Annotated in this window: 81 protein-coding genes (1 of these 81 running past the window's edge); 40 read left to right on the forward strand and 41 right to left on the reverse strand. The window is 71.8% G+C overall.

Translation table 11 applies throughout. From position 1 onward, the window contains the following. Window positions 1-234 carry the beginning of a proteasome subunit beta gene (prcB, locus tag IEZ27_RS29155; protein WP_229824444.1) on the reverse strand. The gene continues 615 nt to the left of window position 1, outside the view, so the window shows 234 of its 849 coding nt (coding positions 1-234); the start codon lies at window positions 232-234; its stop codon lies off the left edge, out of view. 170 nt (window positions 235-404) lie between these two features. Between prcB and IEZ27_RS29160 the strand changes: the two genes are divergently transcribed. The 5 genes from IEZ27_RS29160 to IEZ27_RS29180 are packed head-to-tail and all read left to right on the forward strand — an operon-like array spanning window position 405 to window position 5,605. Continuing rightward, the gene (locus IEZ27_RS29160; RefSeq protein ID WP_221762512.1) at window positions 405-1,769 is read left to right on the forward strand and encodes an extracellular solute-binding protein; all 1,365 of its coding nucleotides are present in this window, start codon (window positions 405-407) and stop codon (window positions 1,767-1,769) included. Beyond that, entirely contained in the window at window positions 1,744-2,688 is a 945-nt protein-coding gene (locus IEZ27_RS29165; RefSeq protein ID WP_189650173.1) for a carbohydrate ABC transporter permease, read from the forward strand. The genes IEZ27_RS29160 and IEZ27_RS29165 overlap by 26 nt, the downstream gene beginning before the upstream one ends. Next, window positions 2,685-3,503 (forward strand): carbohydrate ABC transporter permease, encoded by an 819-nt coding sequence (locus IEZ27_RS29170; protein ID WP_125642634.1) that lies wholly within the window; start codon window positions 2,685-2,687, stop codon window positions 3,501-3,503. The genes IEZ27_RS29165 and IEZ27_RS29170 overlap by 4 nt, the downstream gene beginning before the upstream one ends. Then, window positions 3,500-4,552, forward strand: a complete 1,053-nt coding sequence (locus IEZ27_RS29175) for an ABC transporter ATP-binding protein (RefSeq protein WP_189650174.1) — start codon at window positions 3,500-3,502, stop codon at window positions 4,550-4,552. Before IEZ27_RS29170 ends, IEZ27_RS29175 begins: the two co-directional genes overlap by 4 nt. A gap of 15 nt (window positions 4,553-4,567) precedes the next feature. Next, window positions 4,568-5,605, forward strand: coding sequence for a DNA polymerase IV (locus IEZ27_RS29180; protein ID WP_189650175.1), 1,038 nt, complete (start codon window positions 4,568-4,570; stop codon window positions 5,603-5,605). Window positions 5,606-5,676: 71 nt separating this feature from the next. On the opposite strand, the gene IEZ27_RS29185 is transcribed toward IEZ27_RS29180, so the two are convergent. After that, window positions 5,677-5,886 (reverse strand): ubiquitin-like protein Pup, encoded by a 210-nt coding sequence (locus IEZ27_RS29185; protein WP_020547596.1) that lies wholly within the window; start codon window positions 5,884-5,886, stop codon window positions 5,677-5,679. A 148-nt stretch (window positions 5,887-6,034) separates the two neighbouring features. Here IEZ27_RS29185 and IEZ27_RS29190 point away from each other — a divergent pair, with 148 nt between their 5' ends. Beyond that, window positions 6,035-6,439: a hypothetical protein gene (locus tag IEZ27_RS29190; protein WP_189650176.1), complete on the forward strand. Its 405-nt coding sequence runs from the start codon at window positions 6,035-6,037 to the stop codon at window positions 6,437-6,439. A gap of 19 nt (window positions 6,440-6,458) precedes the next feature. Here IEZ27_RS29190 and dop read toward each other — a convergent pair whose 3' ends face one another. The 6 genes from dop to IEZ27_RS29220 form a co-directional block, all read right to left on the reverse strand. Then, window positions 6,459-7,973, reverse strand: coding sequence for a depupylase/deamidase Dop (gene dop, locus IEZ27_RS29195; protein ID WP_308427312.1), 1,515 nt, complete (start codon window positions 7,971-7,973; stop codon window positions 6,459-6,461). 86 nt (window positions 7,974-8,059) lie between these two features. Next, the gene (locus tag IEZ27_RS29200; protein ID WP_229824445.1) at window positions 8,060-9,139 is read right to left on the reverse strand and encodes an acyltransferase family protein; all 1,080 of its coding nucleotides are present in this window, start codon (window positions 9,137-9,139) and stop codon (window positions 8,060-8,062) included. Window positions 9,140-9,206: 67 nt separating this feature from the next. Further along, a complete protein-coding gene (locus tag IEZ27_RS29205) occupies window positions 9,207-10,226 on the reverse strand; it encodes a pyridoxal-phosphate dependent enzyme (protein WP_189650178.1) in 1,020 nt (339 codons plus the stop codon). Between the two features lie 77 nt (window positions 10,227-10,303). Then, a complete protein-coding gene (gene hypF, locus IEZ27_RS29210) occupies window positions 10,304-12,562 on the reverse strand; it encodes a carbamoyltransferase HypF (protein WP_229824446.1) in 2,259 nt (752 codons plus the stop codon). A 172-nt stretch (window positions 12,563-12,734) separates the two neighbouring features. Next, window positions 12,735-14,507 (reverse strand): proteasome ATPase, encoded by a 1,773-nt coding sequence (arc, locus tag IEZ27_RS29215; protein ID WP_221762511.1) that lies wholly within the window; start codon window positions 14,505-14,507, stop codon window positions 12,735-12,737. Window positions 14,508-14,701: 194 nt separating this feature from the next. Then, window positions 14,702-15,553, reverse strand: a complete 852-nt coding sequence (locus IEZ27_RS29220) for a tRNA (adenine-N1)-methyltransferase (protein ID WP_125642614.1) — start codon at window positions 15,551-15,553, stop codon at window positions 14,702-14,704. Window positions 15,554-15,608: 55 nt separating this feature from the next. On the opposite strand from IEZ27_RS29220, the gene IEZ27_RS29225 reads away from it, so the two are divergent. Further along, on the forward strand, window positions 15,609-16,700 hold the full coding sequence (locus IEZ27_RS29225) for a GNAT family N-acetyltransferase (protein WP_189650180.1): 1,092 nt from the start codon (window positions 15,609-15,611) through the stop codon (window positions 16,698-16,700). A 183-nt stretch (window positions 16,701-16,883) separates the two neighbouring features. Further along, window positions 16,884-17,381, forward strand: a complete 498-nt coding sequence (locus IEZ27_RS29230) for a hypothetical protein (RefSeq protein WP_189650181.1) — start codon at window positions 16,884-16,886, stop codon at window positions 17,379-17,381. 219 nt (window positions 17,382-17,600) lie between these two features. Here the strand turns inward: IEZ27_RS29230 and IEZ27_RS29235 are convergent, their stop codons facing one another. Together IEZ27_RS29235 and IEZ27_RS29240 are read right to left on the reverse strand one after the other, a co-directional pair. Beyond that, window positions 17,601-19,115, reverse strand: a complete 1,515-nt coding sequence (locus IEZ27_RS29235; RefSeq protein WP_189650182.1) for an FHA domain-containing protein — start codon at window positions 19,113-19,115, stop codon at window positions 17,601-17,603. 317 nt (window positions 19,116-19,432) lie between these two features. Then, the gene (locus tag IEZ27_RS29240) at window positions 19,433-20,569 is read right to left on the reverse strand and encodes a site-2 protease family protein (protein ID WP_229824447.1); all 1,137 of its coding nucleotides are present in this window, start codon (window positions 20,567-20,569) and stop codon (window positions 19,433-19,435) included. Window positions 20,570-20,685: 116 nt separating this feature from the next. Here IEZ27_RS29240 and IEZ27_RS29245 point away from each other — a divergent pair, with 116 nt between their 5' ends. The 3 genes from IEZ27_RS29245 to IEZ27_RS29255 all read left to right on the forward strand — a co-directional run bounded on the left by IEZ27_RS29245 (window position 20,686) and on the right by IEZ27_RS29255 (window position 23,475). Then, complete coding sequence (locus IEZ27_RS29245; RefSeq protein ID WP_189650183.1) at window positions 20,686-21,546, forward strand: RecB family exonuclease; 861 nt, start codon at window positions 20,686-20,688, stop codon at window positions 21,544-21,546. 73 nt (window positions 21,547-21,619) lie between these two features. Beyond that, complete coding sequence (locus tag IEZ27_RS29250; protein ID WP_189650184.1) at window positions 21,620-22,795, forward strand: sensor histidine kinase; 1,176 nt, start codon at window positions 21,620-21,622, stop codon at window positions 22,793-22,795. Next, window positions 22,792-23,475 carry a response regulator gene (locus IEZ27_RS29255; RefSeq protein WP_125642594.1) on the forward strand — a complete coding sequence of 228 codons (684 nt, stop codon included), beginning with the start codon at window positions 22,792-22,794 and terminating at the stop codon, window positions 23,473-23,475. The genes IEZ27_RS29250 and IEZ27_RS29255 overlap by 4 nt, the downstream gene beginning before the upstream one ends. 36 nt (window positions 23,476-23,511) lie before the next feature. On the opposite strand, the gene IEZ27_RS29260 is transcribed toward IEZ27_RS29255, so the two are convergent. The 8 genes from IEZ27_RS29260 to metH all read right to left on the reverse strand — a co-directional run bounded on the left by IEZ27_RS29260 (window position 23,512) and on the right by metH (window position 34,500). Then, window positions 23,512-24,543, reverse strand: coding sequence for an ABC transporter ATP-binding protein (locus IEZ27_RS29260; protein WP_185845037.1), 1,032 nt, complete (start codon window positions 24,541-24,543; stop codon window positions 23,512-23,514). After that, window positions 24,540-25,568 (reverse strand): ABC transporter ATP-binding protein, encoded by a 1,029-nt coding sequence (locus IEZ27_RS29265; protein ID WP_125642588.1) that lies wholly within the window; start codon window positions 25,566-25,568, stop codon window positions 24,540-24,542. The genes IEZ27_RS29260 and IEZ27_RS29265 overlap by 4 nt, the downstream gene beginning before the upstream one ends. Further along, window positions 25,565-26,578, reverse strand: a complete 1,014-nt coding sequence (locus tag IEZ27_RS29270) for an ABC transporter permease (RefSeq protein ID WP_189650185.1) — start codon at window positions 26,576-26,578, stop codon at window positions 25,565-25,567. The genes IEZ27_RS29265 and IEZ27_RS29270 overlap by 4 nt, the downstream gene beginning before the upstream one ends. 93 nt (window positions 26,579-26,671) lie before the next feature. Next, the gene (locus IEZ27_RS29275; protein ID WP_189650186.1) at window positions 26,672-28,441 is read right to left on the reverse strand and encodes an ABC transporter substrate-binding protein; all 1,770 of its coding nucleotides are present in this window, start codon (window positions 28,439-28,441) and stop codon (window positions 26,672-26,674) included. A gap of 63 nt (window positions 28,442-28,504) precedes the next feature. Beyond that, a complete protein-coding gene (locus tag IEZ27_RS29280; protein WP_189650187.1) occupies window positions 28,505-29,503 on the reverse strand; it encodes an ABC transporter permease in 999 nt (332 codons plus the stop codon). Window positions 29,504-29,779: 276 nt separating this feature from the next. Next, on the reverse strand, window positions 29,780-30,277 hold the full coding sequence (locus IEZ27_RS29285) for a cellulose synthase (RefSeq protein WP_189650188.1): 498 nt from the start codon (window positions 30,275-30,277) through the stop codon (window positions 29,780-29,782). 93 nt (window positions 30,278-30,370) lie between these two features. Next, entirely contained in the window at window positions 30,371-31,015 is a 645-nt protein-coding gene (locus IEZ27_RS29290) for an HAD family hydrolase (RefSeq protein WP_189650189.1), read from the reverse strand. 20 nt (window positions 31,016-31,035) lie between these two features. Beyond that, entirely contained in the window at window positions 31,036-34,500 is a 3,465-nt protein-coding gene (gene metH / locus IEZ27_RS29295; RefSeq protein WP_189650190.1) for a methionine synthase, read from the reverse strand. Window positions 34,501-34,780: 280 nt separating this feature from the next. Between metH and IEZ27_RS29300 the strand changes: the two genes are divergently transcribed. Continuing rightward, entirely contained in the window at window positions 34,781-35,635 is an 855-nt protein-coding gene (locus IEZ27_RS29300; RefSeq protein ID WP_125642566.1) for a PAC2 family protein, read from the forward strand. A gap of 226 nt (window positions 35,636-35,861) precedes the next feature. Beyond that, the gene (locus tag IEZ27_RS29305) at window positions 35,862-36,353 is read left to right on the forward strand and encodes a hypothetical protein (protein WP_189650191.1); all 492 of its coding nucleotides are present in this window, start codon (window positions 35,862-35,864) and stop codon (window positions 36,351-36,353) included. Here IEZ27_RS29305 and IEZ27_RS29310 read toward each other — a convergent pair. Further along, on the reverse strand, window positions 36,254-37,075 hold the full coding sequence (locus IEZ27_RS29310) for a sirohydrochlorin chelatase (protein ID WP_189650192.1): 822 nt from the start codon (window positions 37,073-37,075) through the stop codon (window positions 36,254-36,256). The genes IEZ27_RS29305 and IEZ27_RS29310 overlap by 100 nt on opposite strands. A 74-nt stretch (window positions 37,076-37,149) precedes the next feature. After that, window positions 37,150-38,382, reverse strand: a complete 1,233-nt coding sequence (locus tag IEZ27_RS29315) for a uroporphyrinogen-III synthase (protein ID WP_229824448.1) — start codon at window positions 38,380-38,382, stop codon at window positions 37,150-37,152. 251 nt (window positions 38,383-38,633) lie between these two features. On the opposite strand from IEZ27_RS29315, the gene IEZ27_RS29320 reads away from it, so the two are divergent. Continuing rightward, a complete protein-coding gene (locus tag IEZ27_RS29320) occupies window positions 38,634-39,098 on the forward strand; it encodes a peptide deformylase (protein WP_229824449.1) in 465 nt (154 codons plus the stop codon). Here IEZ27_RS29320 and IEZ27_RS29325 read toward each other — a convergent pair. The 3 genes from IEZ27_RS29325 to IEZ27_RS29335 are packed head-to-tail and all read right to left on the reverse strand — an operon-like array spanning window position 39,034 to window position 40,457. Beyond that, window positions 39,034-39,318 carry a WhiB family transcriptional regulator gene (locus IEZ27_RS29325; protein ID WP_221762519.1) on the reverse strand — a complete coding sequence of 95 codons (285 nt, stop codon included), beginning with the start codon at window positions 39,316-39,318 and terminating at the stop codon, window positions 39,034-39,036. The genes IEZ27_RS29320 and IEZ27_RS29325 overlap by 65 nt on opposite strands. 33 nt (window positions 39,319-39,351) lie before the next feature. Next, window positions 39,352-39,867: a hypothetical protein gene (locus tag IEZ27_RS29330; protein WP_189650193.1), complete on the reverse strand. Its 516-nt coding sequence runs from the start codon at window positions 39,865-39,867 to the stop codon at window positions 39,352-39,354. Further along, complete coding sequence (locus IEZ27_RS29335; protein WP_189650194.1) at window positions 39,864-40,457, reverse strand: D-glycero-alpha-D-manno-heptose-1,7-bisphosphate 7-phosphatase; 594 nt, start codon at window positions 40,455-40,457, stop codon at window positions 39,864-39,866. The genes IEZ27_RS29330 and IEZ27_RS29335 overlap by 4 nt, the downstream gene beginning before the upstream one ends. Window positions 40,458-40,629: 172 nt before the next feature. Here IEZ27_RS29335 and IEZ27_RS29340 point away from each other — a divergent pair, with 172 nt between their 5' ends. From IEZ27_RS29340 to IEZ27_RS29380, 9 genes are all read left to right on the forward strand, one after another. After that, entirely contained in the window at window positions 40,630-42,261 is a 1,632-nt protein-coding gene (locus tag IEZ27_RS29340; protein WP_189650195.1) for a carbamoyltransferase family protein, read from the forward strand. Further along, a complete protein-coding gene (locus IEZ27_RS29345; protein ID WP_189650196.1) occupies window positions 42,258-43,331 on the forward strand; it encodes a glycosyltransferase family 2 protein in 1,074 nt (357 codons plus the stop codon). Before IEZ27_RS29340 ends, IEZ27_RS29345 begins: the two co-directional genes overlap by 4 nt. Continuing rightward, a complete protein-coding gene (locus IEZ27_RS29350) occupies window positions 43,328-44,476 on the forward strand; it encodes a glycosyltransferase family 9 protein (RefSeq protein ID WP_189650197.1) in 1,149 nt (382 codons plus the stop codon). Before IEZ27_RS29345 ends, IEZ27_RS29350 begins: the two co-directional genes overlap by 4 nt. Continuing rightward, on the forward strand, window positions 44,473-45,660 hold the full coding sequence (locus IEZ27_RS29355) for a glycosyltransferase (RefSeq protein WP_189650198.1): 1,188 nt from the start codon (window positions 44,473-44,475) through the stop codon (window positions 45,658-45,660). The genes IEZ27_RS29350 and IEZ27_RS29355 overlap by 4 nt, the downstream gene beginning before the upstream one ends. A 174-nt stretch (window positions 45,661-45,834) precedes the next feature. Further along, window positions 45,835-46,092, forward strand: coding sequence for a phosphoheptose isomerase family protein (locus tag IEZ27_RS55325; RefSeq protein WP_308427313.1), 258 nt, complete (start codon window positions 45,835-45,837; stop codon window positions 46,090-46,092). Further along, complete coding sequence (locus IEZ27_RS29365) at window positions 46,089-46,640, forward strand: nucleotidyl transferase family protein (RefSeq protein ID WP_189650199.1); 552 nt, start codon at window positions 46,089-46,091, stop codon at window positions 46,638-46,640. The genes IEZ27_RS55325 and IEZ27_RS29365 overlap by 4 nt, the downstream gene beginning before the upstream one ends. Continuing rightward, window positions 46,637-46,867, forward strand: a complete 231-nt coding sequence (locus IEZ27_RS29370; RefSeq protein ID WP_189650200.1) for a hypothetical protein — start codon at window positions 46,637-46,639, stop codon at window positions 46,865-46,867. The genes IEZ27_RS29365 and IEZ27_RS29370 overlap by 4 nt, the downstream gene beginning before the upstream one ends. Beyond that, window positions 46,858-47,730, forward strand: coding sequence for a glycosyltransferase family 9 protein (locus IEZ27_RS29375; RefSeq protein WP_189650201.1), 873 nt, complete (start codon window positions 46,858-46,860; stop codon window positions 47,728-47,730). Before IEZ27_RS29370 ends, IEZ27_RS29375 begins: the two co-directional genes overlap by 10 nt. Beyond that, window positions 47,727-48,689, forward strand: coding sequence for a UDP-glucuronic acid decarboxylase family protein (locus IEZ27_RS29380; protein ID WP_189650202.1), 963 nt, complete (start codon window positions 47,727-47,729; stop codon window positions 48,687-48,689). The genes IEZ27_RS29375 and IEZ27_RS29380 overlap by 4 nt, the downstream gene beginning before the upstream one ends. Window positions 48,690-48,826: 137 nt before the next feature. Here the strand turns inward: IEZ27_RS29380 and mshC are convergent, their stop codons facing one another. The 5 genes from mshC to IEZ27_RS29405 are packed head-to-tail and all read right to left on the reverse strand — an operon-like array spanning window position 48,827 to window position 52,734. Beyond that, window positions 48,827-50,044 carry a cysteine--1-D-myo-inosityl 2-amino-2-deoxy-alpha-D-glucopyranoside ligase gene (gene mshC / locus IEZ27_RS29385; protein WP_189650203.1) on the reverse strand — a complete coding sequence of 406 codons (1,218 nt, stop codon included), beginning with the start codon at window positions 50,042-50,044 and terminating at the stop codon, window positions 48,827-48,829. After that, window positions 50,041-50,697 carry an NRDE family protein gene (locus tag IEZ27_RS29390; RefSeq protein ID WP_125642521.1) on the reverse strand — a complete coding sequence of 219 codons (657 nt, stop codon included), beginning with the start codon at window positions 50,695-50,697 and terminating at the stop codon, window positions 50,041-50,043. The genes mshC and IEZ27_RS29390 overlap by 4 nt, the downstream gene beginning before the upstream one ends. A 31-nt stretch (window positions 50,698-50,728) precedes the next feature. After that, window positions 50,729-51,493, reverse strand: coding sequence for an SCO1664 family protein (locus IEZ27_RS29395; RefSeq protein ID WP_189650204.1), 765 nt, complete (start codon window positions 51,491-51,493; stop codon window positions 50,729-50,731). Continuing rightward, a complete protein-coding gene (locus IEZ27_RS29400; protein ID WP_189650205.1) occupies window positions 51,490-52,038 on the reverse strand; it encodes a DUF3090 domain-containing protein in 549 nt (182 codons plus the stop codon). The genes IEZ27_RS29395 and IEZ27_RS29400 overlap by 4 nt, the downstream gene beginning before the upstream one ends. A 9-nt stretch (window positions 52,039-52,047) precedes the next feature. Next, on the reverse strand, window positions 52,048-52,734 hold the full coding sequence (locus tag IEZ27_RS29405; protein ID WP_189650206.1) for a histidine phosphatase family protein: 687 nt from the start codon (window positions 52,732-52,734) through the stop codon (window positions 52,048-52,050). Window positions 52,735-52,879: 145 nt separating this feature from the next. Here IEZ27_RS29405 and IEZ27_RS29410 point away from each other — a divergent pair, with 145 nt between their 5' ends. Both IEZ27_RS29410 and IEZ27_RS29415 read left to right on the forward strand, forming a co-directional pair. Next, window positions 52,880-53,827, forward strand: a complete 948-nt coding sequence (locus IEZ27_RS29410) for an aldo/keto reductase (protein ID WP_189650207.1) — start codon at window positions 52,880-52,882, stop codon at window positions 53,825-53,827. A 127-nt stretch (window positions 53,828-53,954) separates the two neighbouring features. Then, a complete protein-coding gene (locus IEZ27_RS29415) occupies window positions 53,955-54,800 on the forward strand; it encodes a hypothetical protein (RefSeq protein WP_189650208.1) in 846 nt (281 codons plus the stop codon). A 7-nt stretch (window positions 54,801-54,807) separates the two neighbouring features. Here IEZ27_RS29415 and fabI read toward each other — a convergent pair whose 3' ends face one another. Together fabI and IEZ27_RS29425 are read right to left on the reverse strand one after the other, a co-directional pair. Next, on the reverse strand, window positions 54,808-55,572 hold the full coding sequence (gene fabI / locus IEZ27_RS29420) for an enoyl-ACP reductase FabI (protein WP_125642503.1): 765 nt from the start codon (window positions 55,570-55,572) through the stop codon (window positions 54,808-54,810). 1 nt (window position 55,573) lies between these two features. After that, complete coding sequence (locus IEZ27_RS29425; RefSeq protein WP_125642500.1) at window positions 55,574-56,269, reverse strand: beta-ketoacyl-ACP reductase; 696 nt, start codon at window positions 56,267-56,269, stop codon at window positions 55,574-55,576. A 77-nt stretch (window positions 56,270-56,346) separates the two neighbouring features. On the opposite strand from IEZ27_RS29425, the gene IEZ27_RS29430 reads away from it, so the two are divergent. Both IEZ27_RS29430 and IEZ27_RS29435 read left to right on the forward strand, forming a co-directional pair. Next, a complete protein-coding gene (locus tag IEZ27_RS29430) occupies window positions 56,347-57,840 on the forward strand; it encodes a TldD/PmbA family protein (protein ID WP_125642497.1) in 1,494 nt (497 codons plus the stop codon). Window positions 57,841-57,854: 14 nt separating this feature from the next. Beyond that, window positions 57,855-59,213: a metallopeptidase TldD-related protein gene (locus IEZ27_RS29435; protein ID WP_229824456.1), complete on the forward strand. Its 1,359-nt coding sequence runs from the start codon at window positions 57,855-57,857 to the stop codon at window positions 59,211-59,213. Between the two features lie 155 nt (window positions 59,214-59,368). Here the strand turns inward: IEZ27_RS29435 and IEZ27_RS29440 are convergent, their stop codons facing one another. After that, window positions 59,369-59,581, reverse strand: a complete 213-nt coding sequence (locus tag IEZ27_RS29440; RefSeq protein WP_125642491.1) for a dodecin — start codon at window positions 59,579-59,581, stop codon at window positions 59,369-59,371. 99 nt (window positions 59,582-59,680) lie between these two features. Between IEZ27_RS29440 and IEZ27_RS29445 the strand changes: the two genes are divergently transcribed. Further along, window positions 59,681-59,995: a DUF3099 domain-containing protein gene (locus tag IEZ27_RS29445; RefSeq protein ID WP_189650210.1), complete on the forward strand. Its 315-nt coding sequence runs from the start codon at window positions 59,681-59,683 to the stop codon at window positions 59,993-59,995. A 314-nt stretch (window positions 59,996-60,309) separates the two neighbouring features. Here IEZ27_RS29445 and IEZ27_RS29450 read toward each other — a convergent pair whose 3' ends face one another. The 3 genes from IEZ27_RS29450 to IEZ27_RS29460 all read right to left on the reverse strand — a co-directional run bounded on the left by IEZ27_RS29450 (window position 60,310) and on the right by IEZ27_RS29460 (window position 62,610). Next, window positions 60,310-61,101, reverse strand: coding sequence for an NTP transferase domain-containing protein (locus tag IEZ27_RS29450; RefSeq protein ID WP_189650211.1), 792 nt, complete (start codon window positions 61,099-61,101; stop codon window positions 60,310-60,312). Window position 61,102: 1 nt separating this feature from the next. Continuing rightward, window positions 61,103-62,092 (reverse strand): GTP 3',8-cyclase MoaA, encoded by a 990-nt coding sequence (gene moaA, locus IEZ27_RS29455; RefSeq protein WP_189650212.1) that lies wholly within the window; start codon window positions 62,090-62,092, stop codon window positions 61,103-61,105. Window positions 62,093-62,232: 140 nt separating this feature from the next. After that, window positions 62,233-62,610, reverse strand: a complete 378-nt coding sequence (locus tag IEZ27_RS29460; protein ID WP_189650213.1) for a winged helix-turn-helix transcriptional regulator — start codon at window positions 62,608-62,610, stop codon at window positions 62,233-62,235. 117 nt (window positions 62,611-62,727) lie between these two features. Between IEZ27_RS29460 and IEZ27_RS29465 the strand changes: the two genes are divergently transcribed. After that, window positions 62,728-63,381 carry an NAD(P)-dependent oxidoreductase gene (locus IEZ27_RS29465; RefSeq protein WP_189650214.1) on the forward strand — a complete coding sequence of 218 codons (654 nt, stop codon included), beginning with the start codon at window positions 62,728-62,730 and terminating at the stop codon, window positions 63,379-63,381. A gap of 80 nt (window positions 63,382-63,461) precedes the next feature. On the opposite strand, the gene IEZ27_RS29470 is transcribed toward IEZ27_RS29465, so the two are convergent. The 3 genes from IEZ27_RS29470 to IEZ27_RS29480 all read right to left on the reverse strand — a co-directional run bounded on the left by IEZ27_RS29470 (window position 63,462) and on the right by IEZ27_RS29480 (window position 67,113). Continuing rightward, on the reverse strand, window positions 63,462-63,953 hold the full coding sequence (locus IEZ27_RS29470) for a hypothetical protein (RefSeq protein ID WP_189650215.1): 492 nt from the start codon (window positions 63,951-63,953) through the stop codon (window positions 63,462-63,464). Between the two features lie 150 nt (window positions 63,954-64,103). After that, window positions 64,104-65,180, reverse strand: coding sequence for a hypothetical protein (locus IEZ27_RS29475; RefSeq protein ID WP_189650216.1), 1,077 nt, complete (start codon window positions 65,178-65,180; stop codon window positions 64,104-64,106). A 91-nt stretch (window positions 65,181-65,271) separates the two neighbouring features. Then, window positions 65,272-67,113 carry an AMP-dependent synthetase/ligase gene (locus IEZ27_RS29480; RefSeq protein WP_189650217.1) on the reverse strand — a complete coding sequence of 614 codons (1,842 nt, stop codon included), beginning with the start codon at window positions 67,111-67,113 and terminating at the stop codon, window positions 65,272-65,274. A gap of 147 nt (window positions 67,114-67,260) precedes the next feature. On the opposite strand from IEZ27_RS29480, the gene IEZ27_RS29485 reads away from it, so the two are divergent. Then, window positions 67,261-68,751 carry a peptide MFS transporter gene (locus tag IEZ27_RS29485; RefSeq protein WP_189650218.1) on the forward strand — a complete coding sequence of 497 codons (1,491 nt, stop codon included), beginning with the start codon at window positions 67,261-67,263 and terminating at the stop codon, window positions 68,749-68,751. Window positions 68,752-68,762: 11 nt separating this feature from the next. Continuing rightward, window positions 68,763-69,380 carry a trimeric intracellular cation channel family protein gene (locus IEZ27_RS29490; RefSeq protein ID WP_189650219.1) on the forward strand — a complete coding sequence of 206 codons (618 nt, stop codon included), beginning with the start codon at window positions 68,763-68,765 and terminating at the stop codon, window positions 69,378-69,380. A 4-nt stretch (window positions 69,381-69,384) separates the two neighbouring features. Here the strand turns inward: IEZ27_RS29490 and yczR are convergent, their stop codons facing one another. Beyond that, window positions 69,385-70,815: a MocR-like transcription factor YczR gene (gene yczR / locus IEZ27_RS29495; RefSeq protein WP_189650220.1), complete on the reverse strand. Its 1,431-nt coding sequence runs from the start codon at window positions 70,813-70,815 to the stop codon at window positions 69,385-69,387. Between the two features lie 63 nt (window positions 70,816-70,878). On the opposite strand from yczR, the gene yczE reads away from it, so the two are divergent. From yczE to IEZ27_RS29510, 3 genes are all read left to right on the forward strand, one after another. Beyond that, window positions 70,879-71,481: a membrane protein YczE gene (gene yczE / locus IEZ27_RS29500; RefSeq protein WP_189650221.1), complete on the forward strand. Its 603-nt coding sequence runs from the start codon at window positions 70,879-70,881 to the stop codon at window positions 71,479-71,481. Between the two features lie 77 nt (window positions 71,482-71,558). Continuing rightward, window positions 71,559-73,319: a glycoside hydrolase family 15 protein gene (locus IEZ27_RS29505; RefSeq protein ID WP_189650222.1), complete on the forward strand. Its 1,761-nt coding sequence runs from the start codon at window positions 71,559-71,561 to the stop codon at window positions 73,317-73,319. A 52-nt stretch (window positions 73,320-73,371) separates the two neighbouring features. Then, window positions 73,372-74,523 (forward strand): NAD(P)/FAD-dependent oxidoreductase, encoded by a 1,152-nt coding sequence (locus IEZ27_RS29510; RefSeq protein WP_189650223.1) that lies wholly within the window; start codon window positions 73,372-73,374, stop codon window positions 74,521-74,523. A gap of 66 nt (window positions 74,524-74,589) precedes the next feature. On the opposite strand, the gene IEZ27_RS29515 is transcribed toward IEZ27_RS29510, so the two are convergent. Next, window positions 74,590-75,462, reverse strand: coding sequence for a UbiA family prenyltransferase (locus tag IEZ27_RS29515; RefSeq protein WP_229824450.1), 873 nt, complete (start codon window positions 75,460-75,462; stop codon window positions 74,590-74,592). A gap of 127 nt (window positions 75,463-75,589) precedes the next feature. Between IEZ27_RS29515 and IEZ27_RS29520 the strand changes: the two genes are divergently transcribed. The 4 genes from IEZ27_RS29520 (at window position 75,590) to IEZ27_RS29535 (ending at window position 79,139) form a co-directional block, all read left to right on the forward strand. Then, window positions 75,590-76,642 (forward strand): type III polyketide synthase, encoded by a 1,053-nt coding sequence (locus IEZ27_RS29520; RefSeq protein ID WP_189650225.1) that lies wholly within the window; start codon window positions 75,590-75,592, stop codon window positions 76,640-76,642. A gap of 41 nt (window positions 76,643-76,683) precedes the next feature. After that, window positions 76,684-77,205, forward strand: coding sequence for an isoprenylcysteine carboxyl methyltransferase family protein (locus IEZ27_RS29525; protein WP_189650226.1), 522 nt, complete (start codon window positions 76,684-76,686; stop codon window positions 77,203-77,205). A 4-nt stretch (window positions 77,206-77,209) separates the two neighbouring features. Then, window positions 77,210-78,223: an NAD(P)/FAD-dependent oxidoreductase gene (locus tag IEZ27_RS29530; protein WP_189650227.1), complete on the forward strand. Its 1,014-nt coding sequence runs from the start codon at window positions 77,210-77,212 to the stop codon at window positions 78,221-78,223. 67 nt (window positions 78,224-78,290) lie between these two features. Further along, a complete protein-coding gene (locus tag IEZ27_RS29535; RefSeq protein ID WP_189650228.1) occupies window positions 78,291-79,139 on the forward strand; it encodes a dioxygenase family protein in 849 nt (282 codons plus the stop codon). Between the two features lie 10 nt (window positions 79,140-79,149). On the opposite strand, the gene IEZ27_RS29540 is transcribed toward IEZ27_RS29535, so the two are convergent. Then, complete coding sequence (locus tag IEZ27_RS29540; protein WP_189650229.1) at window positions 79,150-79,728, reverse strand: TetR/AcrR family transcriptional regulator; 579 nt, start codon at window positions 79,726-79,728, stop codon at window positions 79,150-79,152. A gap of 102 nt (window positions 79,729-79,830) precedes the next feature. Here IEZ27_RS29540 and IEZ27_RS29545 point away from each other — a divergent pair, with 102 nt between their 5' ends. Further along, window positions 79,831-80,790: an NADP-dependent oxidoreductase gene (locus IEZ27_RS29545; RefSeq protein WP_189650230.1), complete on the forward strand. Its 960-nt coding sequence runs from the start codon at window positions 79,831-79,833 to the stop codon at window positions 80,788-80,790. A 28-nt stretch (window positions 80,791-80,818) separates the two neighbouring features. Here IEZ27_RS29545 and IEZ27_RS29550 read toward each other — a convergent pair whose 3' ends face one another. Beyond that, entirely contained in the window at window positions 80,819-82,408 is a 1,590-nt protein-coding gene (locus tag IEZ27_RS29550) for a glycoside hydrolase family 27 protein (protein ID WP_189650231.1), read from the reverse strand. A 257-nt stretch (window positions 82,409-82,665) separates the two neighbouring features. Here IEZ27_RS29550 and IEZ27_RS29555 point away from each other — a divergent pair. Further along, a partial coding sequence (locus IEZ27_RS29555; RefSeq protein ID WP_229824451.1) for a hypothetical protein occupies window positions 82,666-83,342 on the forward strand: 677 nt, incomplete at its 3' end.

Consider the following 83,342-nt stretch of genomic DNA (forward strand, 5'->3'; position numbering starts at 1 on the left):
GTTCCCCGAGGTGGCCCGCCGGTCGCCCGCCATCACCACGCCGCCGGCGAAGGTGGCGGCCACGATCGTGGTCGCGTGTGGAACCTGGTCGCCGATCGGAGTGGCCAGCGCCTGGTAACGCTGCGGCAGCAACTCGGGTGCATAAGAGCTGACGAGCTCCGTGAACGAGGAGTTTCCGGAGTTTCGGAAAAGCTGGTCCACCAAGCCGGCGGGCAGATCCCTGTTCGATGCCACGCGACTCCCTCCCAACATCAGTGTCTCTAGGCCGACCCTACTCATGTTGCGTCGCTGTCTGCACTTCCCACGATCAGCTCACGGCGAACCGTTCATCAGATCGTTTCTTTACGCCCGCCACACCCCGTGCGATTGTCGGTATGTCTGCACGTCCTGAACAGGAGGCCGACTTGCGACTCCCCAGCCGGCCCGCGCTCGTCGCGGCCGCCGCCGTCCTGGCGCTCACCTCCTGCGGCTCCGGCACCCAGTCCGGGGGCAGCATCACCCTCACCATCACCGCCAACTCCATCGAGGGCGGCAAGAACTCCGAGTCCGCCGCCTGGATCAAGAAGTGGGTCATCCCCGAGTTCGAGAAGACCCATCAGAACGTCAAGGTGCTCTTCCAGGGCAACGGCGTCGACGACGAACAGTACAAAACCAAGATCGCTCTCGACCTCAAGTCCAAGACCGGGGCCGACGTCATCGACCTGGACGGCATCTGGGTCGGCGAGTTCGCCCAGGCCGGCTACGTCAAGCCGCTCACCGAGGTCGGCGGCGCCGGCGTCGAGCAGTGGGAGGGCTGGTCGCAGATCCCGCAGGCCGTCCAGGGCCTCGGCATCTTCGACGGCAAGAAGTACGGCCTGCCCCAGGGCACCGACGGCCGCGTGCTGTTCTACAACAAGACCCTGTTCAAGAAGGCCGGGCTGCCCGAGACCTGGCAGCCGGAGAGCTGGCAGCAGATCATCGACGCCGGGACCAAGCTCAAGGCGTCCGGCGTGCCCACGCCCATCCAGATCAACGCCGGCACCGCCATGGGCGAGGCCACCACCATGCAGGGCGTGCTCCCCCTGCTGGCCGGCGCCGGGTCGGAGGTCTACAGCGCGGGCAAGTGGGCTGGCGCCTCCCAGGCCGTCAAGGACGTCCTGGCCTTCTACCAGCAGATCTACGGCGGCAGCGGCCTCGGCGACCCCAAGCTCCAGCAGGAGGCCAAGGGCCGCGACAAGTCCTTCGCCCAGTTCGCGGCCGGCAAGATCGCCATCCTGGCCGAGAGCGACTACTTCTGGCGTTCGGTCATCGAGCCCAAGGCCGGGGTCGCCCCCATGCCCGACCGCGACCAGGTCGTCGGCTACGCCAAGATCCCGGCCAGACAGCCCGGGGGCGGCATCCGCGGCCAGAACTTCGTCAGCATGTCCGGCGGCGCCGTACGCGTGCTCAACCCCTTCTCCAAGAACCCCAAGCTGGCCTGGGAGCTGCTGGCCTTCATGCACTCGGCCGCCGCGACCAAGTCGCAGCTGGCGGGGCAGGCCCGGATCAGCTCACGTACCGACGTCAACGAAGAGGTGCTGACCGCCGACCCCATGCTCAAGTACGTGGCCGACGAGGTGCTGCCGATCACCGCCTACCGGCCGGGCCTGGCCGTCTACCCGCAGGTCTCGACCGCGTTGCAGGAGGCGACGGCGGCCGTGGTCAGCGGTAAGAGCGCCGACGAGGCGGCCGCGGCGTACCAGGGCAAGCTGGAGGGACTGGTTGGTGGCGCGGCCAACGTCGGCGGCTGACGCCGCGGGGCTGGGCCGGGGCAGGGCGGTCGCGTTCGTCCTGCCCGCCCTGGTCCTGATCGGCGTCTTCCTGCTCTTCCCGGCTCTGTGGACCATCTACCTCGGCCTGACCGACTACCGGCTCACCGGTCTGGCCGCCGCCGACCCCCAGGTCGTCGGCCTCGGCAACTACACCGCGGCGCTGGCCGACCCGCGTTTCCTGTCCTCGTTGTGGCTCACCCTGCTGTACGTCGGCGGCTCGGCCGTCATCGGGCAGGCGGGGCTGGGGTTCGCGCTGGCCTGGATCCTGCGCACCCGTACCGGGCCGCTGCGCAGGATCGTCGAGGGCGCGGTGCTGCTGTCGTGGATCCTGCCGAGCACCGTGGTCGGCATGTTGTGGTTCGCGCTGCTCGACCGCGACGACGGCACGCTCAACGCGCTGCTGCACACGCCCGGGTTCGCCTGGCTGCTCGACTACCCGCTGCTGTCGATCATCGTGTTCAACGTGTGGCGCGGCACCGCGTTCTCGATGATGCTCTACTCGGCCGCCCTGGAGAACGTGCCGCCCTCCCACCTGGAGACCGCCCGGCTGGCGGGGGCGAGCGTGCCGCAGCAGCTGCGCGACGTCGTCCTGCCGACGATCAGGCGGCACGTCCTGACGAACCTGCTGCTGATCAGCCTGTGGACGTTCAACGACTTCACGCCGTTCGTGCTGACCGGCGGCGGCCCCGAGGGCCGCTCGGAGATCCTGCCCGTGTACGTCTACCGCGTCGCACTCCACGACGGCCAGCTCGGCGTCGGGGCCGCGATCTCCTTCCTCATCCTGCTGATCAACCTCGTCTTCGCCCTGGCCTACCTGCGGCTGCTGCGCGGACGCCGCCGCGCCCGAAAGGTCACCGAGGTCGCCGAGGTCGCCGCCGCCGGAGGACCGCCCGCATGATCCGCCACACGCTCGGGCGGCTGGCCGCCACCGTCTTCGTCGCCGTCGTCCTGGCCTTCTTCGCGCTGCCGATGCTCTGGCTGGCCAGCGCGCCGTTCGACGACACACCGACGATCACCACGTCGATCCCCGAGTTCACGCTGCGCAACTTCGCCGCCATCCTGGACAACCCGTACGCGCTGGGCTCGATCCGCAACTCCCTCATCCAGGGCGGCGGGGCCGCGGTGCTGGTCGTCGTGCTGTCGGCGCTGGCCGCCTACGCCCTGTCGCGCGTCCGGCTGCCCGGCCGGGACGCGCTGCTCTACCTGCTCCTGCTGCTGTCGTCCGTGGTGACCGGCACCGCGGCGATGGTGCCGATCTTCGAGCTGGCCACCCGGCTCGGGCTCATCGACACCCATCTCGGCGTCATCCTCGTGGTCTCGGCCGGCCTGCTGCCCGCCGCGATCTTCATCCTGAAGGACTTCATGGACGAGACACCCACCTCCTACGAGGAGTCGGCCCGGGTCTTCGGCGCCTCGTCGCTGCAGATCCTGCGGCACATCGTGGTCCCGCTCGTACGGCCCGGCCTGGCCACCATCGCCGTATGGGCGCTGGCCAGCGTGTGGGGCGGCTTCCTGTTCCAGTTCATCCTGCTGCGCGATCCCGAGAAGGCGCCCGGCTCGATCATCCTCTACACCCTCTACACCGAGGGCGGCGCGCCCCGGCTCGACCTCATCTCCGCCTTCTCCCTGCTGTACTCCCTGCCGGTGGTCCTCATGTACCTGTTCGTCTCCCAGCGGTACGGCTTCCGCTTCCACGGAGGAATCAAGCGGTGATCTCCCTGCACGGCCTGACCAAGGTGTTCCCTGGGGGCGTACGCGCGCTCGACGACCTCGCGCTCACCGTCGAGGACGGTGAGTTCTTCGCCCTCCTCGGCCCCTCCGGCTGCGGGAAGACCACTCTCCTGCGCACCATCGCGGGCCTGGAGAGCCCCACGTCCGGGACCGTCGCCATCGACGGCAAGGACGTGACCGCGCTGGCGCCGGGCGAGCGCGACGTCGCCATGGTCTTCCAGGACTACGCGATCTTCCCCCACATGGACGTCACCGCCAACATCGCCTACCCGCTGCGCATCAAGAAGGTCCCGCGTGCCCGGCGGGTGGAGAAGGCCGCCGAGGTCGCCGCCCGGCTCAGTCTCACCGAACTGCTGCTGCGGCGTCCCGCCGAGCTGTCCGGCGGTCAGCAGCAGCGGGTCGCGCTGGCCCGGGCCATCGCCTGCCATCCGGCCGCGTTCCTGTTCGACGAGCCGCTGTCCAACCTCGACGCCCGGCTGCGCCTGGAGGCCCGTACCTTCCTCAAGCGGCTGCAGCGCGAACTGGCCGTCACGACCGTGTTCGTCACCCACGACCAGGCCGAGGCGCTCGCGCTCGCCGACCGCATCGCGGTGATGTCCAAGGGCTCCATGATCCAGGTCGGCACCCCCGCCGAGATCTTCCACCGGCCGGCGACCACGTTCGTGGCCTCCTTCATCGGCTCCACCCCGATGAACCTGCTGCCCGCCCAGGCCACCGAGTCCGGGCTCAAGGTGGCCGGCGCCCTGCTCCCGCTGCCCTCCGGCCTGACCCCGGACGACGGGGCCGCCGTCACCTACGGCGTACGCCCCGAGTACATGGACCTGTCCGCCGCCGAGCGCCCGGACGCCTTCCCCGGCGTCGTCTCCGTGCTGGAGAACATGGGCACCCACACCCTCATCACCCTCGAATCCCCCGGCGGGCTCATCCAGGCCGTGGTGCCCGAGGGCGAGGAGCCGCCGCTCGGCGCCTCCCGCTGGGCGGTGCCCCGCCGCGCCCTCGTCTACCGCGACGACCGGCTCCTGTCACCCTGACCGCATACTGGATCCATGGCCAGGTCCTGGATCCTGCACGTCGACCTCGACCAGTTCATCGCCGCCGTCGAACTGCTGCGCCATCCCGAGCTGCGCGGCAGGCCCGTCGTCGTGGGCGGCTCGGGAGACCCGACCGCGCCCCGCACGGTCGCCGCCACCGCCACGTACGAGGCCCGCGAGCACGGCGTCCACTCCGGCATGCCGCTGCGCACCGCGCTGCGGCGCTGCCCCGACGCCGTCTTCCTGCCCAGCGACCCGCCCGCCTACGAGGCCGCCTCCGAGCGTGTCATGGCCGTGCTGCGCGAACTGCCGGTGCTCGTCGAGGTCTGGGGCTGGGACGAGGCCTTCGTCGGCGCGACCGTGGACGACCCCGAGGCGCTGGCCGCCGGCCTGCGGGCGGCCGTGCTGGACCGCACCGCGCTGAGCTGTTCCGTCGGCATCGGCGACAACAAGCACCAGGCCAAGCTGGCCTCGGCGTTCGCCAAACCCGGCGGGATCTTCCGCCTGACCGGCGAGAACTGGGCCGAGGTGATGAACGACCGGCCGACCGACGCGCTGTGGGGCATCGGCGCCCGTACCGCGAAGAAGCTCGCCGGGCTGGGCCTGCGCACGGTCGCCGACCTGGCCGCCGCCGATCCGGCCGAGCTGGCCCGCGCCTTCGGGCCGGTCAACGGGCCCTGGTACCACTATCTGGCGCTCGGCAGGGGCGAGGCCGAGGTGGTCACCACTCCCTGGGTCGCCCGCGGCCACAGCCGCGAGACCACGTTCGCCCGTGATCTCACCGATCGCGACGCCGTCGCCGCCCAGGTGGCCGAGCTCGCCGGGCAGGTCGCCTCCGACGCGGCCGCGGCGGGCCGTCTGTGCGCACGGGTGACGGTCAAGGTGCGCTTCACCCCGTTCCTGACGCGCACCCGGCAGTCCACGCTCCCCGTGGCCACGGCCGACGCGCGGGTGCTGACCGAGGCGGCGCTCGCCGTGCTCGGCCGTTTCGACCTCGATCGTCCGGTCAGGCTGCTCGGGGTGGCGGTCGAATACACCCCACCTGAGGCGTGAGCCCCGGCCTTCCCGGCCGGGGCTCATGCCTTCCCCTTGGTCAGAGCGGCGAGGACAAAGCCTGACTGGCCCTACTCTCCACCCTTTTGCACGTACGAACGCACAAATTCCTCTGCGTTCTCTTCGAGAACTTCGTCGATTTCGTCCAGGATCGCGTCGACATCGTCAGTGAGCTTCTCCTGTCGCTCCTGCACGTCCGGCGCCGCCGAGGCCTCGGTCTCCTCAACTTCGGTCTCACGCCGACCGGTCTGCTTCTGCCCGCCGGTGTCCTTGGTTGCCATGTCCTACCTCCGCTTGGGGGACTGCCTCTAGGCATATCTTCCCCGAACCGGGCGACATTTCGCGTCGAACACCCTGCGATCTTGCCTGCTTGACTGGATAGCTCTCCTATCCAATAATGGATCCACCTACCCACAAGGAGATCCCGACATGTCACCTTCTTCGCTGACCACGGCAGGTGTGCTCCTCATCACAGTCCCGACGATCGCGTTCGGTGGCGTGACCCTGCTGCGTTTCCTCATGCGCAACGAGCCGGGCTATCTGGACAACCCCGTCCGCAGGGGCCTGTGGCGGGCCGGGCACGCGCACGCGGGCGTACTGGTCCTGTTCAGCCTGGTCGCGATGTTGTACGTGGACCAGGCGAGCCTGTCTGAAGGCGTGAGGGCGTTGACGCGGATCCTCATCGTGGCCGCGCCCATCCTGATGCCACTGGGTTTCTTCCTGTCGGTGCTGCGCCCGCGCGACACGAAGCCGAACAGGCTGATCTGGCTCACCGCGGCGGGCGGCGCGTCGCTGGCGGCGGGCACGCTGACGCTGGGGATCGGCCTGCTGTGAGCCCCTCGCGGGGCCCGGTCTACTCCCCGCCGGTCAGCGCGGCGACCAGGTCGGCCGCGGTGTGGCAGCGGTCGAAGAGCTCGCCGACGTGGGCCTTGGTGCCGCGCAGCGGTTCGAGTGTGGGCACACGCTGCAGGGACTCCCGGCCGGGGATGTCGAAGATCACCGAGTCCCAGGAGGCGGCGGCCACCGACTCGCTGTACTGGCTCAGGCAGCGCCCGCGGAAGTAGGCGCGGGTGTCGGTGGGCGGCTGCTCGACCGCGCGCTCGACCTCCTCCTCGCTGATCAGGCGCTGCATGCGCCCGCGCGCCACGAGCCGGTTGTACAGACCGCGGTCGGGGCGGATGTCGGAGTACTGGAGATCGACGAGCTGCAGCCTCGGGTGGGACCAGGGCAGGCTGTCACGGGTGCGGTAGCCCTCCAGGAGCTCCAGCTTGGCGACCCAGTCCAGTTCGCGCGAGAGCTGCATCGGGTCCTCGGCCAGGCGGGTGAGCACGGACTCCCAGCGGTCGAGGACGTCCTTGTTCATCTCGTCCTGGGCGGTGCCGCGCTCCTCGACGTACTTGCGGGCCTGCTCCAGGTACTCCATCTGGAGCTGGACGGCGGTGAGCTTGCGGCCGTCGCGCATCGAGATCTCGTACCGGCAGGTCGGGTCGTGGCTGACCGCCCGCAGCGCCTGGACGGGGTTCTCCACGGCCAGGTCGCGGGTCAGGAAGCCCTCCTCGATCATGGCCAGGACGAGCGCGGTGGAGCCGAGCTTGAGGTAGGTGGAGATCTCCGACATGTTGGCGTCGCCGATGATCACGTGCAGCCGGCGGTACTTCTCCGGGTCGGCGTGCGGCTCGTCGCGGGTGTTGATGATGGGCCGCTTGAGCGTGGTCTCCAGGCCGACCTCGACCTCGAAGAAGTCGGCGCGCTGGCTGATCTGGAAACCCTCGCCGCGGGAGTCCTGGCCGATGCCGACCTTGCCCGCGCCGACGACGACCTGCCGGGAGACGAAGAACGGCGTCAGGTGCCGGACGATGTCGGCGAACGGCGTGGCCCGCCGCATCAGGTAGTTCTCGTGGCAGCCGTAGGAGGCGCCCTTGGCGTCGGTGTTGTTCTTGTAGAGCTGGATGGGCGCGTTGGACGGGATCGCCGAGGCGCGGGTGGCCGCGTCGTACATCACGCGCTCGCCGGCCTTGTCCCAGATGACCGCCGCCCGCGGGTTGGTGCACTCCGGCGAGGAGTACTCGGGGTGGGCGTGGTCGACGTAGAGCCTGGCCCCGTTGGTGAGGATGACGTTGGCCAGCCCGAGGTCCTCGTCGGTGAGCTGACTGGGGTCGGCGACCTCGCGGGCCAGGTCGAAGCCGCGCGCGTCGCGGAGCGGGTTCTCCTCCTCGAAGTCCCAGCGCGCTCGGCGCGCGCGGGCCGCCGAGGCGGCCAGGTAGGCGTTCACGACCTGGGAGGAGGTCACCATCGCGTTGGCGCCTGGCTGACCTGGTACGGAGATGCCGTATTCGGTCTCGATGCCCATCACCCGACGCACCGTCATGCAACACCCTCTGTTCGTCCGGATCTGCCTATCCGCCGTTTATATGCCCGAGCCTATGCCCTTCACAGTGCCCCGAGGCCACAGAGTTATGGCACCGACGCCTTTTCAACCTGTACGGCGGAGCTTGTTGTGGTTTGCGGGGATCTGCGGGGCTTGAGTAGTCGCTGGATCGGCCGTTCGGCAAAGGAGTAGATCAGATACGACAACACGACGGCCGCCACGGTCGTGACCAGGGCCACCGCCCAGGGGGGCAGGTCGCCGGTGAGCAACGGGATGAGCGCCGCCGCGGTGACCCCATGGAAGAGGTAAAGCGGGTAAGTGGTGGCCCCGAGCGCGGTGAGCGTCCTGGACGGTTTGAGCCTGATCAGGCCGAGGGCGACCAGGGCCATGGCGATGAAGATCAGGGTGATGGTGACGACCACGCTGGTGTCGGTGACCGGCATGTTCTTGAACCCGGCGGCGTCGATGCGGCGGTGTACGCGGTCCTGCGCGGCGGGGATGGCCATGGCGTACCCGGCGGCGACGTACAGCCACGGGAGCAGGGCCTTGCGGTTGCGGTGGATGAGATACAGGGCCATGCCGGCGACGAAATAAGGGGCGTAGTCGGGCATGAGGATCTCGTTCAGCAGGTCGTTCTCGATCATCCTGGCGGCCAGCGCGGCGGCCAGCCAGACGCCCGAGAAGACCAGCACCCGCCCGTACGTGACGCCCACGATCACCAGGATCGCGATCAGCAGGTAGAAACGCAGCTCGGCCCACAGCGACCAGTAGACGCCGCTGGCGTCGGCCACCTTGAACAGCCGCTGGAACATGGTGGCGTTCACCAGGTACTGGCCTGGTGAAAGTTTTGGGTCCAGCGCGGTGGCGCCGGTCAATCCGTACAGGGCCGCGACGGCGCCCAGGCTCAGCCAGTACGCCGGGTACAGCCGCACCAGCCGCGACCGGGCGAACGCCCCCAGCCCCCTCCCCCAGACCGTCATGAGGATGACGAACCCGCTGATGACGAAGAACAGTTCGACGCCGAGGATGCCCAGCCCGGCGATGGGGGCGAGCGGGGGGAACAGCGCCGCGGGCCGGGCTCCCCAGACCGAGGCGAAGGCCACCAGGTAGTGGAAGGCGACGACCGCCAGGGCGGCGACGAAACGCAGAAGGTCGAGTTCGGCCAACCGGCCGTCTCCCCGAGCATGCTTTGGCCGGTTAGCTTGGTGCACGCCCTTTTTGACGACCTGCTGATCACTTTGGTTCCACAGGTCCCTCCGTTCCCACGAGCAACACGCGCGCGGCCGGGCCGAGGGCGATCGCCTCGCGGGTGCCCGGGTCGAGGGCGAGCAGCCCCGCGGCCCCCGCCGCGCCGCACTCCGACAGCGCCACGCCCTCCCCCGCGAGCAGGGCCGCGGCCTCGGCGGCCTGCTCGTCGGCGACGGTGACGAACAGGTCGGCCTGGCGGCGCAGCAGGTCGAAGGCGAGCAGGGACGGTTCGAGGCAGTCGAGCCTGCCCAGGCGGGTGGGGGCGCCGGTCGCGTGCACGGGCTCGCCCGCGCGGGCGCTCTCCAGCAGGCAGGGGGCGCCCTCGGGCTCGACCACGACGACCGTCGGCCGCTCGCCCCACCGGTCGCGGGCGTACCCGGCCGCCGCGGCCGCCAGCCCGCCCACCCCGGCCTGGACGAACAGATGGGTGGGCGGGATCTCGATCTCGTCGAACAGGACGGTGTAGCCGCGCATCACGTCCAGGGGGATGTCGGTGTAACCCTCCCAGGAGGTGTCGGCGACCAGGCGCCAAGCGTGCTCCTGCGAGGCGTGCAGCGCGGCGGCGAGGCTGGCGTCGTAGTCGTCGCCCTCGCGGCGCACCTCGGCGTCCAGAGCGCGCAGCCGGTGCGCGAACGGCTCGGGGACGCCGTGGCTGAGGTAGACGACACAGCGCGCGCCGAGCTCCCGGGCCCCGGCCGCGACCGAGATGCCGTGGTTGCCGGCGCTCGCGCACACGTACGTGGTGCCGCCGCCGTCCCGTTCGGACAGCCGGTGCACGGCGTAGGCCCCGCCGAGCGCCTTGAAGCTGCCCAGGCCCATGCGCCCGCTCTCGTCCTTGACGTGCACGATGCCCGCTCCGCCCAGACCGGTCAGGGTGTGCACCGGGGTGGGCCGGTAGGCCGGGTGGCGGGCGAAGTGGGCGCGGGCGCGGCGGGCGTGCTCGGCGCCGATCAGCTCGCGGTCGCGCTGGGTGTAGGGCGTGCGGCCGGGGTTGAAGAAGTGCATGATCGCATGCTAGGCCGGGCCGGCCGCCGTCCCCGGCTGCCGGGGCCGTCGCCGTCGTGCGGTGTTCCCCCCAGCGTTCAGGACGGGCGGTCGCGGGCGGCGGCGACGGCGGCCTGGCCGAGACTGACGCCGCCGTCGCCGGGCGGCACCCGGGTGTGGGTGAGCACCCGGAAACCGGCCGCGCGCAGGCGTTCGACGGTCCGTTCGAGCAGCAGCGCGTTCTGGAAGACACCGCCCGACAGCGCCGTGGTGTTCAGGCCGGTGTCGTCCCTGAGCATGACGCAGCAGCGTACGACGGCGTCGGCCACGCCGTTGTGGAAGCGGCCCGCGATCGTGCCGGTGCCGGTCCCGGCCGCGACGTCGGCGGCGGCGGCCCGTACGAGGTCGGCGGCGTGCACGACGAGCAGGTCGCCCTCGGTGATGGTGGCGGCGTAGGAGCCGGTCTCGTACGGGTCGGCACGTTGTTCGAGCTCGGCGGCCGCCTGCCCCTCGTACGTGATCGTGTCCCGGATGCCGAGCAGCGCCGAGACGGCGTCGAACAGGGGGCCCGCGCTGGAGGTCATGGGGGCGTCGACCCCGGCGCGGGCCAGGGCGAGCGCGTCGGGCCAGTGGGCGGCGTTGCGGCGGACCACGTCCAGGCCGGGGTGCTCGTCGCGCAGGTAGGCGGCGGCCATGCGCCACGGCTGGCGGGTCGCGGCGGCGCCGCCGGGCATGGGCACCAGAGCCAGGTGGCCGAGCCGGTGGCAGGAGGTCAGGTCGGCGCGCAGGAACTCCCCGCCCCACAGCGTGCCGTCGAGGCCGCGGCCGGGCGCGTCGAGGGCCACGCCGATCACCGGGCCCGTCTCGCCGTTGTCGGCCAGGCAGGAGGCGATGTGGGCGTGGTGGTGCTGGACGCCGACGAGTTCGACGCCGGTCAGCTCCAGGGCGTGCCGGGTGGACAGGTAGGCGGGGTCGAGGTCGTGGGCGACGACCTCGGGCCGGATGTCGAACAGGCCGCAGAAGTGGTCGATGCCCTCGACGAAGGAGCGCAGCGTGTCGTGGTCGTCCAGGTCGCCGATGTGCTGGGACAGGAAGGCGCGCCGGCCGCGTACCAGGCAGAAGGTGCCGCTCAGCTCGGCGCCGCAGGCCAGCACCGGGCGGGGCGCTGGCCGGCGCAGCGTGAGCGGCTCGGGCGCGTGGCCGCGCGCCCGGCGCAGCACGGTGTGGCCGCCGGACCACGGGCGCAGCACCGAGTCGTCGGTACGGACGTGGACGGCCCGGTCGTGCACGAGGAAGGCGTCGGCGATGCCGCCGAGCCGGGTGACCGCGTCGGCGTCCTCGTGGGCGATGGGCTCGTCGCCGACGTTGCCGCCGGTCAGCACCATGGGCTCGGCCAGCTCCCCGAGCAGCAGGTGGTGCAGCGGCGTGTACGGCAACATCAGGCCGAGATCGCGGCGGCCGGGCGCGACCGCCGCGGCGACGGGCGCGTCCGGCAGCCGGGGCAGCAGCACGATCGGCCGGGCGCGGCCGGTGAGCAGCGCGGCGGCCTGCTCGTCGACCGCGCACAGCCGGCGGGCCTGGTCGAGGCCCGCGACCATGACGGCGAACGGCTTCTCCGCCCGGTGCTTACGGGCCCGCAGGGCGGCGGCGGCCTCCGCGTGGGCGGCGGCCACGGCCAGGTGGAAGCCGCCCAGGCCCTTGACGGCGACGACGCGGCCGGCCCGCAGCAGGGTGGCGCAGCCGGCGATCGGGTCGCCGCACAGGTCGGCGCCGCGGGCGTCCAGCAGGCGCAGGTCCGGGCCGCAGGCGGGGCAGCAGATGGGCTCGGCGCGGAAACGGCGGTCCGCGGGATCGTGGTACTCGGTCGCGCAGGCGGCGCACATCGCGAACCCGGCCATGGTCGTCAGCAGCCGGTCGTAGGGGACGCCGCGCACGATCGTGAAACGCGGCCCGCAGTTGGCGCAGGCGATGAACGGGTAGCGGTGGCGGCGGCCGGCCGGGTCGGCCAGCTCGCGCAGGCAGTCGTCGCAGGTGGCGGTGTCGGCCGAGACGAGGGTGCGGCGCGGGCCGGCCGGGTCGCCGGCGGTGATGGTGAAGCCGCTGTGACCGGCGGGCTCGCCGCTGACGACGGTGACGCTCTCGATCTCCGACAGGGCGGGCGCGTCGCGCTCCAGCGCGGTCAGGAACTCCTCGACCCCGGCCAAGGCGCCCTCGACCTCGATGAACACCCCGTCGACGTCGTTGCGCACCCGCCCGGCCAGGCCGAGCCTGTTGGCCAGCGAATACACGAAGGGGCGGAAGCCCACCCCCTGGACGACGCCTTCGACGTGCACGTCCACCCGTTTGCAGACTGTCACAGGCCCCAGTGTGCGCCTCATCGGGGCACCTTGCATGCCGTATGGCGCGTGTCGCGGGCCCTTCCGGCGCGGACGCCCCGCCCCGGAGCGGCCGGGATCGGGCGGGGGCGGGCGGGGGCGGACATGGAAAGGGCCGCGCGGACGGCCGCGCGGCCCTTTCCAGGTGGTTCCGCTACAGGTATTGGCCGGTGTTGGCGACCGTGTCGATCGAACGGCCGGCTTCGGTGCCCTGCTTGCCGGAGACCAGCGTGCGGATGTAGACGATCCGCTCGCCCTTCTTGCCGGAGATGCGGGCCCAGTCGTCGGGGTTGGTGGTGTTGGGCAGGTCTTCGTTCTCGGAGAACTCATCGACGCAGGCGGTGAGCAGGTGCTGGACCCGAAGGCCCTTCTGTCCGCTCTCCAGGAACTGCTTGATGGCCATCTTCTTGCCCCGGTCGACGATGTTCTGGATCATCGCGCCGGAGTTGAAGTCCTTGAAGTAGAGCACTTCCTTGTCACCGTTGGCGTAGGTCACCTCGAGGAAGCGGTTCTCCTCGCTCTCGGTGTACATGCGCTCGACCACACTCTGGATCATGCCGTGGATGGTCGCCTCGCGAGAGTCGCCGTGCTCGGACAGATCGTCGGGGTGCAGGGGGAGCTCGGCCAGCAGGTACTTGGAGAAGATGTCCTTGGCCGCCTCGGCGTCGGGCCGCTCGATCTTGATCTTCACGTCCAGGCGGCCGGGCCGCAGGATCGCGGGGTCGATCATGTCCTCGCGGTTGGAGGCGCCGATCACGATGACGTTCTCCAGGCCCTCGACGCCGTCGATCTCCGACAGGAGCTGAGGGACGATGGTGTTCTCCACGTCGGAGGACACGCCCGAGCCTCGGGTGCGGAAGATCGAGTCCATCTCGTCGAAGAACACGATCACCGGGGTGCCCTCGGAGGCCTTCTCGCGGGCCCGCTGGAAGACCAGGCGGATGTGCCGCTCGGTCTCGCCGACGTACTTGTTGAGCAGCTCGGGGCCCTTGATGTTGAGGAAGAAGCTCTTGCCGGACTGGCCGGTCTTCTCCGCGACCTGCTTGGCCAGGGAGTTGGCGACCGCCTTGGCGATGAGCGTCTTGCCGCAGCCGGGCGGGCCGTAGAGCAGCACGCCCTTCGGGGGACGGAGCTTGTGCTCGCGGAACAGGTCGGCGTGCAGGTAGGGCAGCTCGATGGCGTCCCTGATCTGCTCGATCTGCCGCATGAGCCCGCCGATCTCCTCGTAGGAGATGTCGGGGACCTCCTCGAGGACGAGCTCTTCGACTTCGGACTTGGGTATGCGCTCGTAGACGTAGCCGGAGCGGGGTTCGAGCAGGAGCGAGTCGCCGGCCCTGATGGGCTGGCCGACCAGCGAGTCGGCCAGTCGCACGACGCGCTCTTCGTCGGCGTGCGAGATGACCAGGGCCCGCTTGCCCTCGTCCAGCAGCTCCTTGAGCATGACGATCTCGCCGACCTCTTCGTAGCCGAGCGCCTCGACCACGTTGAGTGCCTCGTTGAGCATGACCTCCTGGCCACGGCTCAGCGAGTCGACGTCGACGGCGGGGCTGACGTTCACGCGGAGCTTGCGCCCTCCGGTGAACACCTCGATCGTGCCGTCTTCTCGGGCCTCAAGGAAGGTGCCGAAGCCCGACGGCGGCTGCGCCAGCCGGTCGACCTCCTCCTTGAGAGCGACGATCTGGTCCCTGGCCTCCTTGAGTGTTGCCACCAGGCGCTCGTTCTGGCCGGTCACGGCCGCGAGATTCGCCTGTGCCTCGTGGAGACGTTCTTCGAGGACCCTGGCCTGACGGGGTGACTCGGCCAGCTTCCGCCTCAGCGCGGTGATCTCCTCCTGGAGGAAGGAGACCTGTGTTGAAAGATCAGCGACCTCCCGTTCGCGCTGCGCGGCTCGAGCCTCAGCATCATCGCGAGCTGCCACGCCCGTCACCTCCTTCCCAGTCGAGGGCGACTACTAAGGACCTTACCTATCTCGGGCCCCTCCGTAACCTGGCCGGGCAGTGTTCGTCGAGTGACATTCAGTGTTCGGTGAATTATCCCCAATGGTGCGTTTAATACTCCCAGCATATGAACACGGCGATCTGTTCCCGTGTTACGCACCAACGCACCCTCGTGGCCAAATTGTCATAGTTCCTCGGTGGTTCCCTTCGGTCGGCGGCGTCGCGGTGGCGGCGTCACTCCGTCTGCCATGCGGCGGGCGCTGACGAGGAAACCGGTGTGGCCGATCATCCGGTGATCGGGACGAACCGCGAGCCCTTCGACATGCCAGTCGCGAACCAGGGTCTCCCACGCATGAGGCTCGGTGAAACACCCGTGATCGCGAATGGCCTCCACCGTCTTGGACATCTGGGTGGTGGTGGCGACGTAGCAGCAGATGACGCCGCCCGGCGTGAGGGCCTTGGCGGCGGCGTCGACGCACTCCCAGGGGGCGAGCATGTCGAGGATGACGCGGTCGACGTCGGCCTCGTCGATCGAGGAGACCAGGTCGCCGAGGACCAGGCGCCAGTTGTCGTCCATGGGGCCGCCGAAGAACTTCTCCACGTTCTTGCGGGCCACCTCGGCGAACTCCTCGCGGCGCTCGTAGGAGGTCACGTGGCCCTCGGGGCCGACGGCGCGCAGCAGGAAGCAGGTCAGGGCGCCGGAGCCGACCCCGGCCTCGATCACCCGGGCGCCGGGGAAGACGTCGGCCATGCCGACGATCATCGAGGCGTCCTTGGGGTAGATCACGGCCGCGCCGCGCGGCATCGCCAGGGTGTAGTCCTGCAGGAGGTGGCGGAAGGCGAGGTAGGCGGTGCCGCCGGAGGAACGCACGACCGAGCCTTCAGGCTGCCCGATCAGATCGCTGTGCGGGATGGCGCCCTTGTGTGTGTGGAAGACGCCGTCCTGCTTGAGCGTGATCGTGTGGCGCTTGTTCTTGGGGTCGGTGAGCTGCACCTGATCCCCTGCCTGGAACGGCCCATGCCTGCGGAAACCCATGGCGGCAAGGTTATATGGGTTTCTCGTGCCTCCGGACGCACGGTATCTATGGGGGATGCTCCCGCGCGACGTGATCTCCACCGGCCCCCTGATCCTGCGAACCCCCGCCGACGGCGACGCCGAGTCGATCGTGCGGGCGTTCGACGACCCGGTCACCGCCCGGTATCTGCCGCTGCTGCCGGCCCCGTACCGGCTGGAGGACGCGTACGACTACCTCAAGCTCGCCGAGGACAAATGGCGCTCGGGCGGCGCGGAATGGGCGATCATCGAGGACGGCCGCTACTGCGGCTCGATCGGCGTCCGGCCGCCCACCCGCTGGGGCGTGGTCGAGATGGGCTACGTGGTGGCGCCGTGGGCGCGCGGCAGGGGCGTGGCGAGCCGGGCGGCGAGGGCGGTCGGCGACTGGCTGGCCGACCAGGGCGTGCACCGGGTGGAGTTGCAGACCGAGGTGGAGAACGTGGCCGGTCTGAGGGTCGCGCTCAAGGCCGGGTTCCTTGAGGAGGGGCGGCGGCGTCAGGCGAAGCGGGCGCGTGACGGGCGCTGGGTCGACCTGGTGGCCTTCGCCAGGATCGCCGGGGAGCCGGCGCAGGCCGACGAGCCGTACCTGCCCTTCTTCGACGGCGGCGAGCTGAGCGACGGCGTGGTGCGGCTGGCGCCGCTCACGGCGGACGACGCCCCGGCCTACAACCGGATGATGGGCGATCCGAGCGTGACGGCCTACTCCCTGACCCCGCCCGCCTCCTTGGAGGAGGACGAGCGGCGCTGCCGCCGCACCGGCTACTGGTGGGCCACCGGGCAGCGGATCGAGCTGGCGGTCAGGGACGCCGCGACCGGCGACTTCGCCGGACATTTGCAGCTCATGCAGGTCGTCCCCGTGCTCGGGCAGGCGATGATCGGCTACTCGCTGGTGCCGGGCTTCCGCGGCAGGGGGTTCATGACGCGGGCGGTGCGGCTGCTGGTCGACTGGGCGTTCGCGCGTACGGCCCTGCACCGGATCGTGGCGGGCACCGACGTGGACAACGCGGCCTCGCACGCGGTGCTGGAGCGGGCCGGATTCAGCAGGGAGAGCCTGCACCGGGAGCTGTTCCCGAAGCCGGACGGCACCCGGGCGGACGACATCGAGTGGGTACGCCTGCGCCCGTCATAAGGCTCTCGCCCTAAGGCCGTCGTAAGGGACCGGACCAGGACGGCACCCGAAATACGGAAAAATCGCAATTTCCTCTGAAGGGGTAGTCAAAGGCCGCATCGAGGGTGATACTCCGGGGCACCGCTCGGAGTTTCGCGTGATCGAGCCGCGCGATCTCACCCCCTCCAGCAGGGAATCACCCCGATGCCAAACAACCGTGTCGATATCGCCATGCGCGAACTCATCACCGCGTTCTCCTGCCTGGAAGTCGCGGACGTGATCGAACGGCTGGCGCGCGCCGCGGCCGCCGTGGCGGGCACCGCCTACGCGGGGTTCGTGCACGTGGACGCGCTGCGGCGGGACGCCCGTCCGGTCCACATGCACGCGCCGCCCGGGGACCCGCTGCGGGTGCGGCCGTGGCTGACCGGGTCCGGGGTGCTGAAGGAGCTGGCCGCCGCGGACGAGGCCGTACGGCTGGCGCCCGACGACGCCATGGACGAGCCGGGCTTCCTGGCCGTACCCGTGCCGGCGTGGGCGCGGGACCATCCGTTCCTGTGGGTGGCCGGGCGGGGGTTCGAGGAGGGGGACGAGCACCTGCTGAGCCGGTTCGCCACGGCGGGCGGGCGGGCGCTGGAGGGGGCGGGCGGGCTGGAGGCGGCCGTACGGCTGCTGCGCGGCGTACGTTCGTTCCGGTCCCGCTGACCTTTTCGGGACTGCCCGGATCCGAGGTTGCGCGGGGCCGTGATTGCCGATCCGAATTTTTCCGGAAACGTCATGCATTAAAGATGACATTTCCCTTTTCGTCGTGAAGTCGGGGCGGGCAGGGAATTTAATGCGGGATTTCTGCCAGGGCGGCTGGAAGCGCTTTCCGTAAAAGCCCGCACTCCCTCCGGAAAGGGGGTGCGGGCTTCGGGAAGGGGGTCAGCCGCGGTGGGCCTCGAAGCGCAGGGTGCGCGAGACGCCGACGCGGACCGTCGTGCCGGGGGCGATGGTGACCGGCTCGTTGGGCGGGATGTCGTAGAAGTTCGGATCGCCGGGCGGCTGGATCTGGGTGCCGTTGACCGAGCCCAGGTCGACCAGGTTGACGTCCCAGCCGTCGAGGGCCACCCGCAGGTGGCGGCGGGAGACCGAGCCGTCGGGGCTGGTGACCTTGGCGGGCCGCGCCGAGCCGCCCGCCACCTCGGGCGCGCGCTCCGGGTCACGGCCCAGCAGGTAGTCGCTCTCCAGCGGCAGCGCCGTGCCGTCGTCGAGGATGAGCACCCCGAGCGAGGGCCGCGGCCCCTTGTACGGCACCAGCGTCCGCTGCACCAGCGCGATGCCGCAGACGGCGCAGTAGGGCACCCTGGGGTCGTTGAAGTGGTCGTTCTTGCAGTCGACGCCGTAGACCAGCGGGCGGTCGCCGTGGTCGCCCTGCTCCTGCTGCGGCGGCGGACCCGGGTGGTCGAAGTGCTCCGGCGGGCCGAGCACGGGCGGGGCCGGCTGGTCGAAGTGGTCGGGCGGGCCCATGTGCTGCTGCTGGTCGGCCATGCCGTTGCCGGGCGGCGGCAGCTCGTCGTAGGACGGGAACTGCTGCTGGGGCTCGGGGTGGGGCTGCTCGTGCGGCGGGAGGTAGGGCGGCTGCGAATCGTGCCCGAACGGAGGCTGTTCGTGCCCGAAGGGCGGCTGCTCGTGGCCGTAGGGCGGCTGTTCGTGCCCGAACGGGGGCTGCTCCTGGCCGAACGGCGGCTGCTCCAGCGGCGGCGGGCCGGGATGGGCGCCGGAGTGCGGGAGGCCGCCCTGCGGGCCCGAGGACGTGCCCTGGACGAGCGGCGGCTGGTCGGCCAGCGGGTAGGGAGGCCGCTCGACCGGCCGCTCCGGCGGCGGGGCCAGGTCGGGCTCCATGTGCAGGGCCGTGTTGGGCATCTCGCTGGTGAGCGGTCTGGACTGGGCGGGCGCCTGCCCCTGGGGACGGGCCTGGAACGGCTGGTCGGTGAGGTCGCCGATCAGGCCGCCGCCGTGGACGACGCCGCCGTCGAAGCCGACCGCCGGGTGCGGGCTGCCGGCGCCGGGCAGGGTGAGCTCGACGCGTTCGACCGGGCCGCTGATCAGCCGGTCGGCCCAGGTCAGCGAGTCGCTGCCGGCCAGGCGCGTCTCGCCGCCCGAGGTGCTGACGGAGGCCGCCGCCGAGCCGCTGACCAGCACGGCCACGCCGGCGCCCACGGGACCGGCGACCGCGCAGGTGGCCGGGTCGCCCGCCATGTTGGCGGCCAGCACCTGCGCCGCGCGGCGGGCCAGGGCCCGGCCGTCGCCGCCGGAGGCGGCCGTCTCGCGCAGCGCCTCCAGCAGGCCGTCGGCGGCCGCCTCGCCCGCGTCGCACACCAGCAGCAGCCCGCCCACGTAGGCGACCAGCCCGTTCCCAGGAAGGGGACGCACCACTCCGAAGCCCTGGCCGCTCATGCGCCCTCCCTCATGACGACCGTGCTGCGCTCATCGGTGCCCTCGCTGCGCTCGGTCACTCAATTCTCCTCCCCGGAAACCGGCGATGTCACGGCACCCGCACTGCCGTGCCGGCCACCAGCCATACGCATACCCAGACCACGAGCCGGTGTCGCGGCCGAGTCGTCTCGATTCGGTGAACCGGCGGACCACGACGAACCCTTCAAGTGTGCAAGTTTGGCCAAACAGAACACTATCGGCCAGCCGTCCTGGCATCGAAATCGCCGGGCTACGGGAAGTGGCCGGACAAGACCCTAGCCGCTGACGCGCCGATCATGTCAGACGCCGCTGAAGACGCGGTTGACGTCGGCGGTGGCGAGCACGCCGTAGATCTCGCCGCCGTGCTCCACCAGCAGGTACTCCCCCGCCGGGGCCGAGCGCATGGCGTCGATGAGCGGCTCGCCCACCAGGTCGGCGGGGAGCACCGTGGTCGGTTCGATCGCCTTGGCCAGCGAGCCCACGTCCACCCACGGGCGGCGGTGCTCGGGGGTGGCCTGGACGGCGGCCTCGTTGACGATCGCGACCGGCCGTCCCTCGTGGTCGACCACCACCAGGGCGCCCGCCCGGCGTTCGGTGGCCTGGCGCAGCGCCTCGGCCAGCGGCGTCTCGGCCGCGACCGGGATCGCCCTGCGGGCCAGGGCCCGCGCGTTGACCTGCGGGATGCGGGCGCGGATGCGGGCCACGCGCAGCGACTGCGTGGCGCCCATCCAGATGAAGGAGGCCAGCACCACCGGCCACAGCAGCTCGACGGGGTCGAACTCCTGCCCGCTCGCCATCGACGTCGCGAACGGCAGGACGACGAGGAGCACGGCCAGCACCCGGCCGCCCCAGGCGGCCACGACGGTGCCGGAGCCGGGGTTCCTGGTCAGCTTCCACACCCCGGCGCGCAACATCCGGCCGCCGTCGAGCGGCAGCCCGGGCAGCAGGTTGAACACGCCGACGATGAGGTTGGCCACCCAGAGCTGCCAGATGAGCACCTCGGCGATGCCACCGTCGTTGATCAGGTATGTGTCGGCGAGCAGGCCGAGCCCCGCAAGGCCGAGCGACAACGCCGGCCCGGCCGCGGCGACCAGGAACTCCTTGCCCGGCGTGGGCGGCTCCTTCTCGATCTCCGAGACGCCGCCGAGGAAGTAGAGGGTGATCCGGCGCACCGGCAGACCGAACGCCTTGGCCAGCACGCTGTGGGCCAGCTCGTGCAGCAGCACCGAGACGTAGAGCAGCACGGCGAAGACGAAGGCGACCGCGTAGGCGACGGTGTTGTCCAGCTCGGGCAGCATGTCGCGCATCCGGGGGCCGAACATGACGGTGATGAAGGCCGCGACGATGAACCACGTCCACGAGACGTACACCGGGATCCCGAAGGGCCGCCCCATCCGAAGGCCGGGGAACTCCTGACGCGGGCTCTGCTCGCTCACCGCACTCCTCGTACGTCCATTACGTGCTGTTGCTGCCTCGATGCTACGCGCCCGATCACGTGTTCCTCGTCCCCGAGAGAGTTATTCTGTCGGGGGCTTGACCTAGAGTGCGGTGCATGACGTTGACCGAACCGGTGATCATCGGAGCTCTCTCCCCGTCCCGGGCAGGCGATTTCATGACCTGCCCCCTGCTCTACCGGTTCCGGGTCATCGACCAGCTGCCCGAGAAACCCTCCCCCGCGGCCGTGCGCGGCACCGTGGTCCACGCGGTGCTGGAGCGGCTCTACGACCTCCCGGCGCCGCGCCGCTCGGTGCAGGCGGCGCTGGAGCTGCTGGAGCCCCAGTGGCAGCGGCTGCTGGAGGAGGACGCGCAGTATTCGCGGATGTTCGCCGACGACGCCGAGCAGGCCGAGTGGCTGGCGCAGGCGCAGGGCATGCTGGAGCGCTACTTCACGCTGGAGGACCCGACCCGGCTGGAGCCGGCCGAGCGCGAGCTCTACGTGCAGGCGGTGCTCGACGGCGGCCTGATGTTGCGGGGCTACGTCGACCGGCTCGACGTCGCGCCGACCGGCGAGGTCCGGGTGGTCGACTACAAGACGGGCAGCGCGCCCGGCCCCGACTTCGAGGCCAAGGCGCTGTTCCAGATGAAGTTCTACGCGCTGGTGTTGTGGCGGCTGCGCGGGGAGGTGCCCCGGCTGCTCCAGCTGGTCTACCTGGGCGGGCGCGGCGAGGTGCTGCGCTACGCCCCCGACGAGGCCGACCTGCTGGCCACCGAGCGCAAGGTGATGGCCCTGTGGACGGCGATCGAGCGGGCGCTGGAGACGGGTGAGTGGCGGGCGCGCCGCAGCCGCCTGTGCGACTGGTGCGACCACCAGGCGCTGTGCCCAGAGTTCGGCGGCACCCCGCCGCCGGTGCCCGACCGTCAGGCCGGCGACACGGTGCGCAGCAACCGGCGCGCGGCCACCGACGAGCTGTAGCCCTCCGGCAGGCCGTTCCTTATCCTCCCGAGGGAGGAGGTTCCAGGCTCTCACCTGGGCCTACAGTGAAGCGGTGCGGATCGACCGAACCCTGTTCCACGACACGGTCCTGGCCGTGGTGGTGGCCGCGGCCTCGGTGACGCTCTTCCTGCTCTACGGGCCCGAGAGCCTGGAGACGCCGGAGCTGGTTCCCGAGGGCATGCGCGCGCCCGACGCGCTCGGGGCCGCGCTGCTGGTGCTGGCCGCCGCGCCGGTCGCAGTACGCAGGCGCTGGCCGCTGGCGGCGCTGTGCGCGGGCCTGGTGCCCGAGACGCTGCTGACCGCCTTCGGCTACGGGTCGGGTGTGTCCGGCGTCTCCGGCCTGGTGCTGCTGTACTCGGTGGCCTCCAACCGGGGGCTGGCGGTGGCCCTGGGCGGGCTCATCGTCTCGCTGCTGACGTACCTGGTGGGGGCGCTGGCGGGACCGGTGACGCTGCCGGGGCCCAGCGGGCACGTGGTGGCGGTCGTGGTGCTGAGCGCCGTCTGGGGGGCGGGCAGGAGCCTGCGGCTGCGGCGGGCGTACCTGGAGGAGCTGCGCGACCGGGCGGCCAGGCTGGAACGGGCGCACGCGGCCGACACACGGGCCGCGCGGGCCGAGGAGCGTTCGCGCATCGCCCGCGAGCTGCACGACGTCGTGGCCCACCACGTGAGCGTGATGACGGTGCAGGCGGCCGCGGCGCGGCGGGTGCTGGCCTCCGATCCCGACCTGGCGCGTGAGGCGCTGTCGGCGATCGAGAACACCGGGCGGCTGGCCATGACGGAGATGCGCAACATCGTGGGCGTGCTGCGTACCGACGCGCGGGCCGAGCTGGGGCCGCAGCCCGGCGTGGGCGATCTGCCCGGCCTGGTGGAGCAGATGCGCGAGGCGGGGCTGCCCACGCGGCTGCGGGTGGAGGGCGAGCCGCGGCCGCTGCCCGCCGGGATCGACCTGGCCGCCTACCGGCTGGTCCAGGAGGGGCTGACGAACAGCCTGCGGCACGCCGGAGCGGGGGCCGAGGCGGTGGTCACGGTCTGCCACGCGCCCACCGGCCTCGACGTACGCGTCGAGGACGACGGCAAGGGCGCGACCCCGGCGCCCGACCGGACGGGCCACGGGCTGGTCGGCATTCGCGAGCGGGTCGCACTCTATGGTGGAATTCTGAACATCGGTCCGCGACCGGGGGGCGGTTTCGAGGTGCGGGCGAAGTTCCCGTTGAAGGACGGCCAATGACGATCAGAGTGCTGCTGGTGGACGACCAACCGCTGCTGCGCACGGGATTCCGCCTGATTCTGGAGGCCGAGTCCGACATCACCGTGGTCGGCCAGGCCGGCGACGGCAAGGCCGCGATGGAGCAGACCAGGGCGCTGCTGCCCGACGTCGTGCTCATGGACGTCCGCATGCCCGGAGTCGACGGCATCGAGGCGACCCGCAGGATCGTGCGGGAGGCCGCGCCCACGGCGCACGTGCCGAAGGTGCTGGTGCTGACCACGTTCGACCTCGACGAGTACATCGTGGAGGCGCTGCGGGCGGGGGCTTCGGGGTTCCTGCTGAAGGACGTGCCGCCCGACGAGCTGGTGCAGGCGATCCGGGTGGTGGCGGCCGGCGACGCGATCGTGGCGCCGAGCGTCACCAGGCGGCTGCTCGACCGGTTCGCCAAGCGGCTGCCCTCGCCCTACGAGCAGGCCACGCCGGCCCGCCTCGACCGGCTGACCGAGCGGGAGCTGGAGGTGCTGCGGCTGATCGCCAAGGGCATGTCCAACGCGGAGATCGCGGCCAAGCTCGTGGTGAGCGAGACGACGGTCAAGACGCACGTGGGCAACGTGCTGACCAAGCTGGGGCTGCGCGACCGGGTGCAGGCCGTGGTGCTGGCGTACGAGACCGGGCTGATCACGCCGGGCGCGCTGTCCTGAGCCGCCGCCCCGGCAGGAGGGCGGCGGCCGGGAGCCTCAGGCCTGCGTGACCGCGGCGGTCGCGGCGGCGGGCGCGTTCTCCGGGAAGTGGCAGGCCACGCGGTGGCCGCCGGCCACCGTCTCCAGGGGCGGCTCGACCGTCTTGCAGATCTCCTGCGCCTTCCAGCAGCGGGTGTGGAAGCGGCAGGCGGGCGGCGGGTTGAGCGGGCTCGGCACGTCGCCGGTGAGCCTGATGCGCTCGCGTTCCTTGCGCGCCTTGGGGTCGGGCACAGGCACGGCCGACAGCAGGGCGTTGGTGTAGGGGTGCATCGGCGAGCTGTAGAGGCTCTTGCGGTCGGCGATCTCGACGATCTTGCCCAGGTACATGACCGCGACCCGGTCGCTGATGTGGCGCACCACCGACAGGTCGTGGGCGATCACGACGTAGGTCAGGTCGAGCTCGTTCTGCAGGTCTTCCAGCAGGTTGACGACCTGGGCCTGGATGGACACGTCGAGGGCGGAGACCGGCTCGTCGGCGATGATGAGCTTGGGCTTGAGCGCGAGCGTACGGGCGATGCCGATGCGCTGCCGCTGGCCGCCGGAGAACTCGTGCGGGTAGCGGTTGTAGTGCTCGGGGTTGAGCCCGACCAGGGCGAGGATGTCCTGGACCGCCTTCTTGACACCGTTCTCGGTCTGCACGCCCTGGATGCGGAACGGCGCGCCGACGATGGTGCCCACGGTGTGGCGCGGGTTCAGCGACGAGAACGGGTCCTGGAAGATCATCTGCATGTCGCGGCGGAGCGGCCTGAGCCTGCCCTGCCCCATGTGCGTGATGTCCTGGCCCTCGAACACGACCTTGCCGCCGGTCGGCTCCAGGAGCCGGGTGACCAGGCGGCCGGTGGTGGACTTGCCGCAGCCGGACTCGCCCACCAGGCCGAGCGTCTCGCCCTTGAAGACGTCGAAGCTGACCCCGTCGACCGCCTTGACGGCGCCGACCTGCCGCTTGAGCAGGCCCTTCGTCACAGGGAAGTGCTTCTCCAGCCCCTGGACGGAAAGAAGCGGCTCGTTCGCGGTCACCGTCTCGCTCACTGGTTCTCCAGCACTGGCTTGATCTCGTTCTCCCACAGCTCCCGCCGCTCCGTCCTGCTCATGTGGCAGCGCACCAGGTGGCCGCCCTCGGTCTCGATCAGGCCGGGCACCTCGCTCTTCGCCTTGCCCGCGGTGCGCTCGACGTAGGGGCAGCGGGGGTGGAAGGCGCAGCCCGGAGGCACGTTGATGAGCGAGGGCGGTGAACCCTTGATCGGCATCAGCCGTTCGGTGGGCTCACGGTCGAGGCGGGGCATCGATCCCAGTAGACCCCATGTGTAGGGGTGCTCGGGACGGTAGAAGATGTCGTCGGCCGTGCCGAACTCGATGCACTTGCCGCCGTACATGACCAGGATGTCGTCGGACAGCTCGGCCACCACGCCCAGGTCGTGGGTGATGATGATCAGCGCGGAGTTGAACTCGCGCTGCAGGTCGACCATGAGGTCGAGGATCTGGGCCTGCACGGTCACGTCGAGCGCGGTGGTCGGCTCGTCGGCGATGAGCAGTTCGGGGTCGCACGACAGAGCCATGGCGATCATGGCGCGCTGGCGCATGCCGCCGGAGAACTCGTGCGGGTAGGAGTCGACGCGGCTGCGCGGCTCGGGGATGCCCACGCGGCCCAGCATGTCGATGGCGTGCTTCTTGGCGACGGCCTTGGACACCTTGTGGTGGATCCGGTACGCCTCGATGATCTGGTCGCCGACCGTGTAGAACGGGTGCATCGCCGACAGCGGATCCTGGAAGATCATCGCCATCTTCTTGCCGCGCAGCCCGCGTACGTGCTCCTGGGAGGCGCCGACGAGCTCCTCGCCGTCGAGCCAGATCTCGCCCGAGACGTTGGCGCCCTTGCCCTTGTGCAGGCCGAGGATGCCGAGGCTGGTCACCGACTTGCCCGAGCCGGACTCGCCGACGATGCCGAGCGTCTTGCCGCGTTCGAGGCTGAAGGTGAGCCCGTCGACCGACCTGACCAGGCCGTCGTCGGTCGGGAAGTGGATCTTCAGGTCCTTGACGTCGAGAAAGGGACTCACGCCAGCCTCACTCTCGGGTCAACGACCGCGTAGAGCAGGTCGACGATCAGGTTGGCCAGGATGATGAAGGCCGCCGCGACGATCGTGACGCCCATCACCTGGGGAAGGTCGTTGTTGCTGATGGCGTCGACGGCGTACTTGCCGATGCCGGGCAGCGAGAAGGTGCTCTCGGTCAGGACGGCGCCGCCGAGCAGCAACCCCAGGTCGAGACCGAACATGGTGAGCACGGGGGTGAGCGTGGCCCTCAGCCCGTGTTTGAGCACCACCTTCCGCTCCGCCAGGCCCTTGGCCCTGGCCGTGCGGATGTAGTCCTCCGACATGGTCTCCAGCATGCCCGCCCGGGTGAGCCGGGCGTAGCCGGCGGCGTACAGGAAGGCGAGCGTCACCCAGGGCAGCATGAGGTTGTTGGCCCAGGTGAGCGGGTCTTCGCTGATCGGCACCCAGTCGGCCACGTCGCCGACCAGCCCTAGCTGGTCGCGGAAGATGGCCAGGGAGACGATGCCGGTGAAGAAGATCGGCAGCGAGACGCCGGCCAGGGCGATGCCCATGGACAGGCGGTCGAAGAAGCTGCCGCGGCGCAGCGCCGACAACACGCCGGTGGCCACACCGAAGATGACCCAGACGACTGCCGCGCCGAGCGCCAGCGACAACGTGATCGGCAGGCGGTTGAGCAGGTCGGGCAGGACCGGGTTCTGGGTGACGTAGCTGTAGCCGAAGCAGGGCGCCGGGCAGTGCTCGATGCCGGGGCCGTAGTTGCGGTCGACGCCGACGAAGATGCCCTGCACGAAGCGGCCGTACTGGACCAGGATCGGGTCGTAGAAGCCCAGGCGCAGAGCCGTGTCGTGGATCACCTCGGCGTTGGCCGCCTTGCCCACGTACCGGGAGGCCAGGTCGTCAGCGGACATCCCAGCGAGCCGAGGCACGAGGAAGAAGATGGCGAACGTCGCGATGCTCACCACGAAGAGCAGCATGACGGCCGCTATCAACCGTCTGAGAATGTATGTGAACACTGATCTCGGCCATGGCGGCCGGGCCTTGTGGGCCCGGCCGCCGAAGCCTTCACCTGCTTTCGGTACGTGACGTTCCGGCAGTATGCGCCGTTGCTACTGGGTGCTCAGCGTGAGGAACTCGTACATGCCCCAGTTCTGGGAGACGAAGACGTTCTTCAGCGTCGGCGGCCGGTAGAACAGGCCATGCGCCCAGACGTAGGGGAGGATGAACGCCGACTCCATGACTTCCTTGTCGACGGCGGCCCAGATGGCGTTGCGCTTGCTCGCGTCGGTCTCGCCCGCGGCCTGGTCGATCAGCTCGTCGATCTTGGGGTCCTTCACGCCGAGGTTGGTGTTACCGGCGGGACGGATGACCCGGCTGTCGACGATCTGCTGGAAGAAGCCGAAGCCCTCGGGGTAGTCGGCGCCCCAGCCGTAGACCATGAGGCCCAGGCCGTTCTTCTTGGCGAAGTCGGGCTTGCCGGCGTACAGCTTGAAGTAGTCACCCTGCGGGAAGCCCTTGAGCTCCAGCTTGATGCCCACGCGGCTGAGCGACTGCTGCAGCGCCTCGGCGGTCTGCTTCTCGGCCGAACGCTCGTTGCGGAAGGAGATGGTGGTGCTGAAGCCGTTGGGCTGGCCGCAGGCCGCCAGTTCTTCCTTGGCCTTGGTGATGTCACCGGTCGGGTTGGCCTCGACGCCGTAGGGGTCGATCTTCTGGTAACCGGTCATCTTGGCCGGCATGAGGCTGAGGGCCACGTCGCCACCGGCGTCGGGGCCGCCGTAGGCGCCCTGGATGGCCGAGCGGTCCGTCGCGTACAACACGGCCTTGCGGCAGTGGATGTTGTCGAACGGCGGCACGTCACCGTTGATGTTGGTGAACCAGGTGCGGTCGATCGGGGCCGAGTCGGCGTACTGCTTGACCTTCTCGTCCGTCAGGACCGTCTTGCGGGCGTTGGCCGCCACACCGGTGCTGTTGACCTTGACGTCGATCTTGCCCGAGAGCAGACGCTGGTCGAGGTCGTCCTCGTTCTGGCCGAGCAGCACCTCGATCGAGTCGTTGAGCTGCTTGCGGTTGGGGTCGGTCGCCGCGTCCCAGTTGGGGTTCTTGACGAGCTCGATGCGCTTGGTGAGCTCGTGCGCCTTGAACATGTACGGGCCGGACGCGACCGGGTGCTCCTTGTACTTCGAGCCGGTGTCCTTGGCCTCGGGCACGGGGGCCGTCTGCGGGAGCATGGCGAAGTAGTCGAAACCGCCGTACGCCTTCTTCAGGTGGAAGACGATCGTCTGGTCGTCGGGCGTCTCGATCGCCTTGAAGTCGTCGAGCTTGCCCTTCATCTTGTACGGGCCGGTGTAGCTGCCGACGTCGAGCCAGTCGTTGAAGTACGTCGGGCCGCTGGGCAGGATGTCCTTGTCCAGCGAGCGTGCCACGCCGTACTTGACGTCCTTCGAGGTCACCGGGGTGCCGTCCTCGAACTTGACGCCCTTGCGCAGCTTGTACGTCCACGTCTTGCCGCCGTCGCTCGGCGTGCCCAGGCCCTCGGCCAGGTCGCCGACGAGCTGCAGGCCCTCCTCGCCGGGGACCGGCTTGAACATGGTGAGCGCGCGCGTGTAGAGGCGGGCGAAGTTCCAGGCGTAGCCGTAGTACATGTCGCCCGGGTCCACCGAGTCGAAGTCGCCGGGCATGCCCATGTGGAGCGTGCCGCCGGTCTTCTCCGACGGGTTGATGATCTCGGTCACACCGGCGTTGTACTTGCTGGACGGCTTCGCGTCGTTGCCGGAGCCGCTGGTGCTCTTGCTGCCACCACCGCCGCCGCCACACGCCGAGACGACCACGGCGAGAGCCGCGGTGACCGCGACCGCCGACGCCTTAGATCTCATCTTCATCGACCTGACACACCCCTTGTATCTAGGAGTTGAGAGAACTTGCGGATAACTACTCACGAGGCCTTATCGGGCCTTGGGATCGAAGGCGTCCCTGAGGCCGTCACCGAGCAGGTTGAACGCCAGCACGGTGATGAAGATCGCGAGGCCGGGGAAGATCATGAAGTTGGGCGCCACGTCGTAGTTGTGGACCGCCTCAGCCAGCATGCCTCCCCACGTGGGGGTCGGCGGCCGCACACCCACGCCGAGGAAGGAGAGTGCGGCCTCGAACAGGATGTTCGACGGGATCAGCAGCGTCGAGTACACGAGGATCGGCGCGAGCAGGTTGGGCAGGATCTCCTTGAACAGGATGGTGTGGCTGCGCGCGCCGAGACTCCTTGAGGCGTCGACGAACTCCCGTTCACGCAGGGAGAGCGTCTGCCCGCGGATGATGCGCCCGATGTAGGGCCAGTTGAAGAAGCCGATGATGAAGACCAGCAGGCTGATCCTGAGGGTGTCGCCCGACATGCCGAACGCCTTGTCGGGGATGACTCCCGCCAGCGCCAGCGCGAACACCAGCAGCGGGAAGGCGAGGAAGATGTCCATCAGGCGGGAGATGACGGTGTCGACCCAGCCGCCGAAGAAGCCGGCGATCATCCCGAGCACGGTGCCGATGACCACGCAGAGCAGGGTCGCGAAGAACGCGATCAGCAGCGAGATGCGGGCGCCGTACAGGATGCGGCTGAACAGGTCGCGGCCCGTGGTGGGCTCGACACCGAACAGGAAGTCCCAGCTCATGCCTCCGAAGGAGCCGATCGGCGCCTGAATCGCCGGATCGATCTTCTCGCGGTGCCACTCGGCCGGGTCGTGGCCGAACCACGACACCAGCAGCGGCGCGAAGATCGCCACGAGGATCAGCAGGATGATGACGATGCCGCCGATCATCGCGATGCGGTCGCGCTTGAGGCGCATCCAGGCGATCTGCCCGAGGGAACGCCCCCGGATGACTGAAGACTCCGCCCCCTCAAGAACGGTCTCCGGTCCGGCCTCGACGGCCGAGCCAGGAACATCGAGCGGTGCGGTCATGCCAGTGGCCCCCTGGATTCCAGACGACTGTCGTCCGTGTGGCGCGGTCCCGGGTCAGGGTAGTGCGCCCGTGCAAGGCGAGTCCGCAGAGTCGCGGCCCCAGGAGGCAGAATCTATGGCCTGAGCTGGTATGACCAGTCCCTCAGAGCTCGATGTGGCTTAACTGTGATTGACGCGAAACTTATTCGTATCGATCTTGATGTGAATGTCTACGGGCCGTCCCGGTTGGGTCTCGGAACTGTGACAATGCCGATCCCAGGCCGAATCTGTCCGAAATCAGCTGATGCCGCGGCGCTTCAGGAGCGCCTCGATGTCGGAGAAGTCATCGTCGTTCTTGGGGGTCTTCGGAGCCACGGCAGGCTGGGTCTTGTTCGCTACGGGCTGAACCGGCGGCTTCGCTCCCGGCCGCCCGGCACCCCGCTGCTCCGCCGCCTGCCGCTCCGGATCGGCCTTCTTCTTACGGCCCGTCGACAACCTTCGGCCGCGCATGAACCCCGACACCACGAACAACACCGCGGCCAGACCCGCCACGGCCACCCCGGCCCACACCATCGGGTTGAGCACCAGCCCGGTGACGAACCCCACCGCGGTCGCCCCGATGGTCCACAGCGCGCCCAGCGCGCCCGTCAGATAGGCCGCCACCGGCAGCAGCGACCAGGCCGCCAGCCTCATCCCCGCCGCCGCGCCCCTGCGCCTGAAGGCCAGGAAGCTCAGCACCAGCCCTACCGCCGTCACCCCGCCGCACAGCGGCAACCAGGCGATCTGCTCGAACATTACGGCCGCCCCTCGTCTCGACTACGCCTTCCATCCTGGCACGCGAAACGCGGGGCGCCCCTCCTCCGGGAGGACCAGACGCCCCCTAGGGGATCAACCGGGAATCAACGCCCGCAGATCGGCCACGCCGACCTCGGCCAGCGAGGAGACCACCAGGCGGCCCGGAGCCGGCTCGACCGGCAGCAGGCTCGGGACGGCGACCACGGCGCAGCCCGCCGCCGTGGCGGCCGCGACGCCGTTGGGTGAGTCTTCGAGCACGACGCAGCGCACCGGCTCGACGCCGAGCAGCCCGGCGGCCTTGAGATAGGGCTCGGGGTCGGGTTTGGTGCGCTCGACGTCGCCGGCGGTGACGATGACGTCGAAGCGGTCCTTCCCGAAGCCCTTGAGCACGGCCTCGGCGATCTCCCGCATCGAGGAGGTCACCAGCCCGACCGGCACGCCCTCGTCACGCAGGGCGTCGAGCAGCTCGGCGGCCCCCGGCATGACGCGAACGCCCTGGGACAGGCGCTCGACCATGCCGGAGACCATCCACTCCTGCACCGTCAGCGGGGGCACGTCGGCCCCCGAGACGGCGAGCATGTAGTCGAGCGTGCGCTCCATGGACCCGCCGACGAGGTGGGCCTGGTGCTGCGGCGTCCACTGGGCGCCGAGCCTGGCCATCACCCCGGTCTCGATCTCCAGCCAGACCCGCTCGCTGTCGACGAGCAGGCCGTCCATGTCGAAGAAGACCGCTTCCAAGTTGAGCCCCCGATGACGATCTAGACGTTGAAGTACTTGGCCTCGGGGTGGTGGGCGACCAGCGCCGAGGTGGCCTGCTCGGGGTGGAGCTGGAACTCCTCCGACAGGCTGACGCCGATGCGCCCCGGGTCGAGCAGCTCGAACAGCTGCCGCTGGTCCTCCAGGTTGGGGCAGGCCGGGTAGCCGAAGGAGTAGCGGCAACCCTGGATGTTGACCTTGAGCATGTCGTCGAGCGACTCCTGGCCGCCGATGCCCCACTCCGCGCGCACCCGGGCGTGCCAGTATTCGGCCAGCGCCTCGGTGAGCTGCACCGACAGGCCGTGGAGCTCCAGGTAGTCGCGGTAGGCGTCCTTGGCGAACAGCTCGGCCGTGGCCTGGGAGATCTTGGCGCCCATGGTGGCCACCTGGAAGCCGACCACGTCGACCTCGCCGGAGCCCTTCGCGCGGAAGAAGTCGGCCAGGCACAGGTGGCGGTCGCGGCGCTGGCGCGGGAAGGTGAAGCGGGTGCGCTCGTTGCCGTCGTCGCCAAGGATGATCAGCGAGTCGCCGTCGCTGACGCACGGGAAGTAGCCGTAGACGACGGCCGCCTCCAGCAGGCCCTCGGTCTGCATGCGCTCCAGCCACATGCGCAGCCTGGGCCGGCCCTCGGTCTCGACCAGCTCGTCGTAGCCGGGGCCGTCGCCGCCCCTGGTGGGCTTGAGGCCCCACTGGCCCAGGAACAGGGCGCGCTCGTCGAGGAAGGCGGCGTACTCGGCCAGCGAGATGCCCTTCACGACGCGGTCGCCGTGGAAGGGCGCGGCCGGCACCGGGTTGTCGGCGGCCACGTCGGAACGCGCGGGCAGCTCCTCGACCGGGGTGCGCTGGAGCACCGCGCCGGTCTTGACGCGGCGCTCGCGCAGCGGCGGCAGCGTGGCGCCCTCGACGCCGCGCTTGACGGCCATGAACGAGTCCATCAGCCGCAGCCCCTCGAACGCGTCGCGGGCGTAGCGCACCTCGCCCTCGAACAGCTCGGCGAGATCCTGCTCGACGTAGGCGCGGGTGAGCGCGGCGCCGCCGAGCAGCACCGGATAACGCTCCGACAGGCCCCTGGAGTTCATCTCCTCCAGGTTCTCCTTCATGATGACCGTCGACTTCACCAGCAGCCCGGACATGCCGATCACGTCGGCCCGCTGCTCGTCGGCGGCCTCCAGGATGGCCGACACCGGCTGCTTGATGCCGAGGTTGACCACCTGGTAGCCGTTGTTGGACAGGATGATGTCGACGAGGTTCTTGCCGATGTCGTGCACGTCGCCCTTGACCGTGGCCAGCACGATGCGGCCCTTGGTCTCGCCCTCGAGGCGGTCCATGTGGGGCTCGAGGTAGGCCACGGCGGCCTTCATCACCTCGGCCGACTGCAACACGAACGGCAGCTGCATCTGGCCGGAGCCGAACAGCTCGCCGACCGTCTTCATGCCGTCGAGCAGCACCTCGTTGATGATCTCCAGCGCGGGCCGCTGGGCGAGGGCGTCGTCGAGGTCGGCCTCCAAGCCCTTGCGCTCGCCGTCGATGATGCGCCGCTTGAGCCGCTCCCACAGCGGCAGCGCGGCCAGCTCCTCGGCCTTGCCGGCGCGCATCGCCGCGGCGTCGACGCCCTCGAACAGGTCCATGAAACGCTGCAGCGGGTCGTAGCCCTCGCGGCGGCGGTCGTAGACCATGTCGAGCGCGACCTGGCGCTGCTCGTCGGGGATGCGGGCCATCGGCAGGATCTTGGAGGCGTGCACGATGGCCGAGTCGAGGCCGGCGTTGACGCACTCGTTGAGGAACACCGAGTTGAGCACCATGCGGGCGGCCGGGTTGAGGCCGAAGCTGATGTTGGACAACCCCAGCGTGGTCTGCACGCCCGGGTAACGGCGCTTGAGCTCGCGGATGGCCTCGATGGTCTCCAGGCCGTCGCGCCTGGTCTCCTCCTGGCCGGTGGCGATGGGGAAGGTCAGGCAGTCGACGATGATGTCCTCGACGCGCATGCCCCAGTTGCCGGTCAGGTCCTCGATGAGGCGGGAGGCCACGCGCACCTTCCAGTCGGCGGTGCGGGCCTGGCCCTCCTCGTCGATGGTCAGCGCGACGACCGCGGCGCCGTGCTCGTGCACCAGGCGCATGATCTTCTGGAAGCGGGAGTCGGGGCCGTCGCCGTCCTCGTAGTTGACGGAGTTGACGGCCGCGCGGCCGCCGAGCATCTCCAGGCCGGCCTGGAGCACGGCGGGCTCGGTGGAGTCGAGCATGATCGGCAGCGTGGAGGCCGTGGCGAAGCGGAAGGCCAGCTCCTTCATGTCGGCCACGCCGTCGCGGCCGACGTAGTCGACGCACAGGTCGAGCATGTGGGCGCCGTCGCGGGCCTGGTCGCGGGCGGTCTCGACGCAGTCGTCCCAGCGGCCCGCCAGCATCGCCTCGCGGAAGGCCTTGGAGCCGTTGGTGTTGCAGCGCTCGCCGATGGCCAGGTAGGAGGTGTCCTGGCGGAAGGGGACCGTCTGGTAGAGGGAGGAGGCGCCGGGCTCGGGGTGGGGGCGCCGGGCGGCGACCTCCTTGCCGCGCACCCGCTCGACCACCTGGCGCAGATGCTCGGGGGTGGTGCCGCAGCAGCCGCCGACCAGGGACAGGCCGTAGTCGCGGGCGAAGGTCTCGTGCGCGTCGGCCAGCTCCTGCGCCGACAGCGGATAGTACGCGCCGTCGGAGGTGAGCACCGGCAGGCCCGCGTTGGGCATGCACGACAACTTGAGCCGGGAGTGGCGGGCGAGGTAGCGCAGGTGCTCGCTCATCTCGGCCGGACCGGTGGCGCAGTTGAGGCCGACGATGTCGACGCCGAGCGGCTCGATCGCGGTGAGCGCGGCGCCGATCTCGGAGCCGAGCAGCATCGCGCCGTTGGTCTCGATGGTCACCTGGGCGATGATCGGGACGTCCCGGCCGGCCGCCTCGACGGCCCGCTTGGCGCCGATGACGGCGGCCTTGACCTGGAGCAGGTCCTGGCAGGTCTCGATGATCAGCGCGTCGGCGCCGCCCGCGATCAGACCGGCGGCGTTGTCGCGGTAGGCGTCGCGCAGGCTGCGGTAGGGCAGGTGGCCCAGGGTCGGCAGTTTGGTGCCGGGGCCCATCGAGCCGAGGACGAAGCGCGGCTGGTCGGGCGTGGACCAGTGGTCGGCCCGCTCACGGGCGATGCGGGCGCCGGCCTCGGAGTACTCGAAGACGCGCTCGCCGATGTCGTACTCGCCGAGCGCGGCCAGGTTGGCGCCGAAGGTGTTGGTCTCGACGCAGTCGACGCCGACCGCGAAGTAGGCGTCGTGCACGCCCTGGACGATGTCGGGACGGGTGACGTTGAGGACCTCGTTGCAGCCCTCGTGGCCCTCGAAGTCGTCGAGTGTGGGGTCTTGGGCCTGGAGCATCGTGCCCATAGCCCCGTCGGCCACGATCACGCGCTGGGACAACACTTCTCGGAAGGACGGGGAGATGCTCATGCCGTAGAGCTTATCGGCTGCGCCTCGACGGCTTATTCTTCGTCCTGTCAATTGACGCTGCGTCCAATAGGGATCGGGGGCCGGGCCGGCGCCTTTCACGATGATCCGCTGGGGGCGAACGAGCAGGAGGGGTGAGAGGGGTGGTACGGGGGGATAGTGGCGTGGTGGGCTGGGCGAAAGGGGTGGCGCGGGTGGCTCGGTTCGTTCGCGGGGAGATCGGTGACGCCGACGCCTGCTTACCGCATAGGCTTAGCGCGATGAGGGAGAGAGGAGGCGACACGTGATCGAGCTCGAAGGGCTCCCCGAGCTCGTCGACCCGGTGCTCATTGCCGCGTTCGAGGGCTGGAACGACGCGGGCGAGGCTTCCAGCGGTGTGATCGCCCATCTCGAGTCGTCCTGGAAGGCCGAGCCGCTGATCTCGCTCGACCCCGACGACTATTACGACTTCCAGGTCACCCGTCCCGTCGTGGAGATGGGCGACGGGCTGACCCGGTCCATCGTGTGGCCGACGACGCGGTTGTTCCACGCGCGCCCGCCCGGCAGCGAGCGCGACGTCGTGCTGCTGCGCGGCATCGAGCCCAACATGCGCTGGCGTTCGTTCTGCGCCGACATCATCGCGGTCTGCCGGGAGCTGGGCGTCGAGCTGGCGGTGATGCTGGGGGCGCTGCTCAACGACTCGCCCCACACCCGCCCCGTGCCGATCCTCGGCGGCGCCACCGACGAGGCGCTGGCCCGTTCGACCAACCTGGAGCTGAGCCGCTACGAAGGGCCGACCGGCATCGTCGGCGTGCTCCAGCACGCCTTCGGCGAGGCCGGGCTCGACGCGATCTCCCTGTGGGCCTCGGTCCCCCACTACGTCGCCCAGCCGCCCAACCCGAAGGCCACCCTCGCGCTGCTGCGCCGCATGGAGGACGTGCTGGAGATCCCGATGCCCCTCGGCGACCTCGACGAGGAGGCGCGGGCCTGGGAACGCGGCGTCGACGAGCTCGCCTCGCAGGACAGCGAGGTGGCCGAGTACGTCAAGGAGCTGGAGGAGCGCAAGGACGCGGCCGAGCTGCCGGAGGCCAGCGGAGACGCCATCGCCGCCGAGTTCGAGCGTTACCTGCGGCGCCGGGACCGCGACACCGACAGCTGACTCTCCACCGCTAAACCCCACATTTTCGGAAATTTCGAGTCATAATCAGGGTTCGTACAAGATTTCCTCAAGCTGGCGCTCCGACTCCAGGTCTCCGTGAGACCTGGACCACCGGCTTCGTACCGTGATGCCTGTCCTATCGACCGCGCACGTTAGGCACGCCATGGCGACTTCGCAAGTCGATCCGCACCAGAGAAGTCAGGACACCAGACGTCGCATCCTGGAGATGGCCCGATCCGTCAGGGAGGACCGCACCGGCGGTTCCGTGGACCGCTTCCTCGCCCTGCTGCAGGACCGTCTGCCGTTCTGGCTGAGCATTCTGCACGATCTGTCGCACCGCGTCGGGAGAGGACGCGTGGCGGACAACCTCCTGCCCGTCGCCCGAGCGGGCATCGACTACTACATGGAGGTGCAGGGCGCGGCGTTGCCCGCGTTCACCTCCCCTGATGTGACGGTGCGCTTCCGCGCGGCCGTACGCGACACCGGGCTCGGGCCGAGCACCGAGGTCGCGCCGCTGGCCGCCTACCTGGCCGCCGAGCAGCGGCTGGGCCGGGTGGGGCCCGAGGTCGACCCGGAGGCGAGCGCCCGGCTGCTGATCGCGGGCTGCTTCCACCATGCCTACATCGAGATGTTCGTGGGCGCGGACGCCGGTCCCTCGCGCGCGGCGGGCGCGGTGGAGATCGTCCGGGAGCTGCGGCTGGAGCCCGTCCACGCCTGACCTCCGGAAGTCCGGCGGTTCTGCCTCTGACGTTCGAGTGCCTGGTCGAAGCGGTGCCAGATCAGGGTGGCCACGGCGGGGTCGGGGCCGAGCGGGCCGCTGACCAGGTCGGCGCCCGCGGCAGCCAGACGGTCGTGGAAGAAGCCGGCCGCCAGCACGTACGAGGCGACCGCCACCCGGCCGCCGGGCCGTCCCCTGGTCGTACGGGCCGCAGCCACCGCCTCGGGCAGGGACGGCGCGCCCGCCGAGGCGAACGCGGCCGTGACGGGACGCGACAGCCGTACCGCGAGGCGGCGGGCCGCGGCGCGTACGTCGGCCAGCGCCGCCGGGTCGGACGAGCCCGCCGCGCCCAGGACGACCGCGTCCGTCCCGCGCAGCCCCGCGCGGTCCAGGGCACGGGCCAGCGCCGAGGTGAGCAGGCGGTGCGGGCCCAGCCAGGGGGCGACGAGCGCGTCCGGGCGGCGGGCGGCGATCACCTCGGGCAGGTCCACGTGGACGTGGTAGCCACCGGCCAGCAGCAGCGGCACGACCACCAGGGGGCCGGGCACCTCCGGCAGGACGTCGGCGAGGAGCGGGGCGCTGATCTCCAGGTGGCCCAGCTCGACGCGGTGCCCGGGACGGGCCCGGCGGACCGAGCGGAGCAGCGCCGACAACGTCCGCTCCCCCGCGGCGCTGCGCGTGCCGTGCGCGGCCAGCACCAGCGAAGGCGGGCGAAGGCTCACCGGGCCGCCAGGAAGGGCTCGTACCGGGCGAAGGCTCACCGGGCCGCCGGGAAGGGCTCGTGCCGGAAGAAGGCTCACCGGGCCGCCGGGAAGGGCTCGTGGGGGCAGGCCAGGCGGTAGCCGCGTTTGACGACGGTCTCGACGATGCCGCCCGGTCCGAGGGCGCGGCGCAGGCGGGTGACGGCCATCTCCACGGCGTGCTCGGCCGAGTCGCGGGTGGTGGTGCCGGGCAGCACCGTACGCAGGTCCGCGCGGGAGACCACGTGACCGGGCTTGTCGGCCAGGCGTTTGAGCACAGCCATCGGGGCGGGCGGCAGCGGGCGCAGCTCGCCGTCCACGACGGCGGCGTGGCCGCGGATCTCCAGCCGGTGCCCGCCCGCCGTCAGCCGGGTGACGCCGTGCTCGGGCAGGTGCCGGGCCAGGACGCGGGCCAGCGCGCCCAGACGGGAGCGGTCCGGCAGCAGGGTCCGTACACCCCGGGAGGCCAGCGGCTCGGCCGTCACCGTTCCCACGCACGCGGCCACGACGGGCCCGCAGAACGCCGCCAGCAGCGCGTCCTCCAGCCCGTCGGACCGGGCCGTGGCGAGCATGGCGTGGACGGCGGGCGCACTGGTGAACGCCACGGCGTCCACCGCGCCGGAGACGGTCTGGCTGATCAGCCGGCGCAGCGGCGAGATGTCGCGGTAGGGCAGCCACCGGTAGACCGGGATCTCGATCACCTCGGCCCCGGCCCCGCGCAGGTCGGCGACGAAATCGGTGAGCGGCTCGCCGTGCTGCTGCACCGCGATGCGGCGGCCGCGCAGGTCCTGGGCGAGCAGGTATTCCTTGACCTCGTCGCAGGACTCGGTGGCGGGCGTCCAGTGGTCGGTCAGCCCGGCGGCCCGTACGGCTCCCCTGGCCTTGGGGCCGCGGGTGAGCAGGCGGGCCCGCGTGAGGTGGTCGCCGAGATCGGCGGACAGGCCCCATCCTTCGGCGGCGGCCATCCAGCCGCGGAAGCCGACGCCGGTGGTGACGACCACGTCGTCCAGGGGGGCCTGGAGGGTGAGCCGGGTGGCGGCGAGCAGGTCGGCGTCCTCGGCCAGGGGCACCAGGCGGATCGCGGGGGCGCTGACGACGCGGGCCCCGCGCCGTTCCAGCAGCGCGCCGAACTCCTCACGCCGCCGGGTGGCCGTCACCCCGATCGTGAACCCCGCCAGCGCGTCGGGCGCCGTCTCCGGGGACGTGCCCTCCGTGAGCCGACGGGCCGCCGTGGGTCCGGCCGGGGCCGTCCCGGGAGGCTGGTCTTCGTCCGGGGGAAGGGCGGTCATGCCGGTACCTCCAGGTGGTCGGCCCGGCCCGGCCGGGCCCCGAGCGCCCGGCCGGGCATCACAGGCGCGTACGACACGAGTGAGATCACCCTCCGATACTGCTTTCGGGGGGTTTCACCTCTGGGTCTCCTCTGTTACCGCTGTGCTACAAGGCCCGCGCTTCAGGGTTGAGGGGACACGGCGACGGGAACCGTTCCGCATGACGATCACGGCGTTTCGGGGAGTTGCGGGTGACGGTCCGGCCTATTCGTGTGTTCGACGATCCGGTGCTCCGTGTGGTGTCGGAGCCGGTCCACGACTTCGACCGGGAGCTGCGGCGCCTGGTGAAGTCCATGACGCTCACCCTGCGGGCGGGAACCGGCCGGGCCGGGTTGTCGGCTCCGCAGATCGGCGAGCCGGTGCGGGTGCTGGTCTACTCCTACGAGGGCCGGTCGGGCCACCTGGTCAACCCGCGGCTGGAGTTGTCGGAGCGGCGGATCACCGCCGACGAGGCGTGCCTGTCGGCGCCGAGCGTCTGGCGTCCGCTGGAACGCTCCTACATGGTCACGGCGCGCGGCCGGGACATGTTCGGCAAGCCGGTGACACTACGGGCGCTGGGCGTGCTGGCGAGGGTGCTGCAACACGAGGCCGACCATCTCGACGGGGTGCTGTTCAGCGACCACTTCGAAGCTGAGGAGCGGGAACGCTTCCTCGCCGAGGTCCTCCAGCCGAGCTGAGCTCACGCCGCTGTTCGGGGTCGGTGCCGCCCCACACTCCGTGCGCCTGCCTGGTGTCCAGCGCGTACTCCAGGCAGGGCTGTCGCACGGGGCATCGGCCGCACACCGTCTTGGCCTGCTCGACCTGCGAGCGGCTCGGGCCCTCGACCGAGATCGGGAAGAACAGTTCGGGGTCCTGCTCCAGGCAGGCGGCCCTGCGTGACCAGCTGAGCATCATCATCATGCTCATCGCGCCTACCCATGCCTTCCGGCGTCATACCTCCGCCGGCAGCCGGTCCCGGTCCTTCAGGAACCTGGGCAGTCCGTACCGGGCCGGGGCGGCGGCGCGCGCGGCCTTGCCCGCCTGGGCGGCGCGTTCGGGATCGGTGACGAAGGCGTGCATGGTCTCGACGAGGGCCGGGCCCGGCGACGTGCAGCGGTAGGGGTGCAGGTACGCGCGCCTGCGGGCCGGCGCGGCGTGCATGACGTGCTGCGGCAGGTCCTCGTAGGCGCCGTACGGCAGGCCCGCCACCTTCATGCCGAACACGTCCAGCGGCACGCGCCCGGCGAAGCGCGGCAGCAGGTCGGTCCCGGCGACCCTGGTACGGCGTACCGGCTCGTTGACCACGACGCCGGCCCGCGCCGGCTCGCCGGTGCAGAGGTGGCCGGGATCGGGCACGCCGTGCTCGATCACGCGGGTGCGCGCCCGGCTGTTGTCCCAGAAGTCGTGGCCTCCCCTGATGAAGGCACTGGTCCACGATCCGTGGACGTGCCAGGTGAGGATGTTCACCAACGGCTCCAGCCCATGGCCCTGGCCCAGGGCGCGGACGAGGCCGCCGCCACGGGCGCCTCAGGCGCGCTCAGCACCCGCTCGACCACGTCGGCCAGGTCCTCGGCGACCTCGACGGCCTGCGCGATCTCCACCTCCAGCGTCTGCAGGGTCGGTACGAGGATGCCCCGGGCCCCCGCGGCCCTGGCCGCCTCCATGTCCCGGCCGATGTCGCCGACCACGACGCAGTCGCGCGGGCTGACGTCGAGGACGGCGGCCGCCCGGATCACCAGCCCCGGCGCCGGTTTGCGGCAGGTGCAGCCGTCGGCGTCGTCGTGCACGCAGATGGCCCACGCGTCGAACGGCCCGAGCAGCTCCTCGACCCTGGCGTTCACCTGGTCCATCTCGTCCGGCGAGAGCAGGCCCTTGGCCACTCCGGACTGGTTGGTGACCACCGCGACGGGCACGTCGGCCCGGCGGAGCCTGCCCAGCGCCTCGATCGCGCCCGGCATGGGCTCCACGAGGCGGGGGTCTCCGTTGTACGGCACGTCTTTGATCAAGGTTCCGTCCCGGTCGAAGAGGACGGCCCCGGGACGTCGCTTTTCGAACACCTCTCACCTCCGTCGCGTGTCCGGCAGCTACCCGGCCCTCCATCCGGCAAACAATTACACAGAGTGACCAAATCTGGACGGATTTGCCCGTTTTCCCCTCTCCCAAGGTGGATGCAGGTTTGAGAGCCGCTTCTCTCGGTAGCGGTTCCCGGCATCTGCGGGGGAGGAATCGATGAAGTTTCTCGGCATCAACGCGATCTTCCACGATCCGGCGGCGGCCCTGGTCGTCGACGGGAAGATCGTGGCCGCGGCGGAGGAGGAACGTTTCAGCCGCCGGAAGCACGGCAAGCGGCCGCTGGCGTTCTCGGCGTGGGAGCTGCCCGAGCAGGCCGCCGCGTGGTGCCTGCGGGAGGCGGGCCTCGCCCCGGAGGACCTGGACGCCGTGGCCTACTCCTACGACCCGGCCCTGGTGGTCCAGCGGCCCGAGGGCGACTGGGAGGACCTGCGCACCAAGTACGCCGTCCGGGCGCCGGCGTTCCTGGCGACCGCCCTGCCGGGCCTGGACCCCGGGCAGGTCTCGTACGTGCCGCACCACGTGGCCCACGCCGCCTCGGCGGGCCTGGCCTCGCCCTGGCGCGACTGCGCGGTGCTGGTGTGCGACGGGCGCGGCGAGAACGTCTCCCACCTCGCCGGCCGCTACCGTGACGGCGAGCTGGAGGTGCTGGCCACGCAGGAGCTGCCGCACTCGCTCGGCCTCATGTACGAGGACGTCACCCAGCACCTGGGCTTCCTGCGCTCCGGCGACGAGTACCAGGTCATGGCCATGGCCTCCTACGGCCGGCCGCGCCACCTGGAGTCGCTGCGCGAGATCGTCCACACGACCGGCGACGGCGGCTTCCGGGTCGAACCGGTCGACTGGAACGTCTACGTCAAGGCCCTGGCCGCGGGCGAGCCCTGGACCTCCGACCACGCCGACCTGGCCGCCAGTGTGCAGGCCCGGCTGGAGGAGGTGCTGCTGGAGCTGGCCGGCTGGCTGTACGAGCGCACCGGCGAACGGCGGCTCGCGCTGGCCGGGGGCGTCGCGCTCAACTGCGTGGCCAACACCAGGCTGCTCGCCGAGGGGCCGTTCGAGGAGGTGTGGGCCCAGCCGGCCGCCGGCGACTCCGGCACGGCGCTGGGCGGCGCGCTGCACCTGGCCCAGGCCCACGGCGAGCCGGCCGGTCCCATGCCGGGCGCGGCGCTCGGGCGGGGGTTCACCGACGAGGAGCTGGCCGCCTTCCTGGACGTGGCGCGGGTGCCGTACACGCGGCCCGCGGACCTGGGCGCGGCGGTGGCGGCCGAGCTGGCCGCCGACCGGATCGTGGCCTGGTTCCAGGGCCGGGCCGAGTACGGGCCGCGGGCGCTCGGGCAACGGTCGCTGCTGGCCCATCCGGGGCACGCGCGCAACACCGAGCGGCTCAACGACGTCAAGGGGCGCGAGCAGTTCCGGCCGATCGCGCCCATGGTGCTGGAGTCCAGGGCGCCGGAGATCTTCGGGCGGGGGCCGGTGCCCTCGCCGTACATGCTGTTCGTGCACGACGTACGCGATCCCTGGCGGGAGCGGATCCCGGCGGTGGTGCACGTGGACGGCACGGCGCGCATCCAGACGATCTCGCCGGACGCCGATCCGCTGATGGCGCGGGTGCTGACCGAGTTCGAGGCGCGGACGGGGTTGCCGGTCGTGGTCAACACCAGCCTGAACACCGCCGGCCGGCCGATGGCCGACGATCCCCGTGACGCGCTGGAGTGCTTCGGCTCCTCCCCGGTGGACGTGCTGGCGCTGGGGCCGTACCTGGTGCGGCGCGGGGAGGTGTTCGGCTCGTGATCACCGTCGTGATCCCCACCATCGGCCGTGCCACGCTGCGCAGGACGCTGGCGGCCGTGGGCTCGGCGGCGCCCGTGATCGTGGTGGACGACCGGCGGGCGGGCGCCGGTGAGCTGGAGCTGCCCGGTCACGTACGGGTCGTGCGCTCCGGCGGCCGTGGCCCGGCCGCGGCGCGCAACGCGGGCTGGCGGGCCGCCGGGACACCCTGGGTGGTGTTCCTCGACGACGACGTCGTCCCCGGGCCCGGGTGGGCCGAGGCGGTCAGGAAGGACCTGGCTGACCTGCCCGACGACGTGGCGGGCAGCCAGGGCCGCATCGAGGTGCCGCTGCCGGCCGGGCGGCGGCCCACCGACGCCGAGCGGAACACGGCGGGGTTGTCGCGAACGTCGTGGGTGACGGCCGACATGGCCTACCGGCGTTCGGCGCTGGAGCGGATCGGCGGGTTCGACGAACGGTTCCCCCGGGCCTACCGGGAGGACGCCGACATCGTGCTGCGGGTGGAACGGGCGGGACACCGGCTGATCGTGGGCGAGCGGGTGACGGCGCATCCGGTGCGCGAGGACGGGTTCTGGGCCGGCGTGCGCTTCCAGCGCGGCAACGCCGACGACGCGCTGATGCGGCGGCTGCACGGGCCGCGGTGGCGGCGGGACATCGGCGGCTCCGGCGGCAGGCTGCGGCGGCACGCCGTCACCTCGGCCGCCGGGCTCGCGGCGACGTCCCTCGTCCTGGCCGCGCCCCTGACCCGCGCCCCCGCCACGCCCCGCCCGCCCGCTTCGACCCGTCTGCCCGCTTCGGCCCGCCCGCCCGCTTCGGCCCGTCTGCTCGCCATGCCCCGGACCCGCGTGCTCGACGGGGGCTGGCGGGAGCACGGCGGGTGGCGGGTGTTGCCGGTGCTGGCCGCGCTCGCCGAAGCCCTGTGGGCCGCGATGACCGCCGAGTTCGCCTGGCGGCGCATCGCCCCGGGGCCGCGTACCGCGCGCGAGGTGTGGCGCATGGTCGTCACCAGCCTGTTGATCCCGCCGGTCGCCTGCGTGCACCGGCTCCGGGGGGAATGGAAGTGGCGGCGATGAGACGTCGCAGGCCGGCGCCGCCGTGCGGCCGGGCCCGTACGAACGCCGGGAAGGGACGTAAACACGGCAAGGCCGCCGAGGCCGCCCCGGAGGAGAAGGCCGGGAGCGGCGGCGGCCGCGGGCGCGTCCTGGTGGCGCGGCTCGACGACGCCGGGGACGTCCTGCTGGCCGGTCCCGCCACACGTGCCGTGCGCACGCTCGCCGGCGAGCTGGTCTTCCTGGCCGGCCCGAACGGCAGGGCGGCCGCCGAGCTGCTGCCCGGCGTGGACCGGGTGATCGAGTGGCGGGCGCCGTGGATCGACCACTCCCCCGCACCCGTGTCCAACCCCCAGGTGGCCGACCTGGTCGCCCGGGTCAAGGGCGTGGACGAGGCGCTGATCCTCACCTCCTTCCACCAGTCGGCGCTGCCGCTGGCCCTGCTGCTGCGCCTGGCCGGCGTACGGCGGATCTCCGCGATCAGCGACGACTCCCCCGGCGCCCTCCTGGACGTGCGGCACGTCGTGGACGAGACGCTCGACGTGCCGGAGGCGGAGCGCATGCTGGCCGTCGCGCGGGCGGCCGGGTTCGAGCTGGCACCCGGCGATGACGGCAAACTGGCTGTTCGGCGGCCCTTGCCGGATATAGGCCCGGAAATCGGGCACCTTCTAGGCGTCGGCGCCGCTGCCGACGAACGCGCGTACGTCGTGGTGCATCCAGGGACGTCAGCCCCCGCCAGAACGTGGCCGGCCGAGAGGTGTCGGCAGGCCGTCAGGGAGCTGGTGGACGACGGGCACCGGGTCGTCGTGACCGGCACAGAACGTGACCTCACCGCCTACGTGGCCGGCGACGTGGCAGCCGACCTCGGAGGCGGGACCACGCTCGCCGAACTGGCCGCCGTGCTCGAACGGGCCAGCGTGCTCGTGGCCGGCAACACCGGTCCCGCGCACCTGGCCGCGGCGGTCGGCACACCGGTCGTGAGCCTGTTCGCCCCGGTCGTCCCCGCCGCTCGATGGGCCCCGTACGGCGTGCCAACGGTGTTGCTCGGCGACCAGCAGGCGCCCTGTCGAGGAAGCAGGGCGCGCACCTGCCCGGTGGCCGGGCACCCGTGCCTGTCCATGGTGACCAGTGAGCAGGTGGTCAAGGCAGTGAGGGAGCTGGCGCAGTGAAGGTCGATCTCATCTCGGAGCACGCCGACCCGCTGGCGGCGATCGGCGGCGTGGACGCGGGCGGGCAGAACGTCCACGTCGCGCACCTGGCCGTCGCCCTGGCCGAGCGAGGGCACACCGTCGTCGTCCACACCAGGCGCTCGTCGGAGTCGCAGCCGGACACGGTGACCTTGGCGCCCGGCGTCACGGTCGAGTACGTCAGGGCGGGGCCGGCCGCGGTCGTGCCGAAGGACGAGTTGCCGCCGTACATGCCCGAGTTCACCGAACGCCTGGCCGAGCGGTGGGCGGCGAACCCGCCGGACGTGGCCCACGCGCACTTCTGGATGAGCGGCCAGGCGGCGTTGCAGGCCGCCGATGGCGTGCCGGTGGTGCAGACCTTCCACGCGCTCGGGACCGTCAAGCGGCGCTGGCAGGGCGAGGCCGACACCAGCCCGGCCCATCGCGTCGACACCGAGCGCGAGATCGGCAAGCGGGCCGACGCGGTGCTGGCCACCTGCGGCGACGAGGTGGGCGAGCTGTGCGCGATGGGCGTCCCGGAGCGGCGCGTCACGGTGGTGCCCTGCGGGGTGGACCTGACGTCGTTCTGCCCGGAGGGGCCGGTCGCGCCGCGCGCGGGCGCCAAGGTGGTGCTCAGCATCGGCCGCATGGTGGCGCGCAAGGGCGTGGACACCGTGATCGCCGCGCTGCGCCAGCTCCCGGACGCCGACCTGGTGATCGCCGGCGGCGGCCAGGACGACGAGGAGACCGGCCGGCTGCGCGAGCTGGCCGCGGCGTACGGGCTCCAGGACCGGGTGCACCTGATCGGCAGCGTGCCGCGCGCGCGGGTGCCCGCGCTGATGCGCGCGGCCGACGTCGTGGTGACCGTGCCCTGGTACGAGCCGTTCGGGATGGTCCCGGTCGAGGCGATGGCCTGCGGCGTGCCCGTCGTGGCCTCGGCGGTCGGCGGCCACCTGGACACGGTCGCGGGCTGCGGCGTGCTGGTCCCGCCGCGCCGCCCGCGGGCGCTGGCCAGGGCGCTGCGCGACGTGCTCGGCGACCCGGACCGGCGCGCGGCGCTGGGCGCCGCGGGGGCCCGGCGCGCCCGCGAGCGGTACGGCTGGTCCCACATCGCCGAGCGCACCGAGGCGGTGTACACGCAGGTCATCGACGGCAGGCTCTGCCGCCTGGCGGCTCTCGGGGGTTGATCATGGACAGTCGTCTCGAAAAGCTCTGGAACACACTGGAGAAGGTCGACGACCACGCGGCCACCATCCGCGTCCGGGGCGGGAAGCCGGCCGGCGTGCTGTCGGCGGGGGGCCGGCTGCCGGCCTGCGGCAACGGCGGGCCGGCGGCCGAGGCCCAGCACCTACGCCCGCCAGGTGCGCGCGCACGGCCGCCCCGGCGACGTGCTGGTGTGCCTGTCGGCCGGCGGCGGCAGCCCGAACGTGCCGGCCGCGGCCAGGGCGGCCCAGGAGACCGGCATCGCCGCCTGGGCGCTGACCGGGCCCGCGCCGAACCCGCCGGCCGGCCAGTGCGACGAGGCGGTGGCCGTGCCCGCCGAGGAGACGGCCACCGTGCAGAACGTGCACCTCGCCATGATCCACCTGCTCTGCGACGCCATCGAGGAGGCCCTGTGACGGGCCCCCTGGTCGTCATCGGCGACACGCTGCTCGACGTGGACGTCCAGGGCGAGAGCGAACGGCTGTGCCCGGACGCGCCGGTCCCGGTGGTCGACGTCGCGGCCGAGCACGCCCGCCCCGGCGGCGGGGGCCTGGCCGCGGTGCTGGCCGCGCGGGACGGCGCCGAGGTCGTGCTGATCACCGCGATCGGCGCCGCCGCCGTCAGGACCCGGGAACAGCGGCTCGGCGACGCTCTCGTCGTCTGCGTCAACTCCGACGACTCGGTACGCAGGCTGAAGGGCTCGTCCAGGCCCGTCGTCGACGCGCGTGACCGGGTCGAGGTGCTGCGGGCGCTGAGCTGCGTGGACGCGGTCCTGGTGTTCGAGGAGGACACCCCGGCCGAGTCCATCGAGCTGCTGCGGCCCGACGTGTGGGTGACGGGCGGGGACTACGAGGGGGAGGTCCTGCCCGAGTCACGGGCCCTGGAGCGGCTGGGCGCGGAGTTCGTCGCGCTCAGCACGCTGCCGGGACGTTCGACCAGCAATCTGATCAGGGAGATCCAGTGAATGTTCTGATCGCCGGGGGAGCCTCGGGACTCGGCCTGGCCACCGCCGAAGCGGTCGAGAAGGAGGGCTGGCGCGCGCTCGTGGTGGACGTACGCGAGCCGGACCAGCGCTTCGACCACGTCGCCGCCGTCGTCGCCCAGACCGTCGTGTTCGCGCTGCCGCAGCCGGCCGGCTGCGGGGTCAGGGAGCTGGTCGTCTGCCCCTCCACGGAGACGTCATGGTCCTAGAACTGCTGGCGCTGCGCGGGCTCGGCCTGGGTGATCTGCTCACGGCCGTCCCCGCGCTGCGGGCCCTGCGCCAGTCGTTCCCCCGGCACCGCATCACCTTGGCGGCGCCCCGGTCCCTCGCGGCCCTGCTGCCGCTGACCGGCGCGGTGGACGACCAGGTGGACGTGAGGGGGCCGGGGCCGGTGCCGTTCGAGCGGGCCGACATCGCGGTCAACCTGCACGGCAGCGGGCCGCAGAGCATCGAGGCGCTGCGGGCCGGCGACCCGGGCCGGCTGATCAGCTTCGGCGTCGGCCCACCCTGGCAGGACGGCGTGCACGAGGTGCGGCGCTGGTGCGGCCTGCTGGAGTGGCACGGCATCCCGGCCGACCCGGCGGACCTGACGCTCGGCATCTCCGACCGGACCGGGCCCGTGATCGTGCATCCGGGCGCCGCCTACCCGGCGCGGCGCTGGCCGCCCGAACGGTTCGCCGAGGTGGCGGCGGCGCTGGACGACGTGGTCGTCACCGGCAACGCCGAGGAGGTGCCGATCGCCAGGAGGGTCGCCGAGCTGGCCGGGCTGCCCGAGGAGCGCGTGCTGGCCGGGCGCACCTGCCTGGCCGACCTGATCGACCTGGTCAGCAGGGCCAGGCTGGTGGTCTGCGGCGACACCGGGGTCGCGCACCTGGCGACGGCGTTCTGCGTGCCGTCGGTGGTGCTGTTCGGCCCGGTCCCGCCGTCGGAGTGGGGCCCGCCGCCCGGATGGCGGCACGTGGCCCTGTGGGCCGGCCACAAGGGCGACCCGCACGGCCGGCGCCCGGACCCCGGCCTGCTGAAGATCGAGGTGTCCGAGGTCGTCGACGCAGCTCTGGAGGTCACGTCATGAAGGCTCTGGTCACCGGCGGGGCCGGCTTCCTCGGCTCGTACCTGTGCGAACGCCTGCTGGCCGAGGACGCCGAGGTCATCTGCATGGACAGCTTCCTGACCGGCGGCCCGCGCAACGTCGAGCACCTGCTGGACAACCCGGCCTTCCGGCTCATCGAGAGCGACCTGACCGGGTACGTGCACGTGCCCGGCCGGGTGGACCTCGTCCTGCACTTCGCCTCGGCCGCCTCGCCGGCCGACTACCTGCGCTACCCGATCGAGACGCTGCGGGTGGGCAGCGTGGGCACCCTGCACGCGCTCGGGCTGGCCAGGGAGAAGGGCGCCCGGTTCGTCCTGGCGTCCACCAGCGAGGTGTACGGCGACCCGCTGGAGCACCCGCAGAAGGAGACGTACTGGGGCAACGTCAACCCGGTCGGCCCGCGCAGCGTGTACGACGAGGCCAAGCGCTTCGCCGAGTCGCTGACCACCGCCTACCGCCACTCGCGCGGCACCGACACCGGGATCGTACGGATCTTCAACACCTACGGCCCGCGGATGCGCCCGTTCGACGGGCGGGCGATCCCCACGTTCATCCGGCAGTCGCTGAGGGGCGAGCCGCTCACCATCACCGGCGACGGCTCCCAGACCAGGTCCGTCTGCTACGTGGACGACACCGTGTCGGGCATCCTGGCCATGGCCCGCAGCGACTTCCCCGGCCCGGTCAACATCGGCAACCCGGACGAGCTGACCATGCTGGAGCTGGCCCGCCTCGTCCGCGACCTGACCGGATCGGCCTCGGAGATCGAGTTCATCGACCGGCCCGCCGACGACCCGAAGGTGCGCAGGCCGGACACGACCCTGGCCGCCGAGCGGCTGGGGTGGCGGGCGGAGGTGCCCGCCCAGGAGGGATTGCGGCGCACGATCGAGTGGTTCGCCGCGGAACTGGCGGCGGACGAGCACTTGGAGGCGCTGCGCGTGTGACGGAGGGTGCCGAGGGATCGGCGGCTCCACGGGAGGTCGTGGGCCGGGCCGCGAAAAGCCCGGCCCACGACCGTGCCCGCCGTGCCCGCCGTGCCCGGCGCTCGCCGGCAAAGGAGGGCGGTGGGTCTGCGGTGGGTCTAGAGTGCGACGCCGAGCAGGGCGTCGGCCAGGTCCTTCACCAGGTCGGGGGACCGGGATCCGCCTTCGGCCAGGGCCCGCTCGGCCCAGGCGTCGATCGCGGCCAGCGCCCCCGGCGAGTCGAGGTCGTCGGCCAGCCGCTCGCGTACCGTGGCCAGCAGTTCGTCGGCCCCGGGCGCCCCGTCCAGCGAGACGGCCGAGCGCCACAGCGCGAGCCGGCGCTCGGCGTCGGCGAGCTGGCCGGGCGTGTACTCCCAGTCCTCGCGGTAGTGGTGGGCCAGCAGGACGAGCCGGACGGCCATCGGGTCGTGCTGCTGCCGCAGCCGGCTGACGAAGACCAGGTTGCCCTTCGACTTCGACATCTTCTCGCCGTCGAGCGCCACCATGCCCGCGTGCGTGTAGAACTTGGCGAACGGCCACTCCCCCGTCGCCGCGTGGCCCTCGGAGGCGCCGCACTCGTGATGAGGGAAGATCAGGTCGGAGCCGCCGCCGGCCACGTCGTAGCCGGCGCCCAGGTTGCGCAGCGCGATCGCGGTGCACTCGATGTGCCAGCCGGGACGCCCCCGGCCGAGGCTCGACTCCCAGGACGGCTCGCCCGGCCGCTCGGCCCGCCACAGCAGCCAGTCGAGCGGGTGGCGCTTGCCGGGCCGGTCGGGGTCACCGCCGCGCTCGGCGGACAGGGCCAGCATCTCGGCCTCGCCGTAGCCGGACACCTGGCCGAACTTGGGGGCGTCGGCGACGTTGAAGTAGACGTCGCCGTCGAGATCGTAGGTGTAGCCCTTGGCGGCGAGCTGGGTGATCAGGTCGGCCACGTGGCCCACGACCTCCGTGACGCCCACGTACTCGCGGGGCGGCAGGATGCGCAGGGCCTCCATGTCGGTGCGGAACAACTCGATCTCGCGCTCGGCCAGGTCCTGCCAGTCGACGCCGGTCTGGGCGGCCCGTTCCAGCAGCGGGTCGTCCACGTCGGTGGCGTTCTGGGTGTAATGCACCTCGTGCCCGGCGTCCCGCCACATCCGGCCCACCAGGTCGAAGGCGTGGTAGGTGTTGGCGTGGCCGAGATGGGTGGCGTCGTAGGGGGTGATGCCGCAGACGTACATCCTGGCGGTGGGACCGGGGTCGGTCTGCCGCACCTGCTTGGTAGTCGTGTCGAAGAGACGCAGCGGAACGCTCTCACCTGGGAGCTTGGGGATGTTCTGGGCAGACCACGATCTCATGCCTTTGAGCCTATCCGTGCCGTAAGGTCCGTGAACTCGTAGGCGGCGTCGTCGTGCGCGAGGGTGACCCGCATCACCGACAGCGAGGCGAAGACCCGGCCGTCGGGCAGCGTGTGGCGGATCAGGAGGGCGTCGGGCCGCGCGGAGTGGGCGCCGGTGATGAGCTCTCCCCAGTCGGCCGCGCTCGCGAAGCGCGGCAGGTACGCCCGCACCCGCTCGGCGTCCGGGTCGAGGCCGGTGTTGACGACCATGCTGGTGCCCTCGGGCAGCGCCGAGTCCGTGAGGCGGTCGCCGTCCCAGCTGAACAGGCGCACCCCGGCCAGGTCGGCGAGGACGAGGTGGAAGGGGTCGTAGCGGGTCAGGTCGACGTCCGGCACCGCGCCCGTGGACACCGCGTGCAGGGCCAGGTCGCCGCGGGAGATCCTCGTGGTCTCGGGGGCCTCCCGGCCGCGGCCGTTGAGCAGGGCGGCGGCACGGCGGGCCGTCGGGGAGACGGCCATCCAGGTGCCGCCTCCCTTGAGGTCACGTCCGCCGATCACACCGGGGTGGTCGGGCCAGTGCTCCCCCGGCGCCTCCCAGGGGCGGTCGGTGAGCTCGTCCCGCACGCCCATGAGGGTCAGCGGCTCCCCGGTTCTCACGATCAACGTGCACATGCGGCAAAGGGTATAAAACCCCCGCGAGTCCTCAGATCGGGGGCCAGGGAACGGCGGGCCACCCCTCCGACGGATACGGGTGGACGCCGGTGTCCAGCAGCCGCCTGACCCGCCGCCAGGTGGCCTCCACCTCGGCCAGCGTGAGCAGCTCGCGCAGCCTGCGCCCCAGCGAGCCGGACTCCAGGTCGCGCTCCAGCTTGGCCAGCACCGCCACCGCCTCGCGGGCCAGCGGCTTGCCCCGCCACTGCCACAACACGGTACGCAGTTTGTCCTCGGCCGAGAAGCAGACGCCGTGGTCGACCCCGTAGACGTGGCCGGTCGGCAGCGGCAGCAGGTGACCGCCCTTGCGGTCGGCGTTGTTGACCACCGCGTCGAACACCGCCATCCGGCGCACCACCGGATTACGGCTCTTGACCAGCCGCATCAGGTCGATCTCGCGCTCGGTGTCGATCCAGAGCTGGCACATGCCGGGACCGAACGGGCCCTCGCGGTAGACGGTCGGCGGCACGATGCGCCAGCCGGTCGCCTGGGACACCTCGTACGCGGCCACCTCACGGGCGGCGAGGGTGCCGTCGGGGAAGTCCCACAGCGGACGCTCACCGCGTACGGGCTTGTAGACGCAGGCCGCGTTGCGCCCGCCGAGCTTGATCGAGCAGTAGAGGGTCATGTTGGTCGCCTCGACCAGGCGGCCGGCCACCTCCAGGCGCCCGTCGCGCAGCAGCGTGAGCGCCTCCTCCTCCTGCATCACGGGCGCATGTGGCGGCTTGACGGCCGGTTCGCTCTCAGGAGCGGTCATGAAGCCGCCTCACCCCCGTGGTAGCCGTTGAGTCGGACGCAGACATGGCCTTCGGCGTCGAGGGGCTGCCCGCACAGGGGACAGGGAGGCCGGCCCGCCGCCACGATCTGGAGCGCCCTGCGGGTGAAGGCGCGCGCGGTCCCGGCGCTGATCCGCACCCGCAGCACGGCCGGGTCGGGACTGTCGAGGTCGTCCTCGTCGATGACCTCCTGGGCCTCGATCACCACCTGGGACCTGTCGGCGTCCCAGGCCAGTGCCATGGTGCCGACCCGGAAGTCCTCCGAGACCGGCACGTCGAGGGGAGCGTCGTCGGCCAGGTCGGCCGGGGCCAGCGCGGGCACGTGCGCGGTGCCCCCGCTGAGGCGCAGGACCTCGTCGAGCAGCTCGTCGAGCCTGCCTGCGAGCGCGGCCACCTGCAGCTTCTCCAGCGCCACGGTGGTCAGTCTGCCCTCGGCCCTGGCCTGCAGAAAAAAGACCCGCGCGCCCGGCTGCCCCAGGGCGCCGGCGACGAACCTCTCCGGTGGGTCGTAGTCGAAGACCGGCATAGCCTGACCTTACGTGGTCCCGGGTCCACCGCCGACGGCGGCATCGCTCCCGGTGATGTTTTCTCCCCCGTCTTTCTCCTCCGAATCCTCGGGCAACCGCAATTCCCCCATATCGTTAATCCTGAGAACAAAGGGACGCAAGGGGGCATAGCGAATGACGGTGAGAGCCGCAGGATCGGCCGTTATCCGCTGAAAATGATCGAGGTGGAGGCCCAGCGCGTCCGCCACGATGGCCTTGATGACGTCTCCGTGGGTGCACGCCAGGTAGACACCCTTCAACCCGAGGCGTTGATTCCACTCCCGGACCGCGGCGACCGCCCGATGTTGCATATCGGCCAGCGCCTCCCCTTCCGGAAATGTCACCGCACTCGGATGCGCCTGCACGGTCTGCCACAACGGCTCCTCGGCGAGTTCCTTGAGCGGCCGCCCCGTCCAGGTGCCGTAGCCGCACTCGATGAGCCGTTCGTCCACCCGCACCTGCGCCCCGCGTCCCTTGGCGACGGCCTCGGCGGTCTCGCGGCACCGTTCGAGCGGGCTGGAGACGATGGCGTCGAGCCGGACGCCGGCGACGCGCCCGGCCAGCGCCTCGGCCTGCGCCCGCCCCGCCTCGCTGAGATGCACCCCCGGGGTGCGCCCGGCCAGCACCGGCCCGGTGAGGTCGGTCAGCCCGTGGCGGGCCAGCAGAAGGGTCGTCACCCAGCAAGTGTCGCAGGCGCGGATCACCACGTTTCACCAACCTGTGAGAAATCTTCACCTCCGCCCGCTTTCACGGTCCTCACCAGGCAGGACATTGGTGCGGCGGACTGCCGGGCGGGCGTGTTCTTGGTAACCTGGCGGGATCATGGAGCAGCGCTACGTCGGCCGCAGCGGCCTGTCGGTGTCCCGGCTGGGGCTCGGCACGATGACCTGGGGCCGTGACACCGACGCGGAGGAGGCGGCCGCCCAGCTCCGTGCGTTCCTCGACGCCGGGGGCACCCTCGTCGACACCGCCGACGTCTACACCGGCGGCGACTCCGAGCGGCTGCTCGGCCGCATGCTGCGCGACTCGGTGCCGCGCTCGGAGCTGGTGATCTCGACCAAGGCCGTGGTGACGCCCAACGGCCGCCGGCCGCGCGACGCCTCCAGGCGCCACCTGATCGCCGCCGTCGACGACTCGCTCAACCGGCTCGGTCTCGACTACGTCGACCTGTGGCAGCTCCACACCTACGACACCGAGGTGCCGCTGGAGGAGACCCTGGCCGCCCTCGACGCGATCGTCTCCTCGGGCCGCGCCGTCTACGCCGGGGTGTGCGACTACGCGGGCTGGCAGCTCGCCGCCGCCGCGGTCACCCAGAAGTCGGTCCCCGGCCGCATCCCCATCACCTCGGCCCAGGTCGAGTACTCCCTGCTGGCCCGCGAGCCCGAGCGCGAGCTGCTGCCCGCCGCGGCCCACCTCGACGTCGGCGTGCTGGCCTGGTCGCCGCTCGGCCGGGGCGTGCTGACCGGCAAGTACCGCACCGGCATCCCGGCCGACTCCCGCGCCGCGACGCCGCACTTCGCCGACTTCGTCCGCCCCTACCTCGACGATCGCGGCCGCAGCGTGGTCGAGTCGGTCATGACCGCCGCCGACGGGCTCGGCGTCTCGCCGCTGGCGGTGGCGCTGTCGTGGGTGCGCGACCAGCGGGGGGTGGCCTCGGCGATCGTCGGTGCGCGTACGCACGCCCAGCTCAAGGGCATCCTGTCGGCCGAGGACGTCGTGCTCCCGATCGAGATCAGGGAGGCGCTCGATGACGTGTCCTCACTCGACTGACACCGAACGAGAGACAGTCTCGCGTATCACTAGTCGATACCGAATCGCAACTTTACCGGGAAAAAGCCTGCGTCTGACGGGCGTTGTCCATAAAGATTTCCTCCGTAAGCAACGCAGGAGGGGACGGATGGGGAGCAGGACCGCGATCTCGGCCGGAGTGCTCGCGGTGGCGCTGGGGGCGATCCCGGCGGGGGCGCCGGCCGCTTCCGCCGCCGCCCAGGACTGCACGCGCGACGGCGGCCTGCTCTCGGGGGTGACCAACACCCTGTGCGACGTCGTCGGCGCGCTCACGGGCACGGTCGACGACCTGACCGGCGGCGCGACCGAGGGGGTGACCAAGGGCGTCGAGGACACCACCGGCGACGTGCTCGGCACCGTCGGCGACGCCGTGCCGACGGGCCGGCCCGGCAAATCCTCCGACCCGGCCCGGCCCTCCCCCAGCCCCACCGGCACCGGTCTGGTGCCCGAGACGCTGAAGGACGTGTGCCTGCCGGTGCTGGCCTGCGACGACCAGGGCGTGCTCCAGACGCTGGCCCCGCGGCCCACCCCCACGATCTCGCCCGAGGCCGGGCGCCCGGAGCGGTCCGGGCGGCCCCGCGAGCGCACCGAGCAGGAGACCGCGCCGCTGCCGACGCAGCCGCCCACGCCGCCGCGGAACAGGCCGTACATGATGGACGACGAGCGGCCGGTCACCGCCGAGGAGCCGACCGCCGATCCCGACGACTCTCGGGTGGAGCTGCTGTGGCCCAACCCGTTCGCGCGTGAGCTGGCCGTGCCGCTGCGCGATCAGCGGGTGGTGCGGCCCAGCCCGCCGGCCTCCGACGTGCTGGGCACGGTGCTGACGATCGTCCTGCTGGGGTCGGCGGTGCTGGCCACCCGGATCGTGCAGCAGCGGCGGCACCGGGCCGAGCCGAGCGAGTCGATCCCGTTCGAGCCGGCCCCGGCGGGCAGCGGGCGGCACCGCCTGGCGTGAGGCGCCCTCAGCCGCCGATGGCGTGGGCGCCGCCGTCGACGTGCACGATCTCGCCCGTCGTGGCCGGGAACCAGTCGGACATGAGGGCCACGCACGCCTTGGCGGCCGGGACGGTGTCGGTGAGGTCCCAGCCCAGCGGCGAACGCTCCGGCCAGCTCTCCTCGAACTCCTTGAAGCCCGGGATCGACTTGGCGGCCATCGTACGCAGCGGACCGGCCGAGACCAGGTTGACCCGGATGTTGTGCTTGCCCAGGTCACGGGCGAGGTAGCGGCTGCACGACTCCAGGCCGGCCTTGGCCACGCCCATCCAGTCGTAGACCGGCCACGCCCTGGAGGCGTCGAAGTCGAGGCCGACGACCGCGCCGCCCTCCTTCATCAGCGGCAGGCACGCGACGGCCAGCGACTTGAACGAGTACGTGGAGATCTGCAGGGCGGTGGCGACGTCCTCCCACGGCGTGTTGAGGAAGTTGCCGCCCAGGGCGCTCTGCGGCGCGAACCCGATCGAGTGCACGACGCCGTCGAGCCCGTCGACGTGCTCGCCCACCCGGGCCGCCAGCGTGTCGAGCTGGTCGGTGTCGGCGACGTCGAGCTCCAGCACCGGCGGGGTCTGGGGCAGCCGCTTGGCGATGCGCTCGACCAGGCTCAGCCGCCCGAACCCGGTGAGCACCACCGTGGCGCCCTCCTCCTGGGCCAGCTTGGCCACCGAGAAGGCGATCGAGGCGTCGGTGAGCACGCCGGTCACGAGGATCCGCTTGCCTTCGAGAATTCCCACGTCAGTGCCCCATTCCAAGTCCGCCGTCGACCGGGATCACGGCCCCGGTGATGTAAGAGGCGTCGTCCCCGGCCAGGAACCGGACGACGCGCGCGACCTCCGCGGGGGCCGCCTGCCGCCCGAGGGGGATGTTCTTGACGATGGCCTCCTGGTCGAGGCCGGCCGTCATGTCGGTGGCCACGAAACCGGGCGCGACCACGTTGACGGTGATGTTGCGCGAGCCGTACTCGCGGGCCAGGGAACGGGCGAAGCCGACCAGGCCGGCCTTGGAGGCGGCGTAGTTGGACTGGCCCGCCTGGCCGGACAGGCCGACCACGGAGGAGACGAGGATGATGCGGCCGCGCTTGAGCTTCATCATGGGCCTGATGGCGCGCTTGGACACGCGGTAGGCCCCGGTCAGGTTGGCGTCGATGACGTCGGTGAAGGTCTCCTCCTTCATCATCGCCAGCAGGGTGTCCTTGGTGATGCCCGCGTTGGAGACGAGGACCTCGACCGGCCCCTGCTCGGCCTCGACCTTGTCGAAGGCGGCCTCCACCTCGGCTGTGCTGGTGACGTCGCAGCGGACGCCGAACAGGCCCTCCGGCGGCTCCCCCGATCGGTAGGTGACCGCGACGGCGTCGCCGGCCGCGGCGAGTTCACGGGCGATCGCGAGGCCTATGCCGCGATTGCCTCCGGTGACGAGTACAGAGCGTGCCATGGCATCTGACGCTATCTCTTACTCGCGAGTATCCCCTTGTCCGGGTGGTACAAGATCACAGGGTTAGGATCGTGGACATGCGCCAGATCGATGCCGATTTCCTGGAGCTGCCGCTGCGGCAGCTCGCGGACGCCGCCTTGCAACGCGCTCGCGACCTGGGCGCCGAGCACGCCGACTTCCGCCTCGAACGGGTCAGGGCCGAGACCCTTAGCCTGTACGACGCCCGCCTCGAAGGCGCCCTCGACGCCGACGACCTGGGGTACGCGGTCCGCGTGGTCAAGGGTGGCACATGGGGCTTCGCGGCCGGCATCCACCTGACCCCGCAAGCGGCCGCCGCCGTGGCCGAGCAGGCGGTGCGGGTGGCCGAGGTGAGCGCCCCCATCAACCGGGAGCCCATCGAGCTGGCGCCCGAGCCCGTGCACGGCGAGGCGGTGTGGGTCTCCGACTACGACGTCGACCCGTTCGAGGTGGCCTCGTCCGACAAGGTGGCCCTGCTGGCCGACTGGTCGGCGGGGCTGCTCAAGGGCGCCGACCACGTCTCGGCCCGGCTGCTCCAGGTCAAGGAGCAGAAGTTCTACGCCGACACGGCGGGCACGGTGACCACGCAGCAGCGTGTGCGCGTGCATCCGTCGCTCAACGCCATGAAGGCGTACGAGGGCGGCTTCGACGACATGTCCACGATCGCGCCGCCGGTCGGCCGCGGCTACGAGTACCTGACCGGCACGGGCTGGGACTGGGCGGCCGAGCTGGCCCGCCTGCCGGAGCTGCTGGCCGAGAAGCTGGCCGCGCCCTCGGTCGAGGCGGGCGACTACGACCTGGTGGTCGACCCGTCCAACCTGTGGCTGACCATCCACGAGTCGATCGGCCACGCCACCGAGCTCGACCGCGCGCTCGGCTACGAGGCGGCCTACGCCGGCACCAGCTTCGCCACCTTCGACCAGCTCGGCGAGCTCGTCTACGGCTCGCCGCTGATGAACGTGACCGGCGACCGCACGGTCACCCACGGCCTGGCCACCGTCGGCTACGACGACGAGGGCGTCCAGGGCCAGAGCTTCGACATCGTCAAGGACGGCGTCCTGGTGGGCTACCAGCTCGACCGGCGGATGGCGCTGATGAAGGGGTTCGGGCGTTCCAACGGGTGCGCGTTCGCCGACTCCCCCGGCCACATGCCGATCCAGCGCATGGCCAACGTGTCGCTGGCCCCCGCGCCGGGCGGGCCCTCCACCGAGGAGCTGATCGCGGGCGTCGAGCGCGGCCTGTACATCGTGGGCGACAAGAGCTGGTCGATCGACATGCAGCGCTACAACTTCCAGTTCACCGGGCAGCGGGCGTACAAGATCTCGCACGGGAAGCTGGCCGGGCAGGTCCGCGACTTCGCCTACCAGGCCACCACGACCGATTTCTGGCAGTCGATGGAAGCGGTCGGCGGGCCGGGCACGTACGTGCTGGGCGGCGCCTTCAACTGCGGCAAGGGGCAGCCGGGGCAGGTCGCGCCGGTGAGCCACGGATGCCCGTCGGCGCTGTTCAGAGGCGTGCGCATCCTCAACACCGTGCAGGAGGGCGGGAAGTGACTACTCCGCAGGAGATGGTGGAAAGGGCCCTGGAGCTCTCCGCGAACGACGGCTGCGTGGTGCTGGTGGACGAAGGGTCCACGGCCAACCTGCGGTTCGCGGGCAACACGCTGACCACCAACGGCGTGGCCCGCTCGTCCCGGCTGACCGTGATCTCGGTCGCGGGGCGGGGCGTGGGGGTGGTCTCGCGCTCGGCCGTACGCGCGGACCAGCTCGCCGACGTGGTCGCGGCGGCCGACCGGGCGGCCCGCGAGGCGCAGCCCGCCGAGGACGCCCGCCCGCTCGTCGAGGCCGGCCCGGCGTCGCCCGGCTGGGACGACGCGGTGCGCCCGACCGACATCGGGGTGTTCGAGGGGTTCGCGCCCGCGCTCGGCGAGGCGTTCTCGGCCGCCGAGGCCGGCGGCAGGAGGCTCTACGGCTTCGCCGAGCACTCCCTCACCTCGACCTTCCTCGGCACCTCCACCGGCGTGCGGCTGCGGCACGACCAGCCGACCGGCCGCCTGGAGCTCAACGCCAAGTCCGCCGACCTCAAGCGTTCGGCCTGGACCGGCGTGTCCACGCCCGACTTCACCGACGTCGACGTGGCCGCGCTCGACTCCTCGCTGGCCCGGCGCCTCGAATGGGCCAAGACCCGGGTCGACCTGCCCGCCGGCCGCTACGAGACGCTGCTGCCGCCGAGCGCGGTGGCCGACCTGATGATCTACCTGTTCTGGTCGGCGGGGGCCAGGGACGCACTCGACGGCCGCTCGGTGTTCTCCAAGGCGGGCGGCGGCACGCGGGTGGGCGAGCAGCTGGCCACGCTGCCGATCACGCTGTCCAGCGACCCCGGGGCCGCGGGCGTCTCGTGCGCGCCGTTCGTGACCGCGCACGCCTCCAGCCGGGAGAGCTCGGTGTTCGACAACGGGCTGCCGCTGGCCCCGACCGACTGGATCAGGGACGGCAGGCTGGAGTCGCTGCTGCAGACCCGCTACTCGGCGGAGCTGAGCGGGCTGCCGGTGACACCGGGCATCGACAACCTCCTCGTGTCGGGCCCGGCGCAGGGCGCGCGCTCGCTGGAGGAGATGATCGCCTCGACGCGGCGCGGGCTGCTGGTCACGTGCCTGTGGTACATCCGCGCGGTCGACCCGCAGACGCTGCTGGTCACGGGGCTCACCCGCGACGGCGTCTACCTGGTCGAGGACGGCGAGGTCGTGGGCGAGGTGAACAACTTCCGCTTCAACGAGAGCCCGGTCGACCTGCTGGGGCGCGTCACGGAGGTGGGCGCGGCCGAGCGCACGCTGCCCCGCGAGTGGAACGACTACTTCCAGCGCACGGTGATGCCGCCGATGCGGGTGCCCGACTTCAACATGTCGACGGTCAGCCAGGCGAGCTGACCCACCGGCGCGCGCCCGCCGCCCGGACGGTCCACGTCCGGCGGCGGGCGTCGTCGTTCCGCCCCGCGCCGGCCCCCAGCGCGCCGCTGGGGCGTGCCGGGGGCGGACGGGACGTCAGGTGCCGGGCAGCCGGCCCCGGGGGCGTCCAGGGACGGTCAGGAGTCCTCCAGGCGGAAGCCCACCTTCATGCCCACCTGGTAGTGCGCGATCTCGCCTCCGTCGAGGTGGCCGCGGATCTCGGTGACCTCGAACCAGTCCAGGTGGCGCAGGGTCTGCGAGGCCCGCTGGAGGCCGTTGCGGATGGCCTGGTCAAGGCTCTCCCCCGACGTGCCGACTATCTCAGTGACCCGATACGTTCGATCCGTCATCTCCCCATCCTCCTTACTCGAAGGCCATGATCGCATGACCCCCGTCACCGTCCGGACGCGTCGTCGCGCCCTGCCTGCCCGAGGTCTACCGTGGAAGGTATGAAGGGGTTGCGGAAGAAGCAGGCCGTTCACCAGGTCACGGACGCCAGGCCGTCGCTGACGGCCGACATCCGCAAGCGTGAGGTGGCCTACCTGATCAAGATGGGCATCCGGACGATCTGCCTGATCCTGGCGGTCGTGGTGCCGGTGCCGTGGCCGTACCGGCTGCTGTTCATCGCCGCGGCCGTATTTTTGCCATACATAGCCGTAATCGGGGCCAATGAGCGGGGTGAGCCCGCGCCGCCGCCGGACTTTCAGTCCCCCGAAGCTAACCAAACCGAGATACCGCTGCATCGACGCGAGATCGGGTCGTGACTAAGTCTTGACGCATCCCATGGGTTGTAGGTGTACGCTTTAGGCAAGCGCTCCGGTCCCCCGTCGGAGTGCTGGTGCCGGCGTTCCGGGCCCCCGTCGGAACGCCGATGAAGCGACGCCGGGTGGTTTGCCCCCGTAACCACCCGGCGTCGCCCTTTTCCTGGCCAGCCCTTTGCCTCGGACGATCAGTCCCGCGCGGCGGCCGGAGTCCGATAGGACCGCTTTCCCGAAATCGTTTACACCGCCCTCCTCCTCGTAATTCCCAGGAAATCTGGAGGAAGGGGACGGCTTGACTTCAAGAGTTCGTTCGAGTGTCAGCCGTCAGTCAACGTCTCAGTGGTCGCCTGCTCCCAGTTCTTCGCCAATGTGATCAGTTTCGCCACGGCGTCCTCAGGGGCACTTCCCGCCCCTTGTGCCAGCCCGAGCAGGTAGGCGGTCAGCGGCGCGGCGGGCCTGGCCACCCCGTGGGCGACCTCCTTGGTCAGGTCGAGGACCAGGTCGCGGTCCACGCGGGCCGGGTCGACGCCCAGCTCCCGGCAGACCAGCGCGGTCCACTCGGCCAGTACGTTCATGCGAGCCTCCTTCAGGTCGTCCATCGTGTCGCAGTCGAACCACGGCCGGCCCGGCAGGGCCAGCCGCGTTCCGATCAGGGGGCCGAGCAGGCCCTTGAGCGAGCGCCCGGTGTAGGCGTCGAGCGCCGCCCGCAGCTCCGGCGCCGGCCAGACGCCGACAAGCCACTGCTCGCGGCCGTCGTCGTCGACCATGACCGCCCCGGCTCCGGGACGGGCCGCCGCCAGCAGCTCGCGTACGTGATCCGCCGTCAGGAACGGCAGGTCGCCCGCGAGCAGGACCAGCCACGGCGCGCCGACCTCGCGCAGCCCGGCGGCCAGCGCGGGCACGGGGCCGCCGCCCGGCGGGTCCTCCCGGGTGAAGACGACTCCGGGCAGATCGCGGCGCGGGCCGACGACGACTGTGCGGCGCGCGCCGGACACCGCCGCGACCACACGCTGGACCAGCGGCCGGCCACCGACGGCGAGACCGGGTTTGTCCGCCCCGCCGAGCCGGCGGGCCGCTCCCCCGGCCAGGATCACCGCGTCGAAGCGCACGCTAGCCGCCGATGGCCGACATCGGCCTGGACGGCTGGAGGAAGGACGGGTCGTCGATGCCGTGGCCGGCGCGCTTGCGGGCCACCGCCGCGATCCACCGCGCGGCCAGCTCGTCGTCGGAGGCGCCGGCGCGCATGGCGCTCTTGAGGTCGGACTCCTCGGTCGCGAACAGGCAGTTGCGCACCTGGCCGTCGGCCGTGAGCCTGACCCGGTCGCAGGCGCCGCAGAACGGCCGCGTCACCGAGCCGATCACGCCGACCCGGGCCGGGCCGCCGTCGACCAGGAACCGCTCGGCCGGGGCGCTGCCGCGCTGCTCCAGGTCGTCGGGCGTCAGGTCGAACGCGGCCGACAGGCGCTCCAGGATCTCGTCGGCGGTGATCATGCCCTCGCGGGTCCAGCCGTGCTGGGCGTCGAGCGGCATCTGCTCGATGAAGCGCAGCTCGTAGCCGTGGTCGAGGCAGAAGCGCAGCAGCGGAACGGCCTCGTGGTCGTTGACGTCGCGCATGAGGACGGTGTTGACCTTGACCGGGCGCAGGCCCGCCGCTTCGGCCGCGGCCAGCCCCTCGACGACGTCGGCGTGCCGGTCGCGGTGGGCCAGCCGCTTGAACGTGGCCGCGTCGAGCGTGTCGAGCGAGACGTTGACCCGGTCGAGCCCGGCCTGCGCCAGCGGCCCGGCGAGCCTGGCCAGGCCGATGCCGTTGGTGGTCAGCGACACCTGGGGGCGGGGGGCGAGCGCGGTGGTGCGGGTGACGATGTCGACCAGCTCGCGCCTGAGCAGCGGCTCGCCGCCGGTGTAGCGCACCTCGGTGATGCCGAGCCGCTCGACGCCGACGCGCACCAGCCGGACGATCTCGTCGGCCGTGAGCAGCTCGGCCCCGGGCAGCCAGTCGAGCCCTTCGGGCGGCATGCAGTACGTACAGCGCAGGTTGCACTTGTCCGTGAGGGACACCCGCAGATCAGTCGCCACCCGTCCGAACGAGTCTCGCAACATGGGGCGTCACCTCCTGTCCGTTTTCGCCGCAGATTTCGCCGCAGAGCCAGACTACGACGCCCGTCGCGTGGCTCTCAAAACCGCCTCGCGCCTACGTCCGCGGCAACGCCCCGCGAGGGTGATCGATTCCTCGGCCGCGGTCAGGGGGCGGGGACGGCGTGGGCGGCGTGCCAGGACTCGCGGGCGTCGATGAGCTCGCCCAGGTGCCGTCTGGACCATTCGCAGCCGGCCGCCATGGGGACGAGCAGGCTGCGCCCGAGGGGGGTGAGGGCGTACTCGACGCGGGGCGGGATCTCGTCGTAGGCGGTGCGGGTGAGCAGGCCGTCGCGTTCCATGGCGCGCAGGGACTCGGTGAGCACCTTCGGGGTGATGCCGCGCAGCGGCGCCTGCAGCTCGGTGAAGCGTCTGGGGCCCTGCTCCAGGCAACGGATGATCTTGGCGGTCCACTTGTCGCCGACGCGGACGGGCGTGGCGGGGCCGCAGTCGGCGAACATGTCGGGGTTCAGGGGCTCGGCCATGACGACCATCGTAGGCGGGCGGGGTCGCTTACGTTGCGGGAAGTGACCCCCGGGCGTCTACCGTCTGCCGGGCGCGGCCGGGTTCGCCGGCCGGCCAGGTGAACGAGGTGATCGACGATGAGCAGGATCGTGGTGTTCGGCGCCGGGGGGCGGGCCGGGACGCGGGTGGTGGCCGAGGCCGTACGGCGCGGGCACGAGGTGACGGCCGTGGTGCGCGACCCGGGCCGGTACGCCGGGCCGTCCGGCGACGGTGTGTCGGTGGTCAAGGGGGACGTGACCGATCCGGGAAGCGTGGCGGAGGCCGCGGCGGGGCACGACGCCGCCGTGCAGGCGAGCGCCCGGATGGACGTGCCGTCGGCGGAGTTCTACCCGGCGGCGGCGCGGGCGCTGATCGGCGGGCTGGCGCGGGCGGGTGTCGCCAGGCTGGCGGCGCTGGGCATCGGCACCCTGCTGGAGGTCGCGCCGGGGACGCGCCTGGTGGACACGCCGGGCTTCCCGGAGGACGCGCGGGCGTTCTCGCTGGGGCACGCGGCCGAGCTGGAGGTGTTCCAGGAGGAGGGCGGGGCGCTGGACTGGGTGGTGATCGCGCCGCCGCCGGTGGTCCTCGACGACCGGGCGGAGCGGACCGGGGGGCACCGGTTCGGCGGGGGTGAGGTCATGGCCGCCGAGGAGGGCGGGCCGGTGTTCTCGTACGCCGATCTGGCGGTGGCGCTGGTGGACGAGATCGAGCAGCCGCGGCACCACCGGGTCCAGGTCGCCGTGGGCTACTGAGGCCGCCGGACGGGGGGCCAGAAGGGGGCCGGACATGCCGGAAGCCCGGCCGGGAGGCCGGGCTTCCGGGGTGGTGGCGCTTAGTGGCGGCCGCCGTAGACCTTCACCCAGTCCTTGGCCTCGGAGGGGGCCAGGTACCGGGAGCCCTCGAAGACGGCACGCCAGGTGCCCGAGGTGTAGGCCCGCTCACCGGTGCGGAAGGAACCGTCACGGCTGGTCCGCACCGACTCGACGTACTCCCACTTGTCGCTGCCGTCGGCCTGGAAGAGGATCTCGACCCGCTTCCAGCCGAGACGGTGCCAGCGCTCGCTGTCCTTGCAGTAGTCGGCGTGGAGCACCGAGACGAACCCGTTGATGTAGTCCTCGTCGCAGGCCACGGACAGCTTGCCCTCGATGGTGACGGGCCTGCCGCGCCGGGCCGGCTCCGGGTTGACGTCGAGCTGGAGGCTCGTACGGCCGCCCGCGAAGTCGGGGTCCGGGTCCGGGTCCGCCAGGGCGGGCGTGGCGGCGGTGGCCACCATGGTGGCGCCCACGGCTGCCGCGGCCAGTGCGGCGGCTAGACGTCGCATCATCAAACAATCCTTCCCCGTCTGGAACGCGCCCCAGGGACGAGGCACGTCAACGCCTAATGACGCCCCACGGTAAAGAAAAGTTGCGACAAGGTTGATCACGATCGGATAACGACAAATACTCCATCGCCCATTGTTAAGTGTTTTATTGCATTACATGGCGATTTGTCGGGGTTTTGTGGCATCTGGGGCGTAGTGGGTGTTTCCGGGGAAACGGACGCGCCAGAGACCGCCCCTGCGGAACGGGACCGTCCGGATGAACGCGCCCGCCGCGTCGGTCGTCGTCTCCCCCACGTCCTCCCAGGTCGCCGAGCCTTCCGCGCGCCACTGGAGCTCCAGCCGCTGCTTGGCGTACGGCCCGAAGTCGATGAAGCCGCGCGGGTCGATCCTCGTCAGCGAGCCGCGCAGCCGTACGCCGGCGGCGGACTTCGGCGATCGTTCCACCCGTACCGACGAGAGCTGGGTGGCCCGGCGGAGCTGGAAGGAGGCGTACTCGGTGACCGTGGCGCCGTTCGCGCCGCCGGCCGTGGCGGTGATGGTCCAGGTGCCGGTCGGGTAGAAGCGGTTCAGTTTCTTGTCGGGCAGGAAACGCCAGGTCTCCCAGTCGCCCGCCATGCGGGCCGGCGGAACCTCCGTCCTGCGCCAGTCCTGCCGCGTCGGGAACGGCTTGGCCGCCGGGGCCCGCTGGAGTTCCAGCTGGGCGCCGACCCCCAGGGACGGCGGCAGCTCCAGCAGCGGGGCCCGCAACAGCGGCGGCGCCTCCGAGGCGCCGCCGGGAGCCGGGGCCCCGGGCGCGGCGCCCGTCGAGGTGTCGGGCGCGATCCCCGGCTCGGCCTCCTGCGCGGCGTCCGAGGAGGACGGGGGCTCGGGACGGCCGGGAGGCTGGAGGGCGGGATCGGCGGCGGGCGCGTCCGTGACCGGGGGCTTGGCCGACAGCAGCGGGCCGGGCGGGACGCCGGGCTCGACCTTGACGGTGACGCCGTTCTTGCCGCGCGCGCCCCGGGCGATGACGTCGATCACGAGGCTCACGGAGTCGTGGGCCCCGACGACCGGGTCCGCGGGCCGTACGGTGATGGCGCGGATGGCGAGCTCGGTCGCGGCGGGAAACGCGGGCACGGGCACGGACACATGCACGGGCACATGCACGGGCACGGGCGCGGGCGCGGGCACGTGCATGGGCACCGTGAGCGTCCCCGCCGCGAGCGGGACGAGAAGAAGACTTCTGGTCATGAGCGAGACGCTAGGAACCGCCCGGTCATGATCAGGACCGCGACACGCACCCCTTATGGCAAAGCCGCCGGGGCGCGGGGGTCGGCGGGGGTCAGCGCGGCTCGCCGTAGAGGGAGTCGATGACGTCGGCGTACTTGGCGTGGATGACGCGGCGCTTCAGCTTCAGGCTGGGGGTGAGCTCCTCGGTCTCGGCGGTCCACTCGGTGCCGAGCAGGGCCCACCGCTTGACCTGCTGCACCCTGGCCAGCTTGGCGTTGGCGGCCTCGACGGCGGCCGTGACCTCCTTGAGCACGTCGGGGTGCTCGGCCAGCTCGGCGAGTGAGGTGAAGGCGATGCCGCGGGCCCGCGCCCAGCCCGGCGCGGTCTCGCCGTCGAGGGTCAGCACGGCCACCGGGTGGGGGCGGTTGTCGCCGTAGGCGAGGGCCTGGCCGACGAGCAGGTGTTCCTTGAGGTGGTTCTCGATCTCGGCGGGCGAGACGTTCTCGCCGCCCGCCGTGATGATGAGCTCCTTCTTGCGGTCGACTACGCGGTAGAAGCCGTCGTCGTCGACCGTGCCGATGTCGCCGGTGTGCAGCCAGCCCTCCGCGTCGAGCAGCTCGGCGGTGGCCTCGGGGCGGTTGAGGTAGGCGCCGGTGTTGAGCGGGCTGCGGGTGAGGATCTCGCCGTCCTCGGCGATGCGGACCTCGACGCCGGGCTCGGCCCTGCCGACGGTGCCCAGGCGGTAGCAGGAGGGACTGTTGCCGGTGAACGCGCCGGTGGTCTCGGTCATGCCGTAGACGTCGATGACCTTGAGTCCTAGGCCGGCGTAGAAGTGCTGCACCTCGGCGGGGAGGGGGGCGGCGCCGGTGGCGGTCCATTCGGCGCGGTCGAAGCCGATCATGCCGCGGATGACCGACAGCAGGGACGCGTCCGCCTTGTCGTAGGCGGCCTGGATCTCGGGGGTGATCGTGCCGCCGTACTGGCCGGCCTCGACGTGGGCGGCGCCGGCGGCCATGGCCGCGCGTACGGCCGCCTGCTGCTCCTCCGGCTGCGTGGCGAGCACGGCGAGCAGCCGGGCCATCATCTTCTCCCACACGCGCGGCACCCCGAAGAACATCATCGGCCTGACCTGGCCGAGCGTGGCGCCGAGGTTGGCCAGGTCGGTGCAGAAGTGCACGTGCGACATCTTGACCAGCGGGAGGTAGAGGCTGAGGATGCGCTCGGCGATGTGGGCGTAGGTGAGGTAGGAGATCTGGGTGCCGTGGACCGGCAGCGCCGTGAGGCGGTCGGTGGCGGCGACCTCGTAGAAGACGTTGACGTGGGTGAGCGGCACGCCCTTGGGCATGCCGGTGGTGCCGGAGGTGTAGAGCACGGTGACGACGTCGCCGGGGGCGACCTGCCGTGAGCGGGCCTCGACGGCGGCCTCGTCCTCGGCCAGGCGGGCGCGGCCCAGGTCGAGGAAGTCGGCCCAGGACATGAAGCGGTCGTCGTCGGGGGCGCCCTCCAGCATGATGATCCGGCGCAGGCCGTCGAGGCGGTCGAGCACCGGCTCCCAGCGGGCCAGCTCGGCCGGGCCCCCGAGCACGGCGAAGCGGGCGCCCACGTCACCGGCCACGAACGCGATCTGCTCGGGCGCGAACGTCGAGTAGACCGTGCAGCCCACGCCGCCGGCGTGCACCGCGCCGAGGTCGGCGAGGACGTGTTCGCTCCGGTTGACCATCATGATCGCCACGGCTTCGCCGCGTTCCAGGCCGAGGGCGGCGAAGCCGGCCGCGATCTCCAGGATGCGCCGCCGCGCCTGGCCGTAGGTCAAGGTGGACCAGCCGTCGCCGTCGGGGTCGGAGTAGGCGGGTGCGTCAGGGTGCCGGTCGGCCACCTGCCTGAGCTGTTCGCAGACCGTGCGACCGGCGATCTCGCGCTCGATCCCGGCCCGCACCTCGAGGACTTCGGCCATGGCACCCGCCTCCAGTCAGTAATCACTTGCACAGGTGGCATGCATCGCACCACACCCTCTGGGCAGCGGCAAGACCTTGGCGGGAAACAACGGACCCGTTCACGTAGAGTGATCGTCCAGATGCCGTACGTGTCGCGGGAGGGTGCGATGAGCAAGGGCGGAAGGACCTTCTTCGGGCATCCGTGGGGCCTGGCGACGTTGTTCTCCACCGAGATGTGGGAGCGCTTCAGCTGGTACGGCCTGCGCGCGATCCTGGCCACGTTCATGGCGGCCTCGCCCGCCCACAAGGGCCTCGGCATGTCGCAGGAGACCGCACAGGCGGTGGTCGGCGTCTACGGCGCGCTGATCTACCTGGTGGCGTTGCCCGGCGGCTGGATCGCCGACCGCATCCTGGGGGCGCGCAGGTCGGTGTTCTGGGGCGGGTTCGTCATCATGCTGGGCCATATCAGCATGGCGATCCCGGTGACGACCTCGTTCTTCGTCTGGCTCGGGCTGCTGCTGATCATCAGCGGCACCGGCCTGCTCAAGCCGAACATCTCGGTCATGGTCGGCCGCCTCTACAACGAGGACGAGGACGGCCGCAGGGACGCCGGCTTCTCCCTGTTCTACCTGGGCATCAACCTGGGCGCCTTCTTCGCGCCCCTCGTCGTCGGCTGGCTGGCCGCCGGGGACCGCTGGCACCTGGGCTTCAGCGCCGCCGCGGTCGGCATGGCCCTCGGCCTCCTCCAGTACGTGTGGGGCGGGCGCAACCTGCGCGGCATCGGCGAGCGGCCCGGCATCCGCCTGACCCCGCCCGAGCGCCGCCGGTTCGGCCGCCTGGCCGGGCTGGGCGCGGCCGTGACGGCCGCGGCGCTCGGCGTGTGGGCGGCCACCGGCACGCTCACGATCGACCGCCTGGCCCTGGCGATCACGATCGTCATCCTGATCGTGCCCGTGGCGTACTTCGCCTACATCCTCGTGGGCAGCCACAGCCTCACCGGCGAGGAACGCGGCCGGATGAAGGCCTACATCTGGTTGTTCGTGGCGGCCTCGATCTTCTGGATGATCTACGATCTGGCGCCGAGCAAGCTGCTGTTCTTCGCCGCCGACCACACGCGGTTGTCGTTGTTCGGGTTGCCGATCCAGGCCGCGACGACGCAGTCGTTCAACCCGCTGTTCATCATGATCTTCGTACCGGTGTTCGCGGCGTTGTGGGTGAAGCTGGGGGTGCGGGTGAGCACGCCGCAGAAGTTCGGGTTCGCGCTGGTCATGGTGGGGCTGAGCTTCGTGGTGATGGCGCTGGCCGCCTCGCTGGCGACCGGCGGGCGGGTGTCGGTGTGGTGGCTGGTGCTGGTCTACCTGATCCAGGTGTTCGGCGAGTTGTCGCTGAGCCCGGTCGGGTTGTCGGTGACGACGAAGCTGGCGCCCGAGGCGTTCAAGGGGCAGATGCTGGGGATCTGGTTCATCGCGGTGTCGGTGGGCGACGCGGTCGGCGGGCAGACCGGGCGGCTCAGCCACTACCTGTCCGACCCGGCCTACTACCTGGTGCTGGCGATCATGGCGATCGTGGCCGGGCTGGCGCTGTTCCTGTTCACGCGCAAGCTGCGGGTGCTCATGGCCGAGCACTACCATGCGGCGGCCATGCCTCCGATACGGTAAAAATCTCCATCGTGTCTGAAATCCTCGACCTTGTCGGTATTTTTGTTTTCGCACTGACCGGTGCGCTCATGGGTGTGCGCAAGCGGCTCGACGTGGTCGGGATGGGCGTGCTGGCCGAGATGACCGCGCTCGGCGGCGGCATCGTCCGCGACCTGATTCTCAACGTGCGGCCGGCCGCGTTCCAGAGCCTGGGTTACGTGCTCGTGCCGGTGGCCGCCACGGTGATCGTCTTCTACTGGCATCCGCATGTGGCCCGCGTGATGCCCGTCATCCTCGTGCTCGACGCGGCGGGCCTCGGCCTGTTCTCGGCCGTCGGCACCGCCAAGGCCCTGGAGTACGGCCTCAGCCCCCTGCACGCCACCGTCCTCGGGGTCACGACGGCCGTCGGCGGCGGTGTGATCCGCGACGTGCTGGCCGGCGCGATCCCCACGCTGCTGTACGACCGCCAGCTCTACGCCGTGCCCGCCCTGCTGGGCTCGGCCGTGATGGCGGGCCTGTCGACGGCGGGCCTGCACGGCTGGCCGGCCACGCTGGCGGCGGCGGTGCTGGCCTTCGGGCTGCGCATCACCGCGATGCGCCGCGGCTGGCGGGCCCCGGTCGCCAAGGGCGCCGAGGACCCCGCCGCCTAGGGCCTCACACCATCGGCACGAGGGAGTCGGGCTGCGGGCCCACGCCCGTGGGACCCTGGGCGCGGGCCTGGCAGATGCGGGCGACGGCGTCGGCCACGGTCTCGGGCGGCAGCGTGAACGGCACCCGCAGGTAACCCTCCAGGGTGCCTTCCAGGCCGAACCAGGGCCCGGGCGCCAGGCGTACGCCATGGGAGGCGGCGGCCTCGGCGAGCGAGGTGGAGGTGTCGCCGTTGAGCCGCAGCCACAACGAGCCGCCACCGCCCGGCATCGTGTACGTCCACTCCGGCAGGTGCCGGGCCAGCGCGGAGACCAGCGCCGCGCGCGAGGCGCGCAGCCGGCGGCGGCGTTCGGCGCGGGTCTCCTCCAGCCGGTCGAACAGGCGGGCGGTGATCAGTTGCTCCAGGACCGGGCTGGCGATGTCGACGGCCGCGCGGTGGCGGGCCAGCCGCCGGGCCAGGGCCGCGGTGGTACGGATCCAGCCCATGCGCAGGCCGCCCCACCACAACTTGGACGCCGAGCCGATGCTGATCACCCGGCTGTCGTTGTCGAAGGCGGCTATGGGCGCGGTGCGCGGCACCTCGTCGATGGCCAGTTCGCTCCAGGTCTCGTCCACCAGCAGGATGGTGTCGTTGCGGCGGGCCGCGCCGGTGACGGCGGCGCGGGTGGCGTCGTCCATGAGGGCGCCGGTGGGGTTGTGGAAGTCGGGCATGAGGTAGGCCAGGCGGGCGCCCGACTGCCGCATGGCGGCCGACATCAGGTCGGGCTGCCAGCCCTCGTTCGAGATGCCGAAGGGCACGATCCGGGCGCCGTGCCGGCGGGCCACGTCGATGGCGTGCGGGTAGGTCGGCGACTCGACCATGACGGCCTCGCCCGGCCTGATCAGCAGGCCGGCGACGAGCTGGATGGCGTGCTGGGAGCCGGTGGTGACGACGATCTGCTCGGGCCTGGTGGCCAGGCCGCGCTCGGTGTAGCGGGCGGCGATCCGTTCGCGCAGGACCGGCAGGCCCATGGGGTCGTAGCCGTTGCCCATGCCGTACCTGGGCAGGTCGTCCACGGCCTCGGTCATGGCCTCGCGCAGCGCGGACGGCGCGGACGGGGCGGCGCAGTGGAGCTGGATCAGGCCGTCGTCGCCGGTGCTGAGCCACGGGTTCTCGCCGGCGGTGGCCGGGTCGGGCAGGGTCGTCCAGCTTCCCGAGCCCTGCCTGCTCTCCAGGTAGCCGCGCTCACGCAGCAGGTCGTAGGCCGAGGTGACGGTCGTACGGCTGACGCCCAGGGTCTCGGCCAGGTGGCGTTCGGCGGGCATGCGGACGCGTACCGGGATCTGGCCGTCCATGATGAGCGCGCGTACGCCGTCGGCGAGGGCGCGGTAGTACGGCCGGGCGGCCGGATCGATGTCGGCCAGCCGGGCCACCTGTCCTGCCGACAAATGCCTCATAAGGCCACTTTCCCTGATTGGCCCTGTTTTGACAACCTCACTGCATGCCACTGTGGGGCCATCATGAGTGAAGCAAGCCTCCCGCGCCCGGGTTCCCTGCCCGCCCGGCTCGTACGTCTCTATGGTGGCCTGGCCCTGTACGGAGCCGGCATCGGCCTCCAGGTCGAGTCCGGGCTCGGCAACGACCCCTGGGACGTCTTCCACCAGGGACTGGCGCTCAGGGCGGGCGTGTCCATCGGCACGGTCATCATCGGCGTGGGCGCCCTGGTCATGCTGCTGTGGATCCCACTGCGCCAGCGGCCCGGCCTCGGCACGATCAGCAACGTCGTGTTCCTCGGCCTGTTCGCCGACGCCGCGATCTTCGTCCTGCCCACGCCGTCGCACCTGGCCCTCCAGTCCTTGTACGTGGCGCTCGGCGTCGTCTCGATCGCGCTGGCCACCGTGCTCTACATCGGCGCCGGCCTCGGCCCCGGCCCGCGCGACGGCATCATGACCGGCCTGGTACGGCTCGGCCTGTCGGTACGGCTCGGCCGCTTCCTCATCGAGATCACCGTCCTGGCCGCGGGCTGGCTGCTCGGCGGCCAGGTCGGCGTCGGCACCCTCGTCTTCGCCCTGGCCATCGGGCCGCTGACCCAGCTGTTCATGCGCTGGTTCCCCCTGTCGTGATCCGGCGCCGGGCCCGTCCTGACGCGACAGAAGCGGACCCGGCGCGGGATCACCGTCGCGCGAGTAGCGTCTTCGGCATGCGGATTGAGGACTACGCGCTGATCGGAGACATGCAGTCGGCCGCGCTGGTGGCGAGGGACGGTTCGATCGACTGGCTCTGCCTGCCCAGGTTCGACTCCCCCTCGTGCTTCGCGGCCCTGCTCGGCAGCGAGCGCAACGGCCACTGGTGGCTGGGTCCGACGGGCCGGAGTCCGGCCACCCGCCGCCGCTACCGGCCCGACACACTCATCCTGGAGAGCGAGTGGGACACCCCGACCGGCACGGTACGGGTGATCGACTTCATGCCGCCGCGCGACCGCAACCCCGACGTCGTGCGCATCGTCGAGGGGGTCTCCGGCAGCGTCGAGGTCTCCACCCAGCTCCGCGTGCGCTTCGACTACGGGCGCATCGTGCCGTGGGTGCGCCGCACGAACGGCCACCTCCAGGCCGTCGGCGGCCCCGACTCGGTGTGGCTGCACTCCCCCGTCCCGCTCAAGGGCGGCGACTACGCCCACCGGGCCACGTTCACCGTCGAGGCGGGCGACCGGCTGCCGTTCGTGTTCACCTGGCATCCCTCGCACGAGCCGATGCCGCCGCGCATCGACGCCGCCGAGCAGCTCGCCGAGACCGAGGCGATGTGGACCGACTGGGTGGCTCGGTGCGCCTACGAGGGCCCGTACCGGGAGGCGGTGACGCGGTCGCTGATCACGCTGAAGGGCCTGACGTACGCGCCGACCGGCGGCATCGTGGCCGCGCCGACCACGTCGCTGCCCGAGGACATCGGCGGCGTGCGCAACTGGGACTACCGGTTCTGCTGGCTGCGCGACGCCACGATGACGCTCGACGCGCTGATCAGCTCGGGCTACCTGGAGGAGGCCGCCGACTGGCGTTCCTGGTTGCTGCGCACCATCGCCGGACGCCCCCAGGACCTGCAGATCATGTACGGCGTCGCCGGCGAGCGCCGCCTGCCCGAGCTGCGCCTCGACTGGCTGGACGGCTACGAGGGCTCCCGCCCGGTCCGCATCGGCAACGAGGCGGTCCAGCAGCTCCAGCTCGACGTCTACGGCGAGGTGATGAACTGCCTGTACGTCTCCCGCGCCCGCGGCCTGGCCGCCGACGACCGCGCCTGGACGATCCAGCGCCAGCTCCTCGACTACGTGGAGGACCACTGGGACGAGCCCGACGAGGGCCTGTGGGAGGTGCGCGGCCCACGACGGCACTTCGTGCACTCCAAGGTGATGTGCTGGGTCGCCCTCGACCGCGCCGTCCAGTACGTCGAGAGGTTCGGCCGTACCGGGCCGGTGGACAAGTGGCGCACGCTGCGCGACGTGATCCACGCCGAGATCTGCGACAAGGGCTACGACCCGCGGCGCAACACCTTCACCCAGTCGTACGGGTCGTCGGAGCTGGACGCGGCGCTGCTGATGATCCCGGTCGTGGGCTTCCTGCCGCACGACGACCCCCGCGTGGTGGGCACGGTCGCGGCGATCGAGAAGGAGCTCATGTCCGACGGGTTCGTCCTGCGGTATCCGCTGGCCGCCGACAACGACGTCGACGGACTGCCCGGCGGGGAGGGCGCGTTCCTGGCGTGCAGCTTCTGGCTGGTGGAGGTGATGGCGATGCAGGGGCGCAAGGAGGAGGCCGAGGAGCTGTTCGAACGCCTCCTCGGCCTGCGCAACGACGTCGGCCTGCTGGCCGAGGAGTACGACCCCCGCTACGGACGGCTGGTGGGCAACTTCCCGCAGGCGTTCAGCCACGTGCCGCTGATCCACGCCGCCCGCGCCCTGTCACGGGCGTGACGCGCGGGCCGGAACGGGTTTCCGGCCCCGCACGGAGTGGGACAGACCTCGCATGGGTGAGGAGTGGGACCTGGCCGTCGTGGGCGCGGGACCGGCGGGCTCGGCGGCGGCGCTGCGGGCCGCGCAACTGCGGCCGGACCTGCGCGTGCTCCTGCTCGACCGGTCCGGCTTCCCCCGCGACAAGCCGTGCGGCGACGGCATCGCCGCGCACGGGCGCGACGAGCTGGCGCTGCTCGGGCTGCCCGCGCTCATCGACGACTACCGGCCCACGCCCCGGCTGACCGTGGTCTCGCCGGGCGGGCTGCGCGTCTCGGCCGAGGCGGCGCGGCCCAACCACGTGGTGCCGCGCCGGGTGTTCGACGCGCGGCTGGTCGAGGCCGCCAGGGCCAGGGGCGTCGAGGTACGCCGCCACCGCGTCAGGGAGCTGGTGCCCGACGGGTCCTGGGTGGTCCTCGACGGGCGGTTGCGGGCCCGTACGGTGGTGGCGGCCGACGGGGCCAACTCGGCGGTGCGCCGGTTCATCGGGCTGCCCGCGGCGGCCGAACGGCACACCGCCCTGGCCGTACGGGGCTACGCCGACGTGCCCGAGTCCGACGACGTGCAGCTCATCGCCATGCAGCGGGCGGGCTGGCCGGCCTACGCGTGGTCGTTCCCGATCGGCGACGGCACCGCCAACGTCGGGTTCGGCATGTTGCTGCCCCGGCTGCGGGCGGCGGGGGCGCCCGGCCGCCAGGTGCTGCACGGGCGGCTTGCCGAGCTGCTGCCCGACCGGCCCGCCCGCGAGCTGCGCGCCCACCACCTGCCGCTGTCGACCGGGCGGCCCGCGCCGGGGGCCGGGCGCGTCCTGCTCGCCGGGGACGCGGCGGGGCTGATCAACCCGCTCACCGGCGAGGGCATCTACTACGCGCTGCTGTCGGGGCGGCTGGCGGCCGAGGCGGCGCTGGAGTCGCCGGGCGACCCGCTGACGCGCTACCGGGGCAAGCTGCGCGGCGCGCTCGGGCGGCATCTGCGCACGACCGACGTGCTGGCCAGGCTGGCGCAGTCGCCGGGGTTCATCGACGCGGCGATCGCGACCGCCGCGCGCCGCAAGGAGGTGTTCGACCTGCTGGTGGAGGTGGGGCTCGGGGCCGGGACGGTGCCCGCGCCGCTGGCCCTGGCGGTGGGACTGCGCTGGCTCCGCGGCGCGACCGGCCTGTCCCGCTGACCCCCCGGTGGCCGGGTCGGCGGGTGGCGCCGGGCCGTGCCGCCTGTTCGGCGCGCCCGGCCGCCGTCAGGCTGTGAGTACGGCGCCGTTGGCGAGCAACAGGAGGACGTCCACGGCCGCCACGGCCACGGCGGCGGCGAACGGCGCCCGCGCGGACCGGCCCGCCGGCAGCACTCCCCCGGCGGCGAGCACGGCGGCGGCCGCCATGGCGAGCCACCCCGCGAGGCCGGGGCCGCCCGCGGGCCCGAGGACGAGCAGGCAGGTGGCGGCCAGCAGCGGCACGGGCACCAGCAGCCGCACCCGCGCCGCCCCGAGGCGCTGCGGCCACCCGCGTACGCCGGTCGCCAGGTCGCCCTCGATGTCGGGCAGCACGTTGGCCAGGTGCGCCCCCACGCCGAGCAGCGCCGCGGCGGCCACGGCCCACCACGCCGGCCACGGCTCCCCGGGCAGCCCCAGCGTCACGAACGCCGGCAACACGCCGAACCCGGCCGCGTACGGCGCCCACGACAGGACGGTGGCCTTGAGCCCCAGGTCGTACCCCCAGGCTCCCAGTACGCCCGCGAGGTGCAGCAGGCCCGCCGACCGGCCCGAGGCCAGCGACAGCGGCACGCAGCAGGCCAGCGCCGCCAGCGCGGCCACCCGTACGGCGGTCACGCTCACCGTGCCGTCGGCGGCCGGTTTGCCCGCGCGCCCGGCGGCGGCGTCCCGGGCGGCGTCCACGGCGTCGTTGCACCAGCCGACCGACAACTGCCCCGCCAGCACGGCGGCGGCCACCAGGACACAGCCGGCCGCGTCCCGGCCCGACGCCACGGCCAGCGCGGTGACCAGGGCGGTCACGGCCACGGTGGGGCCCGGATGGCAGGCCAGCGCCAGCGCGACGGCCGTACGGACCGGCCCGCCGCGTACGACGGCGGCGGCCGCGGGGTCCGGGTCGGTCACACCGCGATCGTAGACCCGGAGAAACGCGGCGAGAATTCCCACACGCCGCGTATGGCTTAAATGACCATCGGGGCGGGAAGCGTGCGGGGAGTGAGATGTTGTGGGCGACCTGTCGAGGGAGCACTGCATGACCCGAATCTCCGCAGTCCGTTGCGCGTTCCCTCCTCACCGGTATCCGCAGTCCGAGCTCACCGACATGGCCGCCCGCCTGTGCCTCCCCGACAACGCCGACCGCCGCCTCATCGACCGCCTGCACCGCGGCGCGCGCGTGGAGTACCGCAACCTCGCCCTCCCGATCGACCGGTACGAGAAGCTGGACGGCTTCGGCGCCGCCAACGACGCCTTCGTCTCCGTGGCCGTCGAGCTGGGACTGGAGAGCGTGAAGGCGGCCCTGGACGCCGCCGGCCTGGAACCGGCCGACGTGGACCTGATCATGTTCACGTCGGTGACCGGCATCGCCGCGCCGTCCGTGGACGCCCGGCTGGCCGCCGCGCTGGGCCTGCGGCCCGACGTCAAGCGGGTGCCCGTCTTCGGCCTGGGCTGCGTGGCCGGCGCGGCGGGCATCGCCAGGCTGCACGACTACCTGCGCGGCTGGCCGGACCATGTGGCCGTGCTGCTGTCGGTGGAGTTGTGCTCGCTGACCCTGCAGCGCGGCGACTCCTCACCGGCGAACCTGGTCGCCGGCGCGCTGTTCGGCGACGGCGCGGCGGCCGTCGTGGCCTGCGGCGCCGAACGCGCCACGGCCGGGCCCTCGGTGGTCGCCACCCGCAGCCACCTGTATCCCGGCTCCGAGCACGTCATGGGCTGGCAGGTGGGCGACACCGGCTTCCGGGTGATGCTGGACGCCAGCGTGCCCGACGTGGTCCGGCGTTACCTGGCCGACGACGTGCACGGGCTCCTGGCCGAGCACGGGATCACGGCCGGGGACGTGACGGCGTGGGTGTGCCATCCGGGCGGTCCGAAGGTGCTGGAGGCGGTGTCGGAGGCGCTGGAGCTGCCCGTGGGCGCGCTCGACGTGACGTGGCGCTCGCTGGCCGCCCACGGCAACCTGTCGTCGTCCTCGGTCCTGCACGTGCTCGGCGAGACCCTGGCCGCCGGGCCGCGGGCCCCGGGGACGTGGGGGCTGGTCATCGCGATGGGCCCCGGTTTCTGCTCCGAGCTCGTCCTGCTGCGCTGGTAGGCGCCCGTCCACGATCCCTCGACTCCGCTGGTGGTTGACCTGTGACCTGGTATCTGGTGCTCATCGTGCTCGTCGGCCTGGAACGCCTGGCCGAGCTGGTCGTCGCCAGGCGCAACGCCGCCTGGAGCATGGCGCGCGGCGGTGTCGTGACCGGGCGGGGGCACTATCCGTGGATGGTGGCCCTGCACACCGGGCTGCTGGTGTGCGCGCCGCTGGAGGTGGCCCTGGCCGGACGGCCGTTCCTGCCCGCGCTGGGCTGGCCGATGCTCGTGCTGGTCGTGGCGGCCCAGGGATTGCGGTGGTGGTGCGTCACCGCGCTCGGGCCGCGGTGGAACACGCAGGTGATCGTGGTGCCGGGGCTGCCGCTGGTGACGGGCGGGCCGTACCGGTTCCCGTGGTTGCGGCACCCCAACTACGTGGCGGTGGCGGCCGAGGGGCTGGCGCTGCCGCTGGTGCACACGGCCTGGCTGACGGCGCTGGCGTTCACGCTGCTCAACGCCGCGCTGATGGTGGTGCGCATCCGGTGCGAGAACGCCGCGCTCGCCCTCGTGGCCAGGGGGTGAGCCGGTGATCGACGTACTGGTCGCGGGCGGTGGGCCTGCGGGGCTGGCGACGGCCATCCACGCGGCGCTGGCCGGCATGGAGGCGGTCGTCGTCGAGCCGCGGGCCGGGCCGGTGGACAAGGCGTGCGGCGAGGGTGTCATGCCGGGCGGCGTGGCCGCGCTGGCGGCGATGGGGGTGCCGGTCGCCGGGCGGGGGTTCCGCGGCATCCACTACCTCGACGGCCGGCGGGAGGCGCGGGCCGCCTTCGCCGCCGGGCCGGGGCTCGGCGTCCGGCGTACGAGCCTGCACATGGCGCTGTCGCAGCGGGCCGCCGAGCTGGGCGTCAAGACCGTCACCGGCCGGATCGCCCGCGCCGAGCAGGACCGGGACGGCGTGTCCGCGGGCGGGCTGCGGGCCCGCTGGCTGGTGGCCGCCGACGGCCTGCACTCCCCGCTGCGCCGCTCGCTCGGCCTCGACCTGCCGGTACGCGGCCCCCGCCGGTACGGCCTGCGCAGGCACTACCGGATCGAGCCGTGGAGCGACTTCGTCGAGGTCCACTGGTCGGGCGCGGGCGAGGCGTACGTCACGCCGGTCGGCGACGACCTGGTCGGCGTCGCGGTCCTCAGCTCGGCGCGGCGCGGCTTCGAGGACCACCTGCGCGGCTTCCCCGGCCTGGCCCGACGCCTGGACGGCCCGGCCGTCACGCCGGTGCGCGGCGCGGGCCCGCTGCGCCAGGCCGTACGGGCCCGCCGGGCCGGCCGGGTCCTGCTGGTCGGCGACGCGGCCGGTTACGTGGACGCGCTCACCGGCGAGGGCGTCTCGCTGGCCGTGCGCTCGGCGGAGGTGCTGGTCGGGTGCCTGGCGGCGGGGCGTCCGGAGGACTACGAGGGCGCGTGGCTGCGCCTGTCGCGTACGCACAGGCTGCTGACGGGCGCGCTGGTCCAGGCCGCCCGCCGCCCGGGCACGGCCCGCCTGGTGGTGCCCGCGGCGCGCCGGCTGCCCCGCCTGTTCACCGGCGTGGTCCGGGTGCTGGCGTGAGCCTTCCCCGCCGGCCCGGCGGTGTGCCGATAATGAACACACACGGTCCCCCCGAAGGACGGTCGCCATGACGGACAAGCTCGTACGGCAGGTGCTGGCCCAGGTCGACGGCCCCGACCCGCGGGTGAACGAGATCGTCTCCGCGCTGGTCGCCCACCTGCACGCGTTCGTGGCGGAGGTGCGCCCCACCGAGGCCGAGTGGCGGGCCGGGCTCGCCTTCCTCGCCGAGACCGGCCGGTGGTGCACGCCGGACCGCGACGAGTTCGTGTTGTTGTCGGACATGCTCGGCCTGACCTCCGCCGTGGACGAGGTCAACCACGAAGGCCCGGAGAACATGACGCCCTCCTCCGTCGAGGGCCCCTTCCACTCCCCCGCCCCGGCTCGCGAGCCCGGCGCGTGGCTCAGCCACGGGCCCGAACGCGGGCGCGGCGTGCCCATGGTGGTGCACGGGCGGGTGCTCGACTGCGAGGGCGTCCCGCTGCCCGGCGCGGCCGTCGACCTGTGGCAGGCCGGCGACAATGGCCTGTACGACAGCCAGGACGACGCCCAGGAGCCCGGCAACCTGCGCGGCCTGTTCACCACCGACGAGCAGGGCCGTTACTGGTTCCGTACGATCCGCCCGAGCAGCTACCCGGTGCCCGCCGACGGCACCGCGGGACGGCTGCTGCGCGCGTCCGGGCGGCACCCGATGCGTCCCGCCCACCTGCACTACCAGGTCACCGCGCCCGGCCATCGGCCGCTGACCACGCACGTGTTCCTGGCCGGCGACCCCTACCTGGGCTCCGACGCCGCGTTCGCGGTCAAGGAGGAGCTCGTACGGCGTCCGGTGCCGCGTACCGGGGGGTGGGGGATGGACGGGCCGTACGAGGAGATCGACTTCGACGTGCGGCTGGTGCCGATCGGCTGGGCCGGCTGAGACCCGCCGGTCAGCCGCCGGGTGGCGGGCGCAGGCCGTCCATGACCAGCCCGAAGAGGTGGTCGCCGCGGGCGGCCAGCGAGGGCGCCTGGTCGAGCATCCAGCTCACGGCGCTGGCCAGCGCGAACAGGTCGAGCCCCGTCACGTCGGCGCGGACGTCGCCGGTGGCCTGGGCGCGTTCCAGCAGCCGGCCGCCCGCCTGGCGCATGGCGTGGCAGGAGGCGTGCAGCGGTGAGCCCTCGTCGTTGATCGTGGCCATCATCGAGGCGGCCAGTCCCCGGTAGGCGCCCGCGCCCGCGACGAACGCGCGCAGCCACTCCACCAGCGCCTCGTGCGGCTCGGCGGCGCCGTCCAGCGCCTGGGCGCGTTCGGCGAGCCGGTCGAAGCGCTGCCGCAGCAGCGCTTCGAGCAGCGCCTCCCTGGTCGGGAAGTGCCGGTAGAGCGTGCCCAGGCCGACCTCGGCGCGGCGGGCGACGTCGCGCAGGGACGCCTCGGTGCCCTGCTCCTCGATGACGGTGGCGGCCACGGCCAGGATGCGCTCGCGGTTGCGCTGGGCGTCCGCGCGCCGGTTACGGGGTGTTTCGGTCATCCGGTACCTTCCGGAGTTTGACAAGCGGAGCAGTGCTCCGATTATGATCCGGAACACTGCTCCGCATCATAGCGGCGCCCGGCTCCCTGAGGAGAATCGACGATGAAGGCCATCCGCGTGCACGAGGTCGGCGGCCCCGAGGTCCTGAAGCTGGAGGAGGTGCCCCTGCCCGAACCGGGTCCCGGCGAGGTCCTGGTCCGGGTGCACGCCGCCGCGGTCAACCCGCCCGACTGGTACGCCCGGCGGGGTTTCGCGAACATCCCGGCGTCCATGCGCCCGGAGATCCCCCTGCCCTTCACCCCCGGCTCGGACGTGTCGGGCGTCGTGGCCGCCCTCGGCCCCGGCGTCACCGAGTGGGCCGAGGGCGACGAGGTCTACGGCCTCGTCCGCTTCCCCCGCGTCGGCGACCTGGGCGGCAGAGGGTACGCCGAGTACACCACCGCCCCCGTCGGCCACCTGGCCCGCAAGCCCGCCTCGGTGGACCACGTCGCCGCGGCCGCGGTGCCGATGGCCGGACTGACCGCCTACCAGTACGTCCACGACATCATCGGCCTGCGGCCCGGCAGCCGGGTCCTGGTCAACGGCGCGGCCGGCGGCGTCGGCCACTTCGCCGCCCAGCTCGCCGCGGACCTCGGCGCGTACGTCATCGCCGTGGCCTCGGGCCGTCACGAGACCTTCCTGAAGGAGCTGGGCGTGGCCGAGTTCCTCGACTACACGAAGGTCGCGCCCGAGGACGTCGTACGCGACGTGGACTGCCTGATCGACACCGTGGGCGGCCCTGCGGGCCACCGGTTCCTGCCGGTGCTCAAGGACGGCGGCACGCTCAGCCCGGTCTTCCACGGCGAGTACCACGACGAGGAGGCGGCACGGCGCGGCATCGTGCGCCGGGGCGGCCAGGTGCACTCCGACGGGCCGGGGATGGCCGCGCTGGCCGAGCTGATCGACGCGGGACGGCTGCGCGTCGGCGTCGACAGCGTCTTCTCCCTGGAGGAGGCCCCGCGGGCGCACGAGCGCGCCGAGCGGGGCCACATCCAGGGGAAGATCGTGTTGCGCGTGGTCTGACCGGTGCCCGAGCGGGGCCGGGCGGAGGTCAGGTCCGCGACCACCGCTGGTTGGCCCCGCCGTTGCAGGTCCAGATGACCAGCTTCGTACCGTTGGCGGTGGCGTTGTTCGGCACGTCGAGGCACTTGCCCGCGCCGACGGCCGTGATGGCGCCGTCCGTGCCGAGCCGCCACTGCTGGTTGGCCTGGCCGTTGCAGTCCCAGATGATCACGCGGGTGCCGTCGGCGGTGCCGCGGTCGTACACGTCCAGGCACTTGCCGCCGTAGACGCGCAGCTCGCCCGTGGTGGTCGGGGTCCACTGCTGGTTGGGGCCGCCGTTGCAGTCCCAGATCTGGACCTGGGTGCCGCCGGTCTGGGACGCGCCCGGCACGTCCAGGCACCTGCCGGAGCCGGCGCCCTTGATCGCGGTGGCCGCAGGGGGCGTGCCGCCGCCGGTGACGACGTACATGGCGGCGCCGTGGGCGGGCACGGAGGCGCTGACCGTGCCCGCCGAGGAGCCGGTCGTGTGGGCCCACAGGTCGCGTACGGAGTAGGAGGCCGCGGCGCCGAGCCCCAGCGCGGAGGCGGTGGTGGAGACGGTGGCCGCGGCGCTCCCCCGGTTGAGCAGCACGACGGCGGCCGAGCCGGTGCCCGTGCCGGTCGCGGCCATCGGCTTGCGCCAGACCTCCAGGTTCCCGTTGTCGGCGATCTTGTGGCCCTGCCTGCCTCCCCAGTCCTGGTTCACGGCGATGACCTCGGTGTTGGTGAGGATCGTCCGGGTCTCGGCGCTCATCGAACGCAGGTCGTTGCCGGCGACGAGCGGCGCGTTCAGCAGCGCCCACAGACTGAAGTGGGCTCGCGACTCGGTGGCCGTCAGCCCCGCGTTGCCGACCTCCAGCATATCGGGGTCGTTCCAGCCGCCCGGCCCCGAGTACGCCTCCAGCCCGGCCTGGCTGTCCAGGATGCCCATGACCGAGCCCCAGTTCGCCTGGATGTCGCCCGTGGTGCGCCAGGAGTTGCCGACCGGCATGCCCCAGGTCCAGACGCTGTCCTGACCCCAGTTGCACAGGCTGTAGAGGATCGGCCGGCCGGTCGCGGCGAGGGCGTCGCGCATGGCGGTGTAGCGCTGCTGCGCGCTCTGCCCGAGGTGGTCGCCGCAGTTGTCGTACTTGAGGTAGTCCACGCCCCACGACGCCCACAGGGTCGCGTCCCTGCGCTCGTTGCCGAGGCCGGCCGGGTAGCCCGCGCAGGTCGTGGTGCCGGCCGAGGAGTAGATGCCGAGCTTGAGCCCCTTGCCGTGCACGTAGTCGGCCACGGCCTTGATGCCGCCGGGGAACTTCTGCGGGTCGGGGACGAGGTCGCCGGCCGCGTTCCGGGTCTTGGTGGACCAGCAGTCGTCGATGTTGACGTATGTGTAGCCGGCCGCGGCCATGCCGGAGGCGACCATGGCGTCGGCCGTCTGCCTGACGAGGGTGTCGCTGACCGAGCAGCCGAAGCTGTTCCAGTCGTTCCACCCCATTTGAGGCGTTCTGGCCAGGCCGTTCTCCAGGGCGGCGGCGGGGGGCGCCAGGGTGGCGGCGGCCGTGAGGCAGGTGGCGGCCAGGGCCAGGGGGAGGGTTGTTCGAAGGATCGCGCGCATGGGACTCCTTCAACACCGAGGGGTGAGGATCCAACATGATCCGACTAAATCAAACGGGATCGTCCGTCGGTTTTCGTGTGCAGTCAAGGGGTGTTGATGGATTCTGTTGCTTTTTAGTAAGAACGCAGACGTACAAGGGTTTGCGGATCGGGGCGCTTCGGGCGATGTCACTGTACGTAACCACTTACGTTTCAAATCTCGGGACGATGGCTACTATCTGTAGCGGTTAGATCATCGAGAGTGATTGGATCGGTGTAATGCGACGATTCATCGCAGCACTTGTCTCTTGCGCCGCGTTCGGCGCCGTCCCACTCGTCACAGCCGGTCAGGCCGCCGCCGAGCCGCGTCCGGACGCGCTCGCCTACACACCCGGCGGCTCTGCCGCCGGGAACCCATGGGACGGTGACCGTTCGTCGAACGGCGACCGTAACTGGGAAGGCGACCGTCAGTGGGAAGGGGACCGCGACTGGGACGGCGACCGCGACTGGGACGGTGACCGTCAGTGGGACGGCGACCGCGACCAGGACAACGACCACAACCGGCACGACGACCACAACCGGCACGAGGACCACAAGGGCGACGACCGCAAGGGCGACGACCAGAAGTGGGACAGCGAGCACGACTGGGTCGGCGACTGGGGCTGGGTAGACGGCGACTGGGACAGCGACCACAAGGGCGACGACCACAAGGGCGACGACCACAACCGGCACGACGACCACAAGGGCGACGACCACAAGGGGGACCGCGACCACAAGTGGGACGGCGACCAGAAGTGGGACGGCGACCGCGAGTGGGATGGCGACCGCGAGTGGGACGGCGACCGTCAGTGGGACGGCGACCGCGACTGGGACGGCGACCGCGAGTGGAACGGCGACCGCGACTGGGACGGCGACCGCGAGTGGAACGGCGACCGCGACTGGGACGGCGACCGCGA

It is taken from the genome of Nonomuraea spiralis (genome assembly GCF_014648435.1).
Taxonomy (GTDB): Bacteria; Actinomycetota; Actinomycetes; order Streptosporangiales; family Streptosporangiaceae; genus Nonomuraea; species Nonomuraea spiralis.

What these genes read in the sequence shown, in the direction of transcription:
- IEZ27_RS29545 (WP_189650230.1), top strand. Translation starts at nt 79,831, where the DNA reads ATGAAGGCCATCCGCGTGCACGAGGTCGGCGGCCCCGAGGTCCTGAAG.
- IEZ27_RS29340 (WP_189650195.1), top strand. Translation starts at nt 40,630, where the DNA reads ATGAAGTTTCTCGGCATCAACGCGATCTTCCACGATCCGGCGGCGGCC.
- IEZ27_RS29375 (WP_189650201.1), top strand. Translation starts at nt 46,858, where the DNA reads ATGGTCCTAGAACTGCTGGCGCTGCGCGGGCTCGGCCTGGGTGATCTG.
- IEZ27_RS29510 (WP_189650223.1), top strand. Translation starts at nt 73,372, where the DNA reads ATGGGTGAGGAGTGGGACCTGGCCGTCGTGGGCGCGGGACCGGCGGGC.
- IEZ27_RS29170 (WP_125642634.1), top strand. Translation starts at nt 2,685, where the DNA reads ATGATCCGCCACACGCTCGGGCGGCTGGCCGCCACCGTCTTCGTCGCC.
- IEZ27_RS29395 (WP_189650204.1), bottom strand. Translation starts at nt 51,493, where the DNA reads ATGACCGCTCCTGAGAGCGAACCGGCCGTCAAGCCGCCACATGCGCCC.
- IEZ27_RS29230 (WP_189650181.1), top strand. Translation starts at nt 16,884, where the DNA reads ATGCCAAACAACCGTGTCGATATCGCCATGCGCGAACTCATCACCGCG.
- moaA (WP_189650212.1), bottom strand. Translation starts at nt 62,092, where the DNA reads ATGTTGCGAGACTCGTTCGGACGGGTGGCGACTGATCTGCGGGTGTCC.
- IEZ27_RS29550 (WP_189650231.1), bottom strand. Translation starts at nt 82,408, where the DNA reads ATGCGCGCGATCCTTCGAACAACCCTCCCCCTGGCCCTGGCCGCCACC.
- IEZ27_RS29430 (WP_125642497.1), top strand. Translation starts at nt 56,347, where the DNA reads ATGCGCCAGATCGATGCCGATTTCCTGGAGCTGCCGCTGCGGCAGCTC.
- IEZ27_RS29280 (WP_189650187.1), bottom strand. Translation starts at nt 29,503, where the DNA reads ATGACCGCACCGCTCGATGTTCCTGGCTCGGCCGTCGAGGCCGGACCG.
- IEZ27_RS29485 (WP_189650218.1), top strand. Translation starts at nt 67,261, where the DNA reads ATGAGCAAGGGCGGAAGGACCTTCTTCGGGCATCCGTGGGGCCTGGCG.
- IEZ27_RS29255 (WP_125642594.1), top strand. Translation starts at nt 22,792, where the DNA reads ATGACGATCAGAGTGCTGCTGGTGGACGACCAACCGCTGCTGCGCACG.
- IEZ27_RS29410 (WP_189650207.1), top strand. Translation starts at nt 52,880, where the DNA reads ATGGAGCAGCGCTACGTCGGCCGCAGCGGCCTGTCGGTGTCCCGGCTG.
- IEZ27_RS29380 (WP_189650202.1), top strand. Translation starts at nt 47,727, where the DNA reads ATGAAGGCTCTGGTCACCGGCGGGGCCGGCTTCCTCGGCTCGTACCTG.
- IEZ27_RS29540 (WP_189650229.1), bottom strand. Translation starts at nt 79,728, where the DNA reads ATGACCGAAACACCCCGTAACCGGCGCGCGGACGCCCAGCGCAACCGC.
- IEZ27_RS29220 (WP_125642614.1), bottom strand. Translation starts at nt 15,553, where the DNA reads ATGGGTTTCCGCAGGCATGGGCCGTTCCAGGCAGGGGATCAGGTGCAG.
- yczR (WP_189650220.1), bottom strand. Translation starts at nt 70,815, where the DNA reads ATGAGGCATTTGTCGGCAGGACAGGTGGCCCGGCTGGCCGACATCGAT.
- IEZ27_RS29305 (WP_189650191.1), top strand. Translation starts at nt 35,862, where the DNA reads ATGGCCCGATCCGTCAGGGAGGACCGCACCGGCGGTTCCGTGGACCGC.
- IEZ27_RS29445 (WP_189650210.1), top strand. Translation starts at nt 59,681, where the DNA reads ATGAAGGGGTTGCGGAAGAAGCAGGCCGTTCACCAGGTCACGGACGCC.
- IEZ27_RS29245 (WP_189650183.1), top strand. Translation starts at nt 20,686, where the DNA reads ATGACGTTGACCGAACCGGTGATCATCGGAGCTCTCTCCCCGTCCCGG.
- IEZ27_RS29535 (WP_189650228.1), top strand. Translation starts at nt 78,291, where the DNA reads ATGACGGACAAGCTCGTACGGCAGGTGCTGGCCCAGGTCGACGGCCCC.
- IEZ27_RS29505 (WP_189650222.1), top strand. Translation starts at nt 71,559, where the DNA reads ATGCGGATTGAGGACTACGCGCTGATCGGAGACATGCAGTCGGCCGCG.
- IEZ27_RS29480 (WP_189650217.1), bottom strand. Translation starts at nt 67,113, where the DNA reads ATGGCCGAAGTCCTCGAGGTGCGGGCCGGGATCGAGCGCGAGATCGCC.
- IEZ27_RS29190 (WP_189650176.1), top strand. Translation starts at nt 6,035, where the DNA reads ATGTCACCTTCTTCGCTGACCACGGCAGGTGTGCTCCTCATCACAGTC.
- IEZ27_RS29390 (WP_125642521.1), bottom strand. Translation starts at nt 50,697, where the DNA reads ATGTGCACGTTGATCGTGAGAACCGGGGAGCCGCTGACCCTCATGGGC.
- IEZ27_RS29225 (WP_189650180.1), top strand. Translation starts at nt 15,609, where the DNA reads ATGCTCCCGCGCGACGTGATCTCCACCGGCCCCCTGATCCTGCGAACC.
- metH (WP_189650190.1), bottom strand. Translation starts at nt 34,500, where the DNA reads ATGAGCATCTCCCCGTCCTTCCGAGAAGTGTTGTCCCAGCGCGTGATC.
- IEZ27_RS29180 (WP_189650175.1), top strand. Translation starts at nt 4,568, where the DNA reads ATGGCCAGGTCCTGGATCCTGCACGTCGACCTCGACCAGTTCATCGCC.
- IEZ27_RS29350 (WP_189650197.1), top strand. Translation starts at nt 43,328, where the DNA reads ATGAGACGTCGCAGGCCGGCGCCGCCGTGCGGCCGGGCCCGTACGAAC.
- IEZ27_RS29400 (WP_189650205.1), bottom strand. Translation starts at nt 52,038, where the DNA reads ATGCCGGTCTTCGACTACGACCCACCGGAGAGGTTCGTCGCCGGCGCC.
- IEZ27_RS29470 (WP_189650215.1), bottom strand. Translation starts at nt 63,953, where the DNA reads ATGATGCGACGTCTAGCCGCCGCACTGGCCGCGGCAGCCGTGGGCGCC.
- IEZ27_RS29460 (WP_189650213.1), bottom strand. Translation starts at nt 62,610, where the DNA reads ATGGCCGAGCCCCTGAACCCCGACATGTTCGCCGACTGCGGCCCCGCC.
- IEZ27_RS29235 (WP_189650182.1), bottom strand. Translation starts at nt 19,115, where the DNA reads ATGAGCGGCCAGGGCTTCGGAGTGGTGCGTCCCCTTCCTGGGAACGGG.
- IEZ27_RS29185 (WP_020547596.1), bottom strand. Translation starts at nt 5,886, where the DNA reads ATGGCAACCAAGGACACCGGCGGGCAGAAGCAGACCGGTCGGCGTGAG.
- IEZ27_RS29285 (WP_189650188.1), bottom strand. Translation starts at nt 30,277, where the DNA reads ATGTTCGAGCAGATCGCCTGGTTGCCGCTGTGCGGCGGGGTGACGGCG.
- IEZ27_RS29465 (WP_189650214.1), top strand. Translation starts at nt 62,728, where the DNA reads ATGAGCAGGATCGTGGTGTTCGGCGCCGGGGGGCGGGCCGGGACGCGG.
- mshC (WP_189650203.1), bottom strand. Translation starts at nt 50,044, where the DNA reads ATGAGATCGTGGTCTGCCCAGAACATCCCCAAGCTCCCAGGTGAGAGC.
- IEZ27_RS29520 (WP_189650225.1), top strand. Translation starts at nt 75,590, where the DNA reads ATGACCCGAATCTCCGCAGTCCGTTGCGCGTTCCCTCCTCACCGGTAT.
- IEZ27_RS29435 (WP_229824456.1), top strand. Translation starts at nt 57,855, where the DNA reads ATGGTGGAAAGGGCCCTGGAGCTCTCCGCGAACGACGGCTGCGTGGTG.
- IEZ27_RS29275 (WP_189650186.1), bottom strand. Translation starts at nt 28,441, where the DNA reads ATGAAGATGAGATCTAAGGCGTCGGCGGTCGCGGTCACCGCGGCTCTC.
- IEZ27_RS29475 (WP_189650216.1), bottom strand. Translation starts at nt 65,180, where the DNA reads ATGACCAGAAGTCTTCTTCTCGTCCCGCTCGCGGCGGGGACGCTCACG.
- yczE (WP_189650221.1), top strand. Translation starts at nt 70,879, where the DNA reads ATGAGTGAAGCAAGCCTCCCGCGCCCGGGTTCCCTGCCCGCCCGGCTC.
- IEZ27_RS29315 (WP_229824448.1), bottom strand. Translation starts at nt 38,382, where the DNA reads ATGACCGCCCTTCCCCCGGACGAAGACCAGCCTCCCGGGACGGCCCCG.
- IEZ27_RS29325 (WP_221762519.1), bottom strand. Translation starts at nt 39,318, where the DNA reads ATGATGATGCTCAGCTGGTCACGCAGGGCCGCCTGCCTGGAGCAGGAC.
- IEZ27_RS29425 (WP_125642500.1), bottom strand. Translation starts at nt 56,269, where the DNA reads ATGGCACGCTCTGTACTCGTCACCGGAGGCAATCGCGGCATAGGCCTC.
- IEZ27_RS29205 (WP_189650178.1), bottom strand. Translation starts at nt 10,226, where the DNA reads ATGCACTTCTTCAACCCCGGCCGCACGCCCTACACCCAGCGCGACCGC.
- IEZ27_RS29415 (WP_189650208.1), top strand. Translation starts at nt 53,955, where the DNA reads ATGGGGAGCAGGACCGCGATCTCGGCCGGAGTGCTCGCGGTGGCGCTG.
- IEZ27_RS29440 (WP_125642491.1), bottom strand. Translation starts at nt 59,581, where the DNA reads ATGACGGATCGAACGTATCGGGTCACTGAGATAGTCGGCACGTCGGGG.
- dop (WP_308427312.1), bottom strand. Translation starts at nt 7,973, where the DNA reads ATGACGGTGCGTCGGGTGATGGGCATCGAGACCGAATACGGCATCTCC.